Raw genomic sequence first — 115,343 nt, 5'->3', positions numbered from 1 at the left:
AAACAACGCTTGGGCCTGTTCGATGACCCTTACCGCTACAGCAATGAGGCGCGGCAGCGAGCCAATACCCTGACACCGCAGCACCGTGCCCTGGCCAGGGAGGCTGCGCAGAAATCCATTGTGCTGCTGAAAAACAACGACGCACTGCTGCCCCTGTCCAAGCACCTGCGCAACGTGCTGGTGGTCGGCAGCCTGGCCACGGATGCCGAAGCCACGATCGGCCCCTGGGCCTTGGCGGCTCATCCTGAAGATTCGATCACGGTCTTGCAGGGCATACGCCATGCCGTCGCCCCCGACACCGAGGTGGTTTACCTGGGCGGTGCATCGCCCATCAGCAACGCGGTTGATGACCTGGCAGAAGTCCTGCAGGCCGCCCGCGATGCCGAGGTGGTGATCGCGGTGCTCGGTGAGCGCGCCGATCAGAGCGGTGAAGCTCGCAGTCGCACGGACTTGGGCCTGCCGGGTGCCCAGGACACGTTGTTGCGTGCCCTGTTGGACACCGGCAAGCCCGTGGTCATCGTGCTGATGAATGGCCGCCCGCTTGTGTTCTCGAAGACCGTGCGCGAGGCGCCGGCGCTTCTGGAAACCTGGTTCCTGGGCAGTGAAATGGGCAACGCGGTGGCCGATGTTCTGTTCGGTGACATCAACCCCAGCGGCAAACTGCCGATCACCGTCCCCCGTAACGTGGGGCAGATCCCCCTCTACTACGCGCACAAAAACACCGGCCGCCCGCCCACCGGTGCCGGCGGTTATGAGTCCGGCTACATCGATGAACTCTGGACGCCGCTGTATCCCTTCGGTTTCGGCCTCAGCTATACCTCGTTCAGCTATGACACGCCTCGGATCAGCGCCGAGCGGCTAGCGTCCACCGAGTCCCTGACGGTGCACGTGAACGTCACCAATACCGGCCAGCGCGCCGGTGATGAAATCGTCCAGCTGTACCTGCGCGACGACGTCGCCAGCGTCACTCGCCCGGTCCGCCAACTGCGCGGCTTTCGCAAAATCCACCTGGCGCCCGGTGAGACGCGCAGCGTGAACTTCAATCTTGGCCCACAGGACTTCGCACTGCTCAATCAACATTTTTCGCCGGTAATAGAGGCCGGCACTTTTACCGTCTTCGTCGGCGGCGATTCGACCACCACCCATCAGGCTCGGTTCGAGGTCACGGACAGCCGTGAACTCTCTGCCTCAGGCCCATCCGAGCCCCCCACACGCGCTCGCTGAATACCACTGTGGGTTGTCCGGGCTTTCCTTACTGGCGCAGAATGCCGGATCGACCTGAGAGTCCGAACCCAAGGAAACCGTATGAGCCTGTCCTTGCTAAGCCGTTACGCCTTCTTTGCCGTGTGCGTCATTTTCACCCTCGCCAGCCTTCCCTTTATCCAACACGAATGGCTGTGGCCCATCACCCTGGTCACCGGCGTGTTGAGCCTGATCGGTATCTTCGACCTGTTGCAAAGTCCCCACGCGGTGCGCCGCAACTACCCGATCCTGGGCAATATCCGTTACCTGGTAGAAGCCATCCGCCCGGAAATCCGCCAGTACCTGCTGGAGTCCGACAGCGACGCCCTGCCCTTCTCGCGTTCGCAACGCTCACTGGTTTACTCGCGCGCCAAGAACGAAACCGCCGACAAGCCCTTCGGCACCCTGATTGACGTGTATCAGGCGGGCTTCGAATTTATCGGCCACTCCATGCGCCCCGCGCCGTTGAGTGACCCCAGCGCCTTTCGCGTGATGGTCGGCGGTCCGCAGTGCACACAGCCGTACTCGGCGTCAGTGTTCAACATATCGGCGATGAGCTTTGGTTCATTGAGTGCCAACGCCATCCGCGCGCTCAACCAGGGCGCCAAGCTGGGCAACTTCGCCCATGACACTGGCGAAGGCAGCATCAGCCCCTATCACCGCGAAAACGGCGGTGACCTGACCTGGGAACTGGGCAGCGGTTACTTCGGCTGCCGCACCAGCGACGGCCGCTTCGACCCGGAGCGCTTTGCCGTGCAGGCGCAGAACCCACAGGTGCGCATGATCGAAATCAAGATGAGCCAGGGCGCAAAGCCCGGCCATGGCGGGATCTTGCCCAAGCACAAGGTGACTAAAGAAATCGCCGAGACCCGTGGCATCCTGATGGGCGAAGACTGCATCTCGCCGTCGCGCCACAGTGCGTTCTCCACGCCCATCGAACTGATGCAATTCATCGCCCAACTGCGCGAGCTGTCCGGCGGCAAGCCGGTAGGTTTCAAGTTCTGCCTGGGCCACCCGTGGGAATTCATGGGCATCGCCAAGGCCATGCTCGAAACCGGCATCCTCCCGGACTTTATCGTGGTCGACGGCAAGGAAGGCGGCACCGGCGCGGCGCCCGTGGAGTTCACCGACCATATCGGCGTGCCGCTGCGTGAAGGCCTGTTGTTTGTGCACAACACCCTGGTGGGCCTGAACCTGCGCGACAAGATCAAGCTCGGCGCCAGCGGCAAGATCGTCAGCGCCTTCGACATCGCCAGCGTCCTGGCCATCGGCGCCGACTGGGCCAACTCGGCGCGCGGCTTCATGTTCGCCATCGGCTGCATCCAATCGCAAAGCTGTCACACCAACAAATGCCCCACCGGCGTCGCCACCCAAGACCCGCTGCGCCAGCGCGCCCTGGTGGTGCCGGACAAGGCCCAGCGTGTGTTCAACTTCCACCGCAACACCCTCAAGGCCCTGGCCGAGATGCTCGCGGCGGCAGGCCTGGATCATCCGTCGCAACTGTCGGCCAAGCACCTGGTGCGGCGCATGTCGGCGACCGAGATCAAGTTGTTCTCGCAGTTGCATGTGTTCCTCAAGCCCGGCGAGTTGCTCACCGGCGAAGTGAACGGCGAATTCTATTCGCGGATGTGGCAGATGGCGCGTGCGGACAGTTTTGAGCCGAGTGAGATCATTGCGGCTTGATTAGAAACCCCTGTCGGGATGCTCGCGTGGCTGTTTTTTCATGACGATGTACCCGTCCCCACCTTCCACGTAAATGGCGTAGAACAGCGTATCGACGATGGGGCGGGCGTCGCGCCCCAGTCGTACGCGGGCCGAATGTTCATGGCTGGCTTGCACCACGTTAGTGATCCCGATCCTGGCCAATGCTTCCGGCAAGAACAGAAAATTGGCCGCCACCAGATAGGGCATGCCCGGCACGATCGAAACGGTGCCGGCAGAGGCCGGCAACCAGTAATCCTGGGCACTGGCGTTAAAGTAAAAAACCCCTACCGACGCCAACGCCGGGGAAGCATTTATCGAGTAGGCCAACTGCGTCATCACGCTGGTTTCCAACGTTTTCTTTAAACTTAGAACCCGCCCGTAACTGTAGGAAATAGACACCAGCACAATGATGGGCAGCACCACCAATACCGTCAGATGTCGATGCCGCGCCTTGAGCAACGGGTGTATCACCAGCAGCATGAACATCAGCAGAGGTCCGGCGCCCAACATTGCCCTCGAATCACTGTTTTCATAGAAGAACACCAGCATGATGCCCGGAACGCAAATGATCAGCAGCGGTACGATCGATACATACGCCAGGCTCATCAGGACTTTAGTGGACGCCTTCGGCCTGTCACGCAATGCCGACCACCACGCCCCTATAAACCCCAGCACAAACAGTATCGCCATCCCCGCAAACAGCCATGCACTGCCGCCGGTGTAGAGCGGACGAATTCTCTCTTCGGCATTCTCCAGGCGCTGGAACACGATGGATACCCAATCGTCACCCCACGCCAGCATCCCCTGGCGTTCCTTGCCCATGAACGGAACCACAACCCATAGATAAAAAAGCGCCGCTGCGGCGGCTTGAGTCAGCTTTTCACCAGCCAATAGCGCCAAGTCACGGGTGTCTTTTTTAGCGTTAATCGCTCTGTACAGCTCGATACAGCACAACCCGACAAACACATTGAGCAGGGGCTGATAAATACACAGCGCACAGCAGAGCAGTACCGTGCCTGCGCCCCACTCGAGGGTTTTTCTTTCGCACTTGAACGTGATCGCAAACATCACCAGCGCCACCCCGACGGTGATCACCGGTCCGTCGTACTTATAGGCAAGATCGCTCAGGAACAGCGGGCTGAAGAACATCGGCAACACCACCGACGCGGAACAAACATTCACGCTGGAAAAGTAATGAAAGGCCAGTTTTCTCAAAGCAAATGCCATGACCACGCACGCCACCAGCAACCCCAGCGGGAACGTATCTGGCGCGCCATTGGACAGAGACAGGGCATGATAAAAACCATCAATTAAAAAACGCCCTTCAGCACGCCACGACGCATATCCGGAGGCCGCTCGAAAACTGTCCTCCACGTAAAAATAGTCGGCCAGGATCAACGGAAACACATAGACCAGCACGGCCACCAAAAAAAATACCAGACTCTCTTTACTCGACCATTGAGCCGTCATCACTCTGCTCTCCTGCGTTGCTGTGCGTCCATCTATCCACTGCTTCGGGCGCATGCCCCTGGCGACTGACAATGCCTTTAACCACGTAGCGCGGCCGGTGTTTGGCTTCCATATAGATGCGCCCCACATACTCCCCCAATATTCCGATGCCGATCAGTTGCACCCCTCCCAGGAACAGGATCGCCGTCATCAACGACGGATACCCCGGCACGTCGTTGCCGAGCAGCAGCTTGTCCACCACCAGGTATCCGGCGTACACCAGCGCCAGCAACGAAATGCACCCGCCGATGTAACTCCACAGACGCAGCGGCAAGGTGCTGAACGAGGTGATGCCGTCCAGTGCCAGGTTCCACAGTTTCCACGCGTTGAATTTGCTTTGGCCCACACGGCGCGGTGCACGGTCGTATTCAACGATGGCGACGTTAAACCCGGCCCAGGACAACACGCCTTTCATGAACAGTTGCTGTTCCGGCAGGGCCTTGATCACGTCCACCACCTTGCGGTCCATCAACCGGAAGTCGCCGACGTTTTCTTCGATATGGGTGTAAGAAATACGATTGAGCAAGTGATAGAACAGCGACGCGCTATGACGCTTGAAGTAGCCGTCGCTCGCGCGATTGCGCCGTTTGGCCAGCACCACATCGGCGCCGGCCTGCCATTTTTCGATCAACTGCGGGAGCACGCTGACCGGGTCTTGAAGGTCGACGTCCATGGGCACCACGGCGGCGCCCGTGGCGTATTCCAACCCGGCAAACAGCGCGGCTTCCTTACCGAAGTTGCGCGACAGATTCACCAGCGTCACGTGGTTCTCGGCCAGGGCAATCGCGCGGGCGACCTGCTCGGTGCGGTCGCTGCTGCCATCGTTGATAAACACGATATCGACAAGGTGTTCGCACAGGCCGGGTTCTTGCCGGATGGCGCGGTAGAACGCACCGATCGCGTGTTCCTCATTAAACACCGGCACCACCAGCGTAACTCTCATTGCTCACGCTCACGAAACACCACCCAACGGGACAGCAGGAACCCGCAGACCAGACTCAGCAGCGAGAACACCAGTACCGTGACAACCCCCGGCAGGCGCCAGCGATCCGACAGCCACCCCACGCCCAGGCTCAAACCGCCCATGCACAACATGAACAGCGCATAGCGCGGCCACGAGGCCGGCGTGGCAAAGGTGTAGATCGAATTGACGTAAAAGGAAAAGGTCGCCGCCATGCAGAAAGCCAGGACATTACTGGCCGCCTGACTCAGTTCGAAGGTGGCCCGCAACAAGAAAAACAGCTGCCAGTGGATCACCGTGTTGGCGATACCGATCACTGTGTAGCGACTGAATCCCTTCCACAGTCTGGTCATGCGCGAGTCCCGTCGTGGTCTTCGTCAGCAAGCCACGCCAGGGATGTGTCCGTCTACTGTCAGAATTAACAGGTATCTGACGCGGCAAATTGAGACATTCAGTAATATCCAGCCTTTGCAATTGCTTGGAAATACCGCCAACCTGCGCCCGCCCGACCTGCGGCGTACGACAATTCGCGCCTGCGCCTGTCATTACTAAACCTTTCGTCAAAGAGCCCGCTGCCATGCTGAACGGACGCGACCCGCGCATCGATTTTTTTCGGGGCCTGGCGTTGATCTTCATTTTTTGGGATCACGTTCCCCACAATCCCCTCGGCCAGATCACCCTACGCAATTTCGGTTTCAGCGATGCGGCCGAAGTCTTCGTGTTCCTCGCCGGCTACGCCGCTGTGCTGGCCTACGGTAAGATCCTGCAGCGTGACGGCTATTGGTTCGCCACGCTGAAGATCCTGCGCCGTACCTGGGTGTTGTACGTGGTGCACATCTTCTTGCTGGCGATGCTGATGGGCATCGTGTTCTTCGCCAACAGCCATGTGGAAACCCGCGACCTCGTCGAGGAGATGGGCCTGACGCACTTCGTCACCCACCCGCAGCAGGCGCTGACCGATGAACTTCTGCTGCGCTTCAAGCCCAACCTGATGGACCCGCTGCCGTTGTATATCGTGCTGCTCGGTGGTTTGCCGCTGGTGTTGCCGCTGTTGCTGCGCAAGACCTGGCTGGTGGTGGGCGCGTCGATGACGGTGTACCTGCTGGCGCCGTGGATGGGCTGGAACCTGCGGGCGATTGCCGACGGCGTGTGGTACTTCAACCCGGTGACCTGGCAGTTTCTGTTCATCCTCGGTGGCGCGGCGGCGATTCATGCCAGCCGCGAGCGCCCGGCCGAACTGCGGCCACTGCGCCGACAGCCGTTGTTCATGGTGGCGGCGATCTACACCCTGGCTGCAGCGGTGCTGACACTGTCGTGGCGCTGGCCCGAAGTGCACGATACGTGGATGCCATCGGCGGTCAGCGATCTGATCTACCCAATCAGCAAGACCGACCTGTCGCCGCTGCGCCTGCTGCACTTCCTCGCACTGGCGTATGTCACCGCCAAGCTGTTGCCCGGACGCGGCTGGACCGACAACTGGCTGGCGCAGCACACCTGCCGCATGGGCCGTTATTCACTGGAAGTGTTTTGCCTGGGCGTCGTGCTGGCGCCGTTGGCCGACATGGTCAATGCGATGGCTGGCGATGCGCTGCTGATGCAACTGCTGACAGCGCTGGTCGGCGCTTCATTGATGGTGATGCTGGGGTTGTGGCTGGAATTCAACAAGCGCCTGGATCAGTCGCACAAGCTGGTCACGCAGGCCAGCTGAAGGGTAAGGCCCGCCGCACGCAGCGGGCCTTGCCAGGCGTCAGGCGGAGTGCACTGGCGCCGCGTTGGCGGTGTTCGGTTGCAGCTTGAACACGTAGAACAATACGGTCAGCAGCACCAGGAACACCGGACCAACGTACAGCGCGATGCGGGTGTCCGGGAAGTACGCCATCAGGCCCACCACCAGCACCAGAAATGCCAGCGCCAGGTACGAACTGACCGGGTACAGCCACATGCGGTACTTCAGGGCTTTCTGCTCGGCCGGGCTCAGGCTCTTGCGAAACTTGAGCTGGGCCAACAGGATCATCACCCAGGTCCAGATTGCGCCGAAGGTGGCGATGGACGTGACCCAGACGAAAACTTTCTCCGGCACCAGGTAGTTGAGCAGCACGCCGAGCAGCAAGGCGAAGATCGACAGCAGCAAGGCTTTGCGCGGCACGCCGTTGCTCGACGTGGTGGCGAACGCGGCCGGCGCCTGGCCGTTCTGCGCCAGGCTGTAGAGCATGCGCCCGGTGCTGAAGATGCCGCCGTTGCACGACGACAGCGCCGCCGTGATCACCACGAAGTTGATGATGCCCGCTGCGGTCTTGATGCCCAGACGCTCGAAGGTCATCACGAACGGGCTGCCCTGGGTGCCGATTTCATTCCACGGGTAGATCGACAGGATCACGAACAACGCGCCCACGTAGAACAACAGGATGCGCCAGAACACCGACCCGATTGCGCTCGGAATAGTCTTCTGCGGGTTGCGCGCTTCGCCGGCGGTGAGGCCGATCATCTCCACGCCGAGGTAGGCGAACATCACCATCTGCAGCGACATCAGCACACCCTGCACGCCATTGGGCATGAAGCCGCCGTGGGCCCACAGGTTCGAAATCCCCAGCGCCACGCCGTCGTTGCCAAAGCCGAAGGCGATGATGCCGACGCCGCCGATCACCATGGCAATGATGGTGACGATCTTGATCAGCGCGAACCAGAACTCGAACTCACCAAAGGCTTTTACCGCGATCAGGTTGATGGTGCCCATGCTGATCAGCGCCGCCAGGGCCCAGATCCAGCGCGGGGTGTCGGGGAACCACACGCCCATGTACACCGCCACGGCGGTGATCTCGGCCACACAGGTCACCAGCCACAGGAACCAATAATTCCAGCCGGTCAGAAAGCCCGCCAACGGGCCGAGATAATCCTGGGCATAACGACTGAACGAGCCGGCCACCGGGTTATGCACGGCCATTTCGCCTAGGGCGCGCATGATCACCAGGATGGCCAGGCCGCCGATGATGTAGGAAAGCATGATGGCCGGGCCGGCCATTTCGATGGCCTTGGCCGAGCCGAGGAACAGGCCGACACCGATACAGGCGCCGAGCGCCATCAGGCGGATATGCCGCTCACCCAGTTCGCGTTTGAGCGGGCCGCCCGAAGCGGTCTCGCCATGGGGCAGGTGGTTGCCGACTGGCATAGGGATACAACCTCGTCTTGTTATTGGATATGAGCCTCCGAGTCCAGCACGTCGCGGCGGGTCTGCCGTGACATGCCATCGCCGGTTCACCTTGTGGGCAAACCGGTCCGGCGGGGCCAGATCGGGGGGATGCAGTATAAAAAGCTCAACCCAGTGATTTTCACTCTATAAAAGGCAATATTCAGCGGGAATTGCCGCCTTAATACGATTTAGCGGTGGGAGTATCGCACACCAATGGTGCGACCCTTCAAGCCACCTACGCTGTCATCGGGCTTTGCCCATGCCCGGCCCGGTCGACAAATTCCTCACGCAAGCCAATCAGCGTCTACGCTTGAGACAAGTCCGATCAATCTGCCGGGATGGGATCAATCGACTATGGGCGCTTTATGGCAAACCGATTCAACCAAAGCTGCGGCGCCTGCCGACAGCGAGGATGAACAGCCATTGCCACGACGCCCCCGCAAGCGGTTGTACAGGTGGCGAATGGTGTGGCTGCTACTGGTGATCGCGCTGATCGCCGCAGCGTATGTCGCCCAGCGCGAAATGCGCAGCGCCGACTGGCAGTCCCGCGAACTGAGCCGTCTGGCCACGACCCTCAGCTACACGGTGGAGCCCGGCGCCAGCGACCGCATCGTGTACCCCGGTGAAGGGCCCTTCGACAAACGCCTGGGCTACAGCGCCATCGATGAATTCCTGCCACGCCTGCTCAAGCGCAATTTCCTGATCCAGAGCCAGGCGCAGTTTTCCGACGCCTTGATGGACTACACCGCCCACGGGCTGTTTGTGCCCTACGCCGAAAAAATCCAGGCCGGCCTGTCGATCAACGACTGCCGCGCCACGCCGCTGTACCAGTTCAGCTACCCCCAGCAGTTTTACCCGGATTTCACCGCGATCCCGCCGGTGGTGGTCAGCAGCCTGCTGTTCATCGAAAACCGTGACCTGCTGGACCCCGCACAGCCCCAGGCCAACCCGGCGGTGGACTGGCCGCGCTTCGCCAAGGCCGCGTGGTCGCAAGTCGCCCGCGTGCTGCACCTGCCCGGGCAAAGCGCCGGCGGCAGCACCCTCGCCACCCAACTGGAAAAATACCGCCACTCCCCCGACGGCCTGACCCTGTCCGGTAGCGAGAAGCTGCGCCAGATGTTTTCTGCCAGCGTGCGCGCCTACCAGGACGGCCCGCAGACCTTGCTCGCGCGCCAGAACATCGTGCGCGATTACCTCAACAGCGTGCCGCTGTCCGCCGTGCCTGGCCATGGTGAAGTGCACGGCATGGCCGAAGGTCTGCGGGTGTGGTACGGCGCCGACTTCAAGCGCACCAATGCGCTGCTGGCCGACGCCGGCACTGGCAACCTCGAGCAAAAAGGTGTGGCCCTGCGCGAAGTCTTGTCGCTGATGATTGCCCAGCGCCGGCCGTCCCATTACTTGTCCAAAGGCCGCCCGGAACTTGCGGACCTGACCGACAGCCACCTGCGTCTGCTCAAACAGAACGGCGTCATCGAACCGGCCCTGGCCGATGCCGCGCTGGCGAGTCAGGTGACGTACCGCGACTGGCAGCAGCAACCGACCTTGCAACCGATCGAGACCAACAAGGGCATCAGCGTTGCGCGCAGTCGCCTGGCCGCGCTGCTCAACCGATCGCTGTACGACCTCGACCGCCTCGATCTGGCCGCCACCAGCACCTTGCAGAACGACCTGCAAACCCAGGCCACCGCCTACCTCAAGCAGCTCGCTGACCCTGCCTTCGCCGCGCAACTGGGTCTGCTCGGGCCACGGCTGCTGACGCCGGCCAGCACCGCGCAAGTGCGCTACAGCTTCACCCTCTACGAGATGACCGCCGACGGCGCACGGGTGCGTGTGCAGACCGACAACACCGACCAACCCTTCGACATCAACGAGAGCAGCAAGCTGGAATTGGGCTCCACCGCCAAGCTACGGGTACTGACCACCTACTTGCAGATCATCAGCGAACTGCATGATCGCTATGGCGCACAGCCCGCCGCCGCACTGAAAAAAGTCAGCGTCGACGAGCAGGATCGCCTGTCGCGCTGGGCCGTGGACTACCTGGCGCAAAACACCGACCGCAGCCTGGCGAAGATGCTCGACGCAGCCCTCGACCGGCAGTATTCCGCCAGCCCTGGCGAGAGCTTTTTCACCGGTGGCGGCCTGCACCGCTTCCACAATTTTCGCAACGAAGACAATGGTCGCAGCCCGAGCCTGCGCGATGCCCTGCGCGAGTCGATCAACCTGCCGTTCATTCGCCTGATGCGCGACCTGGTGCGTTACAGCACCTACCACGGCCCCAACAACAGCGCCGAGTTGCTCAAGGACGACAGCGACCCGCGCCGCCAGGAATACCTGGCCCAGTTCGCCGACCGTGAGGGCACCACCTTCCTGCTGCGTTTCTGGAAACGCTACCGCAACAAGGACACCCAGGCGCGGCTCGACACCTTCCTCGACAGCATGCACCCCACCGCCATACGCCTGGCCGCCGTGCACCGCTACCTGCTGCCCCAGGCCAGCCAGCAGAGTTTCAATGGGTTCGTGCGCGCTCACCTCAAGAGCAAGGAACCGGAAAAACTCAGCGACGAGCGCCTGACCAAGCTCTATCAGGCCTACGGCCCGGGCGCCTACGACCTGCCGGACCAAGGCTACATCGCCAAGGTCCATCCGCTGGAATTGTGGCTGCTCGGCTACTTGCTGGAACACCCCGACGCCACCTTCACCCAGGCCGTCGCCGCCAGTGAGCATGAGCGCCAGGAAGTCTATGGCTGGCTGTTCAAGAGCCGCCACAAGAGCGCCCGTGACAGTCGCATCCGCACCATGCTGGAAATCGAAGCGTTTCTGGATATTCACCAGCGCTGGCAGGCAGTCGGCTACCCCTTCGACCATCTGGTGCCATCGCTGGCCACGGCCATCGGCAGCTCCGGCGACCGCCCCGCTGCGCTGGCGGAATTGGTGGGGATCATCCTCAATGACGGCGTGCGCGAACCGACCCTGCGCATCGACAGCCTGCATTTTGCCGCCGACACGCCCTATGAAACCCGCCTGGTCAACAACCCCGATCGCGGCAAACGCGTGATGCCCAGCGAAGTCGCCACCGCCCTGCGTGGCGCGCTGTCGCAAGTGGTGGACGCCGGCACCGCCAAACGCGTGGCCGGCAGTTTCAAGCTGACTGACGGCACACCCTTGATCATGGGCGGCAAGACCGGTACCGGCGACAACCGCATCGAAGCCATCGGCGCCGGTGGGCGTGTGCTCAGTTCCAAGTCCATCAACCGCACCGCGACGTTCGTGTTCTATATCGGCGAGCACCACTTCGGCACCCTCACCGCATTCGTTCCGGGCAGTTCGGCGCAGCAATTCACGTTCACGTCGGCGCTGCCGGTGCAGGTGCTCAAGGGTATGGCACCGATCCTCACGCCTTACCTGCAACCCGACGCGCAGACCCTGTGCCAACCGCCGAAACAGGGTGTTAGTTATGCGCATCTTTCATTCGAATAACGGGTGCTCAACGCACCGAACCGCCCAGGATTTTGAGCTTTTGTTCTAGTCTTCAGTGGATACGCTAATGGCTTCGAATCCCTTAGCGAGCGCCATTGCATGCCCGAATCCCCCCCTTCTGCCAGTCCTCTGGCAACGCCCTACAAGGGGCCTCATTACGCGCTGATCCAGCAGAGAATTCCCGACTGGCTCACCACCGCCGTCCCCGCCCGAATCAGCCTGTTCAACAGCACCACGCTGTCCCGACCGGACTGGTACGCCAGCGCCTCACCCGATCAACACACCACGCTGCAGCTGGCGAATGCCGAGGGCTGGCGCGCACAAAACGCCGTGGACCAACACCTTCGCGACGTGCAGGACCTGTATGGTTTTTCCGAGCCACTGTTGCAGGAGGCCATCCGCGAAAAACACGGCCTGGATCTGAACGTCAAAACCACCTACCTCAACCTGTATATCCCCACGCAACTGCCCTGGTATGCGTTGGATATTTCCAAGGGGGCGACCACCCGCAGAGTGTCGTTGCTGGATGCGGCGTTGCATAACTTCGCCGCCGGTGAAAGCTTTGAAAAAGACTCCTGCTATATCACCCAACCGGACGCCCGAGGCCACTTCGACATCCTGCCACTGGCCGAGCGAATGCCCCTTCTGCTTTTCAAGACGCTGTGCCGCGAACTGAACCTCGGCGCCCGCTATCAACAGCACCTGAACCAGCATCTGTTGCCGACCGACCTGGCCCTGCGTGCCACGCTCAAGACCCGCATCATTGCCAGCCAAAAGGCCGCGCTCAAGGCTGCCGCGCAATTGGCCGTGCTGAAAAAGGACCTGGGGCCCGCGGCGTGCGCAGTGCTGCTGCAAGCGCTGCGCGGTGAGCGTGGGGTGCTGCAGTTCTACCGTTTGAACATCCTGGATGCGCCACTGGCCGGCATACTGCTGATTGCGGCGGATTTGGACCGCGTGTCCAGCGTGTCGAAACTGATCGCCTACATCCCTCATGACCCCGAAAGTCCCGTCAAGGAATACGACTCCAGCGTGGCGTTCATGACGGATCTGACACGCAAGCTGCACGCCAACGCAGCGATCCCGTCACGCGGCCAGCAAACCTACCAGCAGTTCTTCAGCGAGTTTGTCGGGCATAACCGACGCGGGCACTTCTTTGCCGGGCTGGGCCAACGGCTGCCGTTTTCAGCCAACAGGATCGACGCAGACCTGTGGGAACACCGCTACCAGCAGGCGCTGAATAAAATCCTCAATGACGGGCGCAGCATGGCGGTGTCCACCTCCGATGCAGACAGCGCCGAGCGCTGGGCCTGGTGGGACAACGCCACGAAAATGATCACGGATATCTTCAACGCCGCCCTGATGGTGATCACGCCGTTCGTGCCGTTTCTCGGTGAGTTGATGCTGGCCTACACCGTTTATCAATTGAGCAGCGAGATCATTGAAGGGGTCGTCGACCTGGCCGAGGGCCAATATCGCGAAGCCGCCGAACATGTGGTGAGCGTGACCAGCGAGGTGGTGCAACTGGGCACGTTTGCCGCCGGCGCCGCCGTGGGCGGTGCGTTGCGGCGCTCACTGTTCGTCGATGATCTGCGGGTGGTCGAGGTCAACGGGCAACCACGCCTGTGGAACCCGGATCTGGCGCCCTATGCCCGGCATGATCTGCAATTGCCGGCCGATGCACAGCCCGACGCGCTGGGTCTTCACGAGCATCAGGACCAACGCATCCTGCGCCTGAAGGACCGCCATTACGTGGTCGCGCACGAGGCCGCCAGTGACACCTACCGCATCCAGCACCCGACCCGCCCCGAGGCCTATTCCCCGCGACTCGAACACAATGACAACGGCGCCTGGCTGCATGAAGGTGAAGACCCGCGCACCTGGGACAGCGCGACGCTGCACGAGCGCCTTGGTCCTCTTCTGGTGGAAGGCCTCACTCCCGCGCAACGGGCACAAGCCTGCGCCACCAGCGGAACTCACGACGGCGCCCTGCGCATGATGTATGCCGACCGCTCCCCTCCTCCGCCACTGCTGGCCGACAGCCTCAAGCGCCTGCAACTGCGTCGGCACGTCGAACAGACACCCCAGCGCATCCGCACCGGCGCCCCGGCCGAGCTGCCGACCAACTGGTCGGTGCAAACCACCACTGAGTTACCTGGCTGGCCGTCGCACAAAGCCATCGACGTGTTCATCGAACCGGACCTGAGCGGCTACGCCATGCGTTATGGCGCCGCCGATGCGTTGCCCGCCGACACCCTGAACATCAGCCATGCGCAGGTGCAGGCCGGCTCGTTGCCGGAGCAAGTCCTCGCGTTTCTCAACGAAAAGGAACTCGACGCCCTGCTGCCCTCGCCCCTGCCCGAGACACAAACCGCGCGGGTCGCGGCGCTGCGCAACCAATTGGCCGATCGGCTCACGCCACACACCGTTGCGATGTTCAATCACCTCTACAGCGCACGCGAAGTGCTCGACACCCCTCACGGTCAACTGATTCAACAGCAGTTCCCGCAGTTGCCCGCAGAGCTGGTGACGACGCTGCTACTGCGCACATCGCCCCAGGAACTGGACGTGATGAGCCGTGAACAGCGCATCCCTCTGCGCCTGAAAAACCTCGCCCGGGAACTGGCCAACGAAGTCCGCGCCAGCCACGCCAGTGAAGGCTTGCATGACGATGCCCTGCTGACGCCGGACACCGAGCGCATGGTCCTCAATCTCCTGCGTCTGAACACCGATGCTTTGGGGGACCTGAGTATCGCCATCCATGAGCAATCGCCGGAGGGCGCCTTGCGGTGTCGGGTAGGCCCGGCGGCGGCCACCACACAGAAAGTCCTGATCTACCAAGGTCAGGGTCGCTACCAGATCCACGGGGTACCGGCGTCGACACCGCCCGCGCACTACCGTTTTTTCGAAGCGCTATTGCGCGTGCTTCCTGACGGGGCTGTTGATTTGCGCCCTGGCCAGGGTGAAAACCTCAAGGCCTGGCTCAGGGCGCAACTTGAACCATTGGCCGTGCGCCGCACCCTGCTGGAACCGCCGACCGGGCGCCTGGCCGACGACCGCAGCACCCAACGCCTGCTGCAAAAACCTGGCTTCGAGGCCTTCCGCCGCCTGTTTCGCAGGCAAACCGCCCCGGCACCGACGCCCGCAGAGACCCTGACCAAGCTGTGCCCACGGCTGAACGCAGAAGAGATCGCCAGCGTTACGCCGTTCCTCAACACTGCGCAAGGTAAGGCGCTGCTGGGCACGCTGGAGGCCGACCACCGGTTGCTGGACGAAGACTTGCGCAGCCTCCGCAAACAGCGTCCTCTCGGCGCGGTCGGCAGCGTGCTCGCGCAAAACGAGCTGCTCATGCGCGGGCTGATCATCAAAGAGTTGCAAAGCTGCTGGGAAGACGGCGCCTACCTGCGCATGTTGCCGCCACAACCACAGCCGCGCGGCACGCTCCTGGACTTGAGCAATCTGGTGCTGGGGCGCTACGTGCAACACATGGAGCCGCTGCGGGCGGACTTCAGCCATGTCACCCGCCTGAACCTGAGCGGCACGCGTCTGAAGGACGAGGAAATGGGCTTTCTCGACAATTTCCCCGCCACGCGCATCGTCGACCTGTCCGAGAATGAACTGACCGGCGTGCCGTCCCAACTGACCGACATGAAAGCACTGACCGCGCTGAACCTGCGCGACAACCCTATCCGCTGGGGCCGCTACGACTACGAGGCACTCAAGCACCTGCCCTTGCTCCGCTCGCTGAACCTGGAGGGCAACGCATTGATGAGCGTGCCGCCGGACATCGGCCCGCTGCCCGAACTGCGGCGACTGACCTTGCGCAGGACAGGCATCAGCCAATGGCCGGCGGGCCTCGACAGTCCAAGGCTGGCCATCCCTGAGTTGGACCTGACCCACACCCGAATCACCAGCGTTCCACCGTTCGCCGAAGATTCGGTGGGCGCGCGCATCGTCGCCAGCAGTTGGCTCGACCGCAGCCGCCTGGAACCGGCAGACGAAGATCGCGTGGTCGCGTATCGGCGTGCCTTCGGTTTCGATCCCTACCGCACCACGCCGCGCAGCAAGCCGTCCGACCGTGAATACTGGCTGATTGGCTTGAGCGGCGACGCGCGCGACGAGGCCATCAAAGTCTGGGAGGACGTGGAACAGGAGCATGGCTCCCAGGGCTTGTTTGACCTGTTCAAACTGCTGCGTCCACCCGTGGAGTTCCAGACCGAGATCGACGCGCAACTGTTCCAGCAGGGGCGGGAAGATTTGGCCATCCGGGTGTGGCAGTTGCTGTTCACGGTGGACCAGAACCCGAGCTTTCGTGAACGCATCTTCAGCCTGGCCGCGACGCCGCCCAATTGCGCGGATGCCGGCGCGCATATCTTCAATCGCATGGGCGTCGAAACCCTGCTTGAGCAGATCCTCAAGGACGACGCCCCACTGGCTTTGCTCCAGCGCGAAAGCCGCCTGGTAAAACTGGCGCGGCAAGCCTGGCGCCTGGACCAAGTCAACCGCCTGGCCCGCGAAGAAGTGCGGCGCCGTACCCTGCCGATCAACGAAGGCGGCCTGGGACAAACACTGGGCATCGGTCAAGGCCAGGTGGATGACGTGCAGGTGTACCTCGCCTATCAAACTGGGCTGAAGGCACGCCTGGACTTGCCATGGCTGTCTGAACACATGGTGTATCGCAACACGGCCCAGGTCACTCAGGCCCATCTCGACCGAGCGGCGCACGCCATTCGCCAGTTGCAACAAGGCGATGGTCTGATCAATGGCCTGCTGGAGCAGCCGTTCTGGAGCGATTATCTGCACGAGGCCTATCTGGGCGCCTTCAACGCCCAGCGCAGGCTGCGCACGGAGGCCGGCAGCCACCTGCAGGACCTGCTCGAATTGCACGAGCAATGGGTCGCTGCGCCGACAGACAGTGTGCGCGAGCAGTTGACCCGCCTGGCCGACGATCTGGTGATCCCTTACAGCGTGGTGCTTACTGAAGAGGCGTTTTCAGACAGCACGGTGCTGGGTTTCTACGACCATATCCAGCATGACTATAACGAGCTGGCGCGGCGTTTGACCCGTGAAGCCTTGCTCAAGGCCAGCACTGAGTAGGCAATCACGGCGCCAGGAAATCGAACACCAGGTGCACCGTGCCGTAGTACTCGCCGCCGCGATAGCCGCCTTCGGGCTCTACGGCGGCGATGTCCAGCTCGGCCCGGCGTCCCACTCGTGCTTCAGCGGCGCCGACCACTTCCACCGGGTCGAGGGTCAGCGCTACCTGGTTGAACTGCACCTGCAGGTCGATACGATTACGCCCGTTAAACAAGTACGGCTCGGCCCCAAGGCGGGCCGCGACGCCGCCGTTGAGGTGCTTGACGTCGAAGTTCTTGCGCAGGCGGCTCAGTTGCGAGGTCACCAGGTTCCACGCCAGCAGTTGGTCCTGTCCCATCCAGTCCGGTTCGGACGGCAGCACATAGGCTTCATTTACCGGGATGGTCACCGAGACATCGAACGAGTGACGTTCCTGGATCGCCGAGGTGGGTGCGCCCGCCAGCATGCAGGCCGCCAGTACACCGAATCTTGTCAGCTGCTTGAACATCATGATCACCCGTTAGTCTTCTCGACCTTCAGCGGTTTTTTATCCAGCCCTTCCACCAGCACGAAGCTGTAGCGCCGGCCCGGTTTTTTCTCGAACGTCAGTTGTCGCTCGGGCAGGATGTGGTGCTTGGTGGTGGGCACGCAGTCAGTGGGGTTGGTCACCGAACAGTCGTGGAACTCGTCGAGCACCACGGTGCTGTTGCCCGCGTTACGCAGTTGGTATTGGTCAGGCCTCTCGTTGATGCGGGTGTCGAACCGCGCATCCTTGGGCCGTACGAAAAACACCGTGCCGTAGCCGGCCATCACGTTGATCCCGGCCGCCAGGTGATCCTTGTAGTCGGCGCGCTCCTCGTCGCTGATACCGAAGTTGTCGTCCTTTTCCGGGACCACGGGGATAAAGCGCAGGCGGAAATAGCGTTCCTTGTCGCGCGGGCCCATGTACAACAGGCGCGTGCCCTGTCGGCCATTTACCGGCACGATCAGTCGCGACGGGCTGGCCATCAGGCCGTCGCGACTGGTCGTGACGCCCTTGTCATCGATGATCGAGGGCACCGGGATTTCGCGGGTGGTGCCATCTGCGTTGTAGACAATTTCCAACACGTTGACCTTGATGAACGCGGTGCTGGTGCCGCCATTGAACACACGCTTGAGGTAGGAACTGCGATCACTTTCGAGGTAGTCGTAAACCACCCCGACGTTGATCAGCGGCCCGGCCTGGACGGTGAGCGACATCAGGCACAACCCGATCCATAACACTGCTTGTTTCATCGTTTACTTCGCCTCGTTGATTGACTGCGACGGGCCTGGCCCGCCGTTGGAGTGGGGCCGATCTAAATTTCCGAGTCCCAGATCACGGTCGCCACGCCCGAATAGGTACTGCCCGGCTGGTTGAGCATGTCGGCCATGTCGTCGCGCAACACCTCGAAGTGCAAGGTGCCCGGGCGGTCGTTCACGTAGAACAGCGGCTGGAACAGTTCGGTGCCGTCACCGTCCAGGCGCAACGGGCGCTTGAGCACGGCCTGGTTACCGCGCCCATCGATGCCGCTGGGCAGCGTCACGGCGACCTGCAACGGCACCTCATCGCCATTGGCGTTGCGCAGGCCGCAGGTGTTGCCCATTACGATCGAGCATTCCAACTGCATCTTGAAACGCGAACTGGCGGCGATGCGGAAGGTCTGGTCGCGGTACAGCCGCGTGGGCGAGCGTCCACGGTTGAGCCAGGCTTGCCAGCCGCCGTCGGGAATCAGTTCGATGCGGTTGCCGCCGGGTGGGAGGTCGACTTTTAAGTCGTGCTCCACCGACAGATTAAAATTCAGCGTCAGTTGCGAGTCATTCGGGATGACCACATCACCGAAGTCGAAATCCAAACCCGGCCCCATGGTGTAAGTCAGGCTGCCCGTGTACTCACCCGATGACATGCCCAACGGGTTTGGGGTCTTGAGCGCATAGGCGAATTCGAGAGTGCGATATTGGAAATAGGTGATGGTGGTTCCGGGAAAACGACTGCACACACCAGCGTTTTCCGGCACCAGCCAGAAAAATAAGGCGAGGGATGAAGCGCCGGTAAGGAACCCGGTGCTCTGGCAAGGGGCAGGAGCGCTCATCCACTGTCCTTGCCAGGAAAAACCTGGCCGTGCCCATGCGCTGGTGTTCGGTCGAATATCCCAACGGTGCCCAATGCCGGCAATCCGCATTTGCACCGTCTCAACTTCGCCGGTGCGCGCATGGGTGACCTGTACATCGCGCCACTGCGAAGGCACTTGCCACATTGCGCCTTTGCGCGGGTCTTCGTGAAACGCCTCAATGGGCGCAATAGCGGTCGCTCGAAACGCGTCATCAATACGGATGGTGAAAATTCCCATCTGTTTGCACCGCACGGGCATGTGCCCTGCACAAATGCCCGTCACCGGCGTCGTGTTCACAAAATCGTTTTTCATCGGGTTTGCAGGATCAGGCCGGAAAACAGCGGTAATGTTTTGGCTGAGCGCGCTCGCGGGCTCTGCAAACAACGCCCCCAATAAGCCTGCCAACAAAAGGCCAAACACATTTCGCTCAAACTGCTTTTTCATAAGACGTCCTTAACCAGCGGTCTCGGTCTGGAAAGTGTTTTCAGCCAAGGTGTCCGGCGTGCAGCGCAGGTCACCGATCATCAACACGTCCTGTTCATTGGCGGAGGTGGCCGGGTCCAGGCGGAACTGGCACAGCAATTGGTTGCGGTAGCGCACTTCGAGGGTTGGCGAGCTGGCGCTCATTTCCATGGAGAAGAACCCGTCGGCCTCGCTGACCCCACGGCTGGCGTGGTTGATCACGTGATGCCCCCTGAGCGGCTGGCCCTGGGCATCGAGCAGGCGCCCGAGTACCGACACGGTTTTCATGACGGTGATTTTCCGGTAGTCCACCCCGCCCTTGTTCAGGTGGTAGGTGGTCCGCGCCGGCTGGATATTGGCCGCCGGTGGATGGTTGCCGTCGAAGTCGAAGTTCACCGTGCTGCTCTTGTAGGCCGCCACCGGTACGAAGTTGCGCCCAGGACGCAGGATAGCGCCGCCGCCGCTGAAGTCATCGGCACGCAGGGTGATCTCATCCAGATCGGTTTCGACGTCGACGATCATGCCCGCGCCATTGCTCTGGTACTGGCTGGTCATCAGCATCTGGTCGCCACCGGCAACGAAGGTGCTGTGCAGGTTCAGGCCGCCGCTGAGGTCGCCGTTGAACGAGCTGCGCTGGATAAAGCCGTCGCCGCTGACCACATCACTGTCGAAACTGGCCATGCCCGAGAACCCGACGCCATAGGTGTCGGTGATGGCGGTGGCCGAGACGCTTTGCAGCAGGTGGTCGGTGAGGTCCTGGCGAACGGTGACCGACGCATTGTTATCGCGACCGCCGTCCCGCGCGGTGCGGGTGCCGATGCTGCCGGAAATCTGCCGGCCATCTCCGCCCAGGGCCAGGCTCACAGAGAGGTCCACGCCGCGGTTGCGCTTGTCGTTGGTGCCGGACGTGCCCGGTCGGTCGAACACCGAGAAACGCCAGTTGGCGTCGCTGCCCCACAAGGTGTCGCGGCGGCTCCAGCCCAGGTCGAGCCCGGCGCCTTCGGCATTGCCCTCGCTGTGGGACAGGCGCAGGTTCCAGGAATTGCGCGCGTCGACCCGGTGGTTCACCGAGAGTGCCGAGTTACTGGTCTGGCCAACAAAGGTGTTGCGCCGCAGGCGGGTGCCGTCGGGCAGGGTCTCGAAGGTGTCGCGGGTGTCGAGCCAACTGCGGTTATGGCTGAGCACCAGGTTGGTGGCGCCAAACGTGTAGAGGCCCTGAACGTCCAGGCCGGTGCCGTGTTCGCGGGTCTGGTAGAGGTTGGTGTAGAGGCTGGTGTTGTTGGCCACCGTCCAGTCCACCGAACCGCCGTATTGCAGTTGCTCACGCACTTCCCGCGCCGACAGGCCGAGAATCACCCGGGGATGCACCAGGTAATTGACCGAGGCACCCGCGGTGATCGAGCCGGAAGACTGTTCATCCCAGTTGCTGAACAGCTTGGTTTCGCGTCCGGCAAACACGTTGTAGCGCCAGCGGTCATCGACGTTGCGCCAGTTGCTGGGTTTGTACACCAGCTCTTGGGAGGTGCTGACGGTGAGGCCGTCTTCCACCAGGCGCACTTCGACTTCGTAGATGCCGCCGGGCAACGGTCGCGTGTCCAGGGTTTGCAAACCGGCCGCGACCGCCTGGGTGTTGATCAGCAGACCGTTGCGGTAAATCTCCACGGCGGCCTGGCGATTGGCGGTGACGTAGATCGGGTAAACGCTGGCCTTGGCATTGTTGATCGCCAGGCTGTCGGAGCTGCCGTACATGACGCCTAACGCGGTATCCGGGCTGGCGCCAAAGCTGCGCAACTGCCGGGTCAGGCCGTCGGAATTGGGGGTGAAATGGCCCAGGCGCAAAAACTGGCCTTCCAGTTCTCGCTGGGTATACAGCTCATGGATTGCATGGCGCAGTTGTTCTTCGTCGCCACTCTGGCGCGCCAGCTGCAAGTTGAACACCTGGGTCCAATTGCCCAGGCTGGCACTGGCTTGCAGACCATAACGTCCGCCCAGGTTTTCTTCCTGGCCGCCGTTGAGGTTGAGCTGGTTGTTGATGATCAAACCACGGCTACCGCCTTCGGGCTGCGCGTGAAAACGCGGTGCGTCGCTGGTGTGTTCGACGTTCTGGGTGATGATCGACAGCAGCGAGCTTTCCAGGTTGTAGTGCACTGACACCAGTTGCTGCGGGCACGCCTGGGTGCATGCGCCAAGGCCGACGCCGCTCTCCAGCAAGGCTTGCCAGGTGTCGCGGGTGGTGGCGGGGACTTTGCTGTCGCCGGTATCGGTGAACTCCAGCAGCGTCACCCGTTCGTCCTGGGACAGCACAATCAAGGCTTCCCCCAGGGGTTGCTGATCCAGTTCGACCTGTACCGCCAGCGGTACGTCGAAAAAATGGTCGCCGAACCCGGCAGGCAAACCCTGAGCCTGGGTCAACAAACTGCCAGGCGTGACGGTGCCTGACGTGGGCGCGGCCAAGGCACTCGTACAAATCACTAGCGCAAGCGCAACCGCGATGGGCGTCATCGGGAACATGAAAGGAACTCTCTGAGGGCCAGGAGACTTGATAAAAAACAGGCCGACCAATGGGGGAAAATCGGCCGGCCCGAACGCAAATGCCCGCGGGCAAGAAAGCCCGGCGGGCACCTACACCATCAAGGTGCTGGCGTTGGCGGCACCGCATCGAACACCAGCGCCACAGCGGAGGTGTAGGCACCACGCTGGGTGGCCGTAGGCTTGGCTGCCACGATGCGCAGTTCAGCCCCCACGCCCGGGGTGGAGTCGGCTTCGTTCACCACTTCTTTTGGCGTGCCGGTCAGTTCAACGCCGTGCAGGGTGGTGGTCAGCGGGATGTTCTGCGCGACGTTGCCGTTGAACAGAACAGCCGGGCCGCCTTCGATGTAGGCGTGGACCGAACCACTGGTGTTCTTCAGGTCGTAGATAGCGCTCAACGGCGCCAGCTCACCGCTGACGATGTTGTAGGTCAGGGTTTCGTCGCGGCCGAAGTTCGGATCACGTGGCTGCGCGTGGAACACCGTGGTAGGGATATTCGCCTTGATGTTGACGGTGTGGTTGGCTTCGCCGGCAGCGAAGGCCGTCGAGGCGTTCAATGCCAGAAAGGCCAATGGAGCAGCAATTGCAAACTTCTTGAACATGATGAGTTCCTGTTTTGAGGACAAGTTAGTGCCCCATTGAAAGTTGAACAGTGAATTCAACACACAATGAGGTCCGCTGCAGCGAGACGTAAGTGAGTGCAACGCGAGAGGAATGATCCACTAACTTTAAAAACAGGTATGCAGGCTGCTTCCCATGCCTTCGTAGCCAATGTATACGGGCAAATACAGAAAAATATGGCACTTTGCCAAAACTTTAATTTTCTCCGTAAGACATGGACTACATGAATTATTCAACAACGTTCGTTGTGAATATTCCGTAGGAAAAACACCACACATAAAAAAACAGAAGTTATAAAAGGCTCTTTGAAAGTACGAGTTCCAACTCTAATCTTAGTTGGATCGCCGCACCACTAATAAGTCAATCCAAATGCTTGCAATGTGCGATAGGCCACACTGACCGTTGGTCGTCTGTGGCTATGCATCTATTAAGATATATCTTACGTTATGTCTTATCCACACAAGGAGAGCATGACAATGAGAGACCATCATTCCCACCGTGAACCCGGTGACGGCTTCGAGAAACGTCCAGGCCGCGAACGTGCCGGCCGCGGCCCACGGGTATTCGCCCCGGGTGATTTGAAATTGCTGCTGCCGGCATTGATTGCCGAACAGCCCTGCCACGGCTACGACCTGATCCGCAAGATCGAAGCCCTGTTCGACGGCGCCTACAGCCCCAGCCCCGGGGTGATCTACCCCACATTGACCTTCCTCGAAGAGAGCGAATTGATCAGCGGTGACGCCGACGCTGGAAAAAAACGCTACACAATCACCGACGCCGGTCGTCTCTTCTTAAGCGAACAGGCGGTGGCGCTCGACGGCATTCGCCAGCGCATGGAGGTGAGCAAGCGCTCGCTGCGCGGCCAGGATCGCCCGCCGGAAATCCACGAGGCGGTGCACAACCTGCGTCACGCCTTGCATTCGCACCACGGGCATTGGAGCCCGGAAGAAATCGTTCGTGTCGCGGCGCTGCTCAACGGCACCGCCCAAGCTATTGCCGACGGGAAAGCCCAATGAATACACAAGCCATCCACCGCGTGACCCACGAAATCAAACGCCGCCGCCTCGACGTACTGCGCGTGGTCGACATCACTCCGCGCATGCGCCGCATCACCCTGGGCGGGCCGGAACTGGCGGGCTTTGTCAGCCTGGGCAGCGACGATCACATCAAGCTGCTGTTCCCGCAGAATGCCGCCGAGCAAGCGGCGCTGGAAAGCCCGACGTTCAGCATCAAGGGAGACGGCCCGCAGCCGGCCATGCGCGACTACACGCCACGGCGTTTTGACCTGGACATTGGCGAATTGGACATCGACTTCGTGCTGCACGGAGACGGCCCCGCCTCCACCTGGGCCGAGCAGGCCAAGGTGGGTCAGCACCTGTACATCGGCGGGCCACGGGGCTCGATGATCGTGCCGGATATGTTCGACAGCTACCTGCTGATCGGCGACGAAACCGCGCTGCCGGCCATCGGTCGTCGCCTGGAAGAACTGCCGGCCGGGCGAAAGGTGCTGGCGGTGATCGAGATCGCGAATACCGCAGAAAAACAGGTCCTGCACAGTCAGGCCGATGTCGAGGTGATCTGGGTCATTCGCGGCCAGGATGATCTGCTGGAAACCGTGCAGAACCTGACGTTGCCGAGCGGCTCGCTGTACAGCTTCGTCGCGACCGAAACCAAAGTGTCGCGCCAGGTACGCCGGGTGCTGCTGGATACGCACAAGGTCGATGAAACGTTCCTCAAGGCCGTCGGCTACTGGCGCGCCGAGGGCAGTGAAGAAGCGTGAATCAAGGTCGGGGCTTGATAACTTTATCCAGCCCCACCACCGCCAACGCGATCAGCACAAACCCCGCCAAAATCCCCCCGGCATTCACGAACACTTGTGGATAACCAAGGGTGGCCACGTCGATGAACGGGTACTGATACTGCCCGAGCAAATCCCCGCGCAGCAGCGCATAAGCGAAGTACACCAGCGGGTAAATCATCCACGCGCCGATGTGCTTGAGGCGAAGGCTGCCCTTGGGCACGCACCGCCACCAGTAAATCAAAAACAGCACCGGCATCACGTCATGCAGCAGTTCATCGGCGATCAACTGAAAGCCTTCGGGCTGCCATAAATGCCGCAGCAACAGGCTGTAGGCCAAGCCCACTACCAGAATGCTCACCGTGATACCGCTGCTGATCGCCGGCCTGAGAAAAAACCGCTTCGCCGCCGAGTCCCGTTGGACCAAGGCATAGCTCAACACCACCACCGCCAGGGTGTTGGTGAGCACAGTGAAGAAACTGAAAAAGTTGATCAGCCCGCCCAGCAAGCTTGCGCCGCTGGACCAGCGCGAATAGAAAATCAGGTATTGCTGAATCGCCAACCCCACCCAACCGGCCAGTGCTGTCGCCGCTATAAACCGCTTCATGGATTCAATCCAGCGGACGTTTGGTGCGCATCAGCTTTACGTACAACCCTTCGACTTTCTCCCGCGCCCACGGAGTCTTGCGCAGGAACGTCAGGCTCGACTTGATACTCGGGTCGCTCTTGAAACACCGCACATCAATGCGCTCGGCCAGGCCTTCCCATTCGTAGTGCTCCACCAAGGTGGTGAGGACGTGCTGCAGGGTTACACCGTGAAGGGGGTCGTTGCTTGTCGCGGTCATGCCAGGCCTATGAAAAAAGTAATCACGAAGGCGCACACCTTATCACCCCCTCCGCTCAGGGATAAAAAGTTCCCGTGGCTCGCGAAAAAGAGATGTTATATTGTAACTATAACTTTCAAATCTTTTCGTCGTTTTGCCAAGGAATGTCCGATGTCCCTCTCTTCTCTGTGGCGCTTGACCCCGCTTGCCGCCGCCCTGCTGATCAGCTCCGAAGCCCACGCCCTGGAGTTGCAACCCCAAGTCATCACCGGCAACCCGCTGGGCAGCCAGCAACTCGCTTCACCGACCACCGTGCTGGAAGGCGATGACCTGACCCTGCAACAAAAAGGCAGCCTTGGCGAAACACTGAACAAGCAGCCGGGTGTGTCGTCTTCGTACTTTGGTCCAGGCGCCAGCCGGCCAATCATCCGTGGCCAGGACGGCGATCGTATTCGTATCTTGCGCAACGGCGTGGGCGCGCTGGACGCGTCGTCGCTGTCTTATGACCATGCGGTGCCGCTGGACCCGGTCAACGTCGAACGCATCGAGATCGTGCGCGGCCCCGCTGCATTGCTGTACGGCGGCAGCGCCATCGGTGGCGTGGTCAACACCTTCGACAACCGCATCCCCACCGAAGCCATTGAAGGCATCCACGGCGCCGGTGAACTGCGTTATGGCGGCGCCGACACTACACGCAGCAGCGCGGGCAAACTCGAAGCCGGCAACGGCACGTTCGCCCTGCACCTGGACGCCAACGCACGGGAATTCAACGACCTGAAAATCCCCGGCCAGGCCCGCAGCCGCCATGCACCGGAAAGCGAAGACGGACCCGGCAAAAACGGTCGCCTGGTTAACAGCGACGGACGTCAGGACGGTGGCGCGGTGGGCGGTTCCTACACGTGGGACGACGGTTACGCCGGGCTGTCCTACAGCAGCTACGACGCCAACTACGGCTCGCCGGCCGAACAGGACGTGCGCATCCGCATGAAGCAGGATCACTATGCCTTTGCGTCCGAGATCCGCAACCTGCAAGGCCCATTTACCTCGGTGAAACTCGACGCGGGCTACACCGACTACGAGCACCGCGAAATCGAAGGCGGCGAAACCGGTACGATCTTCAAGAACAAAGGCTATGAAGCCCGCGTCGAAGCGCGTCACCAGCCCATCGGCCCGTTCGATGGCGTGGTCGGCGCCCAAGTGACCCGCAACGAGTTCTCGGCCCTGGGCGAAGAAGCCTTCGTACCGCAGACCGACACCAACGCCGGCGCGCTGTTTATCCTCGAAGAAATGCAGGCCACCGAGCGCCTCGCACTCAGCCTTGGCGGACGCCTGGAACACACCAGCGTCGAGCCGGATGCCAAGGGCAACGCGCGCTTTGCCGGCGCCGACAAAACCAACGATTTCACCGCCGGCAGCCTGTCCTCGGGTGCGGTGTATACGCTGACGCCGATCTGGTCCCTGGCGGCGACTCTGGGCTACACCGAACGTGCGCCGACCTTCTACGAGCTGTACGCCAATGGCGCCCACGTCGCCACCGGCACCTACGAACTGGGCGATGCCAACCTGAAGAAAGAAAAAGCCGTGTCCAGCGACCTGGCCCTGCGCTTTGACAATGGCACGCATAAGGGCAGCTTCGGTGTGTTCTACAGCCGCTTCTCCAACTACATCGGCTTGCTGGGAACGGGTCGTACGCTGAACGACGAAGGTGAAGAAGACGCGAATGGCATTCCTGAGTACGAATATTCCGGCGTGCGTGCACGTTTCGCCGGCTTTGAAGCTCAAGATCACATCAAGCTCGGCGAAGGCGCCTACGGCAAATTCGCCTTGGAGCTGTCGGGCGACTATACCCGCGCCACCAACCTCGACACCGGCGACGCCTTGCCGCGCATTGCGCCGCTGCGTTTGAACAGCGGATTACTGTGGGAACTCGACCGCTGGCAGGCACGCATCGACGTGGAACACGCGGCAGGCCAAGGCCGTGTGCCGGATAACGAAAGCGGCACCGACGGTTACACCACATTGGGCGCGAGCGCGGGGTATCACTTCAATGTCGGTGGCAGCCAGTGGTTAGCGTTTGTGAACGGTGAAAACCTGACCAACCAGACTGTGCGTTATGCCAGCTCGATCCTGCGGGACATCGCACCGGCACCCGGTCGCAGTGTGCAGTTCGGCATCCGCACCACCTTCTGACGCACACTGCTAACCCCTTGTGAGAGGGGGCTTGCTCCCGATGGCAATCGGTCAGATAACCCAACGGTGTCTGATCCACCGCCATCGGGAGCAAGCCTTCTCCCACACTTATTGTGCAGCGACGTTCTGTCACTGTTACCAAATCGGAAATGATGCATCTTGCGATTTGCGCTTTCTCTCGACGCGTCCGCGCTTTATCCTTGTCGGCAATAACCTGAAACGTTTCACTCCCCGGTCGACCCCATCTTGCTGAATATTCCCACACACCAAGACAGCGCTGTCTTACACCGACCTGCGCCTGGGTATAAATCGCCCGCCTGTGGATAACCCTCGCAATCCTCAGAAAAACCGAATTAACGCTGAACCAAGCCTGTGCCGAATCGTCATCTACAGTGAGTGAAGCACGGGGTTACACAATTATTCCAACGTCACGGAGAAACACACTATGAGCACTGATGGTGCTTCAAGCCCAAGCCGCCTGCTGCCCAGGTTGCTAGGCGTCTTGCTGCTGATCATGGGCCTGGCCCTGCTGGCCGGCGGTATTAAGCTGACGATGCTCGGCGGGTCGCTGTATTACCTGCTGGCCGGTATTGGCATCGCCCTCACCGGCGTCCTGCTGCTGGCTACCCGCCGCGCAGCGCTGGGCCTGTACGCGCTGGTGCTGTTTGCCAGTACCGTGTGGGCATTGTGGGAAGTCGGCCTGGACTGGTGGCAGTTGGTGCCACGTCTGGCACTGCTGTTCGCCCTCGGCATCGTCATGTTGCTCCCGTGGTTTCGCCGTCCGTTGCTGCGTGGCCAACCTGCCCCGCTGGGCACTGGCGCGCTGAGCGTGGCCGTGGTGTTGGCCGGCGCTGCCGCCCTTGCCAGCCAATTCACCAACCCCGGTGAGATCAAAGGCCAACTGGACCGCGACGCGGTGCCGGGCATGGCCAATGCTGCGCCGTCCCAGGCTGATGGCGATTGGAATTCCTACGGTCGTTCGGCCTTTGGTGATCGTTACTCGCCACTGGCGCAGATCACCCCGGAAAACGCCCACAAGCTGGTTCCGGCGTGGACGTACCGCACCGGCGACATCCCTGGCCCGAACGATCCAGGCGAGACCACCGCGGAAAACACCCCGCTGAAAGTCAACGGCATGCTCTACGTGTGCACGCCGCACAGCCAAGTGATTGCCCTGGACCCGGACACCGGTAAGGAAATCTGGCGCTTCGATCCGAAGATCAGCAGCCAAGGCGCTGAGAACTTCAAAGGTTGGGCGCACATGACCTGCCGTGGCGTGTCGTATCACGATGACGCCGTCTACGCTTCCGAGCAGAGCCCAACCGGCAGCGCCAGCCCGGCTGCTGCGCCGAATGCCTGCCCGAAACGCATCTTCGTGCCGACCGCCGACACCCGCCTGATCGCCCTGAACGCCGACACCGGCAAGATGTGCGAAGACTTCGGCGACAAAGGCCAGGTCGACCTTCGTGCCAACATCGGCAGCTTCGCCCCAGGTGGTTACTACTCCACTTCGCCACCGGCCGTGACCAAGAACCTGGTCGTGATCGGCGGTCACGTCACCGACAACGTTTCGGTCGACGAGCCAAGCGGCGTAATCCGCGCGTTCGACGTGCACACCGGCAAGCTGGTGTGGAACTGGGACAGCGGCAACCCGGACGACACCACCCCGTTGGCCGAGGGTAAGACTTACACCCGTAACTCGCCGAACATGTGGTCCATGTTCGCCGTGGATGAAAAACTCGGCATGCTTTACCTGCCGATGGGCAACCAGATGCCCGACCAATACGGCGGCGACCGTACCGACGATTCCGAAAAATACGCCGCTGGCCTGACCGCCCTGGACATCGACAGCGGCCATGTGAAGTGGACCTTCCAGTTCACTCACCATGACCTGTGGGACATGGACGTAGGCGGCCAGCCGTCGCTGATCGACATCAAGACCGAAGCCGGCGTGAAGCAGGCCGTCATGGCGTCGACCAAGCAAGGCAGCATCTACGTGCTGGATCGCGCAACCGGTCAGCCGGTCGTGCCGATCCATGAAGTGGCTGTTCCGCAGGGCGCAGTGGCGGGCGACCGTACCTCCCCTACCCAACCGAAGTCCGAACTGAACTTCATGCCGCCGCCGCTCAAAGAGCGCGACATGTGGGGCGTGACGCCGTTCGACCAACTGCTGTGCCGCATCGATTTCAAATCCATGCGCTACGACGGTCCGTTCACCCCGCCATCGCTGCAAGGCTCGATCGTTTACCCAGGTAACTTCGGCGTGTTCGACTGGGGTGGCATTTCTGTCGATCCAGTGCGCCAGATCGCCTTCGTGAACCCAAGCTACATGGCGTTCAAGTCCAAGCTGATCCCAGCTGCCGACATCGCCAAGCAAGGTCCACGCGTCAGCGAAACCGAAGGCGTGCAGCCGAACAAAGGCGCGCCGTACGGCGTGATCCTGGAAGCGATGCTGTCGCCAATGGGCCTGCCGTGCCAGGCACCGGCGTGGGGTTATGTGGCAGCGGTCGACCTGACCACCCACAAAACCATCTGGATGCACAAGAACGGCACCGTGCGCGACAGCTCGCCGGTTCCGATCCCACTGAGCATGGGCGTACCTAGCCTGGGCGGCACCTTCACCACCGCCGGTGGCGTGTCCTTCCTCAGCGGTACCCTCGACCAGTACCTGCGTGCGTATGACGTGAAAAACGGCAAGCAACTGTGGGAAGGCCGCCTGCCAGCGGGTGCGCAAACCACACCGATGACCTACACCGGCAAGGACGGCAAGCAGTACGTGCTGGTCGTGGCGGGTGGTCATGGTTCCCTGGGTACCAAACAGGGTGACTACGTAATGGCGTTCAAACTGCCGGATTAAGCGTTACCGGCGGCAAAACAAAGGCGGCTACCCTCACAGGTAGCCGCCTTTTTCATAAACAACACAGATCAAAATGTGAGAGGGGGCTTGCCCCCGATGGCAGTGGGTCAGCCAATGCTCATGTCACTAGCGCACTGCTATCGGGAGCAATCCCCCTCCCACGCTTGCCGCCGGCACTCATGAAACTAGTGCTCGATCACTTCACCGCGCATCACCGCCAACCGTGCAATCAACCGATTCTGCACCGGCACCGAGATCCCTTCGCTGTCCATCGCCTTGATCAAATCCTCCACCAACGCATTGAAGTCACTGCGGCTCACGTTCTGGCCCTTATGACTCTCGGCCATGCTGTCACCGGTATAGGTGCACGGCCCGCCTGCTTCGACGCAGAACTGTTCGATCAATTTGTTGCGCAGGCGCTGGATATCGACGCGCCGAAAGCGTTCGACGATGCGCTGATCCCGGGCAATGTTGAGCAGCATGCCTTCGACAATCCGCGTGATGCCGGGCATGGCGCCAAGGTCGCGGTACAGGCTGTCGTCCTTGGGCGGTTGCTGGGCGCAGGCGCTGAGCAGCAGCACCAGCGCAATCGGTAAAAGGCGCATTAGAAACTCCCCTGTACGGACAGGTAGGTGCCGTTCTGGTTATCCAACGTAGCGATTTCGCCGAGGCGCGCGTAGGCCAGCACAAACGACACATGCTTGTTGGGAAAGTAGCCGACAAACACGTCCGCCCAGTCGCTTTCGCCAGCGAACGACAAGTTATCGGGCTTCTCGCGGTACTCCACGCCCACCGCCCAGCGCGGGTTGAACAGCAGGGCCACCGAACCTTCCTTGAGCAGGCTGCGACGGTCGCGGCGGTCGCCGCCGAAGCCAAGCAGGCCGGTTTCATTGGCGCGGCTGTAGCGCAGGCTACCGTTGACCAGCACGTTGTAGCCAAACGCCGCGCCCATGAACAAACGGCTGGCGGCGAGGTAGCCCTCCACGTCGCTGTCACGCTTGGCGCCAACCAGGCTGGGGATGTCGAAGTTGGTCTGGTGTTTGTATTCCAGGCCCAGCGAAACCTGCGGCAAGCGGTCGTAAATCACGTCACCGAACAGGCGGACCTTCACACCGAGCACATCCTGGCCAAGGTTGTCTTCCGGCAGATTCAGCTTGTGCACCAGGCTGCCGAGGTCAAAGCGCTGGCGGGCGAAAGAGACTTCGACGCGGTTGTCATAGGCCAACGCCAGCCCCGCCACGTCCAGCCGATAGTCCGGCAGGTTGACGGTGGTGGCGAACGCCGTGGCGCCCCACTCGTGCTGTTCGCCATAGCCGGCCAGCACCGCCCACGGCGTGATGCCGCCGCCCGCCGTGCCCTCGATGCTGCTGGCACCGCCGGTGGCGATCAGGCGGCCGTTGTCGGCCAGGGTGGTTTGCACAGTCAGGGCGGCCAGGCAGCCGATCAGTAGAGAAAGACGCACGTCAGCCACTCAATGAACCAGGGAAGTTTGCGCACTGAGTGGCAACGCCACCCAGGCTTCGAAAGCGTCGGCGCTCAAAGGCCGACTGATCAGATACCCCTGGGCCGTGTCGCACTGCCAGCGCTCCAGCAGGCGCAGGCTATGGGCATATTCAACGCCCTCGGCAACCACTTTGAGGCCCAGGTTGTGGCTCATTTCGATGGTGGAACGCACGATCACCGCGTCCTCACTGGTTTCATCGAGGTTGCGCACAAAGGATTGGTCGATCTTCAACTCTTGCACCGGTAGACGCTTGAGGTGCGCGAGGGACGAATAGCCGGTGCCGAAGTCATCCACCGACAGACTGATGCCGCAATCACGCAGCAGGTGCAGGACTTTGAGGGCTTTTTCCGGCTCGCGCATTACTGCGCTTTCGGTGATTTCGAACACCAGTTGCTCAGCCGGCAAACCGTAGCGACGCAGCAACGCCGAGACGCGGTGGGCCAGTTCATCGCCGAGCAAATCGTCCGCCGAGATGTTCAACGACAACTGCAGGTACAGGCCACGGCGGTTCCACTCACACAACTGACGAATGCCCTCTTCGATCACCCAGTGGGTCAGCAACTGAATACTGCCGGAGCGCTCGGCCAAGGGAATGAACTCCGCCGGCGAGACCATGCCGAACTGCGGATGCTGCCAGCGCAGCAAGGCTTCGGCCTGACGTACGTGGCCCTCGCGAATGTCCAGCTTGGGCTGGTAATGCAGCAGCAATTGGCCTTGGTTGGGCGCGTGGCGCAGGTCGCGAATCAGCGTGATCTGGCGGCGGTGCGCGAGGTCACGGCCATGTTCATAGACCTGCAGGCGACCGGGCATTTGCGCGGCGTCTTTCATGGCGATGGCCGCGCGTTCAAGCAAGGTGTGCGGGCTTTCGCCATCGGCTGGGAATGCGGCGATGCCCAAACGGCAGTCCAGCGCCAGGTCATGGCCGTTGATGCGCTGGGGCCGCAGCAACAGTTGTTGGAGTTTGTCGGCCATGCCCACCGCCTCGTCGCTGCCTGCGCCTTCGAGCAATAGCAGGAACTCGTCGGCGATCAGATGCGCCAGGGTATCGCCGGGGCGCAGCACGGCTTCCAGGCGACGGCTGACGGCAAGCAGCAATTGGTCCACCGCATCCGTCCCGGCGGTTTCGCTGGCGACGCGCAAGTTGTCGATGCCCAGGTAGATCAACGCGACCGGCCGATTCAACGCAATGGCGCTGCCCAGACGCTCCATGGCCAGTGCCCGGTTCGGCAGGCCGGTGAGGCGATCATGCAAAGCATTGTGGGCAAGCTGCTGTTCGCGCTCGGCGATGCCGCTTTGCATGGAATTGACCGCATGGGCCAGTAACCCCAGTTCGTCACTGCGGGCCAGGGTCACGGGTGTTTGATAGTCGCCCTGGCCAATGCGCTCGGCCGCCAGGGCCAGCGCCTGCACTGGGCGCGACACGGTGCGCGCCAGCAGCAAGGCACCGATCAACGAAGCCAGCAACGCGACCAGTGCGATGGCGAGGATCTTCTCATCCAACGGCACAAAGGCTTGCATCGCCGCATCCAGCGGGCTTTGCAGCAACGCCAGGACTTTGCCGTTTTCATCGCTGGCCAATACCAACGACTGATTGAGGAAACGCTGCTCCAGGTGATCGGTGGTGGACACGCCACGGCGCGTGGAATCGCCCTGCATCAATGCAAGGATGCTCCTGCGCAGCTCTTGGGGTTGGGTGGTGACTAACTCGCCAGGCTGGTCTTTTTCAATCGCCAGGAACGACACTTCCAGGTTGCTCAACGAGCGCAACTCATCGGCGAACGCACCGTCCATGCTGAAGCCCATCACCACCCGCGCAATCGGCAGCGGCGCCAGCACCGAGGCTTCGACCAACAGGTGCGGCTTGCCTTGCAACGGCACAATCAACATGGCCTGGCGATTGCGCCGGGCCTCGCGCAGCGACTGGTCATACTTGAAGGTCGAGCCTTCGGGCACTTCGCTGAGGGTACTGGCCAGGACTTTGCCGTCCATGCCCAGCAGGATCATGTCACTGGCGTTGATGCGCTTGCCGTGGTTGAGCAGCACCGAGCGCATCGTCGCCGAGTCGCCACTGGCCACCGCATCACGAAAACCGAAGTCGGCCGCCAACAGTTGCACGCCGTCAGCGAGGCGCCGCCCGCGTACGTCCAGCAAGCGCTCAAAAACCCGCGCGCCCACATCCAACTGGGCCAGCGCCTGGCTGCGCACCGCTGAATTGGTGGCAGCCTTGACGCTGAAATACAGTGCGCCGATCACCACCAGCAACAGCAGGATCAGGACGCTGGCGACCCGCGCCTGGAAACTACTGCGCAGTTTCACGGGCGGCTCGATTGAAGGCATCGCCAAAGGCACTTGGCGTCGGCGGAAGATCCTCGGACGCCGGCTCCAGGGCCAGCACTACGTTGTGTCTCAGGCCAGCGGCAGGCACATGCAGGGTACCGCCGTCCAAGGGCTGCATATCCGCCAACTGCGGGTGCCACAGGGTGGCGCGGTAATCACCGGGCGCCAGCTGCTCCAGGTGCACTTGGCCCTGGGCGTCGCTGACAGCGAAGAGGGGGTCATCGGTGACGTAGATGTAACCGAGCATCCAATCATGGATATTGCAGCCCAGCACCACCACGCCGGGTTTGTCGAACAGCAGCGGCTCGGCGGGCGTGCCTTCGTACAGGCGTAGTTCGAAACGTTTGGCGGCGCTGAACGAATAGACCTGATGCCGGATGTTGTCGCTGTTGGGGAAGCGCACCTGAGTGCCGGTGTGTACCGCCAGCACATGGGGCGCAAAGCGCTGGCCGCGTTGGTCCATATTCGCTTTGAGCACGGCCGACGATGCGCCGGGCGGGCCTTGCAGGGTCACGACCGCATCCGCCACCGGGCTGCCATCGGCCCGCTTGAACACCAGGTCCAGCGTGGCCGCCGACGCAGAGCCGGCCAACATCAGCATCAGCGTCAGGGAGAGCAAGGGAGGAGTTCGGGCCATGGTCGATCCGCAAAAAATGGAAAATGAGCGGCCAGCCCTGGCACAGTGGGTTACGGTCATGATGCCGCAAACAAGGCACAATGCCATCATGCAATAGCGCTGGATACTTGACCGTTGGTCGGTAAATAACTGTGCAAACGGTCAAGCCTTGTAGAGCGTATCGGCCTGGGGCCTAAAAACTATAGACGCGGGCTTCAGACCGGCGCGCGCTCGCGGCGCATCCACATCTCGAACGCCATGGCATTGAGCGGCCGACTGATGAGGTAGCCCTGGGCCGTATCGCAGTTCCACTGTTTGAGGAGTTTGAGACTGGGCTCGAACTCCACGCCTTCGGCCACTACCTTGAGCCCCAGGTTGTGGCTCATTTCGATGGTGGAGCGCACGATCACGCCGTCGCCCGTGGCGCTGTCGAGGTTGCGCACAAACGACTGGTCAATCTTCAATTCCTGTACCGGTAAGCGCTGCAATTGCGCCAGCGACGAATAGCCCGTGCCGAAGTCATCCACCGACAGGCTGATGCCACACCCGCGCAATTGTTCCAGCACGCTGAGGGCCTGCTTCGGGTTGTGCATGATCGCGCTTTCGGTGATCTCGAAAATCAGTTGCTGGGCCTGCACGTCGTAGTGTTCCAGCAAGGTGGTCACACGAATCGCCAGGTCATCATCGGCCAGGTCGTCCACAGAAATATTCACCGACAACTGGATATGCAATCCGCGCTGCGCCCACTCGCCGATCTGACGAATAGCCTCTTCGATCACCCACTGGGTCAGGCCACCCATGCTGCCAGTGCGTTCAGCCAGGGGAATGAACTCGGCGGGCGATACCAGCCCCAGCGTCGGATGCTGCCAGCGCAGTAAGGCCTCGGCCTGGCGAACATGGCCATGCAGGAGGTCGAGCTTGGGCTGATAACACAGGTGCAACTCACCTTCGACGACCGCACGGCGCAGGTCGCGGATCAGGCTGATCTGGCGCTGGTGCGCAAGATCGCGGTCCTGCTGGTAGATCTGTAGATAACCGGGCAGCGTCGTTGCATCGTGACGCGCGATGGCCGCACGGCTGATCAACTCCTCCACATACTGGCCGTCGGCGGGGTACGCGGCGATGCCGATACTCACCTCGTGGCGCACTTCGTCATTGCCGATGCGCTGGGGTTCGGTAAGCAGCGCGTAGAGGCGGTCGGCGCGGGCTACGGCGCGGTCAACCTCGGTATTTTCCAGCAACAACAGGAATTCGCTGCTGGTGATGCGCGCAGCGGTATCGCTGGCCAATAGGCTCATGGACAGACACCGGCTGGCCTCGCGCATCATCTCTTCGACGCCCTCGGGACCGAAGCCCTCGTTGATGACCCGGTAGTTTTCGATACCCAGGTACAGCAACACCACTGGCCGACGCGCACTGATCGCGCTGCCCAGGCGCTCCATCGCCAGCGCGCGATTGGGCAACCCGGTGAGAGCGTCATGCAGGGCGTTATGGGCCAGTTGCCGTTCGCGCACGGCGATGCGGCTTTGCATGGCATTGAACGCACGGGCCAACAGGCCGAATTCATCGTGGCTGCGCACCCGCACCGGCGTGCGGTAATCCCCCGCGCCAATGCGCCCGGCCGCCTCCACCAACGCATTGAGCGGGCGCGACACCCGCCGCGCCAGGAACAACGCACCGGCCAACGAGACCACCAGCACGGCCAGGGCGATCCCGAGGAACTGCCGGTCCAGCGGCGCAAAAGATTCCAGCGCGTGGTCCAGCGGGCTTTGCAGCAATACGCGCACCTCGTTGCCGTCACCGGTGTTGGCCAGCGGCAACACTTGGCTGAGCACACGCTCACCGTAAAACGGATGGATCTGCGCCTCTGGGTTCAAAGGCGCATCGTGGAGCAGGCTGAGGGTGCCGGCCTGATAATCGACAGGCTGGGTACTGAACAACGGACCGGGCCTGCCGTCCTGCACGCTGAGAAACGACACCTCCAGGTTGCTCATGGAACGCAGTTCGTTGGCGAACAGTTGGTCCATGGCAAAGCCCATGATGACGCGGGCGATGGGCAGGGGGTCGAGGACTTCATCCTGCACCAGCAAGTAGGGCCGCCCGTCCAGGGCGACAATCACCATTTGCAGGCCGTCACGCCGCGCATGGCGCAAGGCAGTGTCATAGGGAAAAAGCTGCCCGCGCGTGAGGATGGGCAACGTGCTGACCACGACCTTGCCATCCAGCCCCAGCACAAACACCTCGCTGGAACGGACGCCGGAGCCATGCCGACGCAGTGCAGCCAGAATCGACACCGTGTTGCCTTCGGCCACGGCTTGCTTGAACGGGCCGTCGACGGTGAGCCAATCGAGGCCGTATTGCAGGCGACGCCCGCGCAGGTCCAGCAGACGCTCGAACACCTGGGTTCCGGTTTTCAACTGGACTTGCGCCTGGTTCTCCACCGCGCGGGTGGTGGCGGCCTTGACGGCAAAATAGGTGGCGGCGACGACCACCAGCAGCAGCAGTGCCAGCACCCCGGCGATGCGAGTTTGGAACGTATGGCGCCACGTCATGGCGGTGCCCTCTGGCAGTGTTCGCCTCTCTCTGCCACTACGTCCTTTTGTCATGTGCATTCCTTGCGACAGCTGACCTGGCGTCAAAAAAATATCCATTTTCGTTGGATATTGGGTGTGAGGAGATTAGCTGGGAGTTGGGGGGTGTGCATTCAATAAACGTGGGGATTTAGGTGGCGGTTTATTGGCGACAGAGGGTTGGCTTGGGGGGTATATCCGTTATTTGGGTAACGGCGGGTATTGGTTCCGCCCTTACGGCGGGTCACTTTGGAAAAGCCCCAAAGTAACCAAAGGGCTCTTGCCCCAACACTCGGCACCTCGCCTAGGCTCGGTGTGCCCGCACTCCGGCTTGAATCCGTGGGCCGCCGCAATGGGCCATCCATGGCCCAGTGCGGCTAACCCGGCGTCCTGCCGGGTTACCCACGGATTCAAGCCTGCGTGCGGCCAGCGTGTTTAACGGGGCGCCTAAGATCACGATCAAAAGCGCAGATCAAAAGACCGCTGACTTCGTCAGCGAAAAGGATGTAAGAGCAAAAGCAAAAGCAAAAGCAGATCTAAAGCAGATCTAAAGCAGGCTGGGACTTATCTGATATGTGGAGATCAAAATGTGGGAGGGGGCTTGCTCCCGATGAGGGTGTGTCAGTTGATGCAGCTGTGACTGACCCACTGCCATCGGGAGCAAGCCCCCTCCCACATTTGGAATGAGTTCGGCTTAAGAACTGGTCGGCTCTAAGGCCGCCGCGCTGTTGCTTTTGATCTGGAATCGCCCCGTCAACCTAGCTGGGCCAGCATTCCGGCCTTTCCAAAAGTGACCCGCTGTAAGAGCGGAACCATAGGCTGCCGTTACCGCAGCAACGGATATGCCCCCCAACCCACGCACTCAATCAAACACCACGCGCCCGCATGAAATCCCCCCACCTGCGCACCAGGTAGTTGTGCTCATCCATCACCGAGTTCCACACCGCGATATGCCCCATCCGCTGCTCATATGAGCCCCCGTCCCGCACTTCGCCAATATCAATCAGCGGCAATCCATCACTCCCCAACAATTCCTCCCGCGCAGGCTTGCCGGCGTACCAGTAATCCCACTCGGCGCTGCTCAGGTGATCGCGGCTGCGCGCCGGGTTGCCGATGTAGTAACCCTGGCGGGCCATGACCGCGCCGGGCCAGCCGGACAACCACCAATTGAGATAGGCATAGGCCGCATCCAGCACCGGGCCTTGGGCATGGCGCGACAGTGACAAACCGCCAAACCAGGCGCGATAGCCTTCGCGGGGTACGGCTAGGCGGTATTTCACTCCAGCGCGGTGCAGGCGCATCAGGGTCGGCGACCACAGGCTCTGGATATCGATGCTGGGGCTGAGCATCAGTTGCGCAGCCTCTTCATCGTCGGACCAGAACGCAGCGAAATGCCCTTCTTTCTGTTTGCGCACCAGAATGTCAGCAAGCACGTCGATCTCTTCGATGCTCATATTGCCGATGTCGTTAAAGCGGGCCAGCCCCGCGCCCTGCACCGCCAGTGCGGCGTCCAGGGCGCCGATGGCGGCGTCACTTTGCAGCGCTGTGCGCGCGCGCCAGGCCGGGTCCAGCAGCCAGCCCCAGCTTTCGTTGCCGTGGCAAAAACCTTCGGGCAGGCGCTCGGGGCGGTAGGCGAAACTGTCGGCGTTGTGGGTCAGGGGCAGCATGCTGATGCGGTCGGTGACGGTGCTGCCGAGGCTGCCGTCGTGCTGCACAAATAAACGCTCACTGGGCACGCTGCCGCTACCCAGGCGGTCGCTGGGCGACAAACGCCCCCGTTTGGGCAGGTCGTTGATCTCATGCCACAGCGCGATGCGCCGTGTGTCGATGGGCTGGATCGCCCGGGCCGGCCACACGAAGTCGACGTTATGAAACCACTGGTCGTACAGGTCGTAGCTGTCGGGCTGCATCACCGCAATGCGTTGGGCCTGTTCAACGTCGTGCACCTGGTACACCAGGCGAATACCCAGCTCCTGTTCGGCACGTACGCGCAGGGTTTCGAGCAAGGTCACGGAGGTGCCGAGGACGCGTAAGGTGATCATCCCGCGAACCGCCGCGAGAACACATCAAAAGAACGCCGCAACAGCGCAGGGTCAAGGCCGCGCAGGATAAACACCAGGCGCGATTGCCGGTCTGTGCCCGGCCACGCAGGCAGATGGACCGGGGCATGCAGGCAGTGCTGCACGCCATGAATGACGATGGGGGCGTTGCTGGCGTTCACGTTGAGCAGTCCTTTGACGCGAAGGATTCGTTCGCCGTGGCATCTTAACAGCATCGACAACCACACCCCGAAGCCGACCCAGTCCAGCGGCTGGTCGAAGGTCAGGCTGCACACTTGCGCCGCACCGTGGGTGGCGGTGGTGGTTTGATGCAGTTGCCAACGGCTGACTTCCATCGCTGGCTCGGCGCTGCGCAAGCCTTCGCCCAGCAGCAATTGATCGCCGCTGTGAATGTCATGGGTATTGAGGATCGGCGTGCCGGTATTGAGTGCCCGCAGATGCGCGCGCAGGGGCTCGCACTCGCCCGCCAAGTCCGTCTTGCTCAGCAGCAAACGGTCCGCAGCCGCCACCTGGGCCAGCCATTCCGGGTGCAGGCGCTCTTGCAGGGCGGCGTGGCTGGCATCGACCAGCGTGATCACCAGGCCGATATGAAAACGTCCACGCAATTGCACATCGTTGTTCAGGGTGGCAAGGATCGGTGCCGGGTCGGCCAGGCCGGTGGTTTCCAGGATCACGCGTTTGAACGCGGGTATTTCGCCACGCTCGCGGCGCTGCAACAGGCCGAGCAACGCGTCCTTGAGTTCGCCACGGATCGAGCAGCAGATGCAGCCGCTGGGCAGCAGCACGGTGTCTGGCGCGACTTCTTCCACCAACAGATGATCGATGCCGACGTCGCCGAATTCGTTGATCAGCAACGCAGTATCGCCGAGGCTTTCGCCTTGCAGCAGGCGTTTGAGCAAGGTGGTCTTGCCGCTGCCGAGGAAGCCGGTAATGACATTCAGCGCGATGCTCATGGGGTTGACTCCAAGTGATCCAACAGCCGTGGATCGAGAGGATCCAGCGGGCGGCCGAGCATGGTTTCGGCCGCCTGCCAGAGTTGATCCAGGCCGCTCGCCAGTTCCTGTTTACCGGTGGCGCCCAACAGCAGATAGGAGGCGCCCTGGAAATCTTCGACCTTGAGCCGGAACACCGCCAACACCTGGTTGATCGCAGCGATACGGCGCAGGCGCTCGCGGCGCCGGGGCAATTCGTCGCCCAGGGGATCACTCCAGTGCAGGTCTTCGCCGAGCAATCCGCAGAGTCCGCACATGGCTACACCTCACTCATGGCATGACATCGCCGGAGTTCGGGCCCAGGGTCTGGCCGACGAACAGATTGCCGCCCGGCTCGCTGGCGAGCAGCACGGCGGTAGGCGCGACTTCGTCCGCCAGGCCAAAGCGGCCCAAGGGCAGTTCGGCGGCCTTGGCGCGTTTCCAGTCGTCGCTGATGCCACCGACCAAAGGGGTTTCGATCGGGCCAGGGGCGATGGCGTTGACCAGCACGTTATCCTTGGCCACTTCCAGCGCCAGGGACTTGGTAAACCCAATCACACCCGCTTTGGCCGCCGCGTAGTGAGTCAGTTCGGCGCCGCCCTTGATGCCCAGTTGCGAGGCCACATTAATGATCCGCCCCCAGCGCTGCGCGACCATGTGGGGCAAAGCGCGCTGGCTGGCGACGAACACGCTGGTGAGGTCGACGCGCAGCATGTCGTTCCACATCTCGATGGACAGGTCGACGCACCGCGCCTGGGTAAGCATGCCAGCGTTGTTGACCAGAATATCGATGCCGCCGAAGTGCTCGACGCAGCGGTCGACACTGGCTTGGGCGCCTTCGACGGTGCCCACATCGGCCACGCACTCGACCACTTCGGCGCCGAGGTTGCGGCAGGTGATTGCGGTTTCGGCGAGGCTGGCGGCGTGGCGGTCGGCCAATAGCAGACGCGCGCCTTCAACGGCGTAGGCGCGGGCGATGGCGGCACCGATGCCGCTGCCGGCGCCGGTGATCACGGCCCGGCGGTTGGTCAGTTGGTTCATGCAAAAACTCCTGAAAAATTCCACTTTCAATGTGGGAGGGGGCTTGCCCCCGATGGCAGTGGGTCAGTCACAGATGGGCTAACTGAAACACTGCCATCGGGGGGCAAGTCGAATCGTCGCACCGCCCCTCCCACATTTGGATCAAGTACATCAGTCAGTCAGGCCAGCGCACGGTCAGGCCGCCGTCAATGACGATGCTCTGCCCGGTTAAATAACTCGACGCATCACTGGTCAAGAACTGCACCAGCGATGCCACTTCATCCGCGCGCCCTACCCGCCCCAGCGGAATCGCCCGCGCGGCTTTCGCCAAACCTTCCGGGCCCAGCGAATTCTTCGCATCCAGGGACTGCGGCGTCTCGATCAAGCCTGGGATCACCGCATTGCAGCGAATCCCCAAACCGGCCAATTCCACCGCCAGCGACCGGCACAAGCCCGGCACACCGGCCTTGGCGGCGGCATAGTGCGAGTGCTCCTGCCAGCCATACACGCCGCCGGCAATCGAGGAAATCGCCACCAGCGCGCCGCCTTCCTTCATGTGCCGCGTCGCCGCACGGAAGGTGCGCATCACCCCCGTCAGGTCGACGTTGAGCATCTCGTCCCAGAGTGCATCGGTCATTTCCAGCAGTGGCGCGCGACGCAGCAAGCCGGCGTTGGCGACCGCGTAATCCAATCGGCCGAAGTGCTGCACGGCCTGTGCGGCCAGGGCGTCGACCGAGGCGGTATCACCGACATCCAGCGGCAACATCAGGCATTCGCCACCGGCCTCTTCCACCAGGGAAACGGTGGTCTGTGGATCATGGGGATCGGCCGGGTAGTACCCGCCCACCACCGCCACGCCGTTGCGCGCATACGCCACGGCGAGGGCTTGGCCGATGCCACTGGCGGCACCGGTAATCAAGGCAACTTTACGACTCATCAATCACTCCTTACTGAACGGTTTCCGGACGCACATGGCGCGCGGCAAACATCAGGACACCGGACAAAAAGCACGGCAAGGCGCCGAACCACAGCGCGGCGGTCTGCCAGTCGCTGCCGGCGGACAACACCTGGGTTGCACCGAAACCGGCGACTACTGCGCCAATCGGCCCCATGGCGTGGATGATCGCGCCACCGGTGGCGCGGATGCTGGTAGGGAAACTTTCGCTGATGAAGAACAAAGCCGCCGAGTAAGGCCCGATCAGGAAGAACAGGCCCAGGCTATACAGCCCGACCACCATGGCCATGTTGCTTGGGCCAAACAGCATACCGGCGAACGACAGGCCGCCCAGCATCCAGCCCAGGCCGATCACGTTGCGACGGCCGATCTTGTCACCCATCCAGCCGTGGCTGAGGTAACCGCAGTAACCCACCAGGTTCGACAGCACCAGGATGATCAGCGAGTTCTCGAACGAGATGTGGTGCACGCTGACGATCACGGAAGTGCCCAACACGCTGAACACCTGGATCGCCGCCCAGTTGAGCAACAACGCAGCGCCGATCACCAGGGTGGCGCGGCGGGCCGGGCCACGGAACGCAGCTTTAAGGCCGGCCTTGCTGTGTTCGTCGTAATCCACGCCGTAGGTTGCCGCCACGTTCTGTGCTTCTGTCACCGCGCCGTTTTTGCGCAGTTGGCTGATGCGTTCATGGATCTGGAACTGCGGGCTCTCCTTGAGCTTGCGCGCCATGATCGCAATCACCACCGCCGGGATCGCGGCGAAGATAAAGCAGCCTTGCCAGCCGATGATCGGCAGCAACAGTGCAGTCAAGCCAGCGGCGATCAATGCACCGACCGGCCAGCCGCCCTGCACCAGGCTGTAGATGAAACCGCGACGTTTGGTCAGTCGCGGGTCTTCCGAGGCGCCGTACAGCTCACTCAGGTACGTGGCGTTGACGGTTTCCTCGGCATAGCCCAGGCCGCCCAACGAACGGATCAGAATCAGCGGTGACTTACCCCACGCCCCACCAATCGCGGTCAGCGCCGAGCACAGCGCGGAACCGGCCACGGTGAAGATAATGCCCTTGCGACGGCCCAACTTATCGACCACAGGGCCGATGGCAAAGGCGACTACTGCCGTGCCCACCGCCACCCACGTCGCGATTTCAGCTTGCTCCACTTCACCCCAGCCAAAATGCCGGCCGATCTCCGGCAGCAAGGTGCCGAACAGGATGAAGTCATACACCGCAAACACCCAGGCGAAAAACGCAATCCAGGTCGCAAACCGCACTTCCTTGGAGGTGAGTTGCCGGGGTTTCCAGCCAGTCAGGTCAAGCTTGTTGTAGATGGACATGAGTCGCGCCTCGGAGGTGGGGGGCTGTTTTTCTAAGGGTCAGGTACGGGGTTGGCGGCGGATAAAGTCATCGGCGATTTCGTCGAAGGTGACGAAGCGCACGCCGGCATGGCTTTGGATGTGTTCGATCAGGCGCTCAAGCATCAAGAGCACTTGCGGGCGGCCAGACACGTCGGGGTGGATGGTCATGGTGAACACCGCGTGTTCGTGTTCGCGGTAGACCCAGTCGAACTGGTCGCGCCACATTTCTTCGAGGTGACGCGGGTTGACGAAACCGTGGCTGTTGGGGGCTTTCTTGATGAACATCATCGGCGGCAGGTCGTCCAGGTACCAGTTGGCCGGGATCTCCACCAAGTCGGTTTCTTCGCCGCGCACCAAGGGTTTCATCCAGGTGTCGGGGTGCTGGCTGTAGTCGATCTTGGTCCAGGTGTCGCCCTTGCGGACGTAGTACGGATGGAAGTCGTTGTGCATCAGACTGTGGTCGTACTTGATGCCCTTTTTCAGCAGCAGTTCGTTGGTGACCTTGCTGAATTCCCACCAAGGCGCGACGTAGCCGGTGGGACGTTTGCCAGTCACCTGGGTGATCAACTCGATGGATTTATCGAGGACGATTTCTTCCTGCTCGGCGGTCATCGCAATCGGGTTTTCGTGGCTGTAGCCATGCACGCCGATTTCGTGACCGGCGTCGGCCACGGCCTTCATCTGCTCAGGGAAGGTTTCCATCGAGTGGCCAGGGATAAACCAGGTGGTGCGCAGGCCGTAACGTTCAAACAATTTGAGCAGGCGCGGCGCGCCGATTTCACCGGCGAACAGGCCACGGGAAATATCGTCGGGCGAGTCTTCGCCGCCGTAGGAACCGAGCCAGCCGGCGACGGCGTCCACGTCGACGCCAAATGCACAGAGGATGTCTTTAGCCATGGTGTGTCTCCTTAAACGTTAAGTACGGTTTCGACGGACAACGCTGCGCGCAGCAGGCGTGCGTCTTCTCCTGTCGGGGCGCTGAGCAGCAGCCCGGTGGGCAGGCCCTGGGCATCGCGGCCGCTGGGCAAGGTCACGCCTGGCATGTCCAGCAAACTGCCGGGCATGGTCAGGCGCAGGGTGGCGAGGTTGGTGTTCACGAAGAGGTCGTCGTCGTTTTCCAGGGGCGCCAAAGCGGGCGCGACGTGGGCGACGGTGGGAGTGATCAGGATCGCCCCGTCAAGGTCGTCGAGCAGTTGCTGTTGCAGACGACGGCGCGCATCGGTCAGGTGGATAAGTTGGCTGGCCGGCAGCGCGCGGGCGGCTTCGAGGCGGCGGCGCACGCGGGGGTCGAGTTGCTCGGCATCGGCGCTGTCAAGCAGGGTTTGGTGCAGGGCGAACGCTTCGAAGGCACCGAGCCAGCCGTGGTGTTTGATCAGGTCCAGAGTGGCCTGGAAGGTCGGGCATTCACGTTCTTCGATCAGCGCGCCTTGGGCCTTGAGTTGCGCCACGGCGCTCAGCAGATTGTTGCGCACAGCGGGCTCGACGTCCTGCTGCGCCAGTACAAAGCGCTGGCCTTTGAGGCTGCGGGCGCTGTGGGTCTGTGTGCGGCCATGGAGCAGGTCATCGATGGCCAGCGCATCACGCACGCTGCGGGTCAGCGGGCCGAGGCTGTCGAGGGAACGAGCCAGGGGAAATACGCCATCACGGCTGTAACGTCGGCTGCTGCTGCGGTAACCCACCACACCATTGAGCGCCGCCGGGATGCGAATGGAGCCTGCGGTGTCGGTGCCCATGGCAATCGGCACAATGCCGGCGGCCACGGCCACGGCCGAACCCGAGGACGAGCCGCCGGGAATGCGCGGTTGGTCCGTGCCATGGGGGTTGTGCGGCGTGCCGAAATGCGGGTTGAGGCCCAACCCGGAATAAGCGAGTTCGCTGAGGTTGGTTTTGCCGATGCTGACCATCCCGGCGCGGCAAAGCAGGCCCACGCTCGGTGCGTCGAGCAAGGCCGCAGGCGCGTTGCGCCGGTAAGCTGCGCCGGCTGTGGTGACGCTGCCAGCCACGTCGAACAGGTCTTTCCAGGCAACGGGCACACCATCGAACCCGCTCAAGGGCTGGCCAGCTCGCCAACGGGCCGCGGACGCTTCGGCTTCACGGCGGGCGCGCTCGGCGGTCAGGGAAATGAAAACGCTGGCCGAGCGGCTCGCTTGATCGAGTGCCTGTTCGAGGGCTTGCACCGGGTCGCTGCGACCGCTGGCGAAATCCTCGGCCATTGATGTGGCGTCTGACATCAGGAGAACCTCATAAAACGTACATATTCATAAAATGTACATTTTACAAAGGCAGCTTTCGTGCCAGTCTCTACGTAGCGCTGTTTACGCGGTTACGGTTTTTCGCCCATAGCAGCGGGATAGATGGTTTTGATCGATGGAAAAATGTCTTGCATCACACCTGGGATCCACCTCCAATGAAATAATGTATCTTTTATTAATAAGTACATTTTGGTGCAGAAAAGTAACAGTCACACCTTTCAGGCCCCAAAAAAGTGCCACCGACGTAGCACAGAGTGACAGGCGCAACTTATGAGAGAATCCCCGGCCACCGTCCTACAAGCCCCAGAGAAAGTGATGAAAGCAGTGTCCGCCTCGGCCTCCCGTTACGCGATGATTCACCAGGTGTTGCGCGACGCGATCGTCAATGGCACCGCCCGTCATGGCTTGGTTTTACTGGAAGCGCCCTTGGCCGAACTGTTCGGCACCAGCCGCGTGCCGGTGCGCAAGGCGCTGGACCTGCTGCATGCCGAAGGCTTGATCTGCCGCTTCAACGGCCGGGGTTATCTGATCAACCCCGAAGGCTTGGTCATGGAGCCGCTGCGCCTGCCCCTGAGCCATGCGCACCTGGGTCTCAACGGCGAGGCTGAGCTAGTGGACACCCGGCCGCTGGGCGAGCGGATCGTCGAGGAGATCGGCGCGGCACTGTCCACCTGCATTGCCTTCGGCCATTACCGCTTGGATGAACAAGCCGCCGCCGACCACTACGGCGTCAGCCGAGCGGTGGTGCGTGAAGCGCTGATGCGCCTGCGTGACCGTGGCCTGGTGGAAAAAGAGCCCTACTCCCAATGGTTGGCCGGGCCGTTGACCGCGCGGGAAGTCACCGAGGATTACGAACTACGTGCCTGCCTGGAGCCCGAGGCGCTGCGCCAGAGCGCACCGAACCTGGACCGCGAGGTCCTTGAAGCCATGCTGCAGCGGGTACTGGATGCCCAGAACAGCGCCGAGTGCAGCCTGGAAGCCATCGAGCAGATCGAAGAAGACTTGCACCAGCGCTGCCTGGCCGGGATGCAGAACCGCAAGATTGCCGCGCTGATTCGCCAGGGCCAAAGCCCGATGATCATCAGCCGAATTTTTTACCGATTGCTGGGGATCGGCGCGGATCCAGCCATGCTCGCCGAACATCGCTTGATTCTGGAGTTGCTGCTGCATGGCGCGTTTGACGCGGCGGCGTTGAATCTGCGCGAGCATTTGCAACGGGCACGGCAGCGGATGTTGCAGCGTTTGAAAGTGCTATCGGTGCTGCCAGAACAGCCACTCCCCGCCTACCTCCACAAAATCAGCTGACGCAACACGGAGCCAATGTTGGCAGGGCGGTGCGACGATTGACTTGCCCTCTCCCACATTGACCAAGTCGCCGCAGGAATTTCATGCAATATGTTGCTATCTCACGCCCCCCATTGAAACCACTGCTGCCTCGCCCCATCTAACCTCCATACTTCCTTATGCAGGTGCCCCATGAGCGACCAGCAAGAATTTCCTGATTACGACCTCAACGACTACGCAGACCCCGAAAACGCTAAAACCTCCTCGTCCAATACCGGCCTGGCTCTTCCAGGGCAAAACCTGCCGGACAAGGTCTACATCATCCCGATCCACAACCGGCCTTTCTTCCCGGCGCAAGTGCTGCCGGTGATTGTCAACGAAGAACCGTGGGCTGAGACCCTTGAGCTGGTGAGCAAATCCGACCACCACTCACTCGCTCTGTTCTTCATGGACACGCCGCCGGAAGATCCACGCCACTTCGACACCTCCGCCCTGCCGCTGTACGGCACCCTGGTGAAGGTGCATCACGCCAGCCGCGAGAACGGCAAGCTGCAATTCGTGGCCCAGGGCCTGACCCGCGTGCGCATCAAGACCTGGCTCAAGCACCATCGTCCACCGTATCTGGTGGAAGTCGAATACCCACACCAGCCCACCGAGCCGACCGACGAGGTCAAGGCCTACGGCATGGCGCTGATCAATGCGATCAAAGAGCTGCTGCCGCTTAACCCGCTGTACAGCGAAGAGCTGAAGAACTACCTCAACCGCTTCAGCCCCAACGACCCGTCGCCCCTCACCGATTTCGCCGCCGCGCTGACCTCCGCCACCGGTAACGAGCTGCAGGAAGTGCTGGACTGCGTCCCCATGCTCAAACGCATGGAAAAAGTCCTGCCGATGCTGCGCAAGGAAGTCGAAGTCGCGCGCCTGCAAAAGGAGCTCTCCGCCGAGGTGAACCGCAAGATCGGCGAACACCAGCGCGAGTTCTTCCTTAAAGAACAGCTCAAGGTGATCCAGCAGGAGCTGGGCCTGACCAAGGACGATCGCAGCGCGGACGTGGAGCAATTCGAGCAACGCCTGGAAGACAAAGTGCTGCCAGCCCAGGCGAAAAAACGCATCGATGAAGAACTGAACAAACTGTCAATCCTGGAAACCGGCTCGCCGGAATATGCGGTCACCCGCAACTATCTGGATTGGGCAACCTCGGTGCCGTGGGGCGTGTACGGCGAGGACAAGCTCGACCTGAAACACGCGCGCAAGGTGCTGGATAAGCACCATGCCGGACTGGACGACATCAAGAGCCGTATCCTCGAATTCCTGGCGGTGGGCGCTTACAAAGGCGAAGTCGCCGGCTCCATCGTGCTGCTCGTCGGCCCGCCGGGCGTGGGCAAGACCAGCGTGGGTAAATCCATCGCCGAGTCCCTGGGCCGGCCGTTCTACCGGTTCAGCGTCGGCGGCATGCGCGACGAGGCCGAGATCAAGGGCCATCGCCGTACCTACATCGGCGCCATGCCGGGCAAGCTGGTGCAGGCGCTCAAAGATGTTGAAGTGATGAACCCGGTGATCATGCTCGACGAGATCGACAAGATGGGCCAAAGCTTCCAGGGCGACCCGGCCTCGGCCCTGCTCGAAACCCTCGACCCGGAACAGAACGTCGAATTCCTCGACCACTATCTCGACCTGCGCCTGGACCTGTCCAAAGTGCTGTTCGTGTGCACCGCTAACACCCTGGACTCAATTCCCGGCCCGCTGTTGGACCGGATGGAAGTGATTCGCCTGTCGGGCTATATCACCGAAGAAAAAGTCGCCATCGCCAAGCGCCACCTGTGGCCAAAACAGCTGGAAAAAGCCGGCGTATCGAAAAACACCCTGACCATCAGCGACGGCGCCCTGCGCGCATTGATCGACGGTTATGCCCGTGAGGCAGGGGTGCGCCAGTTGGAGAAACAACTGGGCAAACTGGTACGCAAAGCCGTGGTCAAGTTGCTGGATGCGCCGAACTCGGTGATCAAAATCGGCAACAAGGACCTGGAAAGCTCCCTCGGCATGCCGGTGTTCCGCAATGAGCAAGTGCTGTCCGGTACCGGTGTGATCACCGGACTGGCCTGGACCAGCATGGGCGGCGCGACCCTGCCAATCGAGGCGACGCGCATCCACACACTGAACCGAGGCTTCAAGCTCACCGGGCAATTAGGCGAGGTGATGAAAGAGTCTGCCGAAATTGCCTACAGCTACATCAGCTCCAACCTGAAGTCGTTTGGCGGCGATCCGAAGTTCTTCGACGAAGCCTTCGTGCACTTGCACGTGCCGGAAGGTGCCACGCCGAAGGACGGCCCGAGCGCTGGCGTGACCATGGCCAGTGCGTTGTTGTCCCTGGCCCGTAACCAAGCGCCGAAAAAAGGCGTTGCCATGACCGGCGAACTGACGCTGACCGGACATGTACTGCCGATCGGCGGCGTGCGCGAGAAAGTGATTGCTGCGCGACGTCAGAAGATTCACGAGCTGATATTGCCGGAGCCCAATCGCGGCAGTTTTGAAGAGTTGCCGGAGTATCTTAAAGAGGGCATGACGGTGCACTTTGCCAAGCGGTTTGCGGATGTGGCTAAAGTGCTTTTCTAAGCGATAGAGAGCAACCGTGTACTCATAATGACCAGGTTCAAGCCTGGTCATTTTCATTTCAGATTTGCGGTAATCAATCCCTTCCTGAGTTATCGCCAACCCGTCTAAAAAACTGTCATTTCTCACAGGTCCCAGTTGTTCCGGCGCCCTCTACATTGAAGCGACTGCGCGTCCAATCATGCGCAGGTCCAATCAAGGAGAAACCAATGACAGCAACTCGCGAAGCACCAGCCGAGGTCGAAAACATTACGGGTGAGTTCAAAGGATCCGTGTCCAAACGTGGGAATTTCCAAACCCAACAGCTGGAATATACAGCCGATGACAAATGGCTTGGCATAACCGCCATTGCTGAGCGACAAAGCCGCCAAAGCGAGCGAAGAATCGAGCTGGTACTCCATCGTGATATTAAGCCCGGCACGTACCATTTTGAAGGCACCCCCTCACCACCCGTGGTGAGAGTGCGCTACTTTGAAATGTACCGCATCGGCTTCTACCACTATCTGGGTGAGGCCACAACCCAAAAAGGAACGCTGGTTTTAGATATCTCGACAGACAACCAACACCATACGGCAAAGCTAGACTTCACCGTCAAGCTCCGGAACGGAAATGAACTCAAGCTAAGCATCAAATATGACGTATGGCTGACTACGACCCTTATTTGAAACTTAGGCGGCACAGACGGTGCCGCCGTCACACCCTGTCTCATCTTCGGTTATGCTCGCCCTTCGTCGTGTATAAACGGAGTCTCCATGACTGCTGCCCGCCTGCTTCTCCCCCTGAGCCTTTGCCTGCTGACCGCGTGCGCCAGTGCGCCGAAGCAAAACGTCACCGTGGAAAACCAGAGCGCCTGCCCGCTCCAGCTTAAAACCGGGCAAAACCTGATCCTCACCCTGCCGAGCAACCCCACCACCGGCTACCGCTGGGCCATCCAGGATTCCGCCGGCGGCGTGCTGCGCGCGCTGAGCCCTGAGGTCTACAGCAGCACTGAGTCCGGCGTGATCGGGGGCGGTGGTCAATCCACCTGGCGCTTCCAGGCGTTTGCCGCCGGCCAGGGTCGTTTACGCCTGACGTCCCAGCAGCCGTGGGAGCCGGAAGCCGAACCCGTGGAGACCTTCGACTGCACCCTTACGGTGAACTGATATGCCATGGCTGATACTCGCGTTGATGGGCGCCGCCACTTTTATCTACGGTTTGAGCACTCACGCGATGTTGCTCTGCCTGCTGGTCAAACCGCTGCCGGTACTGGCGTTGTTGGGCTGGCTGCATGACGCACCGCCCACCGACTATCGACGCTGGATCAGCCTCGGGCTGATTTTCTCACTGGTGGGCGACGTGTTGCTCGCTTGGCCTGGCGACTTGTTTATCTTCGGCCTTGGCGCGTTTCTGTTTGCGCACCTGGCATACCTCAAGGCCTATTTCAGCGATTGCCGTCGTTTGGCGGTATTACCGTTGGTATTGGCGCTTGGTGTAGGCGTCGTCCTGCTGAGCATCCTGATTTCCCATGGCCTTGGCGACTTGTTGATTCCCGTCGTGGTTTACGCCTTGGTGATCAGCGCAATGCTCTGGCGCGCGCTCGCGCGGCTGGGCAGTGACGTGCCAAAACGCTCGGCCTTACTGGCTGCGGCGGGCGCGGTGTCGTTTGTGTTTTCAGACGCCCTGATCGGCATCAATCGGTTCGTGGTGGCGTTCGACGCCGCGCCGTATTTGCTGATCACCACGTATTGGCTTGGCCAGTGGGGCATCACCGCCTCTGCTTTCCATCAGACAACCCGCGCACACGAGGGCCAACTTGGCTAAAATGCCGGCCTTTCCCCCCTCGTCGCCGGAACAACCGTGAGCAAAGAACCCGATCGCCTTTTCGCCCAGCCCCTGCCCCAGGTGCCGGACTTCGCCTTTAACGAGGACGTGGTGCGGGTATTCCCGGACATGATCAAGCGCTCGGTGCCAGGCTACCCGACTATCGTCGAAAACCTCGGTGTGCTCGCGGCGCAGTTTGCCCAACCCAACAGCGTGCTCTACGACCTGGGTTCATCCCTTGGCGCTGTCACCCAAGCCCTACGCCGACACGTGCGTACCGACGGCTGCCGAGTGATTGCGGTGGATAACTCCGCCGCCATGGTCGAGCGCTGCCGCGAATACCTCAACGGCCAGGACTCGATGTTCCAGGAGTTGCTGCCGGTCGAGGTGATCGAGGGCGATATCCTCGCGCTGCAATTCCAGCCGGCCTCGGTGGTGGCGTTGAATTTCACCCTGCAATTCATCGCGCCCGACGAGCGCCTGAGCTTGCTGTCGCGTATTCGTCAGGCGCTGTTACCGGGCGGTGCGCTGATCCTTTCGGAAAAGCTGCGCTTCAATGACCTTGAAGAACACGCGCTGCTCACCGACCTGCATATCGCGTTCAAACGCGCCAACGGCTACAGCGAACTGGAAATTGCCCAGAAGCGCAGCGCCATCGAAAACGTCATGAAGCCCGACAGCCTCGAAGAACACCGCGAACGCCTGCTGGCAGCCGGGTTCTCGAAAGTCGTGCCGTGGTTCCAGTGTCTTAACTTTGCCTCGTTGATTGCCTTGCCATGATTGATTTGTCTCCCCTCGCCCGCCATCTGGTCGGCACTCCTCTGGCCGTATGGGCCCAAGGCCTGCAAGCGCAGCTCGACAGCAAAATGGAAAAAGGACATGGCGACCTGGAGCGCTGGCAGAGTGCATTGGATGCACTGCCGAAGATCATGCCCAGCGACGTCGACTTACTGAATGACCTGGTGCTGGACACCGACTGCGACGACGAAACCCGCGCACAGATGCGCACCGCATTGATGGGCCTGAGCCCATGGCGCAAGGGGCCGTTCCACCTGTTCGGCGTGCACGTCGACACCGAGTGGCGCTCGGACTGGAAGTGGTCGCGCGTCGCACCGCACCTGGACTTGAAAGGCAAGCGCATCCTCGATGTCGGCTGCGGCAACGGTTACTACATGTGGCGCATGCTCGGCGCCGGCGCCGACAGCGTGATAGGTGTCGACCCGAACTGGCTGTTCTTCTGTCAGTTCCAGGCGGTGCAGCGGTATCTGTCCGAACCGAAAGCCTGGCACCTGCCATTTCCGTTTGAAGACTTGCCGGCCAACCTCGAAGGCTTCGACACGGTGTTTTCCATGGGCGTGTTCTACCACCGTCGCTCGCCCATCGAGCATTTGCTGGCGCTGAAGGACACCTTGGTCAAGGGCGGCGAATTGGTCCTGGAGACCCTGGTGGTGGAAGGCGACCAGCAACAGGTGCTGGTGCCGGAAGACCGTTATGCGCAGATGCGTAACGTGTGGTTCCTGCCGTCGGTGCCGGCGTTGATGCTGTGGCTGCGCCGCGCAGGTTTCAGCGATGTGCGTTGCGTGGATGTGAGCGTGACCACGGTGGAGGAACAGCGCGGGACGGAATGGATGAAGTATCAGTCCCTGAGTGACTTCCTCGATCCCGAGGATCACAGCAAGACGATTGAAGGGCTGCCGGCACCGATGCGGGCGGTCATCATCGCCAAGAAGTAACCGCTAATCTCCCTGAAAAAATGAAGATCAAAAATGTGGGAGGGGCAAGTCGAATCGTCGCACCGCCCCTCCCGCATTTGATACTCGGTGTTGGTTAGATCTGAGGCTTCGCCCGGCGGGCCTTGAAGAACTCGCTCAACACCGTGCCGCACTCCTCGGCCAGCACACCGCCTTCAAACACCACCCGATGATTCAGAAAGCCCTGGGTAAAAAACTGCCCCTGGCTTTGCACAATCCCCGCCTTCGGCTCCAACGCGCCATAGACCACCCGCGCGACTCGCGAATGCACGATCAACCCCGCGCACATGCTGCAAGGCTCCAACGTCACATACAGCGTGCTGCCCACCAGCCGGTAGTTACTGATGGCCTGGGCGGCGTCGCGTATGGCGACCATCTCGGCATGGGCGCTGGGATCGTTGCCGCTGATGGGGCGGTTGAAACCTCGACCAATGATTTCACCGTCCTGTACCAACACCGCACCCACGGGCACTTCGCCCAGTGCGGCGCCTTGGGCGGCAAGTGCCAGGGCTTCACGCATGAAGTCTTGGTCGCGGCTGCGGTCGATGATTGCCGAGGGGCGAATCTGGCGCATCACGCCACCTCGATGGCGGCCATCAGGCCGGTTTCCATGTGGTCGATGACGTGGCAGTGGAACATCCACACTCCAGGGTTATCCGCCACCAAGGCCACGCGGGCGCGCTCGTTCTTGCCCAACAAATAGGTGTCGGTAAAGTAGGGGATCACCTTGTGGCGATTCGAGGCGATCACCTTGAAGCTCATGCCGTGCAGGTGGATCGGATGCTGGTACTGGGTCATGTTCTTCAATTCGAAAATGTAGCTCTTGCCCTTTTCCAGCTTGGCAATCGGTCGGTCGGCGCAGGTCTTGTCGGTGATGTCCCAGGCCTGGCCGTTGATCTGCCACAGGCTCGGCGGCTTGCCATTGTCGACGTTGACCGAGACCGAGCCGACCCACTCGAAATTGAAGTTGAGTTTCTCGGCATTGGCCAGGTCCGGTTCGGCAATCGGATTGGCGGGCAGCGCCGGGGGCCATTCGGTCGGTGCATCGGTGTTGGCGACTGAGCGGAAAGTGCCCAGGCGCACCGGGCCGTTGCGAATAGAGAGCTCTTCGCCTGCCGGCGGTGCCTTGATCGCCAGGCAGATGCGCATACCCGGCCCCAACCAGTACTCCTTGCCCAATGGACGCGGTTCGATGGGATTGCCGTCCAGCGCATAGATCTGCGCTTCGACGTCGGGGATGTTGATGCGATAGGTCAGGGTGTTATCGAGGTTGAGCAGCCGCACGCGGGTGATCTGCCCAGCGGGTAAGTCGATCACCGCCTGGGATACGCCATTGATCGTCGACAGCCGCCCGGCCGTACCGCCACGCGCCGCTTCACGGGGAACGCTGAAGGCAACGAACGCACCCTCTTCGTCCACATGCCAGCTCTTCAGGCTGAGGGTCCGTTCGTGTTTGAAACCGGTGGGTTCACGCTCTTCGATGATCAGCGGGCCGACCAGGCCTCGGCCGAGTTCTTCGCTGCTGTTCACATGCGGGTGATACCAGTAGCTGCCGGCGTCGGGCACGCGGAATTTGTAGTCGAAGTATTCGCCCGGCAGCACCGGCAGTTGCGAGACATAGGGCACGCCGTCCATTTCCAGCGGCAGGCGGATGCCGTGCCAGTGGATGGTGGTCGCGACCGGCAGGTGGTTGATAAAGCGCACCCGCAACCATTCGCCCTGACGCACACGCAACTCGGTGCCGGGTGCCGAGGGGCCGAACGCCCAGGCTTGGGTCTTGTGCCCCGGCACCAGCTCCACGTCCAACGGTGCAGCGATCAGCTCGTAGTCGTGACCCGCTTCGGATTCGGCGACTTTCCCCAGCCAGTAACGGTAGGCGCCACCGGCACCGACGCCCACTACGGCCAGGCCTGCAAGACCACCCAGGATTTGTCGACGGGAAAAGGATCGGGACACAACAACCTCACGTATCTGCCGCAGGCCCAAGGCCTGCAAAGGGCAGATACGATACACCTGCATCGGCTAAACAGTAAGGCTTCTCATGTGGGAGGGGGCTTGCTCCCGATAGCAGTGTGTCAGCCACCACATTTATGGCTGATACACCGCTATCGGGAGCAAGCCCCCTCCCACATTGGTTCTTCATTGTTTTTTAGGGCTTGGAGGCCGCCAGGATCAGGGCTTTCATCTCGGCCACAGCGCCTTTGAAACCGACGAACAGCGCGTGGGCTACCAACGCGTGGCCGATGTTCAGCTCGTTGATGCCTTTGATCGCAGCCACGGCTTCGACGTTGTGGTAATGCAGGCCATGGCCGGCGTTGACGATCAGGCCTTCATTGAGGCCGCAGTTCACACCTTCAATGATGCGCTGCAGTTCATCCGCCACTTCGGTCGGCGTGGTGGCATCGGCGTAACGGCCGGTGTGCAGTTCGATGGCCGGCGCGCCGACACGACGCGACGCTTCGATCTGGCGCTCGTCGGCGTCGATGAACAGCGACACTTCGCTGCCGATTTTCGACAGGCGCTCCACCGCGGCCTTGATCCGCGCTTCCTGGCCGGCCACGTCAAGGCCGCCTTCGGTGGTCAGCTCCTGGCGGGTTTCCGGTACCAGGCAGATGTGCGCTGGGCGAATGCGCTCGGCGAAGAGCATCATTTCTTCGGTGACGCCCATTTCGAAATTCATGCGGGTTTGCAGCACGTCCTTGAGCAGCAACACATCGCGTTCCTGGATGTGGCGGCGGTCTTCTCGCAGGTGCACGGTGATGCCGTCGGCGCCTGCTTCTTCGGCGTCCAGCGCGGCCTTGACCGGGTCAGGGTAACGGGTGCCCCGGGCCTGGCGCAGGGTGGCGACGTGGTCGATGTTGACGCCAAGAAGAATGCGATTGCTGGTGGTCACGGAAGCGCTCCTGAAAAGGGAAAGAAACGGTGCACAGCATACACGGGGAGATCAGGGCTTTCGAAACAACTCGCGGCTGACCAACGGCCGTCCGCCCAGGTGCACGGCCAAGGCCTGACGCATCAAGCGCTTGGCGGCGGATAACGCACCGGGTGCGCTCCAGTCGGCATCGCTCATGGCCAGCAGTTCGGTGCCCTGGAACAGGCCGGGTTGCAGCAGGTAGACGCGCTCAAGACCCGCGTCGACTTGCAGGCGGTACATGCCGTCGGCGGCGACGGGGTCGCCGTGCAGGTCGTTGCTCAGCTCGAAGCCGTAGCCCAGGTCATCGAGCAGACGCCATTCGAAGGCACGCAGCAGCGGCTCCAGAGGGCGACCTTCGGCCAGGGCCAGCAAAGTGGCGGCATAGTGATCAAAGACAGCCGGGTGCGGGTCTTCGGCGGGCAACAGACGGATCAGCAGCTCATTGAGGTAGAGCCCACTGAACAACGCATCGCCATTGAGCCAGGCGGAAGTGCCGACGCTTTCCAGGCGGCCGACGTTTTTCAGCTCGCCCTTGCCGCGAAACTCCACGTCCAACGCCACGAAGGGCCGCGCCAATGTCCCCGCCTTGCCCCGCGCGCTACGCAACACCGCGCGCAGGCGGCCTTGGGGCGTGAGGAAATCCACTAGCGCGCTGGTCTCGCGGTAGGCGCGGCTGTGCAGGACGTAGGCGAGTTGGCTGGGGGGTTGGGACATGGGTGCTCACTGCTGGAATGCATTTTTTGAAAACTACACAAACCTAATGTGGGAGGGGGCTTGCCCCCGATGGCAGTGTGTCAGTCACTTATTTATTAACTGACTCACCGCCATCGGGAGCAAGCCCCCTCCCACATTTTTTGCCCTGCGGTGTTCTTACAGGTCGCCGTAACCGAGGGAACGCAGAGCGCGCTCGTCATCGGACCAGCCGCCTTTCACCTTCACCCACAGGTTGAGCATGATCTTGGAATCGAAGAGCAATTCCATGTCCTTGCGCGCCTCGGTGCCGATGCGCTTGATGCGCTCGCCCTTGTCGCCAATGATGATTTTCTTCTGGCCGTCACGCTCGACGAGGATCAGCGCATGGATATGCAGGGTTTTGCCCTGTTGCTTGAACTCTTCGATTTCGACGGTGATCTGGTACGGCAGCTCAGCACCCATCTGGCGCATGATTTTCTCGCGGACAAGTTCAGCGGCGAGAAAGCGGCTGCTGCGGTCGGTGATCTGGTCTTCCGGGAAGAAGTGCTCGTTCTCCGGCAGGTAGCCAGCGATCACGCGCTCCAGGGCTTCGAGGTTATGACCGTGCTGGGCCGAGATCGGCATGATCTGGGCGTTCGGCAGTTGCTCCTGCAACCAGGTCAGGTGCGGCATCAGTTCGGCTTTGTCTTCGATGCGGTCGGTCTTGTTCAGCGCGACGATCAATGGGCCGGTGACGTACTGCACACGCTCAAGGACCATCTGGTCTTCGTCAGTCCACTTGGTGCGGTCGACCACGAAGATCACCACGTCGACGTCTTTCAACGCCGCCGATGCGGTCTTGTTCATGTAGCGGTTCAGGGCTTTCTCGCCACCTTTGTGCATACCCGGGGTGTCGACGTAGACCGCTTGCACGGCGCCTTCGGTCTTGATGCCCAGCATGTTGTGGCGAGTGGTCTGAGGCTTGCGCGAGGTGATCGCGAGCTTCTGACCGAGGATGTGGTTCAGCAGCGTGGACTTGCCCACGTTCGGGCGGCCAACGATGGCAACATAGCCACAGCGTGTTGCGGTTGAATCAGTCATGGCCATTCTCCACGCCCAGGGCAATCAGTGCTGCAGCGGCCGCTACCTGTTCGGCAATACGACGGCTCACACCCTGACCTCGGCTTTTTTCATTCAGTAAGGTGATTTCACATTCCACGAAGAACACGCGGCAATGGGGCTCACCCTGGATATCCACCACTTCGTAGCGTGGCAGTTCGCAACCACGGGACTGCAGGTATTCCTGCAGGCGGGTCTTGGGATCTTTGTTGGTGTCGACCAGCGTAAGGCTTTCAATCTCCGAAGCCAGCCAGGCGACCACGCGCTCCTTGGCCGTTTCCATACCTGCATCGAGGTAAATCGCGCCGATCAAGGCTTCGAGGGCATCGGCCAGGATCGACTCGCGACGGAAGCCACCGCTTTTCAATTCGCCCGACCCCAGGCGCAGGTACTCACCCAGGCCGAAACCACGGGCCAGTACGGCCAGGGTCTCACCCTTTACCAGACGTGCGCGCAATCGCGACAGCTGGCCTTCGCGCGCTTGCGGGAAGCGTTCGAACAGCGCCTCACCGGCGGCGAAATTGAGAATGGCGTCACCGAGGAATTCCAGGCGCTCGTTATTACGCCCTGCAAAGCTGCGGTGTGTGAGGGCAAGGATCATCAATTCCTGATCCTTGAAGGTGTAGCCGAGCTGGCGCTCTAAACGACTTAGCGAAACGGTCACGGTTTATCCATACCTAGTTGCTGCATATCTAGTGGGTGGCACCGGCGGCCATCGACGATTGACGCAGTGTTCAAATTCAAATCCTGATGGTTACAGCCTGGAGCCGGAATTGTCCAAGCCCCAGAAAAGCAGTCGGCGCTGTGTTCACAGCGCCGCTTGTATTACTTGATCAGCCCGACCCGCGAGAAGTTCGGCAGGTGGCTGAGCTTGGGTTCCGGCCAGCTCATCCAGACCGCGAAGGCCTTGCCGACGATATTCTGGTCGGGAACCATGCCAAGCAGCTCCTTGGGAATGCTCGGGTCATCCCAGTAGCGGCTGTCGTTGGAGTTGTCACGGTTGTCGCCCATCATGAAATAGTGCCCGGCTGGCACTTTCCACTCTCCATCAGGCATGGCGCGGTAGCGGCTCATTTCCTTGCGGATTTCGTGCTCTACCGCACCGAGTTTTTCCTGGTACAGCTCGGCGCTGCCCAGGCTGTTCGGTTCGGAACCGAGCAGTTTCTCGGCCACCGACTCGCCATTGATCAACAGGCGCTTGTCGCTGGTGTAGCGAATCACGTCGCCCGGCAGGCCCACCACACGCTTGATGTAATTGACGTTCGGGTCGCTTGGATAGCGGAACACCATCACATCACCGCGCTGCGGATCACCGACTTCGATGACCTTCTTGTCGATCACCGGCAGGCGAATCCCGTAGGAAAACTTGTTCACCAGGATGAAGTCGCCCACGTCCAGGGTAGGTTTCATCGAACCCGAAGGGATCTGAAACGGCTCCACCAGAAACGAACGCAGCACCAGCACGATGAACAACACCGGGAAGAACGACTTGCCGTACTCAACCAGCAAAGGCTCTTTGTTCAGCTTCTCGATCACCACGACATCGGGCTGGCTGACGCTGCCCTGATAGGACGCGATAGCCGCCCGCCGACGCGGGGCGAAGAACACCAGATCGAGCAACGCCAGGAGACCACAAACGGCAACGGCGATGACCAGCAACAGCGGGAAATTTAGCGACATAGGACCTAACTATCCAACCTGAGCACCGCAAGGAAGGCTTCTTGTGGAATTTCCACGTTGCCCACTTGCTTCATGCGTTTTTTACCGGCCTTTTGCTTCTCAAGCAGCTTGCGCTTACGGCTTACGTCACCGCCGTAGCATTTGGCCAGTACGTTCTTTCTGAGAGCCTTGACGGAGGTCCGTGCAATGATCTGCCCGCCAATAGCGGCCTGGATCGCGACGTCGAACATCTGGCGCGGAATCAGTTCTTTCATCTTCTCGGTCAACTGGCGACCTTTGTAGTGCGCGTTGTCCTTGTGCACGATCAGTGCAAGGGCATCAACCTTGTCGCCGTTGATCAACACATCCAGTTTCACCAGATTAGCCGATTGATAACGATCGAAATGGTAATCCAGCGAAGCATAGCCGCGACTGGTGGATTTGAGACGGTCAAAGAAGTCCAGGACCACTTCGTTCATCGGCAAATCGTAGGTCACTTGCACCTGGGTACCGAGGAACAGCATGTCGTGCTGCACGCCACGTTTTTCGATACACAGGGTAATGACGTTGCCCAGGTGTTCCTGCGGCACCAGGATATTGGCGCGCACGATCGGCTCACGCATGTCTTCGATAGAAGACAGGTCTGGGAGCTTGGACGGGTTATCTACATAAATCGTTTCACCGGTTTTCAGCGCCAGCTCAAAAATAACCGTTGGCGCGGTGGTGATCAGGTCCAGGTCGTATTCGCGCTCAAGGCGCTCCTGAATGATCTCCATGTGCAGCATGCCGAGGAAGCCGCAACGGAAACCGAAGCCCAGGGCGTCGGAGCTTTCGGGGGTGTACTGCAACGACGAGTCGTTGAGGGTCAGCTTCTGCAGCGCTTCGCGGAAGTCTTCGAAGTCATCGGAGCTGACCGGGAACAGACCGGCGTAAACCTGCGGCTGGATGCGTTTGAAGCCCGGCAGCACGTCGACGTCAGGGGTGGAGCTCAAGGTCAGGGTGTCACCCACCGGCGCACCGTGGATGTCCTTGATACCGGCGATGATGAAACCTACTTCACCGGCTTTCAGATCAGTGGTTGCAGTGTGTTTCGGGTTGAATACACCGACGCTGTCCACCAGGTGGATCTTGCCGGTGGACTTGACCAGGATCTTGTCGCCCTTCTTCACACGGCCGTGGCGTACACGTACCAGGGAAACAACCCCCAGGTAGTTGTCGAACCAGGAATCGATGATCAACGCTTGCAGCGGATCTTCGTAGTTGCCGGTGGGGGCAGGAATGGTCTTGACCAGGCGTTCGAGCACTTCGTCAACGCCCAGGCCGGTCTTGGCGCTGCACTCGACGGCGTCGGTGGCGTCAATGCCGATGATTTTTTCGATTTCTTCTTTGACGCGGTCCGGATCGGCCTGTGGCAGGTCGATCTTGTTCAGCACCGGCATCACTTCCAGGCCTTGCTCGATGGCGGTGTAGCAGTTGGCCACGGACTGGGCTTCAACGCCCTGACCCGCGTCCACCACCAGCAGCGCACCTTCGCAGGCCGCCAGGGAACGGCTGACTTCATAGGTGAAGTCGACGTGGCCCGGGGTGTCAATGAAGTTCAGCTGGTACTTGATACCGTCTTTGGCGGTGTAGTACAGAGTAACGCTGTGGGCCTTGATGGTGATCCCGCGCTCGCGTTCGAGGTCCATGGAATCCAGTACCTGGGCTTCCATTTCACGCTCGGCAAGGCCGCCGCACATCTGGATGAATCGATCGGCCAGCGTCGACTTACCATGGTCAATGTGGGCGATGATGGAGAAATTGCGGATATGACTCAAATCACTCACGGATCAACACTCAAAAAGGCTGCAGGCAGATTGCCCGCTGAAAAATAGCCGGGAATTGTACCTGAAGCTTCGGCCAGACGTCATCTTTGCTGACCAGAACAAAAATGCCCCACTCATTCGAGCGGGGCATTTTTTGTGCATAAGCGCGGTATCAGCCAGCTCGGCGTAGCAGCCAGAACCCGGCCAGGGCGCAGATGGCGGTCGGCACCAGCACCGCAAACAGCGGGGAGAAACCGAATACCAGGCTCGACGGGCCTAGCAGGTCCTGGGCGATGCGGAATGTGAAACCCACCAACACGCCAGTAAACACACGCTGACCCAGGGTCACGGAACGCAATGGGCCGAAGATGAACGAGATCGCCATCAACACCAGCGCGGCGGTTACCACTGGCTGCAACACCTTGACCCAAAACGCCAGCCAGTAACGACCGTTGTTCAGCCCTTGCTCCTTGAGGTAGTGGATGTAACTCCACAACCCAGAGATAGGCAGGCTTTCCGGAATCATCACCACGGTGTTGAGCAATTCCGGCTTGAGAGCGATGTCCCACTCTTCGCTTGGCTCATTGATCACTTCGGTGCTGGCCTTGGTGCCTTGGCCGACATTGCGGAAGTGAGTGGTAGTGATGTCCGTCAGTTGCCATTTTTCGCCACTGTACTGCGCACGTTTGGCGAAGCTGGACGACAGCATGTGACGTTCTTTATCAAAGGTGTAACGCGTCACACCGATCAACAGGCCGCCCGGTTGCACGGCGTTGATGTGGATGAACTCATCACCCTGGCGATGCCACAGGCCATGCTTGGCGCTTTGCGCATCGCCCGAACCCTGCGCCAGGGCGCGGTTGGCTTGGGCGGTGGTTTCGGCCGGCGGTGCGACGTATTCACCGATCAGCACGCTGCACAGCATCAGCAGCAACATGGGCTTCATCACCGCCCAGACGATACGGCCGATGGACACCCCGGCGGCACGCATGATGGTCAGTTCGCTGTTGCTGGCCAGGCTGCCCAGGCCAATCAGACAGCCGATCAGCGCAGCCATCGGCATCATGTCGTAGAGCCGACGCGGCGCGGTGAGTGCCACGTAGCTCAGTACATCCCACACAGTGTAGGTGTCGCTCACGTTGCCCACTTCATCGATGAAGGCGAACAACGAGGCAAGGCCCAGGATGATGCCCAGAACCGCCAGAATGGCGATCAGGACGCTGCTACCAATGTAGCGATCGAGCTTAGCCACGAGCCAACTCCTTCTGGCCGCGACGGCTCAACATTTTCAAACGGATAGGTTCCCAGTAGAGCAGGCCCAGGCCGATCACCAGGAAGATCCCGTGCACCCACCACAACCCCAGGGTCGGCGAAAGCTTGCCCTTCTCCAGGGAGCCGCGAGCGGAAATCAGAATGGTGAGGTAAGCCATGTACAGCAGGATCGCTGGCAACAGCTTGAGGAAGCGGCCCTGACGTGGGTTGACGCGCGACAACGGCACGGCCATCAAGGTCACGATAAACACCAGCAGTGGCAGAGAAATACGCCATTGCAGCTCGGCAATGGAGCGCAGTTCCTTGCTGCCGAACAAATCCTTCGTGGGGATGGCGTCGCGGTCAGTCACCTCGTCGCTGACATCCGGACGGGCGAGCAACACGCCGTAAGTGTCGTACTTGATGGCGCGGTAGTCGGCCTGGCCGGGACTGCCGTCATAGCGATAGCCGTTCTCCAGGATCAGGTAGCGACTGCCATCGGGACGCACGTCCTGGCGACCGGACTCGGCCACCAGCACGGAGATGCCACGGTCTTTCTTGTCCTGGCCCAGGCGCTTCTCGGAGATGAACACCCCGCCCAGGTTGGCACGGTCTTCGGTCAGGGTTTCGGTATAGGTGACCCGCGTGCCGTCATTGAGTGCCTGGAAGCGGCCCGGTTCAAGGGTGTCGAACTCGGTCATCGCGTCCTGCTTGTTCAGCACCAGCTGGAACTGCATGGCGCCCTGGGGGGCCAGGCTCAGGCTCAGCCAGGCGACGATAAGCGCGATGCCGGCTGCCGGGATCATGGTCATCCCGAGCAGACGCTGCTGGCTCATGCCGGTGGCCGAGAGCACAGTCATTTCGCTTTCGAGGTACAAACGACCGTAGGCCAACAGGATCCCGAGGAACAGGCCCAGCGGCAGGATCAGTTGCAGGAACCCCGGCAGGCGAAAGCCCATGATCAGGAACAACGAGCCTGGATCCAGGGCGCCCGAAGCGGCTTGGGCCAGGTATTTGACGAAACGACCACTCATGATGATGACCAACAGGACCGCACTCACGGCACTCAGGGTCAACAGGACTTCGCGGGATAGATAACGGAAGACAATCAAACCAGACACTCCAGGGTTGTCAGGCTAAGGCGGCCAAACAAGCAAGCATACCGAGTCAGCCCCTTTACGCAGGGCCGATTAAAAAGATGGCGCATTATCCTGTGATTGACCGCGCCTGTCACTGCGCAACCTCATACGCGGGTACAAAGCGCGTACGAAGGGTTGTCAGGCTCCGCCGGCGAGGTTCAAACTGCGGCCTTTGTCGCTGGCGGTTTACACAGCTGCCACGCTTTAAAGCCTGGATACAAATACCAGGCTCTCAGACCTTTATAAGGGACCCGAAAATGGAATTGGTTGTAAAAAGCGTTAGCCCCGAAACGTTGAAAACCGCCACCCTCGTGGTCGCCATCGGCGAAGGCCGCAAGCTCGGCGTGGCCGCCAAGCAACTCGACGAACTCAGCGGCGGCGCCATCAGCGCCGTGCTCAAGCGCGGCGACCTGGCCGGCAAAGTCGGTCAGAGCCTGCTGTTGCAGAGCCTGCCTAACCTCAAGGCCGACCGCATTTTGCTGGTCGGCGTGGGCAAAGACGCTGAGCTGGGCGACCGCCCGTTCCGCAAGATCATCAGCGGCATCCTCAGCACCCTGAAGGGCCTGGGCGGTGGCGATGCGACACTGGCTCTCGACGAAATCGTGGTCAAAGGCCGCGACAGCTACGGCAAGACGCGCCTGCTGGCAGAGACCCTGGTGGACGGCGGCTATATCTTCGACCAGTTCAAGAGCCAGAAAGCCGAACCCCGCGCCCTGAAGAAAATCACCCTGCTGACCATCAAGGCCGCGCAGGCTGAAGTTCAGCGCGCCGTAACCCACGCTACCGCGATTGCCAACGGCATGTCGTTTACCCGCGACTTGGGTAACCTGCCGCCGAACATCTGCCACCCGACCTACCTGGGCGAGCAAGCCAAGGCGCTGGGCAAAGAGTTCAAGGGCCTGAAAGTTGAAGTGCTGGACGAGAAAAAGATCAAGGAACTGGGCATGGGCTCGTTCTACGCCGTGGGCCAGGGCAGCGACCAGCCACCACGCCTGATCGTGATGCAATACAACGGCGGCAAGAAGTCCGAGAAGCCTTACGCCCTGGTCGGCAAAGGGATCACCTTCGACACCGGCGGCATCAGCCTCAAGCCGGGCGCGGGCATGGATGAGATGAAGTACGACATGGGCGGCGCCGCCAGCGTGTTCGGCACCCTGCGTGCCGTACTGGAGCTCAAGCTGCCGATCAACCTGGTGTGCATCCTGGCCTGCGCCGAGAATATGCCGAGCGGCGGCGCTGCCCGCCCAGGGGATATCGTCACCACCATGAGCGGCCAGACCGTCGAAATCCTCAACACCGACGCCGAAGGCCGCCTGGTGCTGTGCGATGCCCTGACCTACGCCGAGCGCTTCAAGCCGCAAGCCGTAATCGACATCGCCACCCTGACCGGTGCGTGCATCGTTGCCCTGGGCTCCCACACGTCGGGCCTGCTGGGTAACAACGACGAGCTGATCGAGCAACTGCTCAGCGCGGGCAAGGCTGCCGACGATCGCGCCTGGCAACTGCCGCTGTTCGATGAATACCAAGAACAGCTGGACAGCCCGTTCGCCGACATCGCCAACATCGGCGGCCCGAAAGCCGGCACCATCACCGCTGCCTGCTTCCTGTCGCGCTTCGCCAAGAACTTCAACTGGGCGCACCTGGACATCGCCGGCACGGCCTGGACCAGCGGCGGCAAGGACAAGGGCGCCACTGGCCGTCCGGTTCCGCTGCTGACCCAGTACCTGCTGGATCGCGCAAAGGCCTGAAACTGAAGATGCCGGGGCGGCCATCACGCCGCTCCGGTCTCAGGAACCGCAATGACCCAAGTCGACTTCTATATATTGCCCAGCGCCGACCCGCTCGCGCGCCTGGACTTTGCCTGCAAACTCACCGAAAAAGCCTGGCGCATGGGCCATCGCATCTACCTGCACTGCAGCGATGCCGCTCAACGCGACGAGCTCGACGCCCGCCTGTGGCGCTTCAAGGGTGAAAGCTTCGTGCCCCACGGCCCTGCCGAATCAGAACCTGAAGGTCTGATAGTGCTGGGGCTGGGTGACAGCTGCGGCGATCACCATGACCTGCTGGTCAACCTGGACCTGAAAGTACAGCCGTTCGCCAAGGCCTTTGCCCGTGTGGCGGAAGTGGTGGTGGAAGATCCGGCTATTCGTCAGGCCGCGCGGGAGAGTTTCCGTTTCTACCGCGAACAGGGCTATCCTTTGCAAGATCACCGGCTACAACGACTTTGAGCACACGATGGACACTTCCAACCCTGTAAAAAAAGATGACCACCTGCTGGACGACCTGGAGTCGATCCGTCAGTTGCTGGGTGATGATGGCTTGCAACCGCCGCTGCTGACCGAACCGGTCGACGGCGAGGTACAGATTCCGTTGCTGTTTGACATGGTGGGCGGCAAACCTGCGCCGGCACCGGTCGAACTGCCCGTCGTAGAACCAGCCCCCGTTGCCGCCGCTGCCGAGAAAACCCCCGACGCCCTGCTGCTGCATCTAGACAACGAACTGCGCGCCGCCGCGCAATTGATCATGCAAGACGTGATCGACGACTTTGCCCCGCATATCGAAACCGAGATCAAGCGCCGAATGGATGCGCGAATGGAACGGTTGCTCAGCCAGTACCAGTCTTAAACCGTGCATAGACCCCCTGTGGGAGGGGGCTTGCCCCCGATCGCGGTGTATCAGCCAGCCCATGTATGGTTGACACATTGCCATCGGGGGCAAGCCCCCTCCCACATTGACCAGCGCACGCCTTTAGCCCGTCTTCGCCTCGCCCTGCGCCCTATCCCCCGTTATACTTGCCGGCTTTCCTGAATATATGCCAACTAGGGTCCCGCCGCGCATGGATAAGACCTACCAGCCGCACGCTATTGAAACTTCCTGGTACAACACCTGGGAGTCCGAGAACTATTTCGCTCCGCAAGGTGCGGGCGAGTCCTACACCATCATGATTCCGCCACCGAACGTCACTGGCAGCCTGCACATGGGCCATGGCTTCAACAATGCGATCATGGATGCGTTGATCCGTTTCCGCCGCATGCAGGGTCGTAACACCCTGTGGCAACCGGGCACCGACCACGCCGGTATCGCCACCCAGATGCTGGTGGAGCGCCAACTCGAAGCCACCGGCCAAAGCCGTCACGACCTGGGCCGTGAGAAATTCCTGGAAAAGATCTGGGAATGGAAAGACCAATCCGGCGGCAACATCAGCCGTCAGATCCGTCGCCTGGGCTCGTCCGTCGACTGGAGCCGCGAGCGTTTCACCATGGACGACGGCCTGTCCGAATCCGTGAAAGAAGCCTTCGTGCGCTTGCATGAAGACGGCCTGATCTACCGCGGCAAGCGCTTGGTCAACTGGGACACCAAGTTGCACACGGCGATTTCCGACCTCGAAGTGGAAAACCACGACGAGAAAGGCTTCCTGTGGAACCTTAAGTATCCGCTGGCCGACGGCGCCAAGACCGCTGAAGGCAACGACTACCTGATCGTCGCCACCACCCGTCCGGAAACCATGCTCGGCGATGCCGCCGTCGCGGTTAACCCGAACGACGAACGCTACCAGGCACTGATCGGCAAGTTCGTCGACCTGCCATTGGTTGGCCGTCGTATCCCGATCATCGCGGACGACTACTGCGATCCCGAATTCGGCACCGGCTGCGTGAAGATCACCCCGGCCCACGACTTCAACGACTACGAAGTCGGCAAGCGCCACAACCTGCCGCTGCTGAACATCTTCGATAAAAATGCCGCCGTACTGCCGGCCTGCCAGGTGTTCAACCTGGACGGCACGCTGAACGAAAGCATCGACGGCAAGATCCCGGCCGAATACGCCGGCCTCGACCGTTTCGAAGCACGCAAGCAGATCGTGGCCGCTTTCGATGCCGCCGGCCTGCTGGTCAGCGTTGACGACCACGGCCTGAAAGTGCCGAAGGGCGACCGCTCCGGCACCGTGATCGAGCCGTGGCTGACCGACCAGTGGTACGTGTCCACCAAGCCGCTGGCTGAGCCTGCGATTGCTGCCGTAGAAGATGGCCGTATCCAGTTCGTACCTAAACAGTACGAAAACATGTACTTCTCGTGGATGCGCGACATCCAGGATTGGTGCATCAGCCGTCAACTGTGGTGGGGCCACCGCATTCCGGCCTGGTACGACGAGTCGGGCAAGGTCTATGTAGGCCGCGACGAAGCCGAAGTGCGTGCCAAGCACAACCTCGGCCCGGACGTGGCGCTGCAACAGGACAACGACGTACTGGATACCTGGTTCAGCTCTGGCCTGTGGACGTTCTCCACCCTGGGCTGGCCGCAGCAGACCGAATTCCTCAAGAAATTCCACTCCACCGACGTGCTGGTGACCGGCTTCGACATCATTTTCTTCTGGGTTGCCCGGATGATCATGCTGACCATGCACTTGGTGAAGAACGAGGACGGCACGCCGCAGGTTCCGTTCAAGACCGTGTATGTACACGGCCTCGTGCGCGATGGCCAGGGCCAGAAAATGTCCAAGTCCAAGGGCAACGTTCTGGACCCGCTGGACATCATCGACGGCATCGACCTGGAAACCCTGGTGCAGAAGCGCACTTCGGGCTTGATGCAGCCGAAACTGGCAAAGAAGATCGAAAAGCAGACACGCGACGAGTTCGCTGACGGCATCGCCAGCTACGGCACCGACGCCCTGCGTTTCACCTTCTGCTCGTTGGCGTCTACCGGTCGCGACATCAAGTTCGACATGGGCCGCGTCGAAGGCTATCGCAACTTCTGCAACAAGATCTGGAACGCCGCGCGCTACGTGCTGGATAAAGGTGAAGACTGCGGCCAGAACGGCGAAGCCTATGAGCTGAGCCTGGCCGACCGCTGGATCATCTCGCAGCTGCAACGCACCGAAGCCGAAGTGACCCGCCAACTCGACCAGTTCCGTTTCGACCTGGCCGCGCAAGCCTTGTACGAGTTCATTTGGAACCAGTATTGCGACTGGTACCTGGAGCTGTCCAAGCCCGTGCTGTGGGACGAAAACGCACCGGTCGAACGCCAGCGCGGCACCCGTCGTACCCTGGTACGCGTGCTGGAAGTGGCGTTGCGCCTGGCGCATCCGTTCATGCCGTTCATCACCGAAGAAATCTGGCAGCGCCTCGCGCCGCTGGCCGGTATCGAAGGCAAGACCATCATGCTGCAGCCTTGGCCGGTGGCCAATGAAGCACGCATCGATGAAGCCGCTGAAAGCGATATCGAATGGCTCAAGACCCTGATGCTCGGCACGCGCAACATCCGCGCCGAGATGAACATCGGGCCGGGCAAGCCGTTGGCGGTGTTCGTGAAGAACGCCAGTGCCGAGGACCAGCGTCGCCTTACCGAAAACGATGCACTGCTCAAGAAACTGGCGAAGCTGGAGTCGATCACCGTCTTGGCTGACGGCGCCGAAGCACCGTTGTCCGCTACCGCGCTGGTTGGCGACATGGAAGTGCTGGTGCCAATGGCCGGTTTGATCGACAAGGGCGCAGAGCTGGCCCGTCTCGACAAAGAAATTGCGCGCCTGCAGGGCGAAGTGCAGCGGGTGGGCGGCAAGCTGTCCAACGCGGCATTCGTCGACAAGGCGCCAGCTGAAGTGATCGAGAAAGAGCGCGCCAAGCTCGCCGAGGCCGAACAGGCTCTGGGCAAGCTGGCGGAGCAACATGCGCGGATTTCCAGCCTGTAAGGTGGAATCAGCGTGAAAAAAGAGACCTTCGGGTCTCTTTTTTTATTTGCGAACCCGGTCAATGTGGGAGGGGGCTTGCCCCCGATAGCAGTGCATCAGCCTGAATATCTTTGACTGTCACACCGCCATCGGGGGCAAGCCCCCTCCCACATTTGCCCGGGTCAGGCTCAAGATGTGTGACAATGCCCACCACTTTGAGCCAACACCAGAATCAACATGACCGCCCCCACTACGCCCAAACCTCCGCGCAAGAAGCCTAAAACCGCTGCCACGGCCAAACCCGTCGCGCCGCGCAAAGAGGCCACCCTGCACCCGCGCAACCGCCACACAGGCCGTTACGACTTCCCGGCGCTGATCAAGACCACGCCGGAACTGGCGAAATTCGTGATCCTCAACCCCTACGGTAAGGAAAGCATCGACTTCGCCAGCCCTGACGCCGTGCGGGTATTCAACCGGGCGTTGCTCAAGTCGTTCTATGGCATCCAGCATTGGGATATCCCGCAGGATTACCTATGCCCGCCGGTGCCGGGGCGTGCGGACTATGTGCACTTCCTCGCCGATCTGCTGGCCAGCGTCAACGACGGCAAGATTCCCCGTGGTTCCATCGTCAAGGTGTTGGACATCGGCATGGGCGCCAACTGCGTCTATCCGCTGATTGGCTACATGGAGTACCGCTGGAACTTCCTTGGCTCGGAAGTCGACCCTATCGCCGTAGCCGCTGCCAAGGCCATCGTGCAGTCCAACGACCTGAGCAAGGTCATCCAACTGCGCCAGCAAAACAACCCCAAGCACATCCTGTTGGGCCTGCTGGAACCTGGCGAGCGCTTTGACCTGACCATGTGCAACCCGCCCTTCCATGCGTCCATGGACGAAGCCACCAAGGGCAGCGAACGCAAGTGGCGCGCGCTGGGCAAGGCTGATCCCAAGCGCAAATTGCCGGTGCTGAACTTCGGTGGCCAGTCGGCCGAGTTGTGGTGTGAAGGCGGTGAAGCGCGGTTCGTGACGCAGTTGATCGCTGAAAGCGCGAATTTTGCCCATAAGGTGCTGTGGTTCAGCACCCTGGTATCAAAAGCGTCGAACTTGCCCGCCATTGAGACAGCCCTGAAAAAAGCCGGCGTGCTGGAAAGCCAGGTGGTGGAGATGTCCCAGGGCCAGAAGCAAAGCCGTTTCGTGGCCTGGACTTTCCAGACCAAGAACGAGCAGCAGATCTGGCGCCAACGCTGGGTTCGCGATTAATAAATCGCAGGCAACAAAAAACCGTGCCCGGATTGCTCCGGAGCACGGTTTTTTTTTGCTGCGTCTTACTTGTTAACAGCGTCGGTCAGGCCTTTGGCCACAACCAGCTTGATAACTTTCTTGGCAGCGATTTCGATGGCAGCGCCAGTCGAAGGGTTACGGCCAGTACGGGCTGGACGCTCGGTCACTTTCAGTTTGCCAACGCCTGGCAGAGTGATTTCGCCGCCGTTTTCCAGCTGATCAGCAACAACTTGGCTCAGTTGGTCCAGCAGAGCGCGCACGGTAGTTTTCGGTGCGTCTACTGCTTCAGCCAGGTCAGCGATCAGTTGGTCTTTAGTAATAGCCATTGTGGTGTTCCTTCCCTATCAAATTCATATGGATTGCAGAGTGCAGTGTCAGCCGTCGAGCCCGACCGTCTAGGCCTGGCACCCCAGGCTTATAACCTCGGAGAACGGGGTTATAGATGCTTGAAACGGGGATTGGTTCGACCTGACAGATGCTGAATGCACGCTTAACGCCGAGACTTGGCGTAAGACGGGGCAAAACTAGCACAGAGACGGGGAAATATCCGCCTCTACCTACCCATTTGGTCAGCTTTATCGCTCTAAACCGTCAAAAAAAGGAATATACCCGGTCGGACCCCACCCAAAACGCCCTTCGAAGCGCGTCTTGACCAATGGGTGCGGTACACTGGGCGACTTTTCGGGGAGGCCAATCGCTCCCCTTCAACCAGCCGAGAAGCCTATGCCGATCCGTCATTGCATCGTCCACCTGATCGACAAAAAACCCGACGGCACGCCCGCAGTTCTCCACGCACGCGACTCGGAGCTCTCCGAATCCGCCGCCATCGAGAATATGCTTGCCGACCTCAACGAGAGCTACAACGCCAAACAAGGCAAGGCCTGGGGTTTCTTCCATGCCGAGTCCGGCGCGCACCCGTTCAGTGGCTGGTTGAAGGAATATTTCGAGGGTGGCCAGGATTTCACCACCTTCAGCCGCACCGCCGTTGAGCATCTGCAGAAGCTGATGGAGGAATCCAACCTCTCCACCGGCGGCCACGTACTGTTCGCCCACTACCAGCAAGGCATGACCGATTACCTGGCCATCGCCCTGCTGCACCACAGCGAAGGCGTAGCGGTAACCGACGAGCTGGACGTGACTCCGTCGCGCCACCTGGACTTGGGCCAACTGCACCTGGCCGCACGGATCAACGTGTCGGAGTGGCAGAACAACAAGCAGTCCAAGCAGTACATCTCGTTTATCAAAGGCAAGAATGGCAAGAAAGTCTCGGAGTACTTCCGCGACTTTATCGGCTGCCAGGAAGGCGTCGACGGTCCGGGCGAGACCCGCACCCTGCTCAAGGCCTTCAGCGACTTCGTGGAAAGCGAAGACCTGCCGGACGAGTCCGCCCGCGAGAAAACCAAAACCTTGGTGGACTACGCCAGCAGCCAGGCCAAGCTAGGCGAGCCCATGGGCCTGGAAGAACTGTCGGGCTTGATCGATGAAGATCGACCAAAGGCGTTCTACGACCATATCCGCAACAAGGACTACGGCCTCTCGCCGGAAATCCCCGCCGATAAGCGCACCCTTAACCAGTTCCGCCGCTTCACCGGGCGCGCCGAAGGGCTGTCGATCAGTTTTGAAGCGCACCTGCTGGGCGACAAGATTGAGTACGACGAAGCCGCTGGCACCCTGATCATCAAGGGCCTGCCGACCCAACTGACTGACCAGCTCAAGCGCCGTAACTGATGCTCGGCGGGGTTCTCAAGAAAGTCCTGTTGGTGTTGCTGGTGGTGGTGGTTATCCAGAACTGGGGCAAGATCGAGCGGCTATTCAACCCGTCGCAGGTGGTTTCAGAGCAGGTCCGCACTTCGGCGCGGGTGGTGCTCTATGCCACCGAGTGGTGTGGCTACTGCAAGCAGATCCGGCGCTTCCTGGATCAGAAAGGTATTCCGTACCAGGCCTTCGACATCGAGAAGGACGCCCCTGCGCGCAAGGCGTATGAGGCGTTGGGCGGTGGCGGGATTCCGTTTGTGGATGTGAATGGGACGCTGATTCGCGATTACAACCCTGAGGCGATCATGGCGGCGTTGAAATAATCAGCGCACCACGATCACCCGTCCCAGCAGGCTGTGCTGTTCAAACCCCAGCACTGCCTGCAACGCGTTCAGCACGGCCTGCGGGTCTTTGCTCGAGAAGCTGCCACTGACCCGCTTAGCGCCCATATCTTCGTTGAGCAGCAGGATGCGGCCAGGGTAGTAACGCCCCAAATCCTTCACCACATCGGCGAGCGGTGCCTTGTAGTAGTTGAGCCAGCCGTCGCGCCAGGCCAGGCGCGATTCGCTGTCGACCGCGTGCAGGGGATCGGCAATGCCATCGGCGTAAGCCACTTGCTGACCTGCCGTCAGAATTTGCTGCTGGCCCTGCTCCGACGGCGTCACGCCGACCCGCCCCGACAACACCGTCACTTGAGCGCCCGCTGGTTGCAGGCGCACTTCGAATTGTGTGCCGAGCACCCGCGCTTCACCGCTGCCCGCCCCCACCACAAAGGACTCGCCGGTGTGGGTCACGCTGAAAAAACCGGCGCCGCGGCGCAGCTGGATATGCCGCTCGCCGTGGCTGAAATCCACGGCAATCGCGCTGTCGGCATCCAGGGTGACTTGAGATTGATCCGCCAGGGTGACGGTTTTTATTTCTCCTGGCGCCGTCACGTAATCGGCGCCGAAATCATCGACCCAACGCGACGGCTGCCAACCTGCGCCCATGGACACCATCAACAGCAGGCAGGCAGCCATGGCCAGGGCGCCGGACCAGCGCACGACACGTGAACGCTTCGCGGTGTTCATCGTATTGAGGTAGCCCTGCAATGCCAGGGCTTCTTCTTCCGCCAGGGCGCGTGCAGGTACTTCGCTCAGCTCCCAGAGCACCTGAGCCTGGGCGTAAGCCTCGACGTGTGCCGGGTTGGCGCGCAGCCAGTGGCTGAACGTCGCCTGGTCGCCGCTGCTGGGTTGGTCGTGCAACAGACTCAGCCAGGCCAGTGCGGCGTGTTCCTGCTCGGGCGTGGGGGTGACGTTCACGGTGCTTTCCCTGGCGTGCGTGGAGGCGATGGGTCGCGAAGGCTGGCCTTGCAAGCTTCGAGGGCACGCATCATATGTTTTTCCACGGCACTTTGGGACAGACCCATGGCCTTGGCGATTTCCGCATATTTGCGGCCATGGATGCGGTTGAGCAGGAAAATCTGCCGAGTGCGCTCGGGCAGGCTGCGCAAGGCGGCTTCGACATGGCGCAGGTCGTTACCCGCTTCCAGTGCGGCCTGGGGTTCAGAGCCCTGGTTGTCCTGCTGCTCGGGCAACCAACCTTCGCTGCTGCGCACCCGCGCGCCTTCGCTGCGCAGGTGGTCGATGGCGATATTGCCGGCGCAGCGCAGCAGGTAGGTGCTGAGCTCTTCGACCTGCACCAGCGGCCGGCGCCAGAAGCGTAGAAACAGATCCTGCACCAGATCAGCCGCCGTGGCGCGGCAGCCTACACGTCGACTCACCAAGGCTTCCATCTGCGAACGCTGGGACAGAAACACCTGCAGAAAATGCGCACGCCCACCCGCCGCATCAGCTTGCGAGCTGTCCTGGGATTCGGGTGGGGTGCTGATCATCATGGCTTGGGCTCAGAGGGTGGCGAAGGCCGCAACGGGGCTGGCCATCAGGCCGACGCCCGCGAGGATCAAGGCCAGCCTTGGCCGATACGGCAACAGCAACACCAGCAGCAGCGCGCTGAGCATCAATACAGCGCACCACTCCACCAATCCCAGGCCCCAGCCAGCCACGCTCACGGCGGGCCAGATCGCGACGGCAAGCAGCAAACCGCCAGCCACACGCAAACCCAGGCGTCGACGAGGCGATGGCTTGCTGTGCAGCAGTTCGCCGTGATGGCGATCGGTGGACAGGCACAGAGCGGTAAACCCGGCATAGCACATCAGCAGCGCGAGGAGCATTCAATTGGCCTCTTGCTTGAGGTTGAGCGGACGCGCCCGTTCAGCCTTGGGCTGCGGTGCCGTGCGGTGGTGCATCTTCCACGCCGCCCAGGCGAGAAACACGCCGCTGCCCAGACAGGTCAGATCAAAGCCGGCCATCGCCCAGTCACCACGGGCCAGGGACACGCCCAAAGCGTGGTCGGTGGTGATTGCGTTGAGCAGTGGCACCGCGGCAAACAACAACGCACCGACGCTCAATTGCTCGACCCAACCCTGGCGCCCACGACGCACAATGGCGTGCAACAGGCTCAGGCCCCAAGCGATAAAGAAGGTCTGCACTTCCCAATCGGAGCGTTCGGCGAGGCTCACCGGCAGCAGGCGGTTGGCCCAGAAGAACGCTGCAACGGCGATCAGCAAACCGGACATGCTGGCGATATTCAGCACTTCCACCAGTCGCAACTCAAACGGCATCACACCGGTTTTGGCATGTTTGAGTTGGCGCTTTCCAAGCCAGATCACCAGCCCGGTGCCGATCATCGCAGTGCCTGCCAGGCCGCAGATGAAGTACAACCAGCGCAGCACCGGCCCAGCGAAATGGCCCATGTGCAGGCCGTAGAAACTGCCGCCGACCATGGCGGTCAACGATTGCCCGTCGCTGGCCCGCAACAGTTCGCCGGTGTGCCCGTTAAACGACACAATGCTGTCGAATTCATGCACCACGCTGTCGGAACTTGCGCGGAACACATTGACCGAAGCGTTGACATCACCGGGGTTATTCACCCCGATCCGCCCCACGTGGCCACCCTCCCATTGCGCCCGCGCTTGCTCGTACATTGGCAGCAGCGGCGCCAATTTGCCCGGTTGCCCCGACGCCGGCGCGTTGTTGGTCGCGGGGAATATCTCGTTGAAAAATGCGCGGGTATCGTTGCCATAGGAGGCCATGATCGGCGCCGGCATCACCATGCTCATAAAGATCACCAGGCTGCTGTACGTGATCATCAGGTGAAACGGCAGCACGAGCACACCCACCGCGTTATGCCCGTCGAGCCAGGAGCGCTGGCCTTTGCGGGGGCGGAAGGTGAAGAAGTCCTTGAATATTTTCTTGTGGGTGATGATGCCGGTGATCAGCGCCACGAACATCACCATCGCAGCGAGGGTGGACAGCCAGCGGCCCCAGGGGTGCGGCATTTGCAATTGGAAGTGGAAACGGTAGAAGAAATCCCCGCCCATGCTTTCGCGGGCCTCTACGGCTTGGCCGCTGACGGGGTCGAGGGTTTTGCGCATGAAATTGCCGCGGCGGCCGGGGTCGAGCTTGTCTTGCCACATGACCGACAGGCCGGGGTCGCGGCTATCCGGCAGGGTGATAAACCAGCGTGCCGCTGTGGGTGCCACCTGCTGCAGGTAGGTTTGCGCGACGCTGAGGCTGCGCGCATTGTCCAACGGATGAGCCTGGACCTCGGGCTGCATCCAGTGGCTGATCTCATCCTTGAAGTAAGACAGCGTGCCCGTCAGGAAAATCGCAAACAGCAGCCAGCCGAAGATCAAGCCCGCCCAGGTATGCAGCCAGGCCATGGCCTGGCGAAATCCCTCCTTCATGTGCGCACCATCCACAAGCCCACACCCGCCAAAGCGGCAAAGACTGCGCTCGGCAGCATCACGCCAAACCAGGCGCGCCAAGCCGTACGGCAGGCGAAGCACCAGAGTACGGCCAGCAAATAGAACACAAATGAACTCATCATCCCGGTGATCACGGCGTCGGCGCGAGATGTTGGCATCCACAATGCCAGGCAGATGGCGGCGAGGGAGGCCATGAGGTAGCCACCGACCACGGCCGCCAGCACGCGGGAGGTGACGGCCAAGCGGTAGAGCGCGGGAAGCGAAGTTTTGCTTTTCATGCGGGAGGCGCCAGGTTCATCAGCGCGCAATATTAATGATAAATATTCTCATAAGCAAAAGAGAACGGATGAAACACCTGCTTTGCCGGATTGCCGAACCGGGTCTCGGGCCATACAATGCGAACAATTCTTGTTCTCTAAAGCATGCCGATATTTGCGGAGTGTTTGCGTTGAGCCCGTCCAACCCCGTCGAAGTTCTGTACAACGACCATCACCACTGGCTCACCGGCTGGTTGCGACGCAAGCTCGGCTGCCCGGAAAGTGCTGCCGACCTGGCGCAGGACACCTTCGTCCGCGTACTCACTGCAAGGGAAACGCCCACGCTGGTCGAGCCGCGCGCGTTTCTCACCACCGTGGCCAAGCGCGTGCTCTTCAACTTCTATCGCCGCCAGGACCTCGAACGCGCCTATCTTGACGCCCTCGCACAAATGCCCGAACACGTGGCGCCGTCGGAAGAAGAACGCGCAATCATCCTGCAAACCCTGGTCGAGCTGGATCAACTGCTAGCCGGCTTGCCCACACAGGTCAAGCGCGCGTTCCTGCTGGCCCAGCTCGATGGCCTGACCTACGCGCAGATCGGCGCTGAACTGGGCATTTCCATTGCCACCGTCAAACGCCACCTGAATAAAGCCGCCATGCGCTGCTACTTTGCCCTATGAACGTCTCGACCCAAGTCGCCGAACAGGCCGTGCGCTGGCTGATGGAAATGCAGCAAGGCGCGCTCAACCCACGCCAACAGGCCGCCTGGCAACACTGGCTGAATGCCCACAGCGAGCACCAGCGCGCCTGGGACCATATCCAGCGCGTTAACCAGCGCCTGCGCGGCATGCCCTCGCCCCTGGCTCACGCCGCGTTGAATGCGCCGACGTCTACCAGCCGGCGGCAGGCGCTGAAGTTGCTGTTGATCCTCGGCGCTGGCTCGGCAGCCGCCTGGAGCCTGCGCCAGCAGCATATTCTGCCGCCCCTGACCGCCGACTACCGCAGCCCGGTGGGCCAACGCCGCAAGGTGCAATTGGCCGACGGCAGCCAGTTGCAGCTCAATACCGGCAGTGCCGTAGATGTACATTTTGATGGCCAGCAACGGCTGATCCGACTGCTCGAAGGCGAGATCATGCTGAACGGCATCGCGGGCAACACGCCATTGCGCGTCCTTACCGGCCAGGGCCTGCTCAGCAGCCAAGCGGCGCGCCTGAACGTACGTCAGTTCAACGACCACACCCAGCTGGCGGTGCTCGACGGCCAAGTCGAGGTGATGCCGAACACCTACAGCGGACTGCCGCTGACAGTCGAAGCGGCGCGCCAAGTCAATTTCACCCGCAAAGGCTGGGACACCCCGCGCCCCACCGACGCCAACAGCGGCGCCTGGGCCGACGGCATGCTGGTGGCTGCACACATGCGCCTGGAAGATTTCCTCGGCGAACTGGGCCGCTATCGTCGCGGCCAGGTCAATTGCGATCCGCAGGTTGCCAATTTATTGATCTCTGGCAGCTACCCGCTGGACGACAGCGAACGCATTCTCAACCTGTTGGAAGTCAGCCTGCCGGTGAAAGTGCGGCGCTTTTCCCGCTATTGGGTGACAGTGCAGGCGCGCGCCTGAAATTATTTTCTGTACCTGTGAGCCGTTTTCCACACCTCGCGTGACAGAGAAGGAAAGCCACCTTGATCCTTCCTTCTCAGGACCGCTCTTCATGCCCCAGCAGCCGACCCTAATCGCCCGCACCTTGCGCCAACTGTTACTGGGAGCCAGCCTCAGTTTCGCAGTATTGCCCCCGGTGATGGCCGCCGACCCCAAGCCTTATCACATTGCCCCGACCTCGCTGGAAGCGGCCCTCAATCAGTTTGGTCGCGAAGCCGGCGTATTGATTTCCTTCGGTTCCGAAATCACGGCGGGCATGCAGAGCCGTGGTTTGTCCGGCAGCTACAGCACCACCGAAGGCCTGCAAAAACTGCTGGAAGGCACAGGCCTGGAGGCCCGCCCTGAAGGTGACAACGCCTTCAGCCTGCAACCGGTAAACGCACCGGCTGCGGTAGAGCTGGCGACTTCCAGCGTGGTCGGCGACTGGCTCGGCGATGCGGCACAAACCAATGTGTTCGAACACCCCGGCGCCCGCGATGTGATCCGCCGCGAAGAGTTCGAACGCCAAGGCGCCACCCAAGCCAAGGACGTGCTCAACCGCATCCCCGGCGTCAACGCTCCGGACAACAACGGCACCGGCAGCCACGACATGGCGCTGAACTTTGGCATTCGCGGACTCAACCCGCGCCTGGCGTCGCGCTCCACCGTATTGATGGATGGCATCCCGGTGCCCTTCGCGCCGTATGGCCAGCCGCAACTGTCCTTCGCACCGATCAGCATGGGCAACATGGACGCGGTGGACGTGGTACGTGGCGGCGGCGCCGTGCGTTACGGCCCGCAGAACGTCGGAGGCGTGGTCAACTTTGTGACCCGCGCGATCCCGGATGCGCCCACGGTCAAAGGCGGCTTGCAGACTGAAACCAGCCCGTCATCCAGCCACGACGGCTTCAAGACCACCGGCAACCTGCTGGCCGGCGGCACGGCCGACAATGGCCTTGGCGGCGCGATTCTGTATTCCGGCACCCGGGGTGGCGACTGGCGCGAAAACAGCAACACGCGCATCGACGATTTGATCCTCAAGGGCAAATACCAGCTCGACGACGCCAATAGCTTCAACGCCATGGCGCAGTACTACGAAGGCCAGGCCGATATGCCCGGCGGTTTGAACGTGGCGAACTACAAGGCCGATCCGTATCAGTCCACCCGCCCCTACGACAAATTCTGGGGCCGCCGCACGATGTTCAACGTCGGCTACCGCTACGAACAGGATCGTCGAGAATTCACCGTCAACAGTTTCTTCACCAAGACCCTGCGCAGCGGTTATCTGGACCAGGGCACGTTCCTGTCGCTGTCACCGCGTGAGTATTGGGTGCGCGGCGTGGAAACCCGCTTCGCCCAGGGCTTTGACCTCGGCCCGACCAGCCATGAAGTGGGCGTCGGCTACCGCTACATCAACGAAGCGGGTCACGAGTTGCGCTACCGCACGCCGATCTCGGCCAACAACCAGCAAATCCCCACGACTGACAGCCGCAACGACCGCGACACCCGTGGCGGCACAGAAGCCAATGCGTTCTTCGTCGATGACCGGATTGATATCGGCAAGTGGACCATCACCCCGGGCATTCGCTACGAGATGATCGAGTCCCAGCAGAGCAATAATCTGACCAACGTCAAATACAAAGGCGACTACAACACCGCGCTGCCGGCGTTGAACGTGCTCTATCACCTGACCGACGACTGGAACCTGTATGCCAACACCGAAGGTTCATTCGGCAGCGTGCAGTACAGCCAGATGCCCAACCGCGTCACCAGCGGTGAAGTCAAACCGGAAAAAGCCCGCACCTGGGAACTGGGTACCCGCTATGACAACGGCACCTTGCGCGCGGAGATCGGTGCGTTCCTGATCAACTTCGATAACCAGTATGAAAGCAACCAGACCAACGACTCGGTAATCGCCCGGGGTGAGACACGCCACCAGGGTATCGAAACCAGCGTCAACTACGCCCTCGATGGTTTGAGCCCGGCGTTGGCCGGTTTCGATGTGTACGCCACCTACGCCTACGTCGACGCCACCATCCGCGAAGACGGCCCGAACAAAGGCAACCGCGTGCCCTTCTCGTCCAAGCACAAAGGCACCCTCGGCGTGGGTTACACCGAAGGGCGCTGGAAACTCAATGTGGACAGCAGCTACCAGAGCAGCCAGTTCGCCGATAACGCCAACACCGAGGCCGAGAGCGCCGACGGTGCCAACGGACGCATCCCCGGCTACATGCTGTTCAGCAGCCGCGCGGCCTATGATTTCGGCCCGCAACTGTCGGATTTGAACGTGGCGGTCGGCGTGAAGAACATCTTCAACAAGCAATACTTCACGCGCTCGTTCGACGATAACAACAAGGGCAAATACGTCGGTGAGCCACGCACGGTGTACGTGCAGACCTCCATCGCGTTCTAACTGCCCAAGCAACACACGACCTGTGGCGAGCGGGCTTGCCCCGCGTTGGACTGCGTAGCAGGCCCGGCCTTTTCAAACAAAGAGCTGGGGTCTCTTCGCAACCTAACGCGGGGCAAGCCCACTCGCCACAACAAACCCGTTTGCCTTAATAGAATGCTCGCCCTGACCCGCCGGTTCTAACTGCCCGCCAGGCAACTGGGGGTGGCTTCGACCAATGCATCGATTGCACACCGTGTCTTGGCCGGCATATGCGTGGCCGTGGGCCAGATCACATGGATGGGCGCAGGTTGCTCGCGATAGTCGGGCAATACTGCGACCAACTTCCCACGCAGCACATAGTGCGCAATCAACCAACTCGGCAACCAGGCCAGGCCGACGCCCGCGATGGCGGCATCGGCCACAGCCTGGAGGTCGTCCATCATTAACGGCGAGGCCACGCGATTGCGGTGCGGGGTGCTGCTGCGGTAGGCGATGCCGCGATGGCCGGCAAGGTCTTCGATGCATTCAATCGGCCCAACGCGCTGCAAGTACGCCGGTGACGCCGCCAGTCCCACGGCCTGCTCGCCCAGCCGACGCGCACTGAGGCGGTCGGTGTCGGGGAGCGGGCCGATCCGCACGGCGACGTCGAAGCCTTCCTGTGCCAGGTCCACCAGCCGATCGGCGAAGCTGATCTCGATTTCCAATTCCGGATAACGCGCCATCAATCCCCACAATGCCGGGGCCGCGTAGTGGTGCCCGAAGGCCAGCGGCAAGCTGGCCCGCAAGCGGCCGCGTGGCTGTTGCCGGCCGCTTTCCAGCACCGATTCGGCAGCCTCGAGTTCCGCCAACGCCCGCAGGCAATGTTCGTAGTACGCCTGGCCGTCCTCGGTCAAACGCTGGCGGCGGGTGGAGCGCTGCAGCAGGCACGTGCCCAAGCGTGCCTCCAATCGCGCCAGGCCCTTGCCAACCGCCGAGCGTGTGAGATTCAGGCGTTCGGCGGCCTCGGTCAGGTTGCCGCTTTCGACGATTTGCAGAAACAGCTCAACGCCATCAAAACGCGGTGTGGCCATGGCTCTATTGTCGCCCTTAATTCCCCTATGAGCAGAAAACTTATCACGAATAACGAACCCTATTCCCCTGAAAATATCCCGATACCCATCCACAGGAGAGTCCGATGCCACCCGTCGCCACGTTAACCGCCACCAGCCGCCCGCGCACCGCCAGGAATGGGCTGGCCCTCACTGCCGTGTGCCTCGTCGCGCTGATGTTCGGCCTGGAGATTTCCAGCGTCCCGGTGATCCTGCCGACGCTCGAGCGAGAGTTGGGCACGGGCTTCCAGGACGCCCAATGGATCATGAACGCCTACACCTTGGCCTGTACCAGCGTGCTGATGGCGGCGGGCACATTGGCGGATCGCTTTGGCCGTCGCCGCATGCTGGTGTTGTGCCTGTGGGTGTTTGGCCTGGCCTCGCTGGCCTGTGGGCTGGCCGAGGAGGCTTCGCTGCTGATAACGGCGCGGTTTGTTCAGGGCATCGGTGCCGGAGCGATGATGATTTGCCAGTTCGCCATCCTGTCGCACCTGTTCAGCGAACCGGTAGCACGGGCACGGGCCTTTGCAATATGGGGCGTGATTGCTGGCGTGGGCCTGGGCTTCGGACCGATGATCGGCGCATTGATCCTGGCGGTGGCGGATTGGCGTTGGGTGTTCCTCGTGCACGTGCCGCTCACCCTGTTCACCCTGGTGCTGCTGCACATCAGCGTGCAGGAGTCCCGCGACCCGGCCGCCCGTCGCCTGGACATCGCCGGTATGCTCACCTTGACCGTGTCGGTGTTTGCCCTGGTGTACTTCATCACCCAAGGCAGCGAGCACGGCTTCGGCGCACCGGCCATGCTCGGTTGGGCGGCGTTGTCGGTGCTCGGCTTGCTGCTGTTCATCGCGGTCGAGCTTCGCAGTGCACACCCAATGTTCGACTTCTCGGTGTTCCGCATCCAGCGTTTCAACGGCGCGTTGATGGGCTCTATCGGCATGAACTTCAGCTTCTGGCCGTTCATGATCTACCTGCCGTTGTACTTCCAGGCGGGCCTGGGTTACGACACCCTGACCACCGGCGCAGCCCTACTCGCCTACACCTTGCCGACCTTGCTGGTGCCGCCGCTGGCCGAGCGCCTGGCTCTGCGCTATGGCGCCGAACGCATTATCCCCTTGGGCCTGGGCCTGATGGGCGCGGGCTTTCTGGCCATGGCCGCCGTCAACGGCGCCGAGCACCCAGGTATCGAGTTGGTGCTGTTCAGTTGCGTGATCGCCGGCGTAGGCCTGGCGCTGACCAACTCGCCCACCACCAACACCACCACCGGTTCGGTGTCGGCGGACCGCGCGGGCATGGCCTCAGGCATCGACCTCAGTGCGCGGCTGATCACCCTGGCGCTCAACATTGCCCTGATGGGGTTGGTGCTGTTGCTGGGGATCAGCCATCACCTGGCCGAGGTGCTGCCCGCTGCCACGGCAATGGATTGGCCGGTTATCAGTCAAAACATTGCCGCAGGAAAACTCGAGTCGATGGGGCTGACAGTCGACGACGCTCAGGCAGCACTGCGCCACGGCGCCGGTTGGGCGATGCTGTTTGCCGGGTTGGGTGCTGGCGGGCTGGCGGTGCTGAGCCGGTATTTTTTCCGACGCAGGCGCTAAACGAAAACGGGCCTGCAGATGCAGGCCCGTTTGAGGGGGTCAAAAGAAAGTTAGCCGTTGATAACAGCGTTTTCGTTTTCCAGGAATTCCTGTTCCAGCGCGTCTTCATTCACTTTGTTGATTGGCTGTTTTTTCGCGGCAGCGCGGGGCTTGCCTTGCAGTCTGCCAAACAGATGCTCCAACGCGTGGTCCAGCTTGGTGGCCGCACTGTCGATCGCTTGTTCCAGGGTATCGCCCTTGGCGGATACCGACAGTGGTTGATGGCCTTTTGGCCGCGCTTCCAGGCGGCAACTTAAATCGTGGGGACCGGGCTTGTCGCCGTTCTCATCCCGCAGATAGACCTCCACTCGGGTCAGGTCTTCTTCATAACGTTCGAGCGTGCTCTCAATGGTAGTACGTACCCACTCCTCCAGTCGGATGCTGCTTTCAATATGGTTATCGCTATTGACTTGGATTTGCATAGTTCTTCCCTTATTTCAGCTAGCTCGCGAGAGGTCACAAACTGCAACACCGGGGTGGTGAAACCATGACCTCTTGATTACACAATTGAGCAGCCAGACGAACAATTCAACCCCTTTGCAAAGATAAATCCTACATTACAAATTAAGCCTGACTACGGGCAAAAACGCTGTTAGGGTGGGGAGTTAGTTACATCTTCTTACGCTCTGTAAACGTCATAATTGCCCCTCTCCCAACGGGTGCAATCCGCGAAAAATCCCCGCTTCCTCTACCAGCCAGTCATGCACCGCGCGCACGCCCGGATGGCTCAGTGCGCCCGGCGCATACAGCAGCACATAGCGCTTGTGGTTGGGCACCGCGAGGCCAAATGGCACGATCAAGGTGCCGCGCTCCAGCTCATCGTTGAGCAAAGTACGCCGCGCAATCGCCACGCCCATACCGGCGATGGCGGCTTCTATGGTCAAGTGGTTGCGGTTGAAGGTGTGGCCGCGGCGAACATCGGCGTCGTGGTAGCCAATTGCATTCAGGTAAAACTCCCACTCGGCATACTCATAACTCCCACGCCAGGCGGTGATGTCGTGCAGCAGCGGGAAATGCACAAGGTCGGCCGGGCCATGCAAGGGCGGACGACCGCGCAATAGGCTTGGCGCACACACCGGAAATATCTGCTCATCCAGCAAGGCTGTGGATAACAGCCCAGGGTAGCTGCCGTCGTTCAAGTCGATAGCCAGGTCGAAGTCCCCCTCATGCAGGGCAATGCTGCTGTCCTCGGCAACCATGCGCAGTTGGATGTCCGGAAAGCGTTGCTGCAAGCGTGGCAAACGTGGGGTGAGCCACTTGCCGAGAAACGACGGGATCGAGCGTAGACGCAAGGTGCCGCTGATCATCCCCGCATCGAGCCGCTGCAATTCGGCATCAATGCTGCCGTAAGCCTCCCCCACCGTAGCCGCCAACCGCTGCCCCTCCGCACTCAACTCCACACCCCGCGCCCGTCGATGGAACAGCCGAAACCCAAGACGCTCCTCCAACTGGCGGATTTGTTGGCTCACCGCCCCCGGTGTGATGTGCAGTTCTTCGGCGCAGCGAGTGAACGACAGATGCCGCGCAGCGCAGGAAAACACGTGCAACCAGACATAAGTCTGGCCATGGAGAGGGCGAGCCATAGGGTTTAGTCCTGCTAAAGGGTGTCTTAGGATAATTCGTTGGTCAGTGCCGATCCAGAGGCTCAGTATCGCGCCAATTGCGCTCGTCCTACAAAACATGGCAGCGATTCCTACTCCATTGCTTGTAAGGGTTTAGCATGGCTATCAGTGTTTTTGATCTATTCAAGGTGGGCATCGGCCCGTCCAGCTCCCACACCGTCGGCCCCATGCGGGCAGCGGCGACCTTCGCCCAAGCCCTGATCGACCAGCGATTGCTTACCGACACCCGACGGGTTGAAGTGCGTTTGTACGGCTCGCTGTCCGCCACCGGCGTCGGCCATGCCACCGACCGCGCCTGCGTAATGGGCCTGATGGGTGAATGGCCGGACCGTATTGACCCCACCTCGATCAACAGCCGTATCCAGCAACTGCGCGAGACCGGCCGCTTACTGCTGGCAGGCGCCCAGGACATTGCTTTCAACTGGCACACCGATCTCCTGCTGCTGGAAGAAAGCCTGCCCTACCACCCCAACGCCATGTCCCTACACGCCTATGGCGACAGCGGACTGCTTAGCGAGCAGACGTATTACTCGGTGGGCGGTGGTTTCATCATCGAAGCTGCCGAAGCAGCGTCAGGCATTGCGCCGACCAGCGATGTTGAATTGCCCTACGACTTTTCCAGCGCCGTCGAACTGCTGGCCTTGTGCAACAAGCACGGGCTGCGCGTTTCAGAGTTAATGATGGCCAACGAGCGCGCGTGGCGCAGTGACGAACAGATCCGCAGCGGCCTGCTGCATATCTGGTCGGTGATGCGCGAATGCGTGGAGCAAGGCCTGCGCGATGAAGGCATCTTGCCCGGCGGTCTAGATGTGCCACGGCGCGCGGCGAAATTGCACCGCAGTTTGTTGGAAATCGGCAAACCCAATGTCATCACCTCGACCTTGTCGGCCATGGAATGGGTCAACCTCTTCGCCCTTGCCGTCAACGAAGAAAACGCCGCCGGCGGACGCATGGTCACCGCACCCACCAACGGCGCGGCGGGGATCATCCCGGCGGTGCTGCATTACTACATGAAGTTCAACGCCGACGCGTCCGACGACGACGTGGTCAATTTCTTCCTGGCCGCCGCCGCCGTCGGCATCCTGTGTAAGAAAAATGCGTCGATCTCCGGTGCCGAAGTCGGCTGCCAGGGCGAAGTCGGCTCGGCCTGCGCCATGGCCGCCGCCGGCCTTGCCGACATCCTCGGCGCCACCCCCGAACAACTGGAAAACGCCGCCGAAATCGGCCTGGAACATAACCTCGGCCTGACCTGCGACCCGGTCGGCGGCCTGGTGCAAGTGCCGTGCATCGAGCGCAACGCCATCGCGGCGGTCAAGGCCATCAACGCCACGCAAATGGCCCTGCGCGGCGACGGCAAACACTTCATCTCCCTGGACCGGGTGATCCGCACCATGCGCGATACCGGCGCCGACATGCATGACAAATACAAAGAAACTTCACGGGGCGGCCTGGCCGTGAGCTGGGTGGAGTGCTGAGGAGCATTCCCTGACTGCCCCAACGTGAGCCCGCGCAAAAATAATAACGAGGCAATAACGATGACCGATGTACGTACACCTGCTGCCGAAAATCCTGTTGAAGTAGAAAACACCGTAACAACCGGCTGGACCAAGCACGACACCACTTGGATGCTCGGCCTCTATGGCACCGCCATCGGCGCAGGCACTTTGTTCCTGCCGATCAACGCCGGCGTCGGCGGCTTCTGGCCACTGATCGTGCTGGCGTTGCTGGCCTTCCCGATGACCTTCTTCGCCCACCGTGGGCTGACGCGCTTTGTACTGTCAGGCACATCCGGCGACATCACCGAAGTGGTCGAAGAACATTTCGGCGTCGGTGCAGGCAAGCTGATCACTTTGCTGTACTTCTTTGCGATCTTCCCGATTTTGTTGGTGTACAGCGTCGCGTTGACCAACACCCTGGGCAGCTTTATGGAACACCAACTGCACATGACACCGCCGCCCCGGGCGATCCTGTCGCTGGTGCTGATCCTGGGTTTGATGGCGATTGTGCGCTGTGGCCAGGGCGTGATCGTCAAGGCCATGAGCGTGCTGGTGTACCCGTTCGTCGCCGCCTTGCTGTTGCTTGCGCTCAGTCTGATTCCCAACTGGAACGGCGCGTTTTTCGCTTCTGCCAGTGAGGGCATGCCGCTGCCCGTGTTCTTCAAGACCCTGTGGCTGGCGATCCCCGTGATGGTGTTCTCGTTCAACCATTCACCTATCATCTCCGCGTTCGCCGTCGACCAGAAACGCGTGTACGGCCCGCTGGCCGAGCGCAAAAGCAGCGGCATCCTCGCCACAGCCCACGGCATGATGGTGCTGACGGTGATGTTCTTCTGCTTCAGCTGCGTGCTGGCTCTGTCCCCGGCGGACCTGGCGGCAGCCAAGGCGCAGAACATTTCGATCCTGTCGTACCTGGCCAACCACTTCCAAACCCCTGTGATCGCTTACGCCGCGCCGTTGATCGCGCTGGTGGCCATTACCAAATCCTTCCTTGGCCACTACATCGGCGCCAGCGAAGGCTTCCAGGGCTTGATCGTCAAATCTCTGCGCGGGCGTAACCGCTCCCTGTCGTCCAAGTGGCTGGAACGTAGCACCGCCCTGTTCATGGTGCTGACCTGCTGGGCCGTGGCCACCTTCAACCCAAGCATCCTGGGCATGATCGAAACCCTGGGCGGGCCGATTATCGCGTGCCTGTTGTTCCTGATGCCGATGTACGCGATCCAGCGCGTGCCAGCCTTGCGCCAGTATTCGGGCCAGGTGTCGAATGTATTTGTGGTGGTGATCGGCGTGATTGCGCTGTCTGCGATCGTTTTCTCTGTACTGCCCTGAAACAGGTCACCGATTTCAATAACAACCCAAAACAATTGTGGGAGGGGGCTTGCTCCCGATAGCGGTCCTTCAGCCAATAAATGCTCGGCTGAAGGACCGCTATCGGGAGCAAGCCCCCTCCCACATTGGGATCACGGCGCCTGGAAGGCCACTGTACGGCACGCCCCTTGCTGTACAGCTCATGAGGTAAACGGAATTTGTACAACCTCAGCGACGGAGTGGCCGGTGGTCAGGAGACGCGAACTAATCACGACACCGGTCGTCAATGACTGCATGTTCTTATCAGGCGGTAACGCACCATGGACAATCCTTTTCAGATCATCACCGACACCTTCACCCCAAAATACCGCGTCAACCTGAGTATTCAACGGCTGGACGGCAGCATCATGCTCACCCTCTCGAATGAGGATGGCGTGGTGGCCAAGCGCATGATCAGCGCCGCACAACGCAACGACCCGCAACGGCTCAAACGCCTGGTGCAGAGCATCCAGTTCGGCATTGCCATCGAGCAGGGCCACAGTGCCATGGAGATCCTGGCGGTGATGACGGATGGCGATCACAAATTATTGCAGCGACCGCCCACCCGCCCCCTGCCCTTCAGCGTCGGGCTTTAAAGCTCGCCCTTCTCGGTTTCCAGGCTCGCCTCGCCCTTGCGACGCGGGCCTTCCACCTTCACCGACGGGAATGCCGACGAGGCGTAACGCACCACCAGAATCGCGAATGCCAACAGCAAGATCCCACCGCACAGGTAAATGATGCCCAAGTCTGGCGGATTGTGGTGGGACACGTTGGAGATCAGCAGACGCGTCAGCGCAGTGATTGCCACGTAGATCAGGAAGCGCACTGGCATGTGGTTGGTCTTGAAATAAATCCCGACCATGGCGCCCAATTCCAGATAGATGAACAGCAGCAAGATGTCATCGATCTTGATGTGTCCGTTCTCCAGCATCCCCAGAAATTCCATCACCGCCGCCCAGGCGGTCACCGCACCAATGGCGAACAGCGCCAGGTAGTGGAACGACTCCACAAACAGATTGCCCAGCGATTCAGCCAGCCCATGGACTTGCTGGCGCAGCTTTTCGGCCCAGTTGATTTTCACGAGGGTACTTCCTTAGGTCGATTCGACCGGATAATGCGGGTTGGACGTGACGGTTGTTCTGCATGCAGAAAAAAGGCCAGAGGCAGGGATAAGATGATGGCGGGGTGAGATGAGACACGCCAAACCTGTATTTACGGGCTACATTAAAAAACTGCTACCCAAACCACACGGTTTGGCTTACCCTTTTAGCTGTATATAAATACAGTAGTCGCAAAAGACAACTATCGTGAAGGCATGTGAGGTGGTGAATGGCCGTCGAAGTGGTATACCGCAGCAGCCGAGATCTGGAGCGTTTGTTCATGGATAAAGCCGAAGCTGACCGTCATGACAAAATGCTTGAACTCGCTGAGTTGCTGGCAGAAGTGTTGCAAAAAGCCGTGCCGTCCCTGAGCGAGCAGCAGGTGGAAGAAGCCGGGATCTACATGGCGAAGAATCGCGATGTATTTGCCAAGGCGTTCAAGAGCCAGCCGGACGCGTTGTCCGAGTTGCTCAACGCAGCGGCGGAATAAAGTCCGAATTGAACAGGCCCTGAATCAATGATTCAGGGCCTTTTTAATGCCTGATCATCCGTAGAGCAGGCGCTCGGCGAGTTCATCAGCCACACGTGCTGGGGAGCGTTTTTCCGCCTGGGCGTGGGCGTAGATTTCGGTCAGGCGTTTGCCGATGTTGGACAGGTGCGCGGTGATGGTCGGCAGTTCGGCGCCGCTGTGCTTGAGGGCCACATATATCAAGCCACCGGAGTTGATCACATAGTCCGGGGCGTAGAGGATGCCGCGCCCTTCCAGTTGATCGGCCACTTGCAGGTTGGTCAATTGCGCGCTGGCGGACCCGGCCACGGCGGCGCAGCGCAGTTGCCCGACGCTGGTGCGGTTGAACACTGCCCCAAGGCCACAGGGCGCGAGGATGTCACAGGGCGTGCTGAGCAAGGCGTCGTTGGCGATGGGGTGCGCGCCCAGTTGTTCCATGGCCAGTTGCACTTTGCCGTGGTCGATGTCGCTGACCAGCAATTCAGCGCCGGCGGCGTGAAGTTGTTCAGCCAGTGCGTAACCGACGTTGCCCAGGCCCTGGATTGCCACGCGCAGCCCTTCAAGGTTGTCGCTGCCCAGGCGGGCCATGGCAGTGGTGCGAATACCGGCGAACACGCCCATGGCCGCATGGGGCGATGGATCGCCTGCGGCGGTGGTGCTGGTAACGAAGCGAGTGTGCTGGGCGATGCAATCCATGTCGGCCACCGAGGTGCCACTGTCGACAGCGGTGATGTAGCGGCCGTCGAGTTGTTCCACACAACGCCCAAAGGCTTCAAACAGCGCCGCACGGTTTTCCACATGGGCGGGGCGCAGGATGACCGCGGTGCCGCCACCCACCGGCAACCCGGCCAGGGCGGCCTTGTAGCTCATGCCCTGGGCCAGCCGCGCAGCATCGGCCACGGCGCTTTCGTCGTCGGGGTAGGCGATATAACGACAGCCGCCCAAGGCAGGCCCCAGGCGGCTGTTGTGAATGGCGATGACCGCCTTGAGCCCCGTGACCGGGTCGACGCTCAGGTGCAGCGATTCAAGGCGGGTGCTGTGCATGAGAGCAAACATCGTCAAGCTCCCGAATCACTTCTGGTGTCGCCAAGTATAGGCTTGCGGTAGAAAACTGCCGAAGTGCACTGGAATAAGCCGACCGGTTTTGCAGGGCTTGCGACATAAGCGCGCGGGAAATTTCTTAAGGCACTGGACGAATATTCCCAGCAAGGCTAAAACGAGGGCATCCGCCGGAGAAAGCAATGAAGCCCCGCCAAGCCTTTTTCGCCTGCCTGCAACGTTCGCCGCCGGCGCTGTTCGAAGCGGCGTTATGGATCGCCGCCGAGCACGATCCTTTGGTGAAGCCGCTGGAGATTCTGCAGAACCTGACCTCACTGCAACAACAGATCAGCCTGAGCATGCCCATGTTGCCAGCGGATGAACTGGGTCAACCGCTGCTGCGGTGCATGAATGACCTGGGGTTCGCCCAGGATGACTTCACACCGCTGCGCCCCGCCGCCGCCCTGCTGGACAAGGTGCTACAGCGCAAACGCGGGCAGCCCTTGGCCATGGGGTTGATTGCCATGGAGTTGGCACGACGCCTGGATATTCCGATGGTTGGCGTCAATTTCCCTGGGCACTTCCTGCTGCGAGTGCCCGGTGCCGATCACCTGCTGGACCCGTGCGGCGGCCGACGCCTGTACCCCAACGATTGCCGAGAGCTGCTGCAACGCCAATATGGCCCCAACCTCACGCTGCAGGCGGACCACCTGCACACCGCCGATCCGCGTTCGATCCTGCAAAGGCTTTCGCGCAACCTGCGCCAATTGCATCTATCCAACGACAACCCGCTGGCCGCCCTGGTAGACGCCGAGCGCGTGCTGGAACTGGGCAGTGCCAACGCCGCCGACTACCTCGCGCGGGCCAGTCTGTATCAACGCCTGGACTGCCCCAACGCCGAGCGCTTTGACTTGGAACACGCCCTGATGCTCAGCGAAGACCCGATCCAACGCCTGCGCCTGACCGAGCGCCTGGGGCACCTGCCGCCCAACTCAGTGGTGCATTGAATAGCGTGACCATCGGGCGAATCCTCAGTGATTCGCCGGCGCTTTCAGAATATCGCCAGGCAGGGGGCTTACAGGCGCATCGCGCCCTGGCGAACGCACCTGAATAATCAACAATGCCGCCATCACAGCCGGAATCGCGCAAAAGAAGAAAATCTGCTGCACCGGAATATGCATCGCTAGCAACATGCTGCCAAACAGCGGCCCCAGGATCGAGCCGAAACGCCCCACGCCCAACGCCCAGCCCGTACCGGTGGCGCGCACGTGTGCGGGGTAGAAATTGCTGGCGAAGGCATTGAGGGTCAGTTGCCCACCGATGATGCAGAACCCCGCCGCAAACACGCAGGCCACCAGGTAACGCGGGTTGTCGTGGTTCAGCCCCAGCAGAATGGTGCACACCGCCGCTGCCGCCAATACGCCAGACAGCAGGCGCACCTTGCTTTTGAGCCGGTCGGCAAACCAGGCCATACCGATAGCGCCCAAGGTGCCGGCGAACAGAAACATCGACGTCACCAGGTTGGCTTCCTTCAACGCCAGGCCGCTCTCCAACAGCAGCGACGGCAACCAACTGATCATGAAATACAGCAGGATCAGGCTGACAAAAAAGGTCGACCAAATCAGCACGGTCGGACGCGCATAGCCGTTGCGAAACAGCTCCACCACCGTCAGTTTGCTTCCCTGTTCTTGCAGGTTTTCTGCCGCGCTCGCCAGCGGCGGCTGCCAGTCGGGCAGCATACGCCCTGTCACTTTGCGCAATCGCACGTACGGTGGAGCATCTCGCAGCAAGCGCGGCAAGGACTCAGGCAACAGCCAAATCAGAAACGGAAACAGCAGCAACGGTGTGACGCCACCGGCCAGGAACACCGCCTGCCAGCCGAAGTTGTCGATAAACCCCGCCGCCACGAACCCACCGGCCGCACCGCCGAACGAGAAACCACACGCCGCCAAGGTCACCATCAGGGTGCGCAGGCGCGGTGGGGAATACTCCGACATCAATGCCATGGCGCTGGGCATCGCACCGCCCATGCCGATACCGCAGATAAACCGCGCAGCCATGAGGGAGGTCAGTGAGTTGGCGAACACCATCAGCAGGGTCAGGCAGGCATAGATCAACACGCAGCCCAGCAGGATGCGCCGCACGCCAAATCGGTCAGCCAGAGGCGTTACCAGCAGCGAGCCCAATGTGAGCCCCAACAGGTTGGCGCTGAACACCGGGCCGAACGCGGCTTTTTCCAATCCCCAATCCGACGCCAGGGCCGGCACCACGTAACCTAGCACCTGGGCATCGTAGCCATCGGTGACCAGTAGCAGCGCCAGCAACAGGAGGATCAACCACTGATAGCGCGACACCGGACGGGCGTCGAGTGCCGCGCGAAAGCTGGCAATCTGATTGTGCATCGCAAGGTACCTGTTTATTTTTATTTGAAGTGACACAAATCCAATGTGGAAGGAGGCTTGCTCCCTCTCACATTGGGTTCTGTGCAAACCTGAACATCACGGGGTATCAGGTTGATTCGCGGGATGGGCCTGAATAAACGCCGGATGCTGCGCCGCCAAGCCGGCCACCCGCCCAATGCGCGGATAAGCCGCCAACGGCACCTTGAAGCGCTCCGCCGCATAGAGCTGGGGAATCAGAAACGCATCCGCCATCCCAGGCTGTTCGCCAAAGCAAAACCCGGTATCGCCAATCAACTGTTCCACCGCGCCCAGCCCCTGGCTGATCCAGTGGCCGATCCACTCCAACACCTTGGCCTCATCGTGCCCCCATTGGCGCAGCAGGTTCTGGGTGCTGGAGTTGTGCAGCGGGTGGATATCACAGCCGATGATCGACGCCACCGCGCGCTCGTGGGCGCGGGTGGCCAGGTCTTTGGAGAGCAGCGGCGCCTGCGGATAACGTTCGTCCAGGTACTCGATGATCGCCGGCGACTGAATCAACAGCTCGCCGTCATCGGTGCGCAAGGCCGGCACACGGCCTTGCGGGTTGATAGCCAGGTACTCCGGCTGACGATTGGCACCGCCTGCCGGGGCCAACAGGTTCACCGGTATCGCCGTGAAATCCAGGCCCTTGAGGGCCAAAGCGATACGCACCCGGTACGACGAAGTGGAACGATAGTAGGTATAGAGTTCCATCACCCTGCCCTCTTAACGTGCGGCGACCACAGTGCCACGGCATTCGCCGAAGCCGATGGAGGCGAACCCTTCGCGGGTGCAACGGGCACGCAGGATGACTTCATCACCATCCTCCAGGAACCTGCGCACTTCGCCCGACGGCAATTCGATGACCTTCTTGCCGCCTTCGGTCATCTCCAGGAGGCTGCCGAACTGCCCGGCCTCAGGGCCGGACAAAGTGCCGGAACCGAACAGATCACCCGCCTGCAACTGACAGCCGTTGACGCTGTGGTGTGCCACCAACTGCGCGACGGTCCAGTACATATGCAGGCTGTTGCTCAGGGCCAGGCGATGGGCCGGCAATTTCTGTTCGCGCATGGCAGCGGTGGTCAGCAGCACTTCCAGTTCGATATCCAGCGCACCGGCGGCCTGATCACGTTTATCCAGCAAGTACGGCAGTGGTTGAGGGTCGCCCTCGGGACGAGCGGGTTGCGCCTTGCGGAACGGCTCCAGCGCTTCGGCCGTGACGACCCAGGGCGAAATCGTGGTGATGAAGCTTTTCGACAGGAACGGCCCCAGCGGCTGGTATTCCCAGGCCTGAATGTCCCGCGCGGACCAGTCGTTGAGCAGGCAGAAGCCGGCGATGTGCTCGGCGGCATCGCCGATGGCAATCGAGTCGCCCATGGCGTTGCCCTGGCCGATCCAGATGCCCAGCTCCAGCTCGTAGTCCAACCGTGCACAGGGGCCGAAGGTCGGCTCGGTCTGGCCAGCGGGCAGGGTCTGGCCCTTGGGACGGCGCACATCGGCGCCGGAAGCACGAATGGTCGAAGCGCGGCCGTGATAACCGATCGGCACGTACTTGTAGTTAGGCAGCAAAGGGTTGTCGGGGCGGAACAGCTTGCCGACGTTCTGCGCGTGCTCGATGCCTACATAAAAGTCGGTGTAGTCGTTGATCCGGGCCGGCACATGCATCTGGCAATCGGCGGCACGGTGCAGCACCTGCGCCTCACGCGCTTGCAGCGGGCTGCCTTCACCGAGCAACTCCAACAGGCGTTCCCGCAGGGCAACACGCGGGCCACGGCCCAGTTCGAAAAACGCGTTCAACTGCCCGCCCGCTGTCGCTTCAACCGCTCGGCGTGCCTCACCTTCAAATGCATCCAAAGCGGCCTGCAGGTCGAAAATATAGTCGCCAATCGCCACGCCACTGCGGGGGGCCGAACCGTTGATGCTGAACACGCCCAGTGGCAGGTTCTGCAGTGGAAAGTCGCGGTGACCGTTGGCGCAGGCCACCCAGCTGCGGGTAGAAGTGGGCTGAGTCATGGGTTATCTCCGGTTCGGGTTGAAGGTGTTGGGCAGCGAGGCCCAGCACGCGTCGTAAGCAGGTTGTAGTTGCGGGCAGTCCAGGGCGAACTGAGTGGGACGCAGCACTTGGCTGGTCTCGAACATGAAGGCCATGGTGTTATCGATCTTGTGCGGCGCCAACTCGACGTTGATGGCCTTGGTGCAGGTCTCGCCGTCCGGACCGTGAGCGCTCATGCAACTGTGCAGTGACGCGCCGCCCGGCAGGAAGCCTTCGGCCTTGGCGTCGTAGGCGCCCTGGATCAGGCCCATGTATTCGTTCATCAGGTTGCGGTGGAACCACGGCGGGCGGAAGGTGTTTTCGGCCACCATCCAGCGTGGCGGGAAGATCACGAAGTCGAGGTTGGCCAGGCCGTGCACGCTGGTAGGCGAGGTCAACACGGTAAAGATCGACGGGTCCGGGTGATCGAAACTCACGGTGCCGATGGTATTAAAGCGGCGCAGGTCGTATTTGTACGGCACGTTGTTACCGTGCCAGGCGACCACGTTCAGCGGTGAATGGTCGAGTTCACAGGCCCACAGTTCACCGAGGAATTTCTGAACCAGGGTTGTAGGCTGCTTCAGGTCTTCGTAGTGGGCAACGGGAGTGAGGAAGTCGCGTGGGTTGGCCAGACCGTTGCTGCCAATTGGGCCAAGGTCCGGCAGACGCAGCGGCGCGCCGTGGTTTTCCGCCACATAACCGCGTGCGTGCGCATCCAGCAGTTCGACGCGGAATTTAAGACCGCGCGGCAACACCACGATTTCCAGCGGCTCAACATCCAGCACACCGAGTTCGGTGGCGACACGCAAGCGGCCCTGCTCGGGGACGATCAACAGTTCGCCATCAGCATTGAAGAACACGCGTTCCATCGATCGATTGGCACGGTAGGTGTAGATGCTGATGCCTGAAGGCTTTTCTGACCCGGAGTTAGCCACCATCCCAACAAGGCCGTCGATGAAGTCCGTCGACTCACTCGGAATATCCAGCGGGTTCCAGCGCAGACGATTGGGCGTCACCGCGCCCAATGGGCCACCGGCCAACTGCCGTTCCAATTTGACGAACGCCGGGTGATTGGCCGACGGCTGGATGCGGTACAGCCAAGTGCGGCGTGCTTCGCTGCGCGCCATGGTGAAGGCAGTGCCGGAGAACAGTTCGGTATACAGCCCGTAGGGCGCTTTTTGCGGGGCGTTCTGGCCGACCGGCAATGCGCCGGGCAGGGCTTCGCTGGCGAATTCATTGCCGAAGCCCGAAAGGTATTCGAGGTTCATGGAGCATCCTCTGTACGGAAGTTGTTTTTATCGTAATCGAGTTACGCATAACGTAATTTGATCACTATCGACCGTCAAGCTATAAAGACGCCCATTCATCTCTCGGATCCTCGCCCTTCCATGGAAAAGCCTCGCGACACCGGTAAACAAAAAGTCCGCTCGGCCGAAGTGGGCACCGATATCCTCAAGGCCCTGGCCGAGTTGTCGCCCGCCACGTCGCTGTCGCGCCTGGCCGAACATGTGCAAATGCCGGCAAGCAAAGTTCACCGCTACCTGCAGGCGTTGATCGCGTCGGGTTTTGCCGAACAGAACACCGCCACTAACCACTATGGCCTGGGCCGCGAAGCGCTGCGGGTGGGCTTGGCGGCGCTGGGCAGCATGGACGTGCTGAAAGTCGGCGCGATGCCCCTGGCCGAGTTGCGCGATGACTTGAATGAAACCTGCTTTTTAGCGGTGTGGGGCAACCAGGGCGCGACCGTGGTGCACATCGAACCGGCGGTGCGTGCGGTTACGGTGGTGACGCAGTTGGGCTCGGTATTGCCGCTGCTCAGTTCGTCCACCGGACTGGTGTTCAGCGCGTTCCTGCCAACGCGGGAAACCGTGGAATTGCGCGAGCGTGAGATCCAGGCCGGTATCGCCCATGCCCTGGCGGACGACCAAACCTACGCAACCACCTGCGAGCAGATCCGCAGCCGTGGCCTGCACTTTGTGCATGGCCTGCTGATGCCGGGGGTGGACGCGCTGTCAGCGCCGGTGTTCAACGCGGTCGGGAACGTGGCGGCGGTGATGACCGTGGTCGGCCCCACCTCGCTGTTCCACGCCGACGAAGATGGCCCGGCGGCGCAGCGTCTGCTGGCGGCGACCCAGGCCGTGAGTTGGCGGATGGGCTATCAACCCTGAGCTAGTCGTGCCATTGGGTCAGGGCCTGCACGACACGGTTCTCCAACGCGCGGATGGGCGCGGCGTCACTCACGTAGTTATTGCTGATCATCGAGAACACCAGGCGCCGCCCCTCGGCATCGGTGATATAGCCGCTCAACGATGACACGCCGGCCATGGAGCCGGTCTTGGCGTGCAGGTTGTTTTCAGCTGCGGTGCCGCGCAAGCGATAGCGCAGGCTGCCGCCGGTCATACGGTCGGCGTTGCCGGCAATCGGCAAGGCGTTGTACCAAGCCTCGAACCACGGTTGTTTCGCGGTCCCGATCAGCAGGTCCGTGAGGTTCTGCGACGACACCAGGTTACGCCGCGACAAGCCCGAGCCGTCCACCTGGACCAGCGTCGACGGGTGCATTCCCTGGCGTTTCATAAACGCCGCTACCGCTGCCACACCCGCCTGCGCTGTGCCCGCGTTGGCGGTCTTGCGCCCCATGGCTTTGAGCAACGCCTCGGACATGTTGTTGTTCGAGAGTTTGAGTAGTGGCGTGATCAGTGCCTGCAACGGTGCCGACTGATGCTCCGCCAGCACCCTGGCCGTCGCCGGGCTTGCACCGCCAATCACCCTGCGCCCCATCACCTGGATGCCCTGCTGCGCCAATGCCTGCTCGAACAGATTGGCCACCAGTTGCGTCGGCTCCCACACACTGACCCACTGCCGGCTTTGTTTGCCCGGCGCCAGCGCGCCAGTGAGTTGCAGCACGTTGGTGCCGTGCTGACGAGTGATGCCATAGCTGTTGCCGGGGCCGCTGACGGCGCGGTTACTGAGTTGTACGTAATCGGTGGGCGGGCTTATAGAAACAGTCACCGGCTGGCCGGAAATAACCGACGCCTTGGCCGTGACGATCAAGGTGCCCGCGTCAAAATCCGTATTGGGCGATACCGTCAGCGCGGAAATCTGCGCACCGTAGTAGGTGCTTTCGTCATCCTGGGCCCAATCAACGCCCAGGCGCTCGGCGTCGAACCAGGTGTCGTCGAACACCAAGTCACCCTGCACCTGGCGCACGCCCTGGCTCGCCAGTTGGGCGGCCAATGCCTGGTAGTCGGAAAACTGTGTGGTCGGGTCGCCAAGGCCACGCAGGTACAGGTTACCGGTCAGGCGCTCGCCTTGCTGCGAGCCGTCGCTCAACAGTTGCGTGGAGAACCGATACTGGGGCCCCAGCACATCCATTGCCGCCGCCGTGGTCAGCAATTTGAGGTTGGACGCAGGAACCAAGCGTGTGCGCGGGTTGTGCTGATAAAGGGTGCTGCCACTGCGGGCGTCGCGCACCATCAGGGAGACGGTGGCGCCGTTGAGGACAGGATCGGCCAGCAGGTGATCCAGTGTTGAAGGCGTGGACGGCGGCGAAACACTCGCACAGCCGCCCAGTAAAACGCTCAGACACAGCAGGTGTAGCCATCTTCCAAAGTGCATCAGTACTGTGTTCCGCAAAGCCATTAATGGCCGCAACGCTAACAGCTCCGTACCTTTGTGGCGAGCGGGCTTGCCCCGCGCTGGGTGGCAAAGCCGCCCTTACTGATGCCGCCGCGTTCTTTCAGGAACACCGCAGAGTCTGTTTTGGGACTGCTTCGCAGCCCAACGCGGGGCAAGCCCGCTCACCACAGGAAGCCTGCCCACCACAAGGAGCACACTTGCCATAGGGAGCCCGTCAGGTTTTAGAACTCCAGGGTACTGGACACCGACACCTGCCGCGCATCACCAATGGACACAAACAACCGGCTGGCCGCGGAGGTGTAGTAGGTGCGGTCGAACATGTTCTTCACGTTGAGCTGGAACTTGACCTTCTGCCCTTCGATCTTGGTGTCGTAGGTGGCAAACGCGTCGGCCACGGTGTAACCCGGCAGATCGAAATCGTTGGCGGCGTCGCCGGCGCGTTCGCCGACGTAGCGTGCACCCGTGCCCACGCGCAGTTGATCGCCACCAAAAATGCTGCCGAAGTCATAGGCGACCGACAGCGAGCCGGTGTGCTTGGCCACGTTTTGCAGGCGGTTGCCTTGCAGTGTCGGGTCTTTGTCCTTGATGTCTTCGGCGTCGGTGTAGGCGTAGCTGCCGATCACGCTCCACTTGTCGGTCAACTGGCCGCTGGCATCCAGTTCCAGACCACGGGACCGCACCTGGCCGGCGATGCTGTAGATGGTGTTCGCGAGGGATCCCACCGACACCAGTACGTTGCGCTTGTCGATATTGAACAGTGCCGCGCTGGCGGTGATACGTCCTGGAATATCGAGCTTGGCGCCCAACTCCCACGACTTGGATTCTTCTGGCGTGAGGTCACCGGTCAGCGTGCTGCCATCGGCCAGGGCGGCGATGGTGGAGTTGGGTTTAAACGACTCGGTGTAGCTGCCGTAGAACGACAACTCATCGGTGTAGCGATACACCAGCCCCGCACGCGGCACCCAGGCCTGGCCGTTGCCATTGGTGTTGGCCTTGAACGGCACGCCTTTGCCGGCGTATTGGTCGTACATCTGGTAGCGCGCGCCCGCGACAAAAATCCACTGGTCGGTGAGATGAATCGCGTCCTGGAAGAACAGCGAGTCGCTGCGCAACAGGTCGGTCTGGGCGCTGTCGGCGGCGCTGACCGTGGTGCCCGCGACTTCGTTGCCGTACACCGGGTTGTTGTAGTTGAACGTCGTGCGCGAGGCCTGGCGAATCAGGTCGGCGCGGTAGATCTTGCGGTACTCATCGTCCATGCCGAATACCAGATCATTCTGCAGGCCGAACACATTGACCTTGCCTTCCAGGCTGACGGTGGTGAAGCGGTCGGTGGTGATCGCGCCCTGGGTGCCGTCCATCTTGCGGGTCAGGGTTCCATCCGTGTTTACCGCGCTGACGCGCACTTGGCTGGCATCGTAGGTTTCGCGATTCCAGCTGTAGCCGAAGTGGGCTTTCCAGTCGTCGTTCAGGTCGTGGTCGGCTTCGAAGCGGTAAAGGTCGGAGCGGCCTTCCATGTTGTTGAACGGTTCATCCAGGCGCCGGGTGGATGGAATGTCCAGCGGATGATTGGACTTGTCGATGGCGGTGCCACGGTCGAACGGCGAGAGAAACTCGCGGTGTTCGTAGGCGAACAAGAGCTGGGTGCTGTCGCCGTACCAGGCCAGGGACGGCGCGACCAAGGTCTCGCGGTGGGTGCCGAAATTGCGCCAGTAGTCCTCGTCTTCATGATCGACGATCAGCCGATAGGCCAGGCCCGAGTCACCGATGGGGCCGGTGGTGTCGAGGCCGCCACCGCTGCCGTTTTTGCCGTTGCCAAAGGTCGAGCCGCGCACGGTCAGGGCAGTGGATTGAGTCAGTTCGGGCTTTTTGCTGACGATGTTCACCACGCCCCCCGGATCCTGGATGCCATACAGCAGCGACGACGGGCCCTTGAGCACTTCGACACGCTCCGCCGTGGCATTCAAGGCGCGGCCCTGCACCACCGGCATGCCGTCACGCATGATCGAGCCGTTACGGTTGTCGCCAAAGCCGCGCAGCATCACGGCGTCCTGGGTGCTGGCCAAGGTGTTGGCCTGGGTGATGCCGCTGATGTTGCCCAGGGCGTCATCCAGGTTGCGTGGGGTCTGGTCGCGCAGCACTTGGGCAGGCACCACGTTGACGGTTTGCGGGGTTTCCAGCAGCAGGGCACGGGAGCGCATCACCGAACTGGTGGGTGGCGGCTGGTAGCTGGTGCTGTCCTGGGTTTGGCCGACGCCACTGATGGTGGTAGCGCCAAGGTTGACTGCGCCATCGGTCGGCACCGGCTCAAGCGCCAGCGTGCGGGCGTCGATCTGGCGGAAGGTGAAGCCGGAGTTGCCCAGCAAGCGTTGCAGGGCCTGGGTCGCGCTCATCTGCCCGCTCACGGCCGGGGCGCTGAGGCCGTAGGGCGCTTCATCGGTGTAGATCACGCTGATTCCGGTGACCCGGCTGAAATCACTCAGAGCCTGGGGCAGCGGTTTGGCAGCCAGGGCAAACGTGAACTGAGCGCTTTGCTGCTCCTGCGCCTGAGCCACGCACAGGGGCAGCAAGGCCAACCCCGATACCGCCAATACCGAGGCTCCCAGCCACTGTTTAACCAAACCGCCCGCCGTCGACTTCATGCTGTGAGAACCCGTGTAGAAAACGCTGTTAATGCGAATAGATCGCAGTTTCAAGCACTACACGGATGGGCCACCGGTTTACCTCACGTTTATTTGCAAATATTTTTCTTACTGCGCCTGAATGCGAAAACCAAAGCGCGGGAAGTGCACGTGCACGGTGCCGCCACGCGGGTCGGTGCGGCGCAGGATCAGCTCTTCGCGCCCGGCAAAGAGCAATTCGCCGGCGACCGGGTCGACGCCGTAGTCGATGGCGCCGATGGTCACCTGCTGGCCGGCCTTGAAGCCATTCAAGTCCTCGAACACCTCGTCCGGCAGCGGCGCCGGTGTGGCGTCGCGCGCAATCTCCAACGCCTGCTCGGCAGTCATCTGGCTGGACGTGCCGTGACCAAAACCAAGCACACGCCCCAGCCACGCAGATACGGCCGGATACGCGTCCACCAACGGCGCGGTTACCGGCGTGGCCTTGAGGAACCACAACGGATGGGCCATAGCAAAGTCGGCAATCGACGGCTCGCCAAACAGGAAGTCCCCCGACTCACGCTGCAGTTGCTGCTCCAGCCGCGCCATGATCGCCGGCCATTGGTGCTTGGCCAGCTCAGTCGGCAGCTTGCTCGCGGTGCCGCCACTGAACAGCGCGGCGCGGTCGGCAAGAAACGCCTTGATCGCTTCCGGTGGCAGCTTGCCAAAACGCACCGCCACCGATTCTGGCTGGAACACCAGGCTCACCGCGTGGGCAAACACCACGCTGTCGGCCCAGGTGGCGAAGGTTTGGGTGATCATTTCCTGGCCCAGCGGGAACAGCGCCGGCGCGGCTTTTTCCTGCTCAAGGCGACGGGCAATTAAGGCGGTGTCGCAATAGATATCGGCGCCCACTTGCAGCACTGGGGTTTTGCGATAGCCGCCGGTGAGGGCCGTCAGGTCCGGCTTGGGCATCACCGGCGAGATATGCACCGAATGCCAGGACAAACCTTTGAAACCCAGCAGCAGCCGAGCTTTTTCCGCGAATGGAGAGGTTGGGTAGTGGTGCAGGATGAGTTCAGACATGCCGGGGTCCACTTGGAAAAATGAACCCGCAGCTTAGCGCGCAACGGGCTATGGCGGCGTGATGGGAACCCATCAGTCAGATCAATGAGCCCTGCGCCGCCAAACACTCCTTGGCACTCTTCTTCAGCTTCTTGATCAACCGCTCCTGGCGCAGCGCCTCGCCCTTGCTTGCGCATTGCTCGGTGTATACCAGCGCCACGGCCGGGCTGGACAGGAAGAACCGCGCGCCCTTGCCGCTCTGGTGCGTGGCGAAGCGGCGCAGCGGATCATTGCTGATGCCGCAATACAGCGAGCCATTGGCGGCGCGCACCAGGTAGACGAACCAGGGCTTGGGTGGAGGAAGATCAGTCACAGTTCATGTCGGCAAGCCAGAGGAGCGCCAATCTTATCAACGCCCGGCCTGAAATGCCTTGAGGCCTTTGCGTGCTTGGGCGCGGACGGCATTTTTCAAGGCCGGCGACCAGCCCAGCAACAGGCCCTTGATGCCCAACGCCTGGCGCGACCAGCGCCACAGGTCGAAGTGGTCGTGGTGCTCACAGATCTTGCCGTCGCGGAACACGAACCGCGCGCCGATATCGTTGACCACCGTGTTGCCGGTGGCACTGAATAGGTAAGTCGCCACCCAATGCGCACTGCCGGTGGTGTCATCGCTGCGTACATGGTCGAACGTCAGGGAGAAATCCTTGGCCCGCGTGGTCAGCATGCGCCACATGTCGCCCGCATCACGGCCGCGCAATTCGCCGAAGGCCGGGTCGCTGAACACAACGTCGTCGGTGTAGCAGGCGGCCATGGCCTCGGCGTCCAGGCGCTGGAAGGCGCTGTAAAACTCAGTAATCAAGGCGTTGTGGGCATCACTCATGGGCAGCTTCCAAACCTGGGGTTGTAGGCCGCTCAAGATAGTCTGCGCACCGGCAAAACTCTATCGGCATTTGCACAGGTGATGACGGCCCAAACCCTAGGGCACCATGCCGCAACTGCGGGCGTAGGCGAACAGGTCGACGTCGGTGGAAATGCACAGCCGGCTCATGGCCGTGCTTTTCTGTTTGCTGATCGTGGAAATACTGCGATTGACCCGCGCGGCGATCTGGCTGACGGTCATGCCGCTGGCGAGCATGCGCACCACTTCGCGTTCCTTGCTCGACAATTGCGGCTGTTGCGACTGATCCCCCGTGCCTGCCTCCTCCATCTGCGCGCGCAGGCATTCACTGGCGAAGGTCTGGCCTTTGATCACGGTGCTGATCGCAATCGGCAGCTCCCGGGCCGACGCGCTCTTGGCGACGATCGCCCGCGCGCCATGGGCGAACGACGCACGCAGCGTCGCGACATTGGCAAACATCGTGACCAGGATCACCGGCAAATCCGGATACTGGCGGCGCAACAGGCCCAGCAGTCCGTAACCGTCCGCCTGCTGACCGCCCGGCATGGCGAAGTCGGTCACCAGCACATCACAGGCGACGGTCTCCAATAACCGGAGCAATTCATCGGGCCCATCGGCCTCGCCAACCACTTTGCATTTACCGCCCGCCTCAATCACCACCCGTTGGCCGATACGCACAATGGGATGATCGTCGGCAACAATTACACGAAGCATAAATACCCACGAATGATGGCAAAATGAATTCGCGCAAAAATACCCCTGTCCAAGCGGCTCAACAACTACCTGACGCGACACGTTTCGGACCGCGCCCAGCAATTGATAGCCAATAACTTCATGCCTACAACATAAAAAGAAATTACCTACATCCAAAACCTAGTACACATCCGAACAGCATCTTGCGAACTTCCAGGCAGCACTATTCATAACCGACTCAGATAACGGATGTAGACATGCAAGTTGCGCTGAAACGCTTGCAAATGCGGGGTACTGGCCAAGACGCCTCGGGCTTTGACATGCGCGATCAGTTGCTCGCCACTCAATTCCAGGTCAGCGCCCCCCACGAACGCCAGACTCCCCACCAGACGGTGCAGGCGCTCTACCACCAATGGCGCATCGGCGCTGGCCCGGGCCTGGTCAAGCAAAGCGTCATCTTCCCGTGCTTCGTTGATCAGACTGACCAGCACGCGGTTCACCACCTCATCACTGCCGAAAATCTCGATCAGGCTGCTGCGTGTCGGCCAGGCGGTATGGCGCGCACCATCAGCGGGGCCTTCCATCAACGGTGGCGAGAGTAAAGGTGTCAACTTCAGGACAGGTACTGGATTAAAAAATACCCTTGTCACCAGACTCACCTCAATGCGCTTACATTAATTTTCAAGCCCATGGGTTCTCGGCACACATCGTGAGTGGGTGAAAGGCTTTAACAGCCAACCGAGAACAACGTGCGACACTTGCGTGACACTCACATGACCATTAATAAGCAGCGACAAATAACGGTTTACCTATGAACCTGGCGATACAACAACTACGAAAAACACTAACTTTCCTACAAATTTGATCATTAATTCCCACGCACTTAGGTAGGAATAACGCCGGCCAGGATTGTCGTAAAAGTTGTATTTCCCCGCCCCCACCCGGCAGCTAAATTGCCGTCACCCCGCAAAGAGGGAATGGACTTGCTGCCACCGGCGAGCCCAATCAAACACGACCAGCCGCCCTGATCACCGTCCTCCTTGAAAGATCGGACGATGCGGTGTGCGCGCCTTTATCAGCCAGCCCTGTAGTGGAATGTATTGAAATGAACAAATCCCTGACCCTGTTGAGCTCTGTCCTGCTGCTCGCCAATGCGCTGCCGACGTTTGCCGCCAGCAGCGTGGACATGACAGTAACGGGCGTAATCACGCCCAGCGCCTGTACGCCCAGCCTGCCGGGAGCTGTCGATTTCGGAAAGATCTCAGCCAAAGACCTGAATGCCGACGTCCAAACCCGGCTTCCTGACCAAACCATAAAACTGTCGGTCAGTTGCGAGGGTTCGACACTGTTTGCCATCACGCCCTTCGACAACCGCACCGGTTCCTCTACCCAAAACAGTGCTTTTGGCCTGGGCCTGATCAACGACACCGAGAAACTGGGCAGGTATTTCCTGACCATGCGCAACCCAGTGGCTGACGTAGCCTCAACCTTGCTGAGTACGCGCAGCGAAGGTCGCTGGGGAGAGCTGTATGAAGACGATGCGGTCGTGCCTAACGCCTTGATCGCACTGGGTAGCTTCGACGCTACCAACGGCTGGCTGCCGCACCCATTGCAAGACATGAGTGTGGAAGTGGTGCTCAACACCGCCATCGCGCCGGCCAAATCTCTAACACTCACCAACGAGGTGCAGTTGGATGGTTCGGCGACCTTTGAAGTGAAGTACCTGTAACGCCCACCCAACGTCCTTCCACCCCGCTCAATGGTGATTGCCCTATGAACCTATGTGCCACTCGCACTGCGCTGCTATTGCTGTTCACTCCCGTCGTGTTTGCCTCCAGCAATACCGACCTCAGCGTGAGCGGCACGATTACGCCCAGCGCCTGCGCGCCGCTGATTTCCGATGGAGGCATGGTCGACTTCGGAAAAATGTCGGCAAAGTCGCTCAATGCCGACCAGCACACCTCCCTGCCCAACCAAAGCATGCATGTAAGTGTGCGCTGTGAAGGCCCCACTTTTTTCACCCTCAACACCATCGATAACCGCGCCGGCACGTCGGCCAACCATGATCGGTGGCATGGCTTGGGGATGACGCCCAGTGACGAAAAAATCGGTGGGGCAAGCTTTCACCTTTACACCCCCGTTGCGGATGGCGTCGCGGTACGCATGATTAATTCAGAGGATGGCGGCGTCACCTGGAGACCCGCCAATGAGTTGAATCACCTGTGGCTGACCACGATTGCGAAAAGCGGTGAAGAGACGCCCATCGCCGCCCAGGAGTTTGACGCCGAGATCCGTCTGTATACCCACGTTGCCCCTTCGGAGCGCTTGACCCTGTTGGACGAAGTCCCCATCGACGGTCACGCCACCATCCAACTCAAGTACCTGTAATTACCCATTATCGAAAGGAATCAGTTCGCCATGAAAACCCTGCTCAGTACCGTCGCAGCCAGCGTGATGCTGGTGACCGGCGCGACCGCCTTCGCAGCCTCCACCGTCGACCTGGCGGTCAAGGGCCTGATCGTTCCCAGTGCCTGCACGCCCACCCTATCCGGCGGCGGCATCATCGATCACGGCAAAATCTCCGCCAAGGACCTGCGCCCGAACAACCCCACGCTCATCGGCACGCACACCCTCATTATCGAAGTGAATTGTGATGGTCCGACCACGTTTGCCCTGAACTCAATCGATAACCGGGCAGAATCGGCACTGATGAGCACGCTGTACGGCCTGGGCCTGATCAACGGCACGCAAAAACTGGGGTGGTTCACGCTGATTTTGGAGAACGCCATCGCCGACGGCGCCCCAGTGAAAACCATCGCCTCCGGTGATGGCGGCAAGACGTGGTACGAAGAAAGGTTCTGGGACCCTGGCCTCTACATGTCGGTAGCGGCCACAAGTGACACCTCGACGCCAGTACCCGCCACGGAATTGGTGGCTGACCTGCAGGTGAACACCTCGATCGCCCGCACCGACGGCCTGGACCTGACCAACGAGGTCACCCTGGATGGTTCGGCCACCCTGGAAGTGAAGTACCTGTAACGCCAGGGCGACCATGCTCAGGCATGGTCGCCTTTACGTACGGCCACCGTCCTCCAGCCAGTGATCCCCATGAACCTGCAGCCCAACCTTTTTGCCGTTCTGCTCACACTGACCTTCGCCGCACCGACAAGCGCAGCATCGATAGTCGACGTCACGGTGACCGGCAGGCTCACCCCGGACGCCTGCCACGTCGAGCTGTCGGAAGAAGGCAATGTCGACCACGGCAAGATTCCCACGCATACCCTCAACAGCGATGAATTCACCGTGCTGCCAAGCCAGCTACTGGAACTCTCCGTGCAATGCGCGCGGCCCATGCTGTTTGCGCTGGCGGGCATCGACAATCGCGCGGAATCAGCACTGACGCCGGGCGTTTTCGGCCTGGGTCGAAATATTCATGCCCCCGATGAGCGCATGGGCAGTGTGGCGCTTTCCTATCGCAACGCGGTGGGCGATGGGCAGCCCATGCAGGTGCTGGTGTCCACCGATGGTGGTGAAACCTGGGCCCCGCGGCCCGACGCCGAGCCAAAGGCCTATGCCGGTTTCGCGCTACCGGGTGACCGTCAGCCGGATTTCATCCGCCAACTGGACGCCCAATTGCACGTAGAAACGTCCATCAACTTTTCAAACTACCTGACCCTGGATCAAGAGGTGCCCTTGGACGGGTCGATCGTCTTGGATCTGCGCTACTTCTGATTCTTCTTTTGCCCAATGGAACCCCGTCATGACGACGTTACTTTTGAACATCGCGGCCCTGACACTTCTGTTCAGCCTGAATGCCAGGGCCGACGGAATGGTCCCCGACACCTCCGTGGTGATCGTGCATGAAAGCGAGGGCGAGGCCAGCGTTTCGGTGACTAACACCGACAGCCAACTGGCGCTGCTGCACGTCACCCTGGAAAACATTCCGGAAGACACAGAGCCGTTGTTGGTGGTCACTCCCCCGCTGGCGCGCGTGGACCCCGGTAAATCGCAACTGGTGCGTTTCATTTTGCAGGCGCAGCAGCCGCTGATGACGCAGCGGCTCAAACGGGTGATTTTCGAAGGCATGCCCACCGGCCGAGCCGCCACCAAAGCAGGGCATGCCCGCGTCGGCGTGACCGTGCGTCAGAACCTGCCGGTGATCATTCATCCCGAAGGGCTGGCGCCCAATCGCACGCCCTGGACCGGTTTGACCTGGGCCCTTGAGAACAACCAATTGCAGGTCAGTAATGACACGCCGTACGTGGTGCGACTGGCCCAGGAACTGAGCCTGCTTCCGGGTAACGGCAAGGCGATGCTGCCGCGCACCTACGTGTTGCCGGGCGAGCGATTGCGTGTACCGGTAACCGGCACCGGCGCCCAAACTGTCCGGCTGCAACCGGCCACCCTCTATGGCTTCGCGGTGGCCGCCTACGAAGCCCCTATCACCGTGCTCTAACGAAAAAAACAGACGCTCGCGCCTGTAAATACGAAGTGACGGCGCAATGACCGTCACCGCGACGCACAGACGTCCAACACTTAATGCCTTTGGTGAAAAAAGTCGTGAATTATCGTGACGGCAAAGCCGTGCCCGCCGCACCCACCTACCTTGCCCTGCCGGCGTGGCTGTTAACCTGCGCCCTGCTCCCTGAAGTGACCTGGGCCGATGCCGATTCCGGTTTCGATTCCAAGACCCTGAGCCAGCGCGGCATTGATCCGCAACTGGCCAGCCTGCTGCTGGAAGCTCCGCGCTTTACCGCTGGCAAACACGCGGTGACGCTGCGGGTCAACGGCCAAAACCGTGGTCGTCTGCAAGCCCGTTTCGATCAACAGGGTGCCCTGTGTTTCGACCGCACGTTACTGGACGCCGCCAACCTGGTGATCCCGGACGACAGCGGCAAATGCCACGACTTTCTCGCCCAATTTCCCCAGAGCCTGATCGAACCCGACCCGGCCACCCTGACGGTGTCGCTGGTGGTGCCGACCGAGGCCCTGCGACCGCTGAAACAGGATGTCTCGGGGTATCAAGCCGGCGGCGTCGCGGCCTTGCTCAACTATGACCTGAGCGGTTTCTACAATCAGTTGGGCGATGACACCAACCGCTTCGGCTCGGCCAATACCGAAGTTGGCTTCAACGCCGGCGACTGGATCGTGCGCAGCCGCCAGGTGCAGACCTGGCAGGACGGCCTGTCGCGCAGTACCCACCTGGAAGCCTACGCCCAGCGCACCTTCGCCCAGCATCAGGCGGTGCTGCAAGCCGGGCAGATCAGCCTCTACAACCCGGTGCTGTCCGGGGCGCAGATCAATGGCGTGCAGGTGTTCACCGAGCAGGCACTGCTGGACCAGGAGCAAGGTGCGACCATCGAGGGCATCGCCAACAGCCCGGCGCAGGTCGAAGTGCGGCAGAACGGCGCGTTAATCCACTCAACGGTAGTCCCCGCCGGCCCGTTCGCCTTGCGCGATGTGCGGCGCTTGAACACCCGCTCGGACGTCGAAGTGACTGTTCGGGAAAGCACCGGCGAGGAGCGCCGTTTTACCGTGCCGGCAGCGATGCTTGGCCTGGGCCTGCCGGCAGCCGGTTATTCGGTGGGCGCAGGTCGCGTACGCAATATAGGTGACGCCAAAGGCGATGACCCCTGGGTTGTCAGCGCCGGCTGGAACGGCGCCGTGCACCCGCAAGTCTCGGTGGGCGGCGGCCTGCTCGCGGCCAGCGAATATCGCGGCGTGGGCGCAAGCCTGGCCTGGCTGCCAGGGCTCGACAGCCAAGTGCAACTGGCCAGCCAGTTCTCCGATGCGCAGTCCCACGACAAGGCCCAAGGCATGCAGACCGACCTCGCATGGTCCCAGCGCCTGGGTGAGCAATGGTCATTCAGCGCGGCCAACTCCTGGCGCACGCCGGGCTATCGCGATCTGGAAGAAACCACTTACGACACCCAACCCGACCACCATCGCCGCTCACGTTACCGCGACCAGCAAAGCGTCACTCTCGGCTGGTCGCACCCATCGCTAGGGGCGTTCAGCGCCGGGGTGTCGCGTTCCAGCAATTTTGACGACGAGACCAGCAGCCGTGCCCTGGCCTCGTGGGGCACCAGTGTCGGCGGCGTATCGCTGTCCGCCAGCGCCGAATGGCAGATGGGCGGTCGCCAACAGCAGGACAACGCGGTGTACCTGAACCTCAGCCTGCCCCTCGGCGAGCGTCGCCGGGGCCGCGCGTGGGTGCGCAATTCGGGAGGCGAGCATCGCTCGGGAGTCGGGCTCAACGAGCAGATCGACGATCAACTCAGCTACCGCGTCAGCGCCGAATACGACACCCGCGACCGCCAGGTCGAGACCACCGTCGGCGTGTCCACCCTGCCCCGCTACAGCCAGTTGGACCTGAGCTACAGCCGCAGCGACAGTGAACGTTCAAGCTACCAAGGCGGCGCTCGCGGCGCCGTGGTGGCCCACCGCAGCGGTCTGACCTTCTCGCCGTATCCCGTGCGCGACACGTTCGCACTGGTGTCAGTGGGCGACATGAGCGGCATCAAACTCAGCACCCCCAGCGGCCCGGTCTGGACCGACTGGCAGGGGCAAGCGGTGGTGTCCCAGGTCAACGCCTATGGCCGCAGTCCGGTCGAAGTGCAGACCCGTTCGCTACCGCGCAATGCCGACATCAACAACGGCCTGGCGATGATTTCGGCCGGGCGCGGTGCGGTGGATCGCGTCGAGTTCGGCGTGGCGCTCACCCGTCGGTTGCTGCTTACCGCACGCACTGATCAGGGCCAACCGCTGCCGCGCGGCGCGGTGGTAAGCACGGCCGAGGGCGAGTTCATCACCCTGATCCAGGATGGAAGCCAGGTGTTCCTGCCCAACGTGCTGGAGCACACCACGCTGTGGGTCAGCAACGCCGACATCGGGCGCTGTGAACTGCGCTTCGACCTGCCGACCAAGCCCGACCCCACGGTGTATTTCGAAACCGCCGACGCCCGCTGCCATACCCCTGGAGAATGACCGATGCCCATCCTGAGAGTTGCCTGCCTGCTGCTGATAGTGTCCAACTGCGCCTTGGCCGCGGATGAATGCCAGTTAAACCTCAGCGAGGCGCGCCTGGATTTCGGCTCAATGAACCGCGCCGCGCAGCACGACAGCGCCCCCCAGCGCCTACTCGGCGAGCGCCGTCTGAGCCTGACGCTCAACTGCGCGCAACCCCGCGACATGAGCCTGTTCTATCGCGCTGTCGCCGCAAGTGCAGAGCGCCTGCAATTCACCGAGCACGGCAGCTACGCCATACAGGTCAGCGACGGAATGCTGGATGGCCAGGCGGTCAACCTAGGGTTGCTGCCCGCCAACGGTCAGCCGCCCGTGGCCACCGGCGCCGCACTCGGCTGGCGGCCGGGGCACGGGATCGCCCCGATGCTCAACGGCACACCGCTGACCGGCAAGCATTTCACGCTGCAACTGAGCGTGAGCGCCTGGGCCGATGCTGCCGCCACACGCGTGCGGGACGCAACCACTTGGGAAGTGACCGGCCGCGTCTCCCACCCGCAAAGCGAGCGAGAGCTGACCCTGCAAGCGCACTTCGCCCCTGTGGCGTGCGTGCCGCTATTGTCCAATGGCGGGCTGGTGAATTACGGCAGGCTGCTGGCCAAGGACTTGAGCGCCACCAGTGAAACGCCGCTGCCCACGCGGACCTTGCAGTTTTCCGTGAGCTGCGACGCCGCCACGCCCTTCGCCCTGAAGATGCATGACAACCGCAACGGTTCCGCCACCGGCGGCACCGATGAAACTGCCTACGGCCTGGACGTGGACTATAGCCACAACAAGATCGGGCGCTACTACGTGAACATCGACCCGGCCGAGTTCAGCGCTGATGCCCTCGGCCCGCTGTATCGCACCGACTCCACCAGTGGCGGGGCGGCGTGGAGCAGCTCCAGCCCGCGCCAAATCCCCATCGCCGCCAACAGCCTAATGGGCTTTACCGACCGCACCGCCAGCACGTTGGGGCCGGTGCCGATCCAGAACCTCTCCGGCACGCTGCGCATCAAGGCCTACCTGGCGCCGATGGAATCGCTGGACTTGCGCAACAGGGTGCACATCAACGGCGCCGGCACCCTCGAAATCATTTACCTGTAACCCAAGGGATCAGCCTCATGAAAACGCACAACATCGCCCTTCTTTCCGTGCTGCTGGCCGGTGGCACCACCGTTCAGGCGGCCTCGCAGGTGGATCTGGCGGTCACAGGCCGTCTCACGCCCACCGCCTGTACGCCGCTGCTGTCCAACGGTGCAGTCATCGACTACGGCAAGATCTCCCGTCAGGACCTCAACGTGGACAAGGGCACGCGTCTGCCCATCAAGCCGTTGCAAGTCAGGATTGCCTGCAACGGCGCGAACCGCTTCGCCTTGCGCATGCGGGACAATCGTGACGGTTCGGCGATGGTCAACAGCGAGATTTACTACGGCCTGGGCTTGGACCATAGCGGTAACCGCATCGGTCTGTACTCGATGGCCTTCGACCCGCGCCAGACCATCGTCGACGGCAGCACGCTGGTGTATGGCACCGAGTCCACCACCGGTGGCCTGGCCTGGCGCACTGCCAACCTCAACCCGATCAACATCGGCGCCAAGAGTTACCTTGGGTTCACGGACATCGCCGGCAGCACGGCCGGCCCTTCGGCGATTCAAGAATTGACCAGCACGGTGCAGGTCGAGACCGTGATCAACGCCACGCAAAACCTCGACCTGAGCCGCGACATCGCGCTCGACGGCCTCGCCACGCTGGAGGTGGTGTACCTCTAGATTTTCTCGCTGGTCACCTGCACATACCGCGCCCGCCCGGCGCCAAGGCCCGCGGCGATCGCGCCGACACCAAGCACCGCGAAGATCCAGCCAATGGCCGACCAGCCGCCGGTCCAGTCATGCACCAGGCCCACGGCCAATGGGCCGAGCGAGGCCAGGGTGTAACCGAAGCCCTGGGCCATGCTCGACAGATTGGCCGCCACGTGGGCATCAGGGGAACGCAGCACGATCAGGGTCAACGCCAGGCTGAACGTGCCGCCCTGCCCCAGCCCAAGCAAAATCGCCCAGCCCCACAAGCCATCGAGCGGTGCATAGAGGCAACCGAACAGCCCGCCGAGGGTCAGTAGCATCACCACCACAATCGCCAGGCGCTGGTCCTTGCCCCGGGTGGCCAGCCACGGCGCGGCCAGCGAACTGACCAATTGCACAATGATCGAGCCGGACAGCGCCAACCCGGCCTCGGTGGCGCTCAGGCCACGACCGATCAGGATCGACGGCAGCCAGCCAAACACGATGTACGCCAGGGACGATTGCAGGCCCATGTACAAGGTCACCTGCCAGGCCAGTGGGTCACGCAGCAAACCCTTGACCCGGTACGCCACCTGATGCGCGCCCTGTTTATGCCCGACCTGGGGCAACCAGAACACGGCCGCCATCAGCGCCGGCAAGATCCAGAAGCCCAGGCCTATCGGCCAACTGTCGCCGAAGTAATGACTCAACGGCACCGTTGCGCCTGCAGCCAGCGCCGCGCCCAGGCACAGCGCCATGGTGTACACGCCGGTCATGGCGCCGGCCTGTCGAGCGAAATCACGCTTGACGATGCCTGGCAACAACACGCCGATAATCCCAATGCTTGCGCCGGCAATCAGGCTGCCGGCGAACAGGCCCACTTCACCGAACGAACTGCGTAGCAGGATGCCCGCCGCCAGGGTCAACAGAATTCCCAGCACCACGCGCTCGGCGCCAAAACGCCGCGCCAGGATCGGCGCCAGGGGCGCGAAGAGCCCCAGGCACAACACTGGCAAGGTGGTCAGCAGACCGGCCCTGGCGGCCGACAAGCCCAGGCTGCTGGACACTTCACCGAGCACCGGCGCCATGCTCGACAGCGCCGGACGCAGGTTCAACGCCACCAGGACCAGGCCTAGCAGCAACAACCAAGGGCGGTTCAGCGGCGCGGGCGCCTGCTGCACGATGTCGTCGTCTGCTTCGGCGTCGATCAACAGTTCTTCAAGTTCAGTCGTGCGTTTGGCTTCAAGGTTCATGGATCAACTGGGCGCCGAGGATGGCGTAGAAGGAGTGGTACAACTCGCTCAAGGCGGGGTTGCGCGCTTCGTCCAATCATTGGATGAATTTGCCCACAGGCTATTCGGAGTTTCCTACGAGGGCAAGGCAACGGTTTTTTTGAACAGGCAAAAATAAACCCGGCGCCAGGCCGGGTTTATGGTTAAGCATCACCGATCGATCAATGCAGAATCTGGCTCAAGAACAACTTGGTCCGATCGTTCTGCGGGTTGTCGAAGAAGTCATTCGGCGCCGCTTGCTCAACGATTTCGCCTTTGTCCATGAAGATCACGCGATTGGCCACGGTGCGGGCGAAGCCCATTTCGTGGGTTACGCACAACATGGTCATGCCGTCTTCAGCCAGGCCGATCATGGTGTCGAGTACTTCCTTCACCATTTCCGGGTCGAGGGCCGAGGTCGGTTCGTCGAACAGCATGATTTTCGGCTTCATGCACAGCGCACGGGCAATCGCCACACGCTGTTGCTGGCCGCCGGACAGTTGCCCCGGAAACTTGTGGGCCTGCTCCGGAATGCGCACGCGCTCCAAGTAGTGCATGGCGATTTCTTCGGCCTTGCGCTTAGGCATCTTGCGCACCCACATCGGCGCCAGCGTGCAGTTCTGCAGGATGGTCAGGTGCGGGAACAGGTTGAAGTGCTGGAACACCATGCCGACTTCACGGCGGATCGCTTCGATCTGCTTGAGGTCGTTGGTCAGTTCCACGCCATCGACCACGATGCGGCCTTGCTGGTGCTCTTCCAGACGGTTGAGGCAGCGGATGGTGGTGGACTTGCCCGAACCCGACGGGCCGCACAGCACGATACGCTCGCCCTGCTTGACGTTGAGGTTGATGTCTTTCAACACGTGGAACTGGCCGTACCACTTGTTGACGCCCTGCATCTGGATAATGCCTTCAGGGCTCACAGGCTGTTTGATTGCTTCGCTCATAACAACAACTCCTAACGCTTGTGGCCTGTGTCGAGCTTGTGTTCCAAATGAATGGAATAGCGCGACATACCAAAACAGAAAATCCAGAACACCAGGGCGGCGAACACGTAGCCTTCAGTGGCCATGCCCAACCATTTCGGGTCGGCGGCGGCTTGCTTGACGCTGTTG

100 protein-coding genes (2 of these 100 running past the window's edge) are annotated in these 115,343 nt (G+C 61.3%); 41 read left to right on the top strand and 59 right to left on the bottom strand.

Annotation, left to right across the window (positions count from 1 at the left end):
* Together LRO94_RS06365 and LRO94_RS06360 are read left to right on the top strand one after the other, a co-directional pair.
* Nucleotides 1-1,224: the 3' portion of a glycoside hydrolase family 3 N-terminal domain-containing protein gene (locus LRO94_RS06365; protein WP_179179473.1), read on the top strand. It extends 1,041 nt beyond the left edge of the window; only the last 1,224 of its 2,265 coding nucleotides appear in the window; the start codon falls outside the window, past its left edge; its stop codon occupies nt 1,222-1,224.
* A gap of 81 nt (nt 1,225-1,305) precedes the next feature.
* Nucleotides 1,306-2,925: an FMN-binding glutamate synthase family protein gene (locus LRO94_RS06360; protein WP_032891850.1), complete on the top strand. Its 1,620-nt coding sequence runs from the start codon at nt 1,306-1,308 to the stop codon at nt 2,923-2,925.
* Here the strand turns inward: LRO94_RS06360 and LRO94_RS06355 are convergent, their stop codons facing one another.
* The 3 genes from LRO94_RS06355 to LRO94_RS06345 are packed head-to-tail and all read right to left on the bottom strand — an operon-like array spanning nt 2,926 to nt 5,769.
* Nucleotides 2,926-4,416, bottom strand: a complete 1,491-nt coding sequence (locus LRO94_RS06355) for a glucosyltransferase domain-containing protein (RefSeq protein WP_032891852.1) — start codon at nt 4,414-4,416, stop codon at nt 2,926-2,928.
* Complete coding sequence (locus LRO94_RS06350) at nt 4,394-5,398, bottom strand: glycosyltransferase family 2 protein (protein WP_032891853.1); 1,005 nt, start codon at nt 5,396-5,398, stop codon at nt 4,394-4,396. Before LRO94_RS06350 ends, LRO94_RS06355 begins: the two co-directional genes overlap by 23 nt.
* Nucleotides 5,395-5,769 carry a GtrA family protein gene (locus LRO94_RS06345; RefSeq protein ID WP_122680300.1) on the bottom strand — a complete coding sequence of 125 codons (375 nt, stop codon included), beginning with the start codon at nt 5,767-5,769 and terminating at the stop codon, nt 5,395-5,397. Before LRO94_RS06345 ends, LRO94_RS06350 begins: the two co-directional genes overlap by 4 nt.
* Before the next feature lie 224 nt (nt 5,770-5,993).
* Between LRO94_RS06345 and LRO94_RS06340 the strand changes: the two genes are divergently transcribed.
* Nucleotides 5,994-7,124 carry an OpgC family protein gene (locus LRO94_RS06340; protein ID WP_179179474.1) on the top strand — a complete coding sequence of 377 codons (1,131 nt, stop codon included), beginning with the start codon at nt 5,994-5,996 and terminating at the stop codon, nt 7,122-7,124.
* Between the two features lie 39 nt (nt 7,125-7,163).
* Here the strand turns inward: LRO94_RS06340 and LRO94_RS06335 are convergent, their stop codons facing one another.
* A complete protein-coding gene (locus LRO94_RS06335; protein ID WP_032891858.1) occupies nt 7,164-8,582 on the bottom strand; it encodes an amino acid permease in 1,419 nt (472 codons plus the stop codon).
* Between the two features lie 375 nt (nt 8,583-8,957).
* On the opposite strand from LRO94_RS06335, the gene LRO94_RS06330 reads away from it, so the two are divergent.
* Both LRO94_RS06330 and LRO94_RS06325 read left to right on the top strand, forming a co-directional pair.
* Nucleotides 8,958-12,080: a transglycosylase domain-containing protein gene (locus tag LRO94_RS06330; protein WP_179179475.1), complete on the top strand. Its 3,123-nt coding sequence runs from the start codon at nt 8,958-8,960 to the stop codon at nt 12,078-12,080.
* Between the two features lie 99 nt (nt 12,081-12,179).
* Nucleotides 12,180-17,174: an NEL-type E3 ubiquitin ligase domain-containing protein gene (locus LRO94_RS06325; RefSeq protein WP_179179476.1), complete on the top strand. Its 4,995-nt coding sequence runs from the start codon at nt 12,180-12,182 to the stop codon at nt 17,172-17,174.
* Between the two features lie 4 nt (nt 17,175-17,178).
* Here LRO94_RS06325 and LRO94_RS06320 read toward each other — a convergent pair whose 3' ends face one another.
* The 5 genes from LRO94_RS06320 to LRO94_RS06300 all read right to left on the bottom strand — a co-directional run bounded on the left by LRO94_RS06320 (nt 17,179) and on the right by LRO94_RS06300 (nt 22,878).
* Nucleotides 17,179-17,664 carry a CS1 type fimbrial major subunit gene (locus tag LRO94_RS06320; RefSeq protein ID WP_233896968.1) on the bottom strand — a complete coding sequence of 162 codons (486 nt, stop codon included), beginning with the start codon at nt 17,662-17,664 and terminating at the stop codon, nt 17,179-17,181.
* Nucleotides 17,665-17,666: 2 nt separating this feature from the next.
* Nucleotides 17,667-18,428, bottom strand: coding sequence for a pilus assembly protein (locus LRO94_RS06315; protein ID WP_032891860.1), 762 nt, complete (start codon nt 18,426-18,428; stop codon nt 17,667-17,669).
* 62 nt (nt 18,429-18,490) lie between these two features.
* Nucleotides 18,491-19,522, bottom strand: coding sequence for a hypothetical protein (locus tag LRO94_RS06310; protein ID WP_326490174.1), 1,032 nt, complete (start codon nt 19,520-19,522; stop codon nt 18,491-18,493).
* A 216-nt stretch (nt 19,523-19,738) separates the two neighbouring features.
* Nucleotides 19,739-22,258 carry a CS1-pili formation C-terminal domain-containing protein gene (locus LRO94_RS06305; protein ID WP_032891861.1) on the bottom strand — a complete coding sequence of 840 codons (2,520 nt, stop codon included), beginning with the start codon at nt 22,256-22,258 and terminating at the stop codon, nt 19,739-19,741.
* Nucleotides 22,259-22,377: 119 nt separating this feature from the next.
* The gene (locus LRO94_RS06300) at nt 22,378-22,878 is read right to left on the bottom strand and encodes a CS1 type fimbrial major subunit (RefSeq protein ID WP_032891862.1); all 501 of its coding nucleotides are present in this window, start codon (nt 22,876-22,878) and stop codon (nt 22,378-22,380) included.
* Between the two features lie 495 nt (nt 22,879-23,373).
* Between LRO94_RS06300 and LRO94_RS06295 the strand changes: the two genes are divergently transcribed.
* Entirely contained in the window at nt 23,374-23,913 is a 540-nt protein-coding gene (locus LRO94_RS06295) for a PadR family transcriptional regulator (protein WP_032891863.1), read from the top strand.
* Nucleotides 23,910-24,677, top strand: a complete 768-nt coding sequence (locus LRO94_RS06290) for a siderophore-interacting protein (protein ID WP_032891864.1) — start codon at nt 23,910-23,912, stop codon at nt 24,675-24,677. Before LRO94_RS06295 ends, LRO94_RS06290 begins: the two co-directional genes overlap by 4 nt.
* 1 nt (nt 24,678) lies before the next feature.
* Here LRO94_RS06290 and LRO94_RS06285 read toward each other — a convergent pair whose 3' ends face one another.
* Together LRO94_RS06285 and LRO94_RS06280 are read right to left on the bottom strand one after the other, a co-directional pair.
* Complete coding sequence (locus LRO94_RS06285) at nt 24,679-25,302, bottom strand: Pr6Pr family membrane protein (RefSeq protein WP_032891866.1); 624 nt, start codon at nt 25,300-25,302, stop codon at nt 24,679-24,681.
* Nucleotides 25,303-25,306: 4 nt separating this feature from the next.
* The gene (locus tag LRO94_RS06280; RefSeq protein ID WP_016977534.1) at nt 25,307-25,540 is read right to left on the bottom strand and encodes a VF530 family protein; all 234 of its coding nucleotides are present in this window, start codon (nt 25,538-25,540) and stop codon (nt 25,307-25,309) included.
* Between the two features lie 150 nt (nt 25,541-25,690).
* Here LRO94_RS06280 and LRO94_RS06275 point away from each other — a divergent pair, with 150 nt between their 5' ends.
* Nucleotides 25,691-27,709, top strand: coding sequence for a TonB-dependent receptor (locus tag LRO94_RS06275; protein ID WP_179179477.1), 2,019 nt, complete (start codon nt 25,691-25,693; stop codon nt 27,707-27,709).
* Nucleotides 27,710-28,154: 445 nt separating this feature from the next.
* Nucleotides 28,155-30,566 carry a glucose/quinate/shikimate family membrane-bound PQQ-dependent dehydrogenase gene (locus LRO94_RS06270; RefSeq protein ID WP_032891870.1) on the top strand — a complete coding sequence of 804 codons (2,412 nt, stop codon included), beginning with the start codon at nt 28,155-28,157 and terminating at the stop codon, nt 30,564-30,566.
* Nucleotides 30,567-30,751: 185 nt separating this feature from the next.
* Here the strand turns inward: LRO94_RS06270 and LRO94_RS06265 are convergent, their stop codons facing one another.
* The 13 genes from LRO94_RS06265 to LRO94_RS06205 all read right to left on the bottom strand — a co-directional run bounded on the left by LRO94_RS06265 (nt 30,752) and on the right by LRO94_RS06205 (nt 46,184).
* A complete protein-coding gene (locus LRO94_RS06265) occupies nt 30,752-31,171 on the bottom strand; it encodes a group I truncated hemoglobin (protein ID WP_032891871.1) in 420 nt (139 codons plus the stop codon).
* Complete coding sequence (locus LRO94_RS06260) at nt 31,171-32,028, bottom strand: DUF3034 family protein (RefSeq protein ID WP_179179478.1); 858 nt, start codon at nt 32,026-32,028, stop codon at nt 31,171-31,173. The genes LRO94_RS06265 and LRO94_RS06260 overlap by 1 nt, the downstream gene beginning before the upstream one ends.
* A gap of 9 nt (nt 32,029-32,037) precedes the next feature.
* Nucleotides 32,038-34,386, bottom strand: a complete 2,349-nt coding sequence (locus tag LRO94_RS06255) for a bifunctional diguanylate cyclase/phosphodiesterase (protein WP_179179479.1) — start codon at nt 34,384-34,386, stop codon at nt 32,038-32,040.
* Nucleotides 34,370-35,044 (bottom strand): methylamine utilization protein, encoded by a 675-nt coding sequence (locus LRO94_RS06250; protein ID WP_179179480.1) that lies wholly within the window; start codon nt 35,042-35,044, stop codon nt 34,370-34,372. Before LRO94_RS06250 ends, LRO94_RS06255 begins: the two co-directional genes overlap by 17 nt.
* A gap of 194 nt (nt 35,045-35,238) precedes the next feature.
* Nucleotides 35,239-37,575 (bottom strand): putative bifunctional diguanylate cyclase/phosphodiesterase, encoded by a 2,337-nt coding sequence (locus LRO94_RS06245; RefSeq protein WP_179179481.1) that lies wholly within the window; start codon nt 37,573-37,575, stop codon nt 35,239-35,241.
* Nucleotides 37,576-38,459: 884 nt separating this feature from the next.
* Nucleotides 38,460-39,635 carry an ABC transporter substrate-binding protein gene (locus tag LRO94_RS06240; protein WP_032886475.1) on the bottom strand — a complete coding sequence of 392 codons (1,176 nt, stop codon included), beginning with the start codon at nt 39,633-39,635 and terminating at the stop codon, nt 38,460-38,462.
* Nucleotides 39,632-40,606, bottom strand: a complete 975-nt coding sequence (locus LRO94_RS06235; RefSeq protein WP_032886474.1) for a CobW family GTP-binding protein — start codon at nt 40,604-40,606, stop codon at nt 39,632-39,634. Before LRO94_RS06235 ends, LRO94_RS06240 begins: the two co-directional genes overlap by 4 nt.
* The gene (locus LRO94_RS06230; RefSeq protein ID WP_032886473.1) at nt 40,603-40,902 is read right to left on the bottom strand and encodes a hypothetical protein; all 300 of its coding nucleotides are present in this window, start codon (nt 40,900-40,902) and stop codon (nt 40,603-40,605) included. Before LRO94_RS06230 ends, LRO94_RS06235 begins: the two co-directional genes overlap by 4 nt.
* A 13-nt stretch (nt 40,903-40,915) precedes the next feature.
* Nucleotides 40,916-41,665: an SDR family NAD(P)-dependent oxidoreductase gene (locus LRO94_RS06225; protein WP_032886471.1), complete on the bottom strand. Its 750-nt coding sequence runs from the start codon at nt 41,663-41,665 to the stop codon at nt 40,916-40,918.
* 154 nt (nt 41,666-41,819) lie between these two features.
* Nucleotides 41,820-42,581: an SDR family NAD(P)-dependent oxidoreductase gene (locus tag LRO94_RS06220; protein WP_095183921.1), complete on the bottom strand. Its 762-nt coding sequence runs from the start codon at nt 42,579-42,581 to the stop codon at nt 41,820-41,822.
* A 10-nt stretch (nt 42,582-42,591) separates the two neighbouring features.
* The gene (locus LRO94_RS06215) at nt 42,592-43,932 is read right to left on the bottom strand and encodes an MFS transporter (protein WP_032886468.1); all 1,341 of its coding nucleotides are present in this window, start codon (nt 43,930-43,932) and stop codon (nt 42,592-42,594) included.
* A 39-nt stretch (nt 43,933-43,971) separates the two neighbouring features.
* Nucleotides 43,972-44,850, bottom strand: a complete 879-nt coding sequence (locus tag LRO94_RS06210; RefSeq protein ID WP_003210406.1) for a polysaccharide deacetylase family protein — start codon at nt 44,848-44,850, stop codon at nt 43,972-43,974.
* A gap of 11 nt (nt 44,851-44,861) precedes the next feature.
* Nucleotides 44,862-46,184, bottom strand: a complete 1,323-nt coding sequence (locus LRO94_RS06205) for an amidase (RefSeq protein WP_179179482.1) — start codon at nt 46,182-46,184, stop codon at nt 44,862-44,864.
* A gap of 336 nt (nt 46,185-46,520) precedes the next feature.
* On the opposite strand from LRO94_RS06205, the gene LRO94_RS06200 reads away from it, so the two are divergent.
* From LRO94_RS06200 to cmoB, 7 genes are all read left to right on the top strand, one after another.
* Nucleotides 46,521-47,510 (top strand): GntR family transcriptional regulator, encoded by a 990-nt coding sequence (locus LRO94_RS06200; RefSeq protein ID WP_095183918.1) that lies wholly within the window; start codon nt 46,521-46,523, stop codon nt 47,508-47,510.
* 171 nt (nt 47,511-47,681) lie between these two features.
* A complete protein-coding gene (gene lon / locus LRO94_RS06195; protein ID WP_032886465.1) occupies nt 47,682-50,102 on the top strand; it encodes an endopeptidase La in 2,421 nt (806 codons plus the stop codon).
* Between the two features lie 206 nt (nt 50,103-50,308).
* Nucleotides 50,309-50,764 (top strand): hypothetical protein, encoded by a 456-nt coding sequence (locus tag LRO94_RS06190; RefSeq protein ID WP_179179483.1) that lies wholly within the window; start codon nt 50,309-50,311, stop codon nt 50,762-50,764.
* An 87-nt stretch (nt 50,765-50,851) separates the two neighbouring features.
* A complete protein-coding gene (locus LRO94_RS06185; RefSeq protein WP_032886463.1) occupies nt 50,852-51,241 on the top strand; it encodes a protease inhibitor I42 family protein in 390 nt (129 codons plus the stop codon).
* A 1-nt stretch (nt 51,242) separates the two neighbouring features.
* Nucleotides 51,243-51,899, top strand: coding sequence for a lysoplasmalogenase (locus LRO94_RS06180; protein ID WP_122752522.1), 657 nt, complete (start codon nt 51,243-51,245; stop codon nt 51,897-51,899).
* Between the two features lie 36 nt (nt 51,900-51,935).
* On the top strand, nt 51,936-52,679 hold the full coding sequence (gene cmoA / locus LRO94_RS06175; protein WP_032886460.1) for a carboxy-S-adenosyl-L-methionine synthase CmoA: 744 nt from the start codon (nt 51,936-51,938) through the stop codon (nt 52,677-52,679).
* Nucleotides 52,676-53,632 carry a tRNA 5-methoxyuridine(34)/uridine 5-oxyacetic acid(34) synthase CmoB gene (gene cmoB / locus LRO94_RS06170; RefSeq protein WP_032886458.1) on the top strand — a complete coding sequence of 319 codons (957 nt, stop codon included), beginning with the start codon at nt 52,676-52,678 and terminating at the stop codon, nt 53,630-53,632. Before cmoA ends, cmoB begins: the two co-directional genes overlap by 4 nt.
* 94 nt (nt 53,633-53,726) lie before the next feature.
* On the opposite strand, the gene tadA is transcribed toward cmoB, so the two are convergent.
* The 10 genes from tadA to lptF all read right to left on the bottom strand — a co-directional run bounded on the left by tadA (nt 53,727) and on the right by lptF (nt 64,182).
* Nucleotides 53,727-54,224: a tRNA adenosine(34) deaminase TadA gene (gene tadA, locus LRO94_RS06165; RefSeq protein ID WP_032886457.1), complete on the bottom strand. Its 498-nt coding sequence runs from the start codon at nt 54,222-54,224 to the stop codon at nt 53,727-53,729.
* Nucleotides 54,224-55,606 (bottom strand): multicopper oxidase family protein, encoded by a 1,383-nt coding sequence (locus LRO94_RS06160; RefSeq protein WP_095184314.1) that lies wholly within the window; start codon nt 55,604-55,606, stop codon nt 54,224-54,226. The genes tadA and LRO94_RS06160 overlap by 1 nt, the downstream gene beginning before the upstream one ends.
* A 193-nt stretch (nt 55,607-55,799) precedes the next feature.
* Nucleotides 55,800-56,543, bottom strand: a complete 744-nt coding sequence (pdxJ, locus tag LRO94_RS06155) for a pyridoxine 5'-phosphate synthase (RefSeq protein WP_032886456.1) — start codon at nt 56,541-56,543, stop codon at nt 55,800-55,802.
* Nucleotides 56,544-56,594: 51 nt separating this feature from the next.
* Nucleotides 56,595-57,278 carry a DNA repair protein RecO gene (gene recO, locus LRO94_RS06150; protein WP_032886455.1) on the bottom strand — a complete coding sequence of 228 codons (684 nt, stop codon included), beginning with the start codon at nt 57,276-57,278 and terminating at the stop codon, nt 56,595-56,597.
* 156 nt (nt 57,279-57,434) lie between these two features.
* Nucleotides 57,435-58,337, bottom strand: a complete 903-nt coding sequence (era, locus tag LRO94_RS06145; protein ID WP_032886448.1) for a GTPase Era — start codon at nt 58,335-58,337, stop codon at nt 57,435-57,437.
* On the bottom strand, nt 58,330-59,019 hold the full coding sequence (gene rnc, locus LRO94_RS06140) for a ribonuclease III (protein ID WP_032886446.1): 690 nt from the start codon (nt 59,017-59,019) through the stop codon (nt 58,330-58,332). The genes era and rnc overlap by 8 nt, the downstream gene beginning before the upstream one ends.
* A gap of 161 nt (nt 59,020-59,180) precedes the next feature.
* Complete coding sequence (lepB, locus tag LRO94_RS06135; protein ID WP_032886444.1) at nt 59,181-60,035, bottom strand: signal peptidase I; 855 nt, start codon at nt 60,033-60,035, stop codon at nt 59,181-59,183.
* A 5-nt stretch (nt 60,036-60,040) separates the two neighbouring features.
* Nucleotides 60,041-61,840 (bottom strand): translation elongation factor 4, encoded by a 1,800-nt coding sequence (gene lepA, locus LRO94_RS06130; RefSeq protein ID WP_003210439.1) that lies wholly within the window; start codon nt 61,838-61,840, stop codon nt 60,041-60,043.
* Between the two features lie 151 nt (nt 61,841-61,991).
* Nucleotides 61,992-63,071, bottom strand: a complete 1,080-nt coding sequence (gene lptG / locus LRO94_RS06125; protein WP_032886442.1) for an LPS export ABC transporter permease LptG — start codon at nt 63,069-63,071, stop codon at nt 61,992-61,994.
* Complete coding sequence (lptF, locus tag LRO94_RS06120) at nt 63,064-64,182, bottom strand: LPS export ABC transporter permease LptF (protein ID WP_032886439.1); 1,119 nt, start codon at nt 64,180-64,182, stop codon at nt 63,064-63,066. Before lptF ends, lptG begins: the two co-directional genes overlap by 8 nt.
* 284 nt (nt 64,183-64,466) lie before the next feature.
* Between lptF and LRO94_RS06115 the strand changes: the two genes are divergently transcribed.
* The 5 genes from LRO94_RS06115 (at nt 64,467) to rlmF (ending at nt 71,128) form a co-directional block, all read left to right on the top strand.
* Nucleotides 64,467-65,957 carry a leucyl aminopeptidase gene (locus LRO94_RS06115; RefSeq protein WP_032886438.1) on the top strand — a complete coding sequence of 497 codons (1,491 nt, stop codon included), beginning with the start codon at nt 64,467-64,469 and terminating at the stop codon, nt 65,955-65,957.
* Nucleotides 65,958-66,008: 51 nt separating this feature from the next.
* Nucleotides 66,009-66,437 (top strand): DNA polymerase III subunit chi, encoded by a 429-nt coding sequence (locus LRO94_RS06110; protein ID WP_179179484.1) that lies wholly within the window; start codon nt 66,009-66,011, stop codon nt 66,435-66,437.
* 7 nt (nt 66,438-66,444) lie between these two features.
* The gene (locus LRO94_RS06105) at nt 66,445-66,834 is read left to right on the top strand and encodes a hypothetical protein (RefSeq protein ID WP_032886434.1); all 390 of its coding nucleotides are present in this window, start codon (nt 66,445-66,447) and stop codon (nt 66,832-66,834) included.
* Between the two features lie 211 nt (nt 66,835-67,045).
* A complete protein-coding gene (locus tag LRO94_RS06100; RefSeq protein WP_032886432.1) occupies nt 67,046-69,892 on the top strand; it encodes a valine--tRNA ligase in 2,847 nt (948 codons plus the stop codon).
* A gap of 216 nt (nt 69,893-70,108) precedes the next feature.
* A complete protein-coding gene (gene rlmF, locus LRO94_RS06095) occupies nt 70,109-71,128 on the top strand; it encodes a 23S rRNA (adenine(1618)-N(6))-methyltransferase RlmF (RefSeq protein WP_095183912.1) in 1,020 nt (339 codons plus the stop codon).
* Nucleotides 71,129-71,193: 65 nt separating this feature from the next.
* Here the strand turns inward: rlmF and LRO94_RS06090 are convergent, their stop codons facing one another.
* Nucleotides 71,194-71,475, bottom strand: coding sequence for an HU family DNA-binding protein (locus LRO94_RS06090; protein ID WP_003188840.1), 282 nt, complete (start codon nt 71,473-71,475; stop codon nt 71,194-71,196).
* Nucleotides 71,476-71,872: 397 nt separating this feature from the next.
* On the opposite strand from LRO94_RS06090, the gene yejK reads away from it, so the two are divergent.
* Together yejK and LRO94_RS06080 are read left to right on the top strand one after the other, a co-directional pair.
* Nucleotides 71,873-72,877: a nucleoid-associated protein YejK gene (yejK, locus tag LRO94_RS06085; protein ID WP_032886429.1), complete on the top strand. Its 1,005-nt coding sequence runs from the start codon at nt 71,873-71,875 to the stop codon at nt 72,875-72,877.
* Nucleotides 72,877-73,227 carry a glutaredoxin family protein gene (locus LRO94_RS06080; protein ID WP_032886428.1) on the top strand — a complete coding sequence of 117 codons (351 nt, stop codon included), beginning with the start codon at nt 72,877-72,879 and terminating at the stop codon, nt 73,225-73,227. The genes yejK and LRO94_RS06080 overlap by 1 nt, the downstream gene beginning before the upstream one ends.
* Here the strand turns inward: LRO94_RS06080 and LRO94_RS06075 are convergent, their stop codons facing one another.
* From LRO94_RS06075 to LRO94_RS06055, 5 genes are read right to left on the bottom strand one after another with little or no spacing between them, the layout of a single operon-like run.
* Nucleotides 73,228-74,205, bottom strand: coding sequence for a FecR family protein (locus tag LRO94_RS06075; protein WP_179179485.1), 978 nt, complete (start codon nt 74,203-74,205; stop codon nt 73,228-73,230).
* Nucleotides 74,202-74,780 carry an RNA polymerase sigma factor gene (locus LRO94_RS06070; protein WP_032886425.1) on the bottom strand — a complete coding sequence of 193 codons (579 nt, stop codon included), beginning with the start codon at nt 74,778-74,780 and terminating at the stop codon, nt 74,202-74,204. The genes LRO94_RS06075 and LRO94_RS06070 overlap by 4 nt, the downstream gene beginning before the upstream one ends.
* Nucleotides 74,781-74,789: 9 nt before the next feature.
* Entirely contained in the window at nt 74,790-75,116 is a 327-nt protein-coding gene (locus LRO94_RS06065) for a DUF3325 domain-containing protein (protein ID WP_032886424.1), read from the bottom strand.
* Nucleotides 75,117-76,691 carry a PepSY-associated TM helix domain-containing protein gene (locus LRO94_RS06060; RefSeq protein ID WP_179179486.1) on the bottom strand — a complete coding sequence of 525 codons (1,575 nt, stop codon included), beginning with the start codon at nt 76,689-76,691 and terminating at the stop codon, nt 75,117-75,119.
* On the bottom strand, nt 76,688-76,990 hold the full coding sequence (locus tag LRO94_RS06055; protein ID WP_032886421.1) for a DUF3649 domain-containing protein: 303 nt from the start codon (nt 76,988-76,990) through the stop codon (nt 76,688-76,690). Before LRO94_RS06055 ends, LRO94_RS06060 begins: the two co-directional genes overlap by 4 nt.
* A 170-nt stretch (nt 76,991-77,160) precedes the next feature.
* Between LRO94_RS06055 and LRO94_RS06050 the strand changes: the two genes are divergently transcribed.
* From LRO94_RS06050 to fecA, 3 genes are all read left to right on the top strand, one after another.
* Nucleotides 77,161-77,649 carry a sigma-70 family RNA polymerase sigma factor gene (locus LRO94_RS06050; RefSeq protein WP_095183908.1) on the top strand — a complete coding sequence of 163 codons (489 nt, stop codon included), beginning with the start codon at nt 77,161-77,163 and terminating at the stop codon, nt 77,647-77,649.
* On the top strand, nt 77,646-78,587 hold the full coding sequence (locus LRO94_RS06045; protein ID WP_179179487.1) for a FecR domain-containing protein: 942 nt from the start codon (nt 77,646-77,648) through the stop codon (nt 78,585-78,587). The genes LRO94_RS06050 and LRO94_RS06045 overlap by 4 nt, the downstream gene beginning before the upstream one ends.
* Before the next feature lie 91 nt (nt 78,588-78,678).
* A complete protein-coding gene (gene fecA, locus LRO94_RS06040; RefSeq protein ID WP_179179488.1) occupies nt 78,679-81,018 on the top strand; it encodes a TonB-dependent Fe(3+) dicitrate receptor FecA in 2,340 nt (779 codons plus the stop codon).
* Between the two features lie 176 nt (nt 81,019-81,194).
* Here fecA and LRO94_RS06035 read toward each other — a convergent pair whose 3' ends face one another.
* Nucleotides 81,195-82,067, bottom strand: a complete 873-nt coding sequence (locus LRO94_RS06035; RefSeq protein WP_122755636.1) for a LysR family transcriptional regulator — start codon at nt 82,065-82,067, stop codon at nt 81,195-81,197.
* A gap of 104 nt (nt 82,068-82,171) precedes the next feature.
* Between LRO94_RS06035 and LRO94_RS06030 the strand changes: the two genes are divergently transcribed.
* On the top strand, nt 82,172-83,683 hold the full coding sequence (locus tag LRO94_RS06030) for an MFS transporter (RefSeq protein WP_179179489.1): 1,512 nt from the start codon (nt 82,172-82,174) through the stop codon (nt 83,681-83,683).
* A 50-nt stretch (nt 83,684-83,733) separates the two neighbouring features.
* Here the strand turns inward: LRO94_RS06030 and LRO94_RS06025 are convergent, their stop codons facing one another.
* Entirely contained in the window at nt 83,734-84,144 is a 411-nt protein-coding gene (locus LRO94_RS06025; RefSeq protein ID WP_179179490.1) for an HPF/RaiA family ribosome-associated protein, read from the bottom strand.
* Between the two features lie 213 nt (nt 84,145-84,357).
* A complete protein-coding gene (locus LRO94_RS06020) occupies nt 84,358-85,305 on the bottom strand; it encodes a LysR substrate-binding domain-containing protein (protein WP_095183904.1) in 948 nt (315 codons plus the stop codon).
* 137 nt (nt 85,306-85,442) lie between these two features.
* On the opposite strand from LRO94_RS06020, the gene LRO94_RS06015 reads away from it, so the two are divergent.
* The 3 genes from LRO94_RS06015 (at nt 85,443) to LRO94_RS06005 (ending at nt 88,783) form a co-directional block, all read left to right on the top strand.
* Nucleotides 85,443-86,819: an L-serine ammonia-lyase gene (locus LRO94_RS06015; protein ID WP_179179491.1), complete on the top strand. Its 1,377-nt coding sequence runs from the start codon at nt 85,443-85,445 to the stop codon at nt 86,817-86,819.
* 60 nt (nt 86,820-86,879) lie between these two features.
* On the top strand, nt 86,880-88,169 hold the full coding sequence (locus LRO94_RS06010; protein WP_122755633.1) for a serine/threonine transporter: 1,290 nt from the start codon (nt 86,880-86,882) through the stop codon (nt 88,167-88,169).
* Between the two features lie 299 nt (nt 88,170-88,468).
* Nucleotides 88,469-88,783 (top strand): DUF3509 domain-containing protein, encoded by a 315-nt coding sequence (locus LRO94_RS06005; protein ID WP_032886408.1) that lies wholly within the window; start codon nt 88,469-88,471, stop codon nt 88,781-88,783.
* Here the strand turns inward: LRO94_RS06005 and LRO94_RS06000 are convergent.
* On the bottom strand, nt 88,780-89,268 hold the full coding sequence (locus LRO94_RS06000; RefSeq protein ID WP_017526243.1) for a phosphate-starvation-inducible protein PsiE: 489 nt from the start codon (nt 89,266-89,268) through the stop codon (nt 88,780-88,782). The two genes, LRO94_RS06005 and LRO94_RS06000, sit on opposite strands and share 4 nt — an antisense overlap.
* 248 nt (nt 89,269-89,516) lie before the next feature.
* On the opposite strand from LRO94_RS06000, the gene LRO94_RS05995 reads away from it, so the two are divergent.
* The gene (locus tag LRO94_RS05995; RefSeq protein WP_003171979.1) at nt 89,517-89,777 is read left to right on the top strand and encodes a YebG family protein; all 261 of its coding nucleotides are present in this window, start codon (nt 89,517-89,519) and stop codon (nt 89,775-89,777) included.
* Nucleotides 89,778-89,831: 54 nt separating this feature from the next.
* On the opposite strand, the gene LRO94_RS05990 is transcribed toward LRO94_RS05995, so the two are convergent.
* Complete coding sequence (locus LRO94_RS05990) at nt 89,832-90,851, bottom strand: Glu/Leu/Phe/Val dehydrogenase family protein (protein ID WP_032886406.1); 1,020 nt, start codon at nt 90,849-90,851, stop codon at nt 89,832-89,834.
* Between the two features lie 185 nt (nt 90,852-91,036).
* Between LRO94_RS05990 and LRO94_RS05985 the strand changes: the two genes are divergently transcribed.
* Nucleotides 91,037-91,840 (top strand): SirB1 family protein, encoded by an 804-nt coding sequence (locus LRO94_RS05985; protein WP_032886404.1) that lies wholly within the window; start codon nt 91,037-91,039, stop codon nt 91,838-91,840.
* Between the two features lie 24 nt (nt 91,841-91,864).
* Here LRO94_RS05985 and LRO94_RS05980 read toward each other — a convergent pair whose 3' ends face one another.
* From LRO94_RS05980 to hmgA, 4 genes are all read right to left on the bottom strand, one after another.
* Nucleotides 91,865-93,235, bottom strand: a complete 1,371-nt coding sequence (locus LRO94_RS05980) for an MFS transporter (protein ID WP_179179492.1) — start codon at nt 93,233-93,235, stop codon at nt 91,865-91,867.
* 96 nt (nt 93,236-93,331) lie between these two features.
* Nucleotides 93,332-93,967: a maleylacetoacetate isomerase gene (maiA, locus tag LRO94_RS05975; RefSeq protein ID WP_095183901.1), complete on the bottom strand. Its 636-nt coding sequence runs from the start codon at nt 93,965-93,967 to the stop codon at nt 93,332-93,334.
* Between the two features lie 12 nt (nt 93,968-93,979).
* Nucleotides 93,980-95,266 carry a fumarylacetoacetase gene (gene fahA / locus LRO94_RS05970; RefSeq protein ID WP_032886399.1) on the bottom strand — a complete coding sequence of 429 codons (1,287 nt, stop codon included), beginning with the start codon at nt 95,264-95,266 and terminating at the stop codon, nt 93,980-93,982.
* A 3-nt stretch (nt 95,267-95,269) separates the two neighbouring features.
* Nucleotides 95,270-96,553 (bottom strand): homogentisate 1,2-dioxygenase, encoded by a 1,284-nt coding sequence (gene hmgA / locus LRO94_RS05965; RefSeq protein WP_179179493.1) that lies wholly within the window; start codon nt 96,551-96,553, stop codon nt 95,270-95,272.
* A gap of 120 nt (nt 96,554-96,673) precedes the next feature.
* On the opposite strand from hmgA, the gene LRO94_RS05960 reads away from it, so the two are divergent.
* Entirely contained in the window at nt 96,674-97,453 is a 780-nt protein-coding gene (locus LRO94_RS05960; protein WP_032886396.1) for an IclR family transcriptional regulator, read from the top strand.
* 1 nt (nt 97,454) lies between these two features.
* Here LRO94_RS05960 and dacB read toward each other — a convergent pair whose 3' ends face one another.
* The 7 genes from dacB to LRO94_RS05925 form a co-directional block, all read right to left on the bottom strand.
* Entirely contained in the window at nt 97,455-98,900 is a 1,446-nt protein-coding gene (gene dacB, locus LRO94_RS05955; RefSeq protein ID WP_179179494.1) for a D-alanyl-D-alanine carboxypeptidase/D-alanyl-D-alanine endopeptidase, read from the bottom strand.
* A gap of 242 nt (nt 98,901-99,142) precedes the next feature.
* On the bottom strand, nt 99,143-101,560 hold the full coding sequence (locus LRO94_RS05950) for a TonB-dependent siderophore receptor (protein WP_032886395.1): 2,418 nt from the start codon (nt 101,558-101,560) through the stop codon (nt 99,143-99,145).
* Between the two features lie 108 nt (nt 101,561-101,668).
* Complete coding sequence (locus LRO94_RS05945) at nt 101,669-102,604, bottom strand: glutathione S-transferase family protein (protein WP_032886394.1); 936 nt, start codon at nt 102,602-102,604, stop codon at nt 101,669-101,671.
* A gap of 76 nt (nt 102,605-102,680) precedes the next feature.
* A complete protein-coding gene (locus LRO94_RS05940) occupies nt 102,681-102,956 on the bottom strand; it encodes a GIY-YIG nuclease family protein (protein WP_032886393.1) in 276 nt (91 codons plus the stop codon).
* Nucleotides 102,957-102,992: 36 nt separating this feature from the next.
* Nucleotides 102,993-103,463 carry a nuclear transport factor 2 family protein gene (locus LRO94_RS05935; protein ID WP_032886392.1) on the bottom strand — a complete coding sequence of 157 codons (471 nt, stop codon included), beginning with the start codon at nt 103,461-103,463 and terminating at the stop codon, nt 102,993-102,995.
* 96 nt (nt 103,464-103,559) lie between these two features.
* Nucleotides 103,560-104,195, bottom strand: a complete 636-nt coding sequence (locus tag LRO94_RS05930; RefSeq protein ID WP_122680329.1) for a response regulator transcription factor — start codon at nt 104,193-104,195, stop codon at nt 103,560-103,562.
* 206 nt (nt 104,196-104,401) lie between these two features.
* Nucleotides 104,402-104,758 (bottom strand): hypothetical protein, encoded by a 357-nt coding sequence (locus LRO94_RS05925; protein WP_050442825.1) that lies wholly within the window; start codon nt 104,756-104,758, stop codon nt 104,402-104,404.
* Nucleotides 104,759-105,279: 521 nt separating this feature from the next.
* Here LRO94_RS05925 and LRO94_RS05920 point away from each other — a divergent pair.
* The 8 genes from LRO94_RS05920 (at nt 105,280) to LRO94_RS05885 (ending at nt 112,948) form a co-directional block, all read left to right on the top strand.
* Nucleotides 105,280-105,903 carry a DUF1120 domain-containing protein gene (locus tag LRO94_RS05920; RefSeq protein WP_179179495.1) on the top strand — a complete coding sequence of 208 codons (624 nt, stop codon included), beginning with the start codon at nt 105,280-105,282 and terminating at the stop codon, nt 105,901-105,903.
* 44 nt (nt 105,904-105,947) lie between these two features.
* Nucleotides 105,948-106,562: a DUF1120 domain-containing protein gene (locus LRO94_RS05915; RefSeq protein ID WP_032886389.1), complete on the top strand. Its 615-nt coding sequence runs from the start codon at nt 105,948-105,950 to the stop codon at nt 106,560-106,562.
* Between the two features lie 30 nt (nt 106,563-106,592).
* Complete coding sequence (locus tag LRO94_RS05910; protein WP_179179496.1) at nt 106,593-107,213, top strand: DUF1120 domain-containing protein; 621 nt, start codon at nt 106,593-106,595, stop codon at nt 107,211-107,213.
* A 69-nt stretch (nt 107,214-107,282) separates the two neighbouring features.
* Entirely contained in the window at nt 107,283-107,906 is a 624-nt protein-coding gene (locus tag LRO94_RS05905; RefSeq protein ID WP_179179497.1) for a DUF1120 domain-containing protein, read from the top strand.
* A 28-nt stretch (nt 107,907-107,934) separates the two neighbouring features.
* Nucleotides 107,935-108,630: a fimbria/pilus chaperone family protein gene (locus LRO94_RS05900; protein WP_032886386.1), complete on the top strand. Its 696-nt coding sequence runs from the start codon at nt 107,935-107,937 to the stop codon at nt 108,628-108,630.
* Between the two features lie 83 nt (nt 108,631-108,713).
* Nucleotides 108,714-111,161 carry a fimbria/pilus outer membrane usher protein gene (locus LRO94_RS05895; protein ID WP_179179498.1) on the top strand — a complete coding sequence of 816 codons (2,448 nt, stop codon included), beginning with the start codon at nt 108,714-108,716 and terminating at the stop codon, nt 111,159-111,161.
* A gap of 3 nt (nt 111,162-111,164) precedes the next feature.
* Complete coding sequence (locus tag LRO94_RS05890) at nt 111,165-112,283, top strand: DUF1120 domain-containing protein (RefSeq protein ID WP_179179499.1); 1,119 nt, start codon at nt 111,165-111,167, stop codon at nt 112,281-112,283.
* Between the two features lie 17 nt (nt 112,284-112,300).
* Nucleotides 112,301-112,948, top strand: coding sequence for a DUF1120 domain-containing protein (locus tag LRO94_RS05885; protein ID WP_179179500.1), 648 nt, complete (start codon nt 112,301-112,303; stop codon nt 112,946-112,948).
* Here LRO94_RS05885 and LRO94_RS05880 read toward each other — a convergent pair.
* From LRO94_RS05880 to LRO94_RS05870, 3 genes are all read right to left on the bottom strand, one after another.
* Nucleotides 112,945-114,210 carry a CynX/NimT family MFS transporter gene (locus tag LRO94_RS05880; RefSeq protein ID WP_122680334.1) on the bottom strand — a complete coding sequence of 422 codons (1,266 nt, stop codon included), beginning with the start codon at nt 114,208-114,210 and terminating at the stop codon, nt 112,945-112,947. The two genes, LRO94_RS05885 and LRO94_RS05880, sit on opposite strands and share 4 nt — an antisense overlap.
* Nucleotides 114,211-114,410: 200 nt before the next feature.
* Complete coding sequence (locus tag LRO94_RS05875) at nt 114,411-115,175, bottom strand: amino acid ABC transporter ATP-binding protein (protein ID WP_003171943.1); 765 nt, start codon at nt 115,173-115,175, stop codon at nt 114,411-114,413.
* An 11-nt stretch (nt 115,176-115,186) separates the two neighbouring features.
* A protein-coding gene (locus LRO94_RS05870; protein ID WP_032886381.1) for an amino acid ABC transporter permease crosses the window boundary here: on the bottom strand, nt 115,187-115,343 show its final stretch. It continues 941 nt past the right edge of the window; the window shows 157 of its 1,098 coding nt (coding positions 942-1,098); its start codon lies beyond the right edge, outside the window — the gene reads right to left on this strand; its stop codon occupies nt 115,187-115,189.

The sequence above is a fragment of the Pseudomonas sivasensis genome (assembly GCF_021391435.1).
Lineage (GTDB): Bacteria > Pseudomonadota > Gammaproteobacteria > Pseudomonadales > Pseudomonadaceae > Aquipseudomonas > Aquipseudomonas sivasensis.
Note: the sequence above shows the minus strand (reverse complement) of the source record. Positions and strands in the feature narration are given on the sequence as shown.

Coding starts and splice junctions, on each gene's coding strand:
- LRO94_RS06360 (WP_032891850.1), top strand. CDS start 1,306: ATGAGCCTGTCCTTGCTAAGCCGTTACGCCTTCTTTGCCGTGTGCGTC.
- LRO94_RS06355 (WP_032891852.1), bottom strand. CDS start 4,416: ATGACGGCTCAATGGTCGAGTAAAGAGAGTCTGGTATTTTTTTTGGTG.
- LRO94_RS06350 (WP_032891853.1), bottom strand. CDS start 5,398: ATGAGAGTTACGCTGGTGGTGCCGGTGTTTAATGAGGAACACGCGATC.
- LRO94_RS06345 (WP_122680300.1), bottom strand. CDS start 5,769: ATGACCAGACTGTGGAAGGGATTCAGTCGCTACACAGTGATCGGTATC.
- LRO94_RS06340 (WP_179179474.1), top strand. CDS start 5,994: ATGCTGAACGGACGCGACCCGCGCATCGATTTTTTTCGGGGCCTGGCG.
- LRO94_RS06335 (WP_032891858.1), bottom strand. CDS start 8,582: ATGCCAGTCGGCAACCACCTGCCCCATGGCGAGACCGCTTCGGGCGGC.
- LRO94_RS06330 (WP_179179475.1), top strand. CDS start 8,958: ATGGGCGCTTTATGGCAAACCGATTCAACCAAAGCTGCGGCGCCTGCC.
- LRO94_RS06325 (WP_179179476.1), top strand. CDS start 12,180: ATGCCCGAATCCCCCCCTTCTGCCAGTCCTCTGGCAACGCCCTACAAG.
- LRO94_RS06320 (WP_233896968.1), bottom strand. CDS start 17,664: ATGATGTTCAAGCAGCTGACAAGATTCGGTGTACTGGCGGCCTGCATG.
- LRO94_RS06315 (WP_032891860.1), bottom strand. CDS start 18,428: ATGAAACAAGCAGTGTTATGGATCGGGTTGTGCCTGATGTCGCTCACC.
- LRO94_RS06310 (WP_326490174.1), bottom strand. CDS start 19,522: ATGGGAATTTTCACCATCCGTATTGATGACGCGTTTCGAGCGACCGCT.
- LRO94_RS06305 (WP_032891861.1), bottom strand. CDS start 22,258: ATGTTCCCGATGACGCCCATCGCGGTTGCGCTTGCGCTAGTGATTTGT.
- LRO94_RS06300 (WP_032891862.1), bottom strand. CDS start 22,878: ATGTTCAAGAAGTTTGCAATTGCTGCTCCATTGGCCTTTCTGGCATTG.
- LRO94_RS06295 (WP_032891863.1), top strand. CDS start 23,374: ATGAGAGACCATCATTCCCACCGTGAACCCGGTGACGGCTTCGAGAAA.
- LRO94_RS06290 (WP_032891864.1), top strand. CDS start 23,910: ATGAATACACAAGCCATCCACCGCGTGACCCACGAAATCAAACGCCGC.
- LRO94_RS06285 (WP_032891866.1), bottom strand. CDS start 25,302: ATGAAGCGGTTTATAGCGGCGACAGCACTGGCCGGTTGGGTGGGGTTG.
- LRO94_RS06280 (WP_016977534.1), bottom strand. CDS start 25,540: ATGACCGCGACAAGCAACGACCCCCTTCACGGTGTAACCCTGCAGCAC.
- LRO94_RS06275 (WP_179179477.1), top strand. CDS start 25,691: ATGTCCCTCTCTTCTCTGTGGCGCTTGACCCCGCTTGCCGCCGCCCTG.
- LRO94_RS06270 (WP_032891870.1), top strand. CDS start 28,155: ATGAGCACTGATGGTGCTTCAAGCCCAAGCCGCCTGCTGCCCAGGTTG.
- LRO94_RS06265 (WP_032891871.1), bottom strand. CDS start 31,171: ATGCGCCTTTTACCGATTGCGCTGGTGCTGCTGCTCAGCGCCTGCGCC.
- LRO94_RS06250 (WP_179179480.1), bottom strand. CDS start 35,044: ATGGCCCGAACTCCTCCCTTGCTCTCCCTGACGCTGATGCTGATGTTG.
- LRO94_RS06245 (WP_179179481.1), bottom strand. CDS start 37,575: ATGACGTGGCGCCATACGTTCCAAACTCGCATCGCCGGGGTGCTGGCA.
- LRO94_RS06240 (WP_032886475.1), bottom strand. CDS start 39,635: ATGATCACCTTACGCGTCCTCGGCACCTCCGTGACCTTGCTCGAAACC.
- LRO94_RS06235 (WP_032886474.1), bottom strand. CDS start 40,606: ATGAGCATCGCGCTGAATGTCATTACCGGCTTCCTCGGCAGCGGCAAG.
- LRO94_RS06230 (WP_032886473.1), bottom strand. CDS start 40,902: ATGTGCGGACTCTGCGGATTGCTCGGCGAAGACCTGCACTGGAGTGAT.
- LRO94_RS06225 (WP_032886471.1), bottom strand. CDS start 41,665: ATGAACCAACTGACCAACCGCCGGGCCGTGATCACCGGCGCCGGCAGC.
- LRO94_RS06220 (WP_095183921.1), bottom strand. CDS start 42,581: ATGAGTCGTAAAGTTGCCTTGATTACCGGTGCCGCCAGTGGCATCGGC.
- LRO94_RS06215 (WP_032886468.1), bottom strand. CDS start 43,932: ATGTCCATCTACAACAAGCTTGACCTGACTGGCTGGAAACCCCGGCAA.
- LRO94_RS06210 (WP_003210406.1), bottom strand. CDS start 44,850: ATGGCTAAAGACATCCTCTGTGCATTTGGCGTCGACGTGGACGCCGTC.
- LRO94_RS06205 (WP_179179482.1), bottom strand. CDS start 46,184: ATGTCAGACGCCACATCAATGGCCGAGGATTTCGCCAGCGGTCGCAGC.
- LRO94_RS06200 (WP_095183918.1), top strand. CDS start 46,521: ATGAAAGCAGTGTCCGCCTCGGCCTCCCGTTACGCGATGATTCACCAG.
- lon (WP_032886465.1), top strand. CDS start 47,682: ATGAGCGACCAGCAAGAATTTCCTGATTACGACCTCAACGACTACGCA.
- LRO94_RS06190 (WP_179179483.1), top strand. CDS start 50,309: ATGACAGCAACTCGCGAAGCACCAGCCGAGGTCGAAAACATTACGGGT.
- LRO94_RS06185 (WP_032886463.1), top strand. CDS start 50,852: ATGACTGCTGCCCGCCTGCTTCTCCCCCTGAGCCTTTGCCTGCTGACC.
- LRO94_RS06180 (WP_122752522.1), top strand. CDS start 51,243: ATGCCATGGCTGATACTCGCGTTGATGGGCGCCGCCACTTTTATCTAC.
- cmoB (WP_032886458.1), top strand. CDS start 52,676: ATGATTGATTTGTCTCCCCTCGCCCGCCATCTGGTCGGCACTCCTCTG.
- tadA (WP_032886457.1), bottom strand. CDS start 54,224: ATGCGCCAGATTCGCCCCTCGGCAATCATCGACCGCAGCCGCGACCAA.
- recO (WP_032886455.1), bottom strand. CDS start 57,278: ATGTCCCAACCCCCCAGCCAACTCGCCTACGTCCTGCACAGCCGCGCC.
- era (WP_032886448.1), bottom strand. CDS start 58,337: ATGACTGATTCAACCGCAACACGCTGTGGCTATGTTGCCATCGTTGGC.
- lepB (WP_032886444.1), bottom strand. CDS start 60,035: ATGTCGCTAAATTTCCCGCTGTTGCTGGTCATCGCCGTTGCCGTTTGT.
- LRO94_RS06115 (WP_032886438.1), top strand. CDS start 64,467: ATGGAATTGGTTGTAAAAAGCGTTAGCCCCGAAACGTTGAAAACCGCC.
- LRO94_RS06110 (WP_179179484.1), top strand. CDS start 66,009: ATGACCCAAGTCGACTTCTATATATTGCCCAGCGCCGACCCGCTCGCG.
- LRO94_RS06105 (WP_032886434.1), top strand. CDS start 66,445: ATGGACACTTCCAACCCTGTAAAAAAAGATGACCACCTGCTGGACGAC.
- LRO94_RS06100 (WP_032886432.1), top strand. CDS start 67,046: ATGGATAAGACCTACCAGCCGCACGCTATTGAAACTTCCTGGTACAAC.
- rlmF (WP_095183912.1), top strand. CDS start 70,109: ATGACCGCCCCCACTACGCCCAAACCTCCGCGCAAGAAGCCTAAAACC.
- LRO94_RS06090 (WP_003188840.1), bottom strand. CDS start 71,475: ATGGCTATTACTAAAGACCAACTGATCGCTGACCTGGCTGAAGCAGTA.
- yejK (WP_032886429.1), top strand. CDS start 71,873: ATGCCGATCCGTCATTGCATCGTCCACCTGATCGACAAAAAACCCGAC.
- LRO94_RS06080 (WP_032886428.1), top strand. CDS start 72,877: ATGCTCGGCGGGGTTCTCAAGAAAGTCCTGTTGGTGTTGCTGGTGGTG.
- LRO94_RS06070 (WP_032886425.1), bottom strand. CDS start 74,780: ATGATGATCAGCACCCCACCCGAATCCCAGGACAGCTCGCAAGCTGAT.
- LRO94_RS06065 (WP_032886424.1), bottom strand. CDS start 75,116: ATGCTCCTCGCGCTGCTGATGTGCTATGCCGGGTTTACCGCTCTGTGC.
- LRO94_RS06060 (WP_179179486.1), bottom strand. CDS start 76,691: ATGAAGGAGGGATTTCGCCAGGCCATGGCCTGGCTGCATACCTGGGCG.
- LRO94_RS06055 (WP_032886421.1), bottom strand. CDS start 76,990: ATGAAAAGCAAAACTTCGCTTCCCGCGCTCTACCGCTTGGCCGTCACC.
- LRO94_RS06045 (WP_179179487.1), top strand. CDS start 77,646: ATGAACGTCTCGACCCAAGTCGCCGAACAGGCCGTGCGCTGGCTGATG.
- fecA (WP_179179488.1), top strand. CDS start 78,679: ATGCCCCAGCAGCCGACCCTAATCGCCCGCACCTTGCGCCAACTGTTA.
- LRO94_RS06035 (WP_122755636.1), bottom strand. CDS start 82,067: ATGGCCACACCGCGTTTTGATGGCGTTGAGCTGTTTCTGCAAATCGTC.
- LRO94_RS06030 (WP_179179489.1), top strand. CDS start 82,172: ATGCCACCCGTCGCCACGTTAACCGCCACCAGCCGCCCGCGCACCGCC.
- LRO94_RS06025 (WP_179179490.1), bottom strand. CDS start 84,144: ATGCAAATCCAAGTCAATAGCGATAACCATATTGAAAGCAGCATCCGA.
- LRO94_RS06020 (WP_095183904.1), bottom strand. CDS start 85,305: ATGGCTCGCCCTCTCCATGGCCAGACTTATGTCTGGTTGCACGTGTTT.
- LRO94_RS06015 (WP_179179491.1), top strand. CDS start 85,443: ATGGCTATCAGTGTTTTTGATCTATTCAAGGTGGGCATCGGCCCGTCC.
- LRO94_RS06010 (WP_122755633.1), top strand. CDS start 86,880: ATGACCGATGTACGTACACCTGCTGCCGAAAATCCTGTTGAAGTAGAA.
- LRO94_RS06005 (WP_032886408.1), top strand. CDS start 88,469: ATGGACAATCCTTTTCAGATCATCACCGACACCTTCACCCCAAAATAC.
- LRO94_RS05995 (WP_003171979.1), top strand. CDS start 89,517: ATGGCCGTCGAAGTGGTATACCGCAGCAGCCGAGATCTGGAGCGTTTG.
- LRO94_RS05990 (WP_032886406.1), bottom strand. CDS start 90,851: ATGTTTGCTCTCATGCACAGCACCCGCCTTGAATCGCTGCACCTGAGC.
- LRO94_RS05985 (WP_032886404.1), top strand. CDS start 91,037: ATGAAGCCCCGCCAAGCCTTTTTCGCCTGCCTGCAACGTTCGCCGCCG.
- LRO94_RS05980 (WP_179179492.1), bottom strand. CDS start 93,235: ATGCACAATCAGATTGCCAGCTTTCGCGCGGCACTCGACGCCCGTCCG.
- maiA (WP_095183901.1), bottom strand. CDS start 93,967: ATGGAACTCTATACCTACTATCGTTCCACTTCGTCGTACCGGGTGCGT.
- fahA (WP_032886399.1), bottom strand. CDS start 95,266: ATGACTCAGCCCACTTCTACCCGCAGCTGGGTGGCCTGCGCCAACGGT.
- hmgA (WP_179179493.1), bottom strand. CDS start 96,553: ATGAACCTCGAATACCTTTCGGGCTTCGGCAATGAATTCGCCAGCGAA.
- LRO94_RS05960 (WP_032886396.1), top strand. CDS start 96,674: ATGGAAAAGCCTCGCGACACCGGTAAACAAAAAGTCCGCTCGGCCGAA.
- dacB (WP_179179494.1), bottom strand. CDS start 98,900: ATGCACTTTGGAAGATGGCTACACCTGCTGTGTCTGAGCGTTTTACTG.
- LRO94_RS05950 (WP_032886395.1), bottom strand. CDS start 101,560: ATGAAGTCGACGGCGGGCGGTTTGGTTAAACAGTGGCTGGGAGCCTCG.
- LRO94_RS05945 (WP_032886394.1), bottom strand. CDS start 102,604: ATGTCTGAACTCATCCTGCACCACTACCCAACCTCTCCATTCGCGGAA.
- LRO94_RS05935 (WP_032886392.1), bottom strand. CDS start 103,463: ATGAGTGATGCCCACAACGCCTTGATTACTGAGTTTTACAGCGCCTTC.
- LRO94_RS05930 (WP_122680329.1), bottom strand. CDS start 104,195: ATGCTTCGTGTAATTGTTGCCGACGATCATCCCATTGTGCGTATCGGC.
- LRO94_RS05925 (WP_050442825.1), bottom strand. CDS start 104,758: ATGGAAGGCCCCGCTGATGGTGCGCGCCATACCGCCTGGCCGACACGC.
- LRO94_RS05920 (WP_179179495.1), top strand. CDS start 105,280: ATGAACAAATCCCTGACCCTGTTGAGCTCTGTCCTGCTGCTCGCCAAT.
- LRO94_RS05915 (WP_032886389.1), top strand. CDS start 105,948: ATGAACCTATGTGCCACTCGCACTGCGCTGCTATTGCTGTTCACTCCC.
- LRO94_RS05910 (WP_179179496.1), top strand. CDS start 106,593: ATGAAAACCCTGCTCAGTACCGTCGCAGCCAGCGTGATGCTGGTGACC.
- LRO94_RS05905 (WP_179179497.1), top strand. CDS start 107,283: ATGAACCTGCAGCCCAACCTTTTTGCCGTTCTGCTCACACTGACCTTC.
- LRO94_RS05900 (WP_032886386.1), top strand. CDS start 107,935: ATGACGACGTTACTTTTGAACATCGCGGCCCTGACACTTCTGTTCAGC.
- LRO94_RS05895 (WP_179179498.1), top strand. CDS start 108,714: ATGCCTTTGGTGAAAAAAGTCGTGAATTATCGTGACGGCAAAGCCGTG.
- LRO94_RS05890 (WP_179179499.1), top strand. CDS start 111,165: ATGCCCATCCTGAGAGTTGCCTGCCTGCTGCTGATAGTGTCCAACTGC.
- LRO94_RS05885 (WP_179179500.1), top strand. CDS start 112,301: ATGAAAACGCACAACATCGCCCTTCTTTCCGTGCTGCTGGCCGGTGGC.
- LRO94_RS05880 (WP_122680334.1), bottom strand. CDS start 114,210: ATGAACCTTGAAGCCAAACGCACGACTGAACTTGAAGAACTGTTGATC.
- LRO94_RS05875 (WP_003171943.1), bottom strand. CDS start 115,175: ATGAGCGAAGCAATCAAACAGCCTGTGAGCCCTGAAGGCATTATCCAG.